Raw genomic sequence first — 98,212 nt, 5'->3', positions numbered from 1 at the left:
ATACTCATCACGCCACCTCGTTGGCTTCAGGTGACAGCAGCATCCACCCAGCGCGGCGCAGATCCTGCGACAGGCGGCTGATGGTCAGGGCTAATCAGGATTACCCTTTAATTACCTTTGAAAGATATTCGTAATTTATTGATAAATATGAATATAAGCACCTTTTTATAGGCTGGTTACCTAAATTACCTTTCCCCGAAGGTCATCTGAAAAATTGAGATTGGGGCGCGCTAGAGTGGGTTGCCACACCTCCCGCTACGACCGGTTGCCCCGCAATGTCGCTGACCTACGATGCTCCGCAGGCAAACCTCGATCCCGTCTACGCGGCAGGCGGGAAGCGCTGGTGGGTGGTAGACCGGGCAGTGGTCATGCTCGAGCGCGGAAGCCGGTTGGCTAACAAGCACGGTGGTCAGCAGCACACCTTATATATGTCGGTCACTGCTGCATGAGCGAGATCGATGCTGGCGATGAACCTGTGCTGCCGCCTGGCTTCCGCTGGGATAGGCCTTGGCAGGGCGCGATGGGGTCACCGACCGCGCTTTTCTTCGAGGGTGAAGAGGTGGCCAGGTTGGTGCAGAGACTCACTGGCGAGTGGTACGTGCTGCTGGAGCGCCAAAAGCCGGTGCCGCCTGGCAAACCCTTCGCACCCTTTGTCCAGCGTGACTGCAGCAGCTTCGACCAGGGGCGACGTGGCACCGTCATGGGGCAGTGCGCCATGAGGCCAGGATCCGAGCTGAGGTGACCGCCCGGAGGACGCATTCTTGAGCCATTTAGGGCGAAGCCGGTGACCGCAAGGGCCGGGAAAAATGGCAGGACGCCTACGTGCGCACTAGGCCTCCGGCGTCAGCCGCTGGGAAAAATAAGTGAGGCAAGTCGCTGATTCGTAAGCTCAGTAGCGCTAACTGTTAATCAGGGGGTCGTTGGTTCGAGTCCAACTTCGGGCGCCAAGATGTGAAAAGAGGCCGCGACTAGTCGCGGCCTCTTTGTTTCTTGGCCTTATGGCTGCGGGCAGTTGGTGGGCATGGTGTAGCGCACGGCGCGTGCTCTCCCTGCGTTGTTGATCACAACGTCTGCGAGTCGCTTGGCGTTGCTGCACAGGCTGATGGTGATGTTGGTGCCGCTGCTTCGGCCGCTGGGAAGGAACCGCACGACAGGCCTGCCAAGGCTCGAGGTCACGTCGATATCGCCGGTCGCCGGATACTGGGTGACTCTCAGGATGGCGGCGCTCTGCGCTGGTTGTCCGTGGCGGTCAGGGTCCTTGAACAGGATCCAGCCCTGGCTCCACACCCGGTCGGGCCGACAGGTTGCCCCATCGGCAGATGGGCACATGCTCATGGGAACGCGCTGCGTAATGGCCAGGCTTCTTGCCATCGCAAGATGTGCCGTGAGCAAATGCACTCGGGTTGTCGCCCGATGCCGCTCCAGAATGCCCTGGAAGCTCGGCAAGCCGATGGCTGACGTGACGGCAATGACCGCCATCACGACCAACAACTGCACTGCGGTGTACCCTCTCGCGCTCGAACGGGTCACTGCTCCCATCGCGCTTCTCCCTTGAGGTCGAGCGAGCAGTCTCCGTGTTGGCCGCATGCCAGGAAACGCCTGCCTCACTCAAGTGAACGTCAGACTTTTACCGGCATCGACCTACGAGATTTCGTACCGTCTTCCCCCGAGATCCGCTCCATGACCGACCGCTTTGAACTCGTCTCCCCATACTCTCCAGCCGGCGACCAGCCCGCTGCCATCGAGAAGCTGGTGGCCAACTTCGAGGCTGGCCTGGCCAAGCAGACCTTGTTGGGGGTGACCGGTTCGGGCAAGACCTACACCATCGCCAATGTCGTGCAGCAGGTGCAGAAGCCGACCCTGGTGATGGCGCCCAACAAGACGCTGGCGGCGCAGTTGTACGGCGAATTCAAGTCGTTCTTCCCGAACAATGCAGTCGAGTACTTCGTCAGCTACTACGACTATTACCAGCCCGAGGCCTACGTGCCGTCGTCGGATACCTTCATCGAGAAGGACAGTTCGATCAACGAGCACATCGAGCAGATGCGCCTGTCGGCGACGAAGACTTTGCTGTCGCGTCGCGACTCGCTGGTGGTTGCGACGGTGTCGGCGATCTACGGTCTGGGGGCGCCCGAAGATTACTTGTCGCTGCGCCTGATCCTGTCGATCGGCGAGCATATCGATCAGCGTCAGTTGATCCGGCACCTCACCGACCTGCAGTACACCCGCAACGAATTCGAGCTCACCCGCGGCGCGTTCCGCGTGCGCGGGGAGGTGGTGGACGTGTTTCCGGCCGAGTCGGATACCGAGGCCTTGCGGATCGAGTTGTTCGATGGCGACGTCGAGCAGCTGACCCTGTTCGACCCGTTGACCGGCGAAACCCTGCGCAAGCTGCAGCGCTATACCGTTTACCCCAAAACGCACTACGCCACCACGCGCGAGCGCACGCTCAGCGCCGTGGATACCATCAAGGAGGAGCTGAAGGAGCGTCTGGAGCAGCTGTATTCCCAGAACAAGCTGGTGGAGGCGCAGCGCCTGGCGCAGCGTACCCAGTTCGATCTGGAGATGATGGCCGAAGTGGGCTTCTGCAACGGCATCGAGAACTACTCGCGGCACCTTACCGGCAAGGCGCCGGGCGAGCCGCCGCCGACCCTGTTCGACTACCTGCCGCCGGACGCATTGCTGGTCATCGACGAATCCCACGTGACCATTCCGCAGATCGGCGCGATGTACAAGGGCGACCGTTCGCGCAAGGAAACGCTGGTGGAGTTCGGCTTCCGGCTGCCGTCGGCGCTGGACAACCGGCCGCTGCGCTTCGAAGAGTGGGAGGCGCGCTCGCCGCGTAGCATCTACGTGTCTGCAACGCCTGGTCCGTATGAGCTGCGCGAATCCGCCGGCGAGATCACCGAGCTGGTGGTGCGGCCGACCGGTCTGATCGATCCGGTGGTCGAGATCCGCCCGGTCGGTACCCAGGTCGACGACCTGATGTCCGAGGTGCACGAGCGCATCAAGCTCGGCGATCGCGTGCTGGTCACCACGCTGACCAAGCGCATGGCCGAAAATCTCACCGAATACCTGGGCGAGCACGGCATCCGCGTGCGCTACCTGCACTCGGACATCGACACGGTGGAGCGTGTGGAAATCATCCGCGACCTGCGCCTGGGCAAGTTCGACGTGCTGGTCGGCATCAACCTGTTGCGCGAAGGTCTGGACATGCCGGAGGTGTCGCTGGTGGCGATCCTGGATGCGGACAAGGAGGGCTTCCTGCGCTCGACGGGCTCGCTGATCCAGACCATCGGCCGCGCCGCACGCAATCTGCGCGGCAAGGCCATCCTGTATGCCGACAAGATCACGCGTTCGATGCAGGCGGCGATCGACGAGACCGATCGCCGCCGCGAGAAGCAGGTCGAGTACAACCTCGAACACGGCATCACGCCCAAGTCCGTGGCGCGCCCGATCTCCGACATCATGGAGGGCGCGCGCGAGGATGCGGCCGAGAAGAAGGCCGGCAAGGGGCGCTCGAAGTCGCGCCAGATTGCCGAAGAGACCCCCGACTATCGCGCGATGAAGCCTGCGGAGATTGCCGGCAAGCTCAAGAGCCTGGAGCAACAGATGTACCAGCACGCCAAGGATCTCGAATTCGAGGCGGCAGCCCAGATTCGCGACCAGATCCAGAAGTTGAAGGCTGCCAGCCTTGGGTAGGGCAGATAGCTCGCCCTGCAGGTGCAATAGGGCTTGTGGTCGGTAAAACCCTGCGCTAGAATGCGCGCCCTGCACAGCGCAATGCTGACGCAGGATTCGGGCGGTTAGCTCAGCGGTAGAGCACTACCTTGACATGGTAGGGGTCACAGGTTCGAACCCTGTACCGCCCACCACTCAAGCCCCTGAAAAGAGGGCGAAAAGTGGAGACGAAGAAAGCCGGCCATTGGTCGGCTTTTTTGTTGTCCTGCAACCATCCTGCAAAACGCGAAGGGGTGCACCATGGCAGAGCTTGTGTCCGGCATCGATTGGGGCTCAGTCGCCGACTGGGTTTCCGGTATTGGCTCTTTGACCGCGGCGATCGTTGCAATATGGCTCGCCAAACATGGGGAGAGGATCAAGCTGCGCGGATACTGCGGCCTGCGCGTCCTTGTAGGCGGTGGCCATCACGAGGACGTGGTTTCCTTCTCTGTTACGAACGTGGGAACTCGAGCCACGGTCATCAGCAACATCTCCATGCACACGGGCATTTACAAGAAAAGGCACGCCATTCTCAACTCTTGGAACTTGCCGAATTCCAGCGCGCTGCCTTGTCCGCTCTCTGACGGTCAGACGGCGAGTTGGCAGGTTCCAAACCCTTCAGGAACGGAGTGGCTTGTGGGACTCATGCACGTCGAGACTGCGCACAAGCCGCTTGTCACGAGTAGTTGGGATGTACGCACGCTGCGAGTTCGAATTCATACCAATCATGGAACCGACCTCGTTCTCAAGCCAGAGAAGGCTTTCAGAGAAGCTTTATTGAAGCTGCTTGCACCTGCTGGCGGTCCACCGACGCGGTCCGTGTAGCTCGCCAGCAAGCTGCGCAGGGCGGTCGGGTCGGTGAGGTCAACCGATGGCATCGCCGGCGCGGCGACGCGGCGCTCCAGCTCCTGCCAGCGGTCAACGAGGCGCCCGGTGAACTCCGGTGACAGCTGCGCCACCACCACCAGGCTGTCGCGCATGCCTTGCTCGCCGGCGAAGTGAAACACGCGGACCGGTCGTGGCCGGCCCATTGAATCGAAACCGGCCTTCTCCGCCATTTGAGGACGGACGATTACGCCCTGCTGCACCAGCGTCTCGATGGTCCGCTTGACGTTGTCGTGCCGCCTCTCGACCAGTTCCGCAATCTCGCTGTTGGTGATGACCGGCGCATCGCCGGCGATGGTGAGTTGGTTCATGGGTGCACGTCCTGGCTCGCGCCGGTGATGATGAAAGCCACCTCGCTGCCCTTGCGCGGCTCTGCGCGCACCAGCGGGGTGGGAAATTAAGCGCTGGTCATTGATGCCAAGCACCTGCGTCCAGCCCCGCCGGATCGGAAGGCGACGAGCGCGGCGCGCTGGTGTCATTCGACTAAAACGCGTCGAATAAATTTTCCTTCGGCGGCTTATCGGCGCCGAGCTTCTGCCGATCGGCCGGCGTCAGGCCGAGCCGCGCAAGGCAGCCGATCAGGTGAGAGTACTTGGCCGCTTTGAACTCTGGCCCCTTGGAGCGAAACTCAGCCAGCAGCGACCCTGCGATTTCCATCACGAAGCGGTCGGAGCACGTAAGGACGCCGGGTGGCGCACACTTCTCAAGCTCCTTCCACGCTGCAGCTGCATCCGCCGGCAGATGGTCGGGGGGCTGGCCCAGGGCGACCTTGGACTTGGGCGCCTGGCGCTTGTATCGCTGCGGGTTTCGCTTGTCGGCCCCCTTGAGGCGGGCCAGCTCATCGGGCTGCTTGTGCCTCGCCATTGGTCACCAACTGAAATTCAAATTCTGCGGAAACGCGAAGAAAGGGGGACGAACGGGCCGGGTCCGGACCGCCCCCGACTTTGACCCTCCCCCCGGGGGGGCGCTCATTCAGGTGCAAACGCCGTGCGGAGAGACGCCCTACAACTGCTGCCGCCTCCCTGCGCGACGGTGGCCAGGTCACGTGCCCTTGTGCGCGGCTCGCCCTGGCTGCCGGTGTTGTTGCGGACACCGCCGGCTGGTCCGCTGGCCCAATCTGAGAAGGCCAGGTGCAACGCCTAGGCGGGAACGGTGATGCCTTCGACCACCGCGAATGCTTTGGGGTAAGCGGCTGCCACGTCCACGCGGGTGTGCGCCACGAAGCCCACCTCGCCGGTTTCGGCATACAGCTCCTTGAGCAACTGAATCGAGACGCTCTCGCGGAGGTAGATGGTGAACATCGAGAAGTCGCCGACGTACATTGCCGCGCCATTGGTCGCGGTGCCGACCTTCTCATTGGTCGGGACCTGGCTGGTCGTGAAGAACTTCCAGTCCTCCAATGTTGCGGGGCGGCGCAGGGGCTGGCCGGTGGTGTCCGTCAGCAGGCTGAGCGTCTCGTCCTCACGGGGGGACATGATGACCGCATTGGGAGCAGGCGCGTTGGCTTCAACGATCAGTCGGCGGGCACGGATGAGCGTGCGCCAGGCATTCTCGGAGATCATCTGAAAGCCATTGGTCCCCATCGGCAGCTTGTTCACACCAACGATGTTTCGCAAGCCACGGATCTCCGGAGCCACACCGGAACCCATGAGGCCGGCCCTGTCGATCTCCTTGGCGAAAGCCTGGCCGATGGCGGTGCGCAACGCGTTCTCGATGTTGGGCGAGTCGGCCAGCAGCTCTCGGGAAATCTTGAATCGGAATGCCAGGCTGCGCGGGGTCACATCAACAGCGCGGAAAGCGGGTTCGCTTTCGAGGATCTCGCCCGACTCCTCGCGCCATCCCGCCTTGGGGATCGTGTCCACGGCCGCGATGCGGAAGGAACTGGCAGGCGTGTTGAGCATGGCTACATTGGCGCCGGCGCTCAGCAGTGACGAGGAGGGAACCAGGGCATTGAGAATGCCCGGCAGGAGGACCGTGGGGACCGTGTAGCCGCCAGCGGTGTTGGTGCCCTCGCTGAGGGTATTGCGCACCTGCTCGGTCGTCCTCATGCCCGCCACACCGCGCATGAAGGTGGTCAGGTCAACCTGTTCCGAATCGCTCGACCCACGACCCGAATGCGCCCGCAGCTTCTTGGCGATCGCGCTTTCGTTGCGCAAGTCGTTGGCTGTAAGCAGCGTGCCGATTTGGTTGCCGTCGGTGTCCTTCAGACGATCGGTCGCCGCAGAAACGCCGGCATGCGCAGAGATGGACTGCTCGGCCGATTCCTGAAAATCCAGGCCGGCACTGACCAGGTTGATGTGCGCGTTGATGTGCTCCATGGCGGTGACCACGGAGTCGGTCAGGTTCTCGTCCTTCTCGCGTGCATGCGCCATCAGTGCATTGGAAGCGCGGCGCAAGCTAGCGCGGTAGGCGAGAGTCTCAGCGCGCGGAAGCTGGTCCAACGGAGCGTCTGTTGCCGGCTCGTCGACGGTGATCCCCAGCTTGCCGAGTTCAGCCTTGGCGGTGAATGCGTTCTTGCGATTGGTGGCCTTGGCCCGCATCGCATTGAAATCGAAAGTCATAGCGGTTCCTTAGATGCCCGGAACGCACAAGCGCGCCCGGACCAGTTGAAGTGGTCTCAGAGCGCGCTTTGGCGTGGCCTCTGCCGCAATGTCCGTTCGAGAGTGAGCAACCCGTGGGGTTTCTCGCTCCGATGCGGACATGGTAGCGCTCTGATTCGGTTGTGGAAGATGTTTCGTTACGATGGATCGATGGCACGGCGCATTCGGAATGCCTTCTGACGGCATGCGGCGTTGCAATAGCGTTTGGGCCTGCCCGTCGATGAAAGGGCGATCGCAGCGCCGCATACCTGGCACGATGCAGACTGCGAGTGCAGTGGCTCAGGGCACCGAGGATGGGGCGGTGTTCCGCCACCACATCGCTGGAGCCGGGTATGCACGTTCCCCCGCCCGTCGACGGTGACACAGCAGCCTCTGGCCTCATGGCGATGCTGGATCGACTCGACCGACACCGGTAACGAGTGCGCATGCTCTGGCTCAGGCTGCACGCCGGCTTCCAATGCGCAAAGGGTGCAATTGGCGACATGTAAGGGTGCAACTCAGCGCAAAGGGTGCAATTTGGCGCAGCGCCGGTGCGCGCCGATGCAGGGGGCGCAGGGGATGCGCCCGGTGCCGCTGCGCCGCCGTCGTGGTGTTGCGCTGGCCGTGGCGAATTCGCTGCCCGGCCCTCATGCGTCAGGCCCGCACGCGGCAACCTTGCCGGCGCGGCGGCGGGTGGTGCTCGATGTGCGGCGCGGTGCTCGCCAGTGGATCGGCTGCGGCTCAGCGAGGCCGGGATGTGCCAGTTCGCCCTACTGCAGCAGGCTGGCAGCGGCCAGGATCGAGCGTGCAGCGCGCGGGAGCCTCAGCAGCACCGTGGCGATCGGCAGCTGTGCCACTTCCTTGCGTGCCTCGCTGCTGGCGCCGGTGCGTTGCAGGTGCGCCGTCAGTGCAGCGCGCGCCGCCGTGTCCAACCATGCGGCCCTGTCAGCTGGTGTGTGTGTGCTGGTGCTCATGCTCGCCTCCGCAATGCCGTACGTCCGTAGTCCATCGGCGGCACAGGCAGGCAGATGCCGTCCCATCGCTTGCTTGCCAGGCCGGTCGAGTAAAGCTCTGCCAGTGCGCATTGCACGTCGATGGCGTCGGTGCAGCAGTACAACGCCAGCCAGTTGTGGTCTGGCGAAATAACCAGGCCATCGTGATCCGCGTGGTCTGCCAGCAGCACCAGCAGCAACTTGGATTCAGGGCTGGGTGTGAGTTGGCCGAATGCCCAGGCCAGTGCCTCTGTGCTCATGGAAATCTCCGTGTGCAAGCTGTCAGTTGGCGTGTCGGTGAGGCGGTGCGGTGAGCTGGTAATACCCGCGCAAAAGCGACAGTCAAAAGCCACAGCTTGGTAGTAGTTATCTGTGCACTCGTCCTGAGTACGGTCCCACCGCCTGAATAGGCATTTTTCGTGGGTGTGCGTACTCGCCTTGAGTGCGGTTTCATTAATTCTTAGTTATGCGCCTTGCTCGCCGTACTCGCCTTGAGTGCATGCCGTACTCGCCCTGAGTGCCGCTGTTTTTTGGCATTCGGTCCCGTATGGTTTACTCGCCGGCTGCCAACGCATGTACGTCTTCTTAGCGCCGTCCTCGGTGCCGCCCGGTCCAAGATTCGTGAGCTGAAACGATCGCGCTCGGCCATTGCCAGTTTTCTGGTCGAAGCCAGCAGCACCGGCTTCTTCAATCCAGCCGCGTTCAAGCAGCGCCTTGAAGGCATCCTGCACCTTGACCTGGCCGACATTGCCCAGACGGCGCCGAGCCTCGCGCACGCTCAGGAAAACCACGCCATTGCAACCAGGCCGGTAGAGCGTGCGCAGGTGCACCAGCATCGTCAACGCATTCGCGTCCAAGGTCTGAAATGCAGGGCAGGCCACCTCCCAGTAATAGAGGCGCATGTGCGGCGCAACGGGGGCAAACGGCGTGCTGCTGCGACCCGTGGCCCTCTCGCGGCGTTTCTTCTCCGAGCGCGCTTGTCGCTCATTCATCCGATCCCTCGTCGATGACGATCCTCACGCGCTTGCCGTAGTACTGCTTCGGCAGTACGGTGAACGGGATGCACGCGCCTACCTGCGATCGATGGATCACCTCGACCAGCGGCGCGTCACCAAAGTCGCGGAACAGGCGCGCGGCCGCGGCGACCGAATCCTGGTACTCAGGCCAGCGACGCATATCTGGGGCTGACGGCTTAGCCGCCTCGGCCAGCACCAAGGCTCGCGCGGTGTACGGGTTCGAATTTCTGCTCATTCGCAGGTTCCTGTAGTGACCGCACAGCGCTGCTGGATCCGTCGTGCCAATGCCGTGGTCGGGTCGCTGGCCAGCCGCTCCAGCACTGCCACAATGGCGTCCACACGGCTGGGGGCGGGGGATGGGTGCTGCCGGACGATGCGCGCCGGCGGGAACGTGATGAGGGTGGCGCTCATGCATCACCGCCGGTCGCGTCGCGGTATGCAGCCTTGTAGCGATAGGCCGTGGCGCGACTCATCCCCCACTGCTCCATCATCTCCTCGGCGGTGGGCTTCTTCCGGCGCGCCTGCATCCACTTGGTGAAGCGCAGGGCGAATTCGATCTGTGATTGCAGGCCCGGGCATTCGCCCAGCCAGCGCGGCTTGTTGGCGCTCATGCTTGCCACCCCAGCTGTGCCTGCACGGCCTCGCGGAACTGCTGACCGAAGCGACCAGCGCGCGTCAGGATCCAGCCCAGAACAAGCTCGCGCGGCTCGCCCTCCGGATGGGTCTCGGCGCTGGTGCGGTCGCACTCTTTGCATAGGATCCAGCACAGCTCGCCGAACGCGAACCGACGCGTTGACTTGCTGCTCTCGAAATAGCCGATCGAGCGGTTGCAGCAGTCGCAGGCGATCGGGTCGAACCTCGTCGGCCTGGTCGCGTAGGTGTTCCCTGACAGCAGGGCGGGATGACTGCCGCTTGCAGCAGCGCGTGGATGATGTACAGTTGTGGCCATGGCTTGTTCGTTCCTTGGTAGGGGTCGGGCTTGGCTTTTACGGCTCTGGCGTTGGCGCGCTGGGGCCGTTTCTATTTGCGGGGTCATCTGCGCCTCCAGGGCGCCAGCAGGCGGTCCAGACGGGCGCGTGCGTGGCGCAGCTCTTCGTTGATGCCGGCCAGGGTGTCCAGCTCCCTTGCGTACTCCACAGCGCGCGTTTCCAGCCACTGCACGTCCCGCTGTGCCCTGTCGATCGCCTGCACCTCCCCGCTGGTCGGGTAGGTGTGTGCCAGGCCGGTCATGCCACGCTCCGGCGAACGGCCTCGCGCTCTTTCTGCTCGATGAACTGGCGCAGCGCGCGCGCCGACACCATGCGGCGCTTGCCGACCGTGAAGCTCTCGATGTCTCCACGTGCCAGGATCTTGTAGAAATTCGACCGACCAAGCCCGGTCACTCGGACCGCTTCGTCGACGCTGTAACTCAGTTTTTCTTCCATTGCTTGCTCCTCTTTGTAGTCCATGTAAGTCCAATGACACCGAAATCGTGTCGTAGGGATTAGCGCACGACACAGTTTTCGTGTCAAGACTTTCCGACACGAAAATGGTGGAATATGTTCATGAGCGAAGACGGCTACACACGAATCACGCTGCGGATACCGGATGGCTTGCACGCAAAGCTGACCGGGGAAGCTGCACGCACCTCAAAATCGATGAACGCCGAGATCGTCCAGCGGCTTGAGTCGTCTTTCGAGGCTGAGCCCAAGAACGCGCAAATGTCGAACGACTGGCGTTACGTGTTGCTCGATCTCATCGAGCACGGCAAGGTCACCTCCGAGACCTTGGAGAAGATCAAGAAAAACGCCGGGCCGCAGTAGGCACAACAGCCTGCGAGTCTGCGGAGCGCATTTTTATCGTTGGTGGGCACTTTTCCTGGACGGACTTCTCCACCGGTGGTGGGAAAGCGGCAACTACAGGAATCCCGGCAGTTGGCCGGTTGGCGGGTCCATTCTCAATCTGAGGAAACCGGGGATTCCCGTTATCGGTCCGTCCGCCGGCGGCGGTTGGATGCGGTCAGAGCCTGGCAGACGCGCTGACTGCCCGACAAATGCAACGGGTGTACGCCATTGACGTACCTGCAGGCAATGCCTACGATGCCCGCATGATCTTCGTCGAGACCCCCATCTTCACTGCTTCGGTGACGGAGCTGTTGACCGATGAGCAGTACGGGGCGTTCCAGTCTTTCTTGATCGCGGAGCCGCGCGCCGGCGACGTGATCGAGCAGACAGGCGGGCTGCGTAAGGTGCGTTGGTCAGCAGCGGGGAAGGGCAAGCGCGGCGGGGTCAGGGTTATCTACTACTTCGTGGATGAGGCCGACCAGATCCGGCTGCTGCTGATCTACAAAAAGGGCGTGCAGGACGACCTGACGCCGTCCCAGAAGAAAGTGCTGAAAGCAATCAAAGACGGGTGGGCATGATGGACAAGAATCTCTTCGCACAACTTGCCGAGAGCATGGAACAGATGGGCGAGATCACTCGCGGTGAACGAGCTCCGTCTCGCGAGATCCACATCGATGCCATGCGGGTGAGAGAGGTCCGCGCCGCTACTGGGCTGTCGCAGGCGAAGTTCGCCCAGGTGATCGACGTGCAGCTCGGCACTTTGCGTAATTGGGAGCAGGGGCGGCGTCACCCTACGGGGCCGGCCCGGGCGCTGCTGCGTGCGATCAAGAAGGATCCCAAGAGCGTGCTGGAAGCTCTGTCAGCCTGAGAGCTTACTTACGGCCTCGGCGAGCTTGTCCGGCGCCAGGTGTGCATAGCGCAGCGTCATGCGGATGTCTGAGTGCCCCAGCAGCTCACGCACAGTGTTGAGGTCGACGCCGGCCATCACCAGGCGGCTAGCGAACGTGTGGCGTAGATCGTGGAAGCGGAAGCCGGGCAGGGCGATCGTGTCGCACAGCTCCTCCCAGCTGCTGCTGATGTTGTCCATGCGCCGGCCTGTCCTGGGCGACGGGAACACCAGCCCGGTACCGGTCCCCTGCTGGCCCCAGCGCGCGAGCGTGTCGTGGGCCTCGCTGTTGAGAGGGATGTGGCGTGCCTTGCGGCTCTTGGCGTTGGCCACCGTGACGGTCACGAGCTTGCCCGCTAGGTTGACGTCTGCCCAGTCCAGGCCCAGCAGCTCGCCGCGGCGCATGCCGGTATTCAGCGCCACCAGCACGATCGGCAACAGGTGATCGGTGAAGCCGTCCGCCGGCCACATCTCGCGCACCACGTGACCGCGATCGGACTGCCAGCGGTTGCCGTTCGTGCGCAGCGCGCGGCGCTCCTGTTCGCGCTTCTGCAGGCCGGCACGCAACTGCTGTTCTTCCTCGTGCGTGAGGTACCGCACGCGGCTGTCGTCGGCGCCCTTGGCCTGCTTCACGGTGCGCATCGGATGCTGCTCGAGCATTCCCCAATCGACCGCGCGAGACAGCGCACCGCGGATCCGGGAGAGGTCGCGGTTCACCGTCGCCGGCTTGATGCCGGCTCTCAGACGCTGCGCCTTGAACCGCTCCAGGTCGAATGCACAGATGGCGGTGAGCGGCTTGTCTAGCATTTGGCGAAGTGCGCGGCGATCGCGTCCACGGTCGCCTGGCCGGCCTTCTGATTGGCCTTGGCCCATGGGGCGTAATGGTCTCGCACGAATGTGCCCAGCGTGGCGGGCTTTGGCCTGGCCGCCTCGATCACCGCCAGCGGCGCGCCGTGTGCGGCGATCTCTCCGGCGAGCTTCTTGGCGCGCTCGCGTGCTGCTTCCAGCGGCAGAGCGGGATAGTCGCCGAAGGTGCGTTCCTGGCCACGCCCCCAGACGATGGCCCAGCAGCGCGCGCCAGTGGCAGAGACACGCAGCACCAAGCCGGGAACGGTGGCGTCGCGCATCCGGTAGGCTTTGCCTGTCGCCTTCGCGCTATCGACGGAACGCCGCGTCAGCGGCTCTCGGGTGATCTTCGGCATGGCTGTCCTGCAAGGCTCCTGCAAAAAAGCAAACGTACATGGACGCACTCGCATCCAATGAGACGTTGAATCAAGGCTTTGCAGGCTATCCCCTTGCTGCGACTACCCCTAGAATCCCGTTGACATGGTAGGGGTCACAGGTTCGAACCCTGTACCGCCCACCACTCCAAGTCCAGATGCACGGCGACTTGAGTGGATTACGAGATGCAGAGTCGCTGCATCCTGACTTCTGGCAGAAAGTACAGGCGCAGAGCGTCGAGCCGAGCAGACACTGTCGGAGCTTCTGTATATGCCGAGCGCCTCGCACAGCATTTGACGCTGGGACGTGCGGTCTTGGCGCAAAGCTGATCATCGTAAACGCTATGCGGCGTGAGCACCGCACATGTCTTGCTCTTTTTCCTGCTGCAATCCTGTGGTTCGTGGATGGCGCAATTGACCGCGTCCAGTCGTTCGCAGGGCCAGTCGTCCTGAGCGATCGAGGTGAGACGTGCAGTGGACTGCAGCCTATGATGCAGCGCCGTCTGCGGAGGCGTAGCGGCAGGGACGTCTGACGCGTCGCTTCTTCTTCACATGCGCTACGTTACAATTTCGTGACGTCAGGCATGGAGCGCGCAGCAATGGACGAGTATCAGCACACGGTGCTTGCCAGAGGAGGATACCGTGTCGTGGCGATTTCCCGTGAAAGGGTGTACACGGCGGATGCCGTGCTCGGATATGCGGTTGTCACGGATGCGGGGACGCGGGTGACTCCCGATCTTTCCTATGACCAGGCATCACTCTGGATCAATTCGCTGGTGGAAAGTGACAGAGATGCGCGTGAACCCGATGTGCCGGGGAAGCGATCAGCTCTGGGGCGATAGCGTTGGTCGTGTTCTTGAGCAGGTATCGATCAGTATGCGGAAGCGAGGTAGGGCCTGGTGAGCGCTGGCTCGGTGTAGCCAGCCAGGGTTGCAGCTGCGTCGTGATGAATGTGAGAACGTTTTCAATAAGTGTGCGACAGGCCACGTAAGTCGCGTGAAGATGTGCAGCGAATGTTGACTCGCCTGGCGGTTAAGGGCAGAGTTATCAAGAATTTACGGTTGGTGAGCTTGGTTAAGGGGCGCGGCGCCGGAAGGGCCGTACAGGAGCGACACTATGGATGGTTCTCAAGCGTATTCATGTTCATTGTTTTCCGGGGTGCCCTCGTCTAAGGCTGTACTGCGCTTGCGCGTCCGCCTGTCTATAAGCGAGTGGCTGGATGGATTTTAAGAGACTGCCTTGCTTCCGCCGCTTACGAGTGCGTGGGGTCGAGGCTTTTTGCGTTTTCAGGCCCGAAATTTACGAGTTGGAGAGTCAGAGTGAATCCGATGTACGCGTCCAAGCTGTCGCTGGTCTTCGTGGTTGTGGGGTTGATCGGTGCCTGCGCGACCAAGCCTGCTCCTGACTTTGGTGGAAGGTGGAAGCACGTCAATCATTTCGACGAGGCTCCGACCGAGATCCCGCTCTATACCTCCTACACTTACCAGGCCACGCCCATGGATGGGACGTTGAAAACCATGCTGGAGCGATGGGCAGCCGATTCGAACATGCAGCTGTCCTACAACCTGCCGTCTGATTACACCCTTATCGCGCCGGTCTCCACCATCAGCACCACCAGCGTCCAGCAGGCCGCCACCGAGTTGAGCGCTGCGTACGCGGCACAAGGCGTATCGGTAACCGTATCTGCCAACAAGCTGTTGGTGCAGCCGGTGCCTGTTGCATCCGGAGCAAAGCTGCAATGACTGATCGCCGGTCGGGCGCCAGCGCGCGCGCGTCCGGCAGACAGTGCAAGTCTCCCAAGCATCCGCGTGTTGTCGCGGCAATAGTTTTAGGCCTGTCAAGGCCTTCTGGTGATGGATCTCGACATGTTGCGTAAGAAGATCAGTGAAAAGGATGGGTCTGCACAGGTAGGTGCGGCTGTCCAGAAAGCGGTGAACTACGAGGTGAGCATCGCTGATCTCGCGCGCCGCAGTGAAAAACGTGCGTGGATGGTGGCCGGTGTGTCCATGGTGATCACGGTCATGACGGCAGGCGGCTATTACTACATGCTGCCGCTCAAGGAGAAAGTGCCGTATTTGGTTATGGCAGATGCGTACTCCGGTACCAGCACCATCGCCAAGCTCGAAAAGAATTTCGGCGGGCGGACCATCAGCACCAGCGAGGCGCTGGCGCGCAGCAATATTGCGCGTTTCATTATCGCGCGTGAATCGTTCGATCTTTCCATCATCGGGCAGCGCGACTGGAATACGGTCTCGGCGATGGGAGCCACGAATGTGGTCAGCGAGTATCGCGCGCTGCATTCGTCCAACAATCCATTGCGGCCCTTGAATACCTACGGCAAGCTCCGGGCGATTCGCATCAACATCTTGAGCATTACCTTGATCGGCGGACAGGGGCAGCCCTACAAGGGGGCAACCGTACGCTTCCAGCGAACGGTGTACGACAAAAATTCTACCGTCTCCACCTTGCTCGACAACAAGATTGCCACCATGGCATTCGTGTACCAGGACAACCTGGAAATGAGTGACAGTTTGCGGGTTGAGAATCCCCTGGGCTTTCGTGTGACCGATTATCGGGTGGATAACGATTATTCCTCGCTGCCGATAGCCCCGGCCGCTGGCGCCGTGATCAACGCGCAGCCGCAGGTAGCGGTACAGCAAGCGGCGCCTGCCGTTGTCGACCCCAATGCAGCGAATATTTCTGGTGCGGTGCCGCAAGGCGGTGTGCCGCTGCAGCAGGGAGTGGCGCCACAGGGCGGGGTGCCCCAGGGCGGGGTGCCCCAGCAGCAGGCGCAGCCTGCATTCCCGGATCAGATGCAGCCGGCAGTTCAGCCTGCGGTACAACCCCAAAGGATGCCGAATAATGTCAATGGAGCAAGCGGTCGATGAAACTTTTTAATCGGTACAGGGCTGCGCTATTTTCAGCACTGCCACTTGCACTATGCGTTTTCTCGGCGGCTGCTCAAGTGGTGCAGGAGTATGAATATGCGCCGGATCGTATTTATCAGGTGCGTACAGGTCTCGGCATCACCACTCAGGTCGAGCTGAGCCCGAACGAAAAGATCCTGGACTACAGCACCGGTTTCACTGGCGGCTGGGAGCTCACGCGGCGTGAGAATGTCTTTTATCTCAAGCCGAAGAATGTCGATGTCGATACGAACATGATGATTCGTACGGCAACGCACTCTTACATTCTTGAGCTCAAGGTGGTTGCGACCGATTGGCAGCGCCTGGAGCAGGCGAAGCAGGCAGGTGTTCAGTACAAGGTGGTCTTCACTTACCCGAAGGACACGAGTTTCAACAACGTCGAAGACGCTGATACCGCGAAGAAGGGCCCGCTGCTGAATGCCAAGATTCTCAAGGATCGGCGTTATTACTATGACTATGACTATGCAACGCGAAGCAAGAAGTCCTGGCTGATTCCGAGTCGGGTCTATGACGACGGAAAGTTTACTTACATCAATATGGATTTGACGCGCTTCCCGACCGGGAATTTTCCTGCGGTGTTTGCCCGGGAGAAGGAACATGCAGAGGATTTTCTCGTCAACACGACTGTAGAGGGCAACACCCTGATCGTGCACGGGACTTACCCGTTTCTGGTGGTTCGCCATGGCGATAACGTCGTCGGTCTGCGAAGGAACAAGCAAAAGTGAACTCGAATACTCCAAACAGTCCTGATGAGCGCTCCCCGAACAATGCTGGGGAGGAGCAGCGCAACAGTGAGTACAACGAGCGCAGCAATCCATACTTTGCCCGCCAGCAGGCAGGTGCAGAGCCGGATCTGGACGCCAATGAACCGGTGTTGCGCTCCAGCGACATCAAGCGGCTGAATCGAAAGGCGCTGGTGTTCCTGGCTGCCATTGCGGCGCTGTTGATTCTTGCAATCTTCTGGCTTGCATCTGGAAGCGGTGAAGATTCCGCTCCGCCGAAACAGCGCACAGAGACGGTCGTTGCACCCGCGTTGCCGCAAAACATGACTGCACCCGTCGAGGAGCCGCCGGTTCCGCTCGCGCAACAGCCGAGCTTGCCGCCGCTGCCACCGATGCCAACCGATGAAACCGATGAGGTCAGCTCGGCGCCCGAGCGTCAGCGTGGCCCAACCTTGCTGGAGCGGCGCATCCTCGCCGAGTCCGCTACGAACGGAGCGGGCTTGCCCGGCCAGCCGGGAGCGCAACCTCCCCCCCAGAACCCGGAAGACAGCCAGATCACCTTGGCCAAGCCGATCAGCAATCCTGATGGTCAGCTGGTGCGCGGCACCTACATCCGCTGCATCCTGGAAACCCGGATCATCTCCGATTTTGGCGGCTACACCTCGTGCATCGTCACCGAGCCGGTCTATTCCATCAATGGACACAACCTGCTTCTGCCCAAGGGTTCCAAGATGCTCGGGCAGTACGGCGCCGGGGAGCCGACCACTCGACGTTTGCAGGTTGTGTGGGATCGCGTCACCACGCCGACCGGGCTGGATGTCACCCTGGTAGGACCTGGCATCGACACGCTAGGCAGCGCTGGCCACCCGGGTAACTACAATGCCCATTGGGGTAACAAGATTGCGTCCGCGTTGTTCATCAGCCTGTTGAGCGATGCCTTCAAGTACGCAGCTGCAGAGTACGGTCCGGAGACCACGACAATCGGCGTTGGCAGCGGAATCATCACGCAGCAGCCTTTTGAAAGTAACACTGCCCGAAGCATGCAGCAGCTTGCCGAACAGGCGGTCGAGAAGTCCGGACGTCGTCCCGCCACCCTGACGATCAATCAGGGCACGGTACTGAACGTCTATGTTGCCAAGGACGTCGATTTCTCGGCTGTCCTGCCGAAGTGAATGAAGTGGTTGCCATGACGATCGACGATTCCCCAACAGCGCGAATTTCAAATGATTTTCTGGATTACCAGTACGCGGTGCTGGGCATCCTGGATTATTTGAACTCGCCGGATGTCACTGAAATATGCATCAACCGTCCTGGCGAGCTGTACCTGGAAACCATCCATGGCTGGCAGCGTGTCGACGTGCCATCGCTCACGTACGATCGCGCGCGTCAGTTCTGTACCGCAGTCGTCAATGAGAGCAATACCGGACAGCGCATCACCGATGCGGATCCGGTGGTGTCGTTGACCTTTCCGACCGGCCAGCGCGCGCAGTTCGTGATGCCTCCCGCCTGCGATGCGGGCAAGGTATCCATCACGATCCGGCTACCTTCCAAGCACACCAAGTCGTTGGAGCAGTACAAGCACGACGGATTCTTCGACGAGGTGCTGGAGCAGTCGGCTGATGTCAGCGACCACGATCAGGAACTTCTGGAATTGCGTCGCAAGCGCGATTACGCCGAATTCTTCAAGAAATGCGTGTTGTACAAGAAGAACGTGGTCGTTGCCGGGGCGACGGGTAGCGGCAAGACCACCTTCATGAAGGCGCTGGTCAATCACATCCCAAGCGAAGAGCGCCTGGTAACCATCGAGGACGCACGGGAGCTGTTTATCAGCCAGCCCAATGCCGTGCACCTGCTGTACTCCAAAGGTGGGCAAAGCACCAGTAATGTCACTGCCAAAAGCTGCATGGAAGCCTGTCTGCGCATGAAGCCGGACCGCATCATTCTTGCCGAGCTGCGTGGTGATGAGTCCTTCTACTTCATTCGTAACTGCGCATCGGGGCATCCGGGTTCCATTACCAGCTGCCACGCCGGAAGCGTCGAGCAGACATGGGACCAGCTGGCCTTGATGGTGAAGGCCTCCAATGAGGGCTCAGGCCTGGAGTTCGAGGTCATCAAGCGGTTGCTGAGGATGACCATCGACATCGTGGTTCACATCAAGGCGCACGCCGGGCGACGCTTCATCACCGGCATCGATTTCGACCCCCTGAGAACGTTGCGCGGGGGATGAGGTGCCGGTTCTGCAGTGGAAATGATCTGATCGTGGAGGAGAAATGACATGTTGCCTGGCATGGAACTGATGGGGTGCACTGGACTGGCCGTTCCCGGCGAGGTGATGCAGCACGTTGTCCGTGTCGAGTCCTCGCGTAATCCCTATGCCATTGGCGTGGTGGGCGGACGGCTGGTGCGTGAGCCGCGCGGTCTGGCCGAAGCGGTTGCCACCGCCAAGATGCTGGAACAGAAGGGCTACAACTTCTCCTTGGGGCTTGGCCAGGTCAATCGGTACAACCTGCAGAAGTACGGCCTGACTAGCTATGAGATGGCGTTCGAGAAGTGCCCGAATCTTGTCGCCGCCTCGCGCATCCTGGCCGAATGCCATTCCCGCTCCGGCGCCAATTGGGGTAAATCGTTCAGTTGCTACTACTCCGGAAATTTCGAAACCGGCTTCAAGCATGGCTACGTGCAGAAGATCTATGCATCCATTCGCCAGTCGGTAGCGTCTTCAGCGTCCGGCGCCGAGGCCATTGCGGTCGTTCCGACTCGCCAGGTGCAGTTACGGCCTGCCAATCCGTTGCGGCAGGCGGCTGCCGAATTGGCGGATGCGATCGTCGCGCGTCGCATTCAGGATTTTTCGGGTATCGGCCACACGACGGCTTCACCCTCAGCGCCTATGCTAGCGCCACCTGCAGCACCTTATTCTCTGCCGAGCCGCATCTCACCCGCGGCCCCTGCGGAGGAGAGCGAGCTGTACGTCGTAAAGCCAACGGGCCAGGGGCGCGGCGTGGCCTTGCCTGCTGCTGCTCCGCAGGCGGCTACATCGCCTGATCAACCTGCTGCACCCGTCGCTGCGCAGCGTGCGCCGCAGACAGCTCCGCAAGTCGATAGTGCATTTGTTTTTTAGGATGAAACATTGCCACGGATATGGCTGCTGGACCCCCTCTGTTCCCAAGGAGTTAGACATGAAGTTTGAAATCGACAAGAAGACAGTTGCCGATGCCAAGATGGTAGGCACGCAGGCACTGAAAGCGCTGCTGTTCACCTCGTTGTTGCTGGTGGCTGGCGGCGCTGGCGCGACAAATGAACTCGGCGGCACGGATACCCGCGTCTGCGGATTCCTGAACAATGTAACGAGGCTGCTGAACATGGGCTCGATCGCGGTGGTCACCATTGCGGTCATTGTGGCTGGTTACCAGATTGCCTTCGCGCACAAGCGCATTTCCGAGGTTTCTCCGATCCTTATCGGTGGTGTTCTGATTGGCGCAGCTGGCCAGATCGCCAACATGATTCTTAAGAACAACGAGGGTGGTGAAGGGAATACTTGCGAGGGCGTCGGCGCGCTAATGCAGATCGTTCAGCACTATGCATAAAGACGTTCTCTTCCGCGGCTGCACCCGCCCGGCGATGTTTCTGGGGGTCCCTTACATCCCCTTCTTCATCGGTGCCGGCGGTGGCCTGCTGTTGGGGATGTACATCAATCTCTGGTACCTGTTCACCATCCCCGTCATCATCTTTGCCATGCAACAGATGGCCAAGCGTGACGAGATGATTTTCAGGTTGCTTGGGCTGCGGTGGCTGTTCCGTATGCGCGCTCGAAACCTCCAGCGTTATTCTGGAATGTGGGTATTCAGCCCCAACGAATATCGCAAGAGTCCCCCGGGTAAATCGCGATGAGCATGTGAGCAGTTCAACCAACCCCGCGCGCGAAATCCGCGTGGGGTTGGTGTTTTCGATGGCCCTTGGTGTGATGCTTCTTTCTTAACTTGGTAAGACCATGTTCAGCCCAGACAGTCCGATCAGCGCATTCGTTTCCGTCTCGTCACATGTTGCGCCGTCGGTCGTCAAGACGACCGCTGGCGACTACCTGCTGATCTGGCATCTGGCTGGCTTGCCGTTCGTAGGGCGCGACGAGTTCGAGCTGGAGCAGCGGCACAACACGTTCAATCGCCTGTTGCAGACACTGCGCGCGCCGGACTTCGCCAATGTGGCGTTCTGGGTCCACGATGTGCGTCGTCGGCGCAAGATCGGCACTGGCGGACGTTTCAGGCAATCCTTCAACCAGACGTTATCCGACGAGTACTACGCTACATTGTCCTCGCAGAAGATCATGCAGAACGAGTTGTACTTCAGCATGATCTACCGGCCGGTGGTGACCGGGCGTCGCCTGGTCGAGAAGTCTGCCGACCCCGACAAGATCCGTGCCGAAGAAGAACAGGCCGTGGCCAAGGTCGTCGAATTGGCCACCAATGTGGAGGCGGTCCTCAAGGATTATTCGCCGTATCGCCTGGGCATGTACGAAGCCAAGAACGGCGTTGTGTTTTCCGAAACCCTGGAGTTTCTCGGCTACCTGCTCAACCGCATCGATGAACCTGTTCCGGTGCTGCAGGCGCCGGTACCCGCGTATCTGCCCGTCAGCAAGCACATGTTTGCCAACAAGACGGGCGATTTCGTCATCCGTACGCCGGACGGCATCAATCACTTCGGTGCGATCCTCAACGTCAAGGAGTATGCCGACGGGACCTATCCCGGCATTCTCAATGGCCTGAAGTATCTGGATTTCGAGTACGTCATCACCCACTCCTTCAGCCCGGTCGGTCGTCACGATGCGCTGAAGGTGCTGGAACGGACCAAGGGCATGATGATCTCGTCGGGCGACAAATCGTCGAGCCAGATCCGCGATCTGGACCTGGCGATGGATGACGTGGCCTCCGGCAACTTTGTGCTGGGCGAATACCACTTCACCCTGGCGGTGTATGCCGATAGCCAGGAGACGCTGGCCAGGCAGATCGCCACTACCCGTGCGGAACTGTCCAATGCTGGTTTCGTCTCGGCCAAGGAAGATCTGGCGATTGCCTCGTCGTTCTATGCACAGCTGCCGGGCAACTGGCGCTTCCGCACGCGCATCGCCAACCTCAGCTCGCTCAACTTCCTCGGGTTGTCGCCGCTGCATAATTTCGCCCAGGGCAAGCAGCACAACAATCCGTGGGGTGATTGCGTCACCACGCTGCAGACCACCAACGGCCAGCCGTACTACTTCAATTTCCACGCCACGCATCCGGCCGAGAATTCGCTGGGTGAGAAGGCGATCGGCAATACCATGGTGATCGGTAAGTCCGGTACGGGCAAGACGGCGCTGATCAACTTCCTGCTGAGCCAGGTGCAGAAGTTCGATCCGATCCCGACCATCTTCTTCTTCGACAAGGACCGCGGCGCGGAAATTTTCGTGCGCGCCTGCGGCGGCAATTATCTTGCGCTGGAAAACGGAGTGCCGACCGGCTTCAACCCGTTCCAGTGCGAGCGCAATGAAGCCAACACGCAGTTCCTGGCCGAATTGATCAAGGTGCTGGGCGGCAAGGCCGAGTACAGCGCGCGCGAGGAGGAAGACATCTACCGTGCGGTGGAGGGCATGCTGGACACGCCGATGCACCTGCGCAGCATGAGCAACTTCCGCAAGAGCCTGCCCAACATGGGCGACGACGGCCTGTACGCGCGCCTGCGCCGCTGGACGGCGGGTAATTCGCTGGGCTGGGTGTTCGACAACCCGGTCGACACCATCGACCTGACGCGCGCGTCGATCATCGGCTTCGACTACACGGATGTGATCGACAACGCCGAAGTGCGCGTGCCGGTGATCAACTACCTGCTGCACCGCCTGGAGGCCTTGATCGACGGCCGGCCGCTGATCTACGTGATGGACGAGTTCTGGAAGATCCTGGACGGCAAGGGCGGCTTGAAGGAATTCGCCAAGAACAAGCAGAAGACCATCCGTAAGCAGAACGGTCTGGGCATCTTCGCCACCCAGAGCCCGGAAGACGCGCTGGCCAGCGACATCGCTGCGGCCTTGATCGAACAGACCGCCACGATGGTGTTGCTGCCCAACCCCAATGCCAGCCGCGACGACTATATCGACGGGCTCAAGCTCACCGATGCCGAGTACCAGGTAGTGGTGTCGCTGGACGAGCGCTCACGCTGCTTCCTGGTCAAGCAGGGCCACGCCTCGGCAGTGTGTCAACTCAATCTGCGCGGCATGGACGATGCGTTGTCGGTGATTTCGTCTTCGACCGACAACATCGAGATCATGCACCAGATCCTGGCCGGCAAGGCCAGCAAGCTGGGCGTCACCGTCGACCAGCTGACGCCCGAACAGTGGTTGACCGATTTTTATGCCAACCGCAAGGGCTCGGGCAAGCGCAAATCGGTCAAGGACAAGGAGGTCGAAGATGCGTAGTCAATCCACTCATCCGCAATCGTTTCATCCCGCACCAACTTCATCTGTGTCACAGGAGGCAAAGAACACCATGACAACCACGTTCAGACATTTTTCCCGAGTCTTGATGGGACTGGTGCTGCTCAGCATGGCGGGAGCGGCCAGTGCGCAGTGGGAGGTGGTGGACAAGGATCTCAACGAGAAAGTCGAGCAGATCCGCAAGAACCAGACCATCAAGAATGGCGATGGCAAGGAATCCAGCGGCAAGGAAGTCGAGAAGCCCAAGGAAAAGATCGAGAAGATTCCCGATGACCAAGGTGTGGCAGCGTGTGCTGCTTCAACGAAGGGAACGCCTGTGTCCGATTCGCAGAAGGAATCATGCGAATTGATTCAACGCACGCTCAATTCGCAGTACAACTACATGGTCGCCATGTATGAGATCACCACCAAGCGTCTTGAACGTTTACGCACGATCGAGGACGAGCGCAAGAAGATCGGCGACCAGAAGATTGGCGAGTTGGAGAGCAATACCAACAAGCTGTTGGCGCTGAAGGCGATGATGGATATCGACCGCCAGCAGATGGAATCGGCAATGTTCGCTTACGACAAGCGCATTTCCTACCTGACGGGGCAGCAGACGGCAGCCGCCAAGGCGGCAATGGCCGGCAAGGAGCCGCCCAAGAGCAACCGTTGGAGTTGGGTGCCGGACTGGGTGCCGGACGATGTGTTGAGCCTGGGTAAGACGATTGTGGCAGGTGCAGTGATGAAGGGCGCGTTCGAGGCCATCAAGTCGGACAAGCCGGCCGGCATGGAAAGACTGGAGATTGACAAAGACTGATGGAGCTGGATGACCTGTTTAGGCAACATACTCAACCCCGGGGCAGCGACTGCCCCACGGCGCAGCCGTCCAGTGGATGTGGTGACATATGGATTTTTTGACGAACATCGCCAACTACGAATTTTTTCGTCTGATTAATGACTACCTGCGTGATGAGATTGCGATCTTTCAGTGGGAGTTGTTGCAGCGAACGACGGCCTGGGTGGGGATGGTGTCATTGACAGTGTTGACGCTGTGGATCTTCATCCAGGGCTATCGCATCGTGACCGGCCAGTCGCGCGAAGCGGCGATGGGCCTGGTGGTCACGGCGCTGCGTGCAGCGCTGATCATCGGGCTGGCGACCAGCATGGCCCAAGGCTCGCCGCGTTTGTATTGGACGCTGACCGATGGGATCAGCTCGGCGATCACCAAGACCGTCACAGGGGACTCGGATAGCCCCTACAAGGCGATCGACAAGAATCTGATGCTGATGCAGGTGGCGATGTCGGCGTTGGATCAGATCAAGACGGGCGGCGACGAAGAAAGCAAGGATGAAAAAGACAGGGCCCGTTGGTTCACCGGCATCGGCATGGCAGGGCCAGGTGTAGTCGCAGGCTCCATGCTGCTGCTGAACAAACTGGCGATGGCGCTGGTGGTGGGCTTTGGGCCACTGTTCATCCTGTGTCTGCTATTCCAAGCGACGAAGTCGTTGTTCAGCAAATGGCTGCTATACGGATTAGGCACCGTGTTTTCGCTGTCCGTTTTGACCTTCACGGTGGGTTTGGCGACCAAGGTGGTTGGCGCAGTGGGCGCTGCCTTCGTGGCGAAGTGGGCGATGAACGGCTTCACAGGCGAAGGCATCAGCAGCATGGCTTTGCAGCAGGGAGGATTGGGACTGGTGTTAACGACATTGATCATCACCGCACCACCCATGGCTGCCGCCTTCTTCCAGGGCACGCTGGGCCAGTTCACGGCGTACTCGGCGCTTGGGCAGCTGGATCGGGCAGGTCAGTCGCCGGGAGCTGGGCGGCCTTATGAACCTGGGGCGCCGGCTAGGGATGCTGGCCGCTCTGACACTCACGCAAGGGGAGGGACTGACAACATAGTTCGTTCGGATGTAGGGGGGCGCTCTGAGTCTTCCACGCCCCAAGAATCCGGAAACCGAGGTCTCGCGCAGCGATGATTGTGAACGCAAAGGAGTGAGCCTATGAAAGCGATCTATACAGTTTCTTTGTTTTTTTCACTAATGGCGGCGAGTCCCGCTTTCGCTCAAACGGCCTGCCCTGTTGGGGTCGCTCCTGGAAGTCCGCAGTGCGGGCCTGATTCCGGTACGTCTAGGGGAGATATGCCGATGCCTCCTCCTAGGCCGACAGGGGAATGGATTAAGACATGGGGGGCCATTGCTACGTCTCAATCGACAGGTGAAGCTGGAACGTCAATTGCTAAGCTCACTGAGGGCGATGCTAGAAAATCTGCCATAAATCAGTGTGCATTGGGCGGTGCATCTGACTGCAAAGTCCACTTGGTTTATAGGAATCAGTGTGCTGCGTTCGCAACCTCTCATTCTGATACTTATTTTCAAGCGGCCGAGAGTAAGGAGGTGGCGGTCCAGTTAGCAAAGAAGAACTGCGAAATGGGTGAAACCGGTTCTTGTAAGGTAATGTATTCAGATTGTACTGATCCCATTTTTAGAAGATATTGATTTAGTGTGGCACGTATGTTTTTTATAAATGGGATTTTTCATGTTGCCGAAGAATATATGGGTATTTTTTTTGGCTTTGGGGTTCTTGATGCTAGGCGCTTGCCGGCAAGACGCTGCTTCCGCGAAAAAGAATGAAGCCATCAAGGAAGAACGCAGAGATATGCGAAAAGACAGCTCTGAATCGTCGCCTCAGCCTAAAAATTCGGAAGGAGTGGCCCGAGTGACATCGCTTTATCAAGTCGTCTCTCTACTTGTTGTCAACGATGGCGCTTCTTGGTCGAGCTTCGACAGCACTCCAGGCGTGCAGTGGCGGGAGTCTTCTCCGCAGCCCAATCCTGACAGCAGTGATCCCGAAAACTCAAAGTCCCGTAGCGGAACACTTGTTCTCGATGGCTTTGGCATGGTTGACGTACCTGACGGGAATCAAGGGGCTGATGCGGGAGTGAAGAAGGTCAATGAAGGTGAGTCAGGCCTTACACTCACAGGGGATGCGCAGAATGTGCACTCGATTGCGGTAAAGAAGTTTTATGTCAGCTCCGAATATGCTGATGTAGTGAAACGTCAGCTCCCTGATACAGCCTCGGTACGTCTCTTTGCTGGAGACTGTGCTCAAGACATGGGGGATGGTCCCAACACTCAGACGAAGTTTTACGTGGTAGAGCTCGAGGGCCGTCATCTGTTCCTGGAGGCGTACGTTGACGACGGCGAGGGCTCACGTGGACCTGGCTACACAACTTTTCTTTTTACCAAGGCAAAGCCCGATAAGAGAATAAAAGAGTTGCAATGTAAGGTGTTCTAAATGCGCAACATCCGGCGCCACTAGAGGGTGGTGCTTTACCCAACCGTCATATCCAGAGGACATGCATCATGGCTGATAGACGAGAAAAAGCGGCGGCCACCGCTCAGGCTTATAGCCAAGGGAATATCGCAGGGCTGGACGACGCAGCGACGCGTCGATTGATTGCGTCAACTGTCATGACCGAGAGCAATGGCGGCGACCTCTCGATCACCAATAGACAGGGATACGTGGGTCGCTATCAAGCCGGAGCTGGTTGGCTCGCCGATGCAGGATATGTGGACAGTGCAAAGCTCAACGCCGCGATGCGGGACTCTGGTTACGATCCAGAGAAGGTGCGGGGTGCTGAATGGAAGTGGGCCACCAGTGGTGGAATGACGCGCTTTCTGGAAGACTCTTCAAACTGGAAAAATGGACTGAGTCTTGACAAATACAAAGCTTCTGCCGAGCTCCAGGATGGCGCGTTCAAGATAAATAGCGATAAGTCGTATCGCCAAGCTGTCCGTGAAGGAATATTGGAGAGTGATGACAGCCCAGCCAAAGTCGCCGGATTTCTGAAGGCTCGCCATATTTCCGGTTACGGTGGCGCCCGCGCTGCCATCAGTGGTGGACGCGAATTCAGCGACAGCAACGGCACCAGTAACTATGACTACATGCACGATATCACGCGTAATCGTGATGGTTTAGACCAATATATGCAGCCCGGCCGCGCCCATGGAACGCGTGCAGGTGGCATCACAGCTGATCACTCGGCTTCGATTCTCCGCGAGAAAGAAAGCGGTGAATCCGTGAAGCAGTTGCAAAGCCAACTGGCCCAGCTCGGCGCCGTCGGCCGCGATGGCAAGCCGCTGCAGGCCGATGGCGATTTCGGCGGCATTACCAAGTTTGCGGTGGAGCAATTCCAGCGCGCACATGGCCTGCAAGTCGATGGCGTGGTGGGGCAGCAAACGCAGGCGGCACTCGCGAAAGCATTGTCGCAGCAGGCGACCAAACATGCCGAGCAGAGCAATGCCCAGGGTGTTCCTTCACCTGCCACATCTGCTCCGTTGCTTTCCGATACTCGCCACCCCGACAATGGCATGTTCGTCGGTACGGTAGGCAAGCTGGAGGCCTTGGGCGAGCGCGGTGGATTTTCCAACCGCAAGGAGCTGGAGCAGGCGGCCGGGCAGATCGTGTTCGAGGCCAAGGTGAGTGGTCTGCAGCGTATCGACAATGTGGTACCGAACAAGAGCGGCGACGGCTTCTTCGCGGTACAGGGTGAGATGACCGACCCGGCGATGCAGCGTGTGTTCGTGGATCGTAATCAGGCGCAGAACCAGCCGTTGGAACACAGCAGCCGCCAAGCGGCCGAAGAAAGCCAGCGTCAAGTCCAACAAAATGCGCACCAGGCGCAGCAACACGCCGAGACGCGCAGCGGCCCCAGCCTGTAAAGGCAAATAACGTTCGATGGATGGCCCCGGCACTGACCGGGGCCATTTTTTTGCGTGCACGTGCGCCACAACCACAGCTGGCCAGGCAGATCGCCACCACCCGCGCGGAACTGTCCAACGCTGGTTTCGTCTCGGCCAAGGAAGACCTGGCGATTGCGTCGTCGTTCTATGCACAGCTGCCGGGCAACTGGCGCTTCCGCACGCGCATCGCCAACCTGAGCTCGCTCAACTTCCTCGGTTTGTCGCCGCTGCACAATTTCGCCCAGGGCAAGGGTAATCCCCCCGCCCATTAGCAGACGCCAGAAGTGGAATTTTCTCGTACCCTTTCCCGAGGAGGTTCCATGAAGAAGTCCCGCTTTACCGACAGCCAGATCATCGCCGTGNGAGTTGAACCTGCGGATCAAGCCGAAGAAGCGGCTGGTGCGTGAGCGGCCCGAGCCTCTGGCGGTGCCGGAGGCCATCAACCAGGTCTGGTCGATGGACTTCATGCACGACCAGTTGGCCGACGGCCGCAGCTTCCGGCTGTTCAATGTGCTCGACGACTTCAATCGCGAGGGGCTGGGGATCGAGGTGGATCTGTCGCTGCCGTCAGCCCGGGTGATCCGGTCGCTGGAGCAGATCATCGAGTGGCGCGGCAAGCCCGCTGTGATCCGCTGCGACAACGGCCCTGAATACATCAGTGGCGCGTTGCTGTCCTGGGCGCAGCGGCATGGCATCCGGGTCGAGCACATCCAGCCGGGCAAGCCACAGCAGAACGCCTACGTTGAACGCTACAACCGCACCATCCGCTACGCCTGGCTCGCCCGAACCCTGTTCGACACCATCGACCAAGTGCAGGACAAAGCCACCCGCTGGCTATGGACGTACAACCACGAGCGCCCGAATATGGCGCTCGGCGGCATCNAAAGCAATCGGCGGAATGACGCCGACGGCCTATGCCCAGCACCTGGCCAACAGCGATATCATCAACCCCGGACTCTAAACCCGACTGCTACTCAGGATGGGGGGACGTCGGCATCACACCAGCGATGAAGTTGGCGATGGCCGCTTAGCTCCACTTCTGGCGACCGCTAGAAGTGGGGGGATTACCGATGCACCTGCGCAGCATGAGCAACTTCCGCAAGAGCTTGCCCAATATGGGCGACGACGGCCTGTACGCGCGCCTGCGCCGCTGGACGGCGGGCAATTCGCTGGGCTGGGTGCGCATCGGATGCCATGTCATGGTGGATGACCAATGTCTGGCGAAGTCTCAGCAGTAGCGATGAATACGTATGCACGCGCGCGCCCAAGGCGCACTACGCCGCTAGGCTAACGCCCTTGGCTGGCAGCCGTGTTGGCCGCCCGCAGTTGGCCCTGGAGGGGGTGCATGTTGAAGACACCATGGTGGCGCGGGGCCGTCATCTATCAGATCTATCCGCGTAGTTTTCTGGATTCCAACGGCGATGGGGTGGGCGATCTGCCCGGCATCATCGCCAAGCTCGACTACATCGCCGGGTTGGGCGTGGATGCGATCTGGATCTCGCCGTTCTTCAAGTCGCCGATGGCCGATTTCGGCTACGACATCGCCGACTATCGGGCGGTGGATCCGCTGTTCGGCACGCTGGAGGATTTCGATCGCCTGCTCGACAAGGCGCATGCGCTCGGGCTGAAGGTGATGATCGACCAGGTGCTGAGCCACACCTCGATCGAACATGCGTGGTTCCAGGAAAGCCGGCAGGACAAGACCAACGCGAAGGCGGACTGGTACGTCTGGGCCGATCCGCGCGAGGACGGCACGCCGCCCAATAATTGGCTATCGCTCTTCGGCGGTGTGGCGTGGCAGTGGGAGCCGCGGCGCGAGCAGTACTACCTGCATAACTTTCTGGTGGATCAGCCGGATCTCAATTTCCACAACGCCGATGTGCAGCAGGCGACCCTGGACAATGTGCGGTTCTGGCTGGATCGCGGGGTGGATGGCTTCCGCCTGGATGCGATCAACTTCTGCTTCCACGATGCGCAGCTGCGCGACAACCCGGCCAAGCCGGCGGACAAGCGGGTGGGGCGTGGCTTCAGTGCGGACAATCCGTACGCTTACCAATACCACTACTTCAACAACACGCAGCCGGAGAATCTGCCGTTCCTGGAGCGCCTGGGCGCGTTGCTCGATCACTACCCGACTGCGGTGAGCCTGGGCGAGATTTCTTCGGAAGATTCGTTGGCGACCACGGCCGAGTACACCGCCAAGGGCCGTCTGCACATGGGCTACAGCTTCGAGCTGTTGGTGCAGGATTATAGCGCTGCCTATATCCGCGAGACGGTCAGCCGGCTCGAGGCGACCATGCTGGAAGGCTGGCCGTGCTGGGCGATTTCCAATCACGACGTGGTGCGTGCGGTGACGCGTTGGGGCGGCGAAGATGCGTCGCCCGCATTTGCGCCGATGGTGGTGGCGCTGCTGTGTTCGTTGCGTGGTTCGGTCTGCCTGTACCAAGGCGAGGAGCTTGGGCTGGGCGAGGCGGATGTAGCGTTCGAGGATCTGCAGGATCCATATGGCATCACGTTCTGGCCAACCTTCAAGGGGCGCGATGGGTGCCGCACGCCGATGCCGTGGACCGATGCGCCGTCGGCGGGTTTCACCAGTGGCAAGCCGTGGCTGCCGCTGGCCGAGCCGCATCGCCTGGTAGCGGTAAGTGTGCAGCAGGGCGATGCGCAGTCGGTGTTGAGCGCGGTGCGTGCGTTTCTTGCCTGGCGCAAGCGCATGCCGGCCCTGTGCGAAGGAACGATCACGTTCTACGACACCGCCGAGCCGGTGCTGATGTTCCGGCGTGAGCATGCAGGCCAGGTCATGCTGTTGGCCTTCAATTTGTCGTCCGACGTTGCCGAGCTTGCGCTGCCTGCAGATGTATGGGAACAGATCGATGTCCCGGGGGTGGCGCGGGGCGTGATCGAGGATGGACGCGTGAGCTTGCCTGGGCACGCGGTGGTATGCGCCACGAGCGAGGGCTGATAGCACCGTTTCGCAGGCGGGTATGCTGTGATCGAGTGAGACAGGTGAGGCATTCCATCGGGATGCCTCGCCTTTTTTGTATACGGTGTCAGCTACCAATCATCAGTGCTTGCGCCGGGCGCTGTGCCCGGCAAGCGACTCAAGATGCGTCATATGGGGGGTGCTGTTGCAGGAAACCGCACTGCATGTGCGCCGGGCCGATCAAGCTGAAGGAGCCACTGCCTGATGACGCTGAGTGTGATCGCGACATCGTCAGTCGACGCGCTGGCTGGCGTGTCATGGCGTCTGATGCGCATGGGAACGTCGAATTGTGTTTTCCTGAACCCCGCACCCTCACCCCAACCCTTCTCCCGGAGGGAGAGGGGCTATAGCGCCGTTGTTTGTTGCTGCAGCAGATCAGAACTTGTAGTTCGCGCCCAGCACGAAGGTGCGGCCCCATTCGATGTATTCGAGCGGGCGATCCTTGGACTCTGCATAGGTGCGATACGGCGAGTTGCTGAGGTTGCTGGCCTGCAGCAGCAGGGTCAGGCCGGACAGGCTGCTTCCTTCGCTGAAGTTGTAGCTGATCTGGGCGTCGGTGATGTTCTCGCCGACTACGTAGCGCAAGGTGCGGTTGCCGTTGAAGTTGCCGATCTCGCCGATGAAGTCCGAGCGGCGGCGTTGGCTCACGCGTGCCTCGAAGCCCTTGTGCTCGTAGTAGGCGGTGAGGTTGTAGACGCGTTCGGACAGGCCGGGCAGGCTGATTTCGCCATCGCCCACGCTGGAGGCGCTTTCCGGGTCGCGAATCTTGACGTCGCTGTCGTTGAAGGTGGCGCTGGCCTGGATGCCAAAGCCTTCCAACGGGGCGAACAGCAGGTCCAGCGGCAACGAGGCGGTGAGTTCGACGCCGCGCAGCGTGCCGCCCTTGCCGTTGAACGGTGCGCTGAAGGTGCCGGTGGTCAGGACCGGTGCGGAGCCCGGCGGCGGCACGTAGCCGGCGACCAGCGCCGAGAAATCGTAGTTGTCGCGGCTCTGGGTGTAGATATAGCTCTTGAGATCCTTGTAGAAGAACGCCGCCGCCACGTAGGCGCGGTCGGCGAAGTACTTCTCATAGGAGATGTCCAGGGCGTTGGCACGCCACGGGTCGAGCATGGGGTTGCCGCCACTGGCGCCGGGGCGGCCGGTGGAGGTGTCCACGCCGAACTCCAGCGAGGCGCGGAGCTGGTCCACGCGCGGGCGCGCCACCTGCTTGGCCATCGCAAACCGTAGCGTCTGCTCGTACGGGAACTGGAACGCCAAATTCAGGCTGGGCAGCCAGTCGCGATATTTCTTGCCATCGTCGATGGGACGCACTTCGCTGCCGGCCGGCTGCGAGGCATCCCAGTAATTGGCTTGCGAGGACTGGTCGGCACTCTGCAGTTGCACGCCAATGTTGCCGCGCACGCCCACTTCGCCCCATTCGGTATTGATATTGGCGCGCAGCCATGCGGTGGTGATCTTTTCTTCGACCGTCCAGGCCTTGGAGACCAGGAACGAGGCGTTGTCGCTGGGGTTGAACAGCATGTAGCGCGACACGGTGGCCGGCACATTCCAGGCAGGCAGGGAGCCGAGGCCGGCAAAGCCGAGATTGACCGGGGCGTATTGCAGGTCCGCCGCCACCGTGGCTTCGCCCTGTGCGCCCAGCGTGATGTTGCCTTCCGGCTGGGTCTTCTGCTTTTCGCGATTGGCGTAGTTGACGCCCACGTCCAGATCGGAAAACCAGCTCAGTGCTTCGGGCATGGGGAGGCTGGCCTGCAGGCGCGCGCCCTTCAGCACGTCTCCCACGCGCGGCACCTTGCCGTAGCCGGAGCCGTAGATGGTGTTGGTGAGGAACAGCTCGTCCGGATTGGAATAATTCATGCCCGGCGCAAGCTGCGAGAAGCCAGTGCCGACGACCGACACGCCCACCGTATCCAGCTGCGGCATGGGAGCGCGCTGGAGATTGTTCTCCAGGTTCAACTCGTCGCGGGTGGCCTTGGAGTAGTTCAGATCGGCGATGATCTTGACGGCGCCGGCCGAAATTTCGTTGTTCCAGCCGAAGGCGTCGATCTTGTCTTCGCGCTTGTTGTACATGCCGCGCACCAGCGGATAGACGCCACTGGCGGTGCCGCCGATGAAGCTGCCGTTGTCGTTGACCCGCACATCGGTGATGTTCAGGCCCGGCGTGTAGCCACCGTTGTAGTTGCTCAGGTTGAGCTCGAACTGGTTGGCGGTATCGATCTGCTCGGCTTCGGTGTGGAAGGCGTCGAGCGTGCTGGTCCAGGCGTTGGACGGGCGGTACTGCAGCGTGGCCATGACACCGTCGCGCTTCTGGTTGCCGGTGCGGCGCAAGGCCTTGATGCCATCGGAGAAATACACGCCGTCGGCAACGCCCGGGCGTTGGCGCTGTGCGTTGACCGTCTGCCAGGGTTCGTACAAGCCCACCTGGTTTTCCTGGATCGGCATGTCGGTATGCGCGTAGCCGATGGTCAGGCCGATGGTGCGGTCGGCGAACTGGTCGATGTAGCTGACGTTGAAGCGGTTGCCATAGGGGTCGACATTGGCCGCCTTGCCCAGCGAATTGCGCTGGTAGCGGCCGCCGATGGCAATCACGCGCTCGTTGTAGCTGAGCGGGCGTGCGGTCTGCATGTCCACCGTGCCCGACAGGCCCTGTCCGACCAGGCCGGCATCGGGCGTCTTGTAGACGGTGACGCCGCTGACCAGTTCGGACGGATATTGGTCGAATTCCACGCTGCGGTTGTCGCCGGTGCTGACCACTTCGCGGCCATTGAGCAGGGTGGTGGAGAAGTCTGGCGACAGGCCGCGCACGCTGATCACCTGCGCGCGGCCGGCCACGCGCTGCGCAGCCAAGCCGGGCAGGCGTGCCAGCGATTCGGCGATGCTCACGTCCGGCAGGCGGCCGATGTCTTCGGCGGAAATGGCTTCCACGATCGAGGTGGAATCACGCTTGACCGAAATGGCGCCTTCGATCGCGCGGCGCAGGCCGGTGACCTGGACCTTGTCCAGCTCGGTGACCTCGCCGGCGGCCGGCTCGGACGCGGCCTGTGCGGTGGTGGTGGTTTGCGCAGGCATTGCCGATTGCGCGGCTGCCAACGTCGGTGCCATGGCAACGGCCAGGGCGATACTCAGCGCGGAGCGCTTGTGCTTCAACATTTTCCCCTCCCAGGTACATGTTGTTCTTCGAATTTTGGTCCGGCGGATGCCTGGAGATGCTGCGTCGTGCGTCATGCAAGGCGTCGCGACTGCAACGTATGGTAGACATCGCGCCTGCGTGCAAACGGCCGCTGCATACGTATTCAACCGCCACGTTGGCGATGAAATCGATTCCATGCACGGCTTTCGGTCATGCCAAGTCGCCTGCTGCGGATTGCCGGGCGACCGGAATGCCGCCTCCGCAGCGGCACGGTGCCGCGACGGCATGCAATCGTTGGCGGTGGCCCTGCATGCGGGCCGTCGCAACGGTGTCGCTCAACGTGCGCCACCCATCGGCACGAAGCGGATCGCCTGCCCGCCGCCCGGTGCCAGCCGCAGCTCCAGGGTATCGCTGCTGCTGACCTGACGCTCTTCGCGCACGAAGGCGAACGGGTTGCTCACATAGTCGGCGCCATCGCCATCGCGATAGATCTGCGCGGTATAGCGCACGCCGGGCTCCAGGAAGCCCAGCGGCACCTGCAGCAGACGACCGTGTTCGTCGGTGATGCTGCCCAGGAACCACTCGCGGCTGTGCCGGTCCTTGCGCGCGATGGTGACGTAGTCACCCACCTCGCCATTCAACGCGCGGGTCTGGTCCCAGTCCACCGCCACGTCTTCGATGAAGCGGAACGCATCGCGGTGCTGCAAATAGTGCTCGGGCAGGTCGGCAGCCATCTGGATCGGGCTGTACAGCGTTACGTAGAGCGCGAGCTGGCGGGCGAGCGTGCTGGGAATCGCCTGGCCGTTGCGACCTTTCAGGCTCACGATGCCCGGCGTGTAATCCATCGGCCCGGCCAATAGTCGCGTAAACACCAGATTGACCTCATGCTCGGGCGGGTTGGGTGGCTGGCCCCAGGCGTTGTATTCCATGCCGCGCGCGCCTTCGCGCGAAATCCAGTTGGGATAGGTGCGGCGCAGGCCGGTGTCCTTGATCGGCTCATGTGCGTTGACTGCGATATGCCGCTCCGCTGCCTCGCGCACCACACGCAGGTGGTGGCGTGCCATCCATTGGCCGTCGTGCCACTCGCGCAGCGGCGCGCCGCCGCCCGGATTGCGTCGCTCCACCTGGCCGTCGTCGCAGACATAGCCGGTCTTGACCGAGTCCACGCCAAAACGTGCATAGAGGGCCATCGCTTCGGCGATCTGGTCTTCGTAATGGTCCACTGCGCACCCCGTCTCATGATGGCCGATCAGATGCACGCCCTTGCCGGCGGCGTACTTGCTCAATGCGGGCAGATCGAAATCCGGCGTAGGTTTGGTGAAGCCGAAGCTGCCGCCATTGCTGAACCATTCGCCGTCCCAGCCCGGATTCCAGCCTTCCACCAGCACGCCGCGAAAGCCGTGCGCAGCGGCAAAATCGATGTAGCGCCGGGTTGTGGCCGTGGTTGCCGCGTGCTTGGGGCCGGTGGCCCAGGTCTGCTGGTTGAGATGCATCGACCACCACACCCCGACATACTTGGACGGCTTGACCCAGTCCACATTGCCCAGCGCATTGGGCTCGTTGAGGTTGAGGATCAGGTTCGATTCCACCAGGCCGGTGGCCTGATCGGCAATCTGCAGCGTGCGCCACGGTGTATCGAAGGGCAGGGTGCGACGGACCTTCCAGCCTTCGGCCGCCGGCGACAATTGCGCGCGCAGGCGCTGGTCGTCGGTGCGGCGCAGCCACATGCCGGCATAATCCACCAGCGCCGCTTCGTGCAGCGCGATATGTAGCCCGCTGTCGGTACGTAGCGTGAGCGGCGTGTGCGCCAGGGCGAGTTGATTCAGTGGCGTGCGGTTGTAGAGATACTCGTAATGGATCGGCTCGCCCGCTGGAATCCACCATGCATCGGCGTGTGGGGCAATGGCAAATTCGGTGAGTTCGTCGTCGATGATCGCTTCGCGCAGGCCGGCTTGTTCGGGAAAGTGATAGCGCAGGCCCAGCCCGTCGTCGTAGACGCGGAAGACCACCTCGAAGCTGCGCTGCGCACCGTCACGCTCACCCAGGCGAACACGCAATTCGTTGTAGTGGTTGCGGACCAGGCGGGTCTCGCCCCACGGCTGCTCCCAGGTGTCGTCATGACTCTGGCGTGCCTGCGACAGCACCACCAGTCCGCGGTCCAGGCGCCCATCGCGCAGATTGAAACCCAGCCCTGAACGCTGCAGCACCGGCTGGCCCAGGCGTTGCACGCGGTAGTACGGCGTGCCGCCATCCAGCTCCAGGCTCACCTGCAGGATCTTGCCGGGCGAGGCGACTTCGATCGTGGTGACCTCGGCATGCAGCATGGGCGCCACGCTCGCGATGCAGGCGAGCAACAGCTGGCGCGCGATCCAGCGCGCGCCCAGCGTCGAGCGTGCTCGACATGAAGACAGCGGCATATCCCCTCCCAAGGGATGGTCTGATCAACGCAGCCGGAAAACGAAACACGCCACATCCGCCGCGCTGAGGGCGCTCAAACCCCCGGTTTTTTGCCGTTTTCGGCACGTTTTCGNTTGCTGTTGTACTCCGCGTCGCCGAAGGTCAGTTGCATCGTCATCGTCCTGGTGCCTCTGTGCGATTGTCGCAGGATCAGGGGGAGTTGTTCAGAGTTTCCCAAGGTGGCCATTGCGTAAGCGACGACTATGCAGCGCGACGCCGGCACCGGACCATGTTGCGTACCGGTGTCGGCCATGAATACGTATGCAGGGGTGCGGAACGGCAAGGCGCGCGTCTACCATGGCGCCACGGCACCTGGGAGGGTCCGCGACCGTGGCGCAGTTGTGCCACGCACCACAACGCGTGCAACGAGGGAGGAAGGCCGACGGCGCAAGCCGTTTCGCCGCTTCGATGCTGAAGATGATCTGCATGGCTGCAACGCTGGGCGTTGCGGCAAGCTCGCCGGCATTGGCCGATGAGCTGGAATTTCAGGGGCGCCGCGCACAGGCGCAGGCGCTGGACGATGGCGGTTTCGTGTTGCGATGGCCGCAGGGCGAGCGCCGCATTGCGGCGCAGCCGATGCGTACGCACACCGCCAGCCCGATGTTCGATGCCTTGTTCGCGCTGGCGCAGCAGGAGATGGCCGACGACCGCGTCGAGGCGATCCGCGATCCGGCCTTCAACGCCGGCAAGCCAGTGCCGTGCACCTGCTTCGAAACCGGCGAGCGCTGGCCATACGTGTGGACGCGCGATGTCAGTTTCGCCGCCGATCTGGCGCTGGCGCGGCTGGAACCGCAGCGCACACGCAACTCCCTGCGCTTCAAGCTCTCCACTGCGCGCGATGGCCGCACGCCCGGCCTGTTCGTGGCGCAGGACACCGGCTCTGGTGGCAGCTGGCCGATCAGCAGCGACCGGGTGGTGTGGTTCCTGGCCGCGCGCGGTCTGCTGGACGACCAGCCGTTTGCCGACGAGGTGTGGCAGGCGCTGCAGGCCACGCTCGCGCAGGATCGCGATGCGGTGTTCGATGCACAGATCGGCCTCTACCGCGGCGAGACATCGTTTCTGGACTGGCGCGAGCAGACCTATCCGGACTGGACCCGCGAGGACGTGCGTTTCATCGCCGAGTCCTTTGCGCTGTCGACCAACGTGTTGCATTACCAGGCGCTGCGCCTGGCCGAACAGATGGCGCGCCAGCGCGGCGATGCGCGTGCCGCGCAGTACGCGCAATGGGCCGACGCGTTGCAGCAGGCGATCGATGCGCGCTTCTGGGAGGCATCCCGCCAGCAATATGTGAGCTACCTGGGCAATGCCGCGCATCCGGCGCGCTATGCCAAGGTCGATCTGCTTGGGGTGTCGCTGGGCGTGCTGGCCGAGGTGTTCCCGGTGGAACGCGCACGCCTGGCGCTGCGCAATTACCCGGTAGTGGCCGGCGGCAGCCCGGTGGTGTGGCCACAGGAAGCCGCACAGCCGATCTACCACAACCGCGCCGTCTGGCCGTTCGTCAGCGCCTATGCCTTGCGCGCATCGCGTGCACTGGACGATGCGCCGCGCATCGCGCTGGAGTTGCAGTCGTTGATGCGCGGCAGCGCGCTGGCCGGCTCCAACATGGAAAACTACGACATGCAGCGCCTGGCGGTGCACGTTGAAGAGGGCGCGCGCAGCGGCCCGGTGGTGAATTCCCCGCGCCAGCTGTGGTCGGTGGCGGGGTATCTATCGACGGTGCTGGAAGGCGTGTTTGGCCTGTCCGCCGATGGCAGCGTCACCCCGAAGTTGCCGCGCAGCCTGGTGCCGCTGTTGTTCGGTGCACGCCAACAGATCGTGCTGGAGCAGGGCACGCGCCGGTATGTGCTGCAGCGTCCGGCCGACGACCAGGGCGAGTTGCTGGTGGCCGGGCGTGTCGAGCAACAGGGCCAGACCACGCAGGTGCAGCTGGTCGGGCGCAAGGCCGACATGGCGGCGCCGCCGCAACCGGCGCAGGTGTTTGCGCCGGCAACGCCGACGCCGCCCGAGGCGCAGCAGCACGCCAATCGGTATCGGGTTGCGATTCCGGCCGGCATGACGCTGTACATGGACGGCCGGGCCCTGGATGCCGCCGAGCACTACGCATTGCCCGACGATGGGCTGCAGCATGTGGTCAGCCTCACCCGACGCGTGGATGGCCTGGAGTCGCTGCACAGTGCGTCGCTGACGCTTGGCCCATCGCAGACCTTGCCCGGCAGCCAGACCTGGGCATGGCAAGCCGCTTCCACGGGGCGGCATCGCGTGTCGCTGCGGTATCGCAACGCCAATGGCCCGATCAATACCGGCGTCACTGCTGCGGTGAAGCGGCTGGTGCTGGATTGCCCGGGCAGGCCGCCGCAATCGCAGGCGATCGTGATGCCGCATAGCGTGGGCGAGCAGTTGTCCACACAGGTGCGCTTCGATGCCGTGGCAGGGCAGGCCTGCGTGTTTCGTTTGGAAGACGGCTTCAACATGAGCGCCCTGGCGCATTTTGCCCAGTACACCGGTGGCCGTGGCGGCCGCGATGGCATGGTCAATACGGCGCAGGTCAGTGCATTGGTGGTCGGGCCGGCGACCGACGCGGAGGCCGCGCCATGACCGCGAAACCACGCCTGAGTTTCTGGCAGATCTGGAACATGTGCTTCGGCTTTCTCGGCATCCAGTTCGGGTTTGCGCTGCAGAACGCCAATGCCAGCCGCATCTTCCAGACCCTGGGCGCGCAGGTCGACGACGTGCCGGGGCTGTGGATCGCCGCACCGCTGACCGGGCTGATCGTGCAGCCCATCATCGGCTGTCTGTCCGACCGCACCTGGACCTCCTGGGGTCGTCGGCGCCCGTATTTCATGCTGGGCGCGGTGTTCACCACGCTTGCGTTGCTGGTGATGCCCAACGCACCGCTGCTGTGGATCGCTGCCGGCACGTTGTGGGTGCTGGACGCCTCGATCAATATCTCGATGGAACCGTTCCGCGCCCTGGTCGGCGACCAGCTGCCACCGGCGCAGCGACCTACCGGCTATGCGATGCAGAGCTTCTTCATCGGTATCGGCGCGATCGTGGCCAGCTTCCTGCCGTGGTTGCTGGCTCAATGGGGCGTGGCCAATACCGCGCCCGCGGGGCAGCTGCCCGACAGCGTGCGTTATGCGTTCTATCTGGGTGCGGCGGTGCTGTTCCTGTCGATCGGCTGGACAGTGCTGCGCACGCGCGAATACAGCCCGCTCCAGCTGGCTGCCTTCGACGATGCGCATCCACCTGCTGCGAGCGCAGCGATGGCCGGCCTGTTGCCGCCGCCCGCTGCCAGTGCAGCGTGGTGCGGCACGGGTGTGCTGCTGGCTATCGCCATCGCCTGGCACCAGGGCGACCGCATGCTCTATGTGTTGGCAGGCCTGTGCATCGCCTACGGCGCACTGTTGGCGCTGGCGCGGGCGTTGCCGCCGGGCAGCATGCTGGTGACGATCGTGCAGGATGTGCGCAGCATGCCGATCACCATGCGCCGGCTGGCCTGGGTGCAGTTCTTCTCCTGGTTCGCCCTGTTCGCGATGTGGATCTACACCACTGCCGCGGTGACCCAAGTGCATTTCGGCACCACCGATACTGCATCGGCAGCCTATAACGACGGGGCCAACTGGGTGGGCGTGCTGTTCGGTGCCTACAACGGTTTCGCGGCGCTGGCGGCGCTGGTCATCCCCCTGCTGGTCCGCGCGATCGGGCTGCGCTGGAGCCATCTGTGCAACCTGTGGCTGGGCGCAGCCGGCCTGTTGTCGATGGTGGTGATCCGCGACCCGCACGGGTTGCTGCTGTCGATGCTCGGCGTCGGCTTTGCCTGGGCCTCGATCCTGTCGCTGCCGTACGCCTTGCTGTCCGATAGCGTGCCTGCCGCCAAGATGGGCGTGTACATGGGCATCTTCAATTTTTTCATCGTGATTCCGCAGCTGGTCGCTGCCAGTGCGCTGGGCTTGGTGCTCCGTGCGTGGCTGGGCGGCCAGCCCATCTACGCATTGGCCATCGGCGGGCTCAGCCTGTTGGTCGCCGGCGTCTGCGTGGTGCGGGTTCCAGTTGCCTCGGGAGGGCAGTGATGCGTAGTGCGATGTGTGTGGCGTTGACGATGTACGCAGGCGTGGCGTTCGCGGCGCCCGCGGCGAAGGAGTACTACGGCACCCTGGAGCCATTCGCCGCCGATGCGGTGTACTTCGTGGTCACCGACCGCTTCGTCAATGGCGATACCGGCAATGACCAGCGCGAGCAGGGCGGTGCGCATCGCAGCTTCGATGTGCCCACGCCCTGCGCCGATGGCAGCGACGACAACATCGGCTACCTGGGTGGCGACTTCAAGGGCATCGTCGATCATGCCGACTACATTCGCGACCTGGGATTTGGCGCGGTGTGGATCACGCCCATCGTCGACAACCCCGATCAGGCGTTCACCGGCGGCAAGCCGATCACCTGCGGCAGCACGCTCAGTGATCACGGCAAGACCGGCTACCACGGCTACTGGGGCGTCAACTTCTACAAGTTGGACGAGCACCTGCCCAGCCCGGGCCTGGATTTCGCCGGTTTTACCCGCGCCATGCACGCCAACCACCTGAAAGTGGTGCTGGATATCGTGGGCAACCATGGGTCGCCGGCCTACACCATGCCGCAGGCGCAACCCGGCTTCGGCAAGCTCTACGATGCGCAGGGGCGCCTGGCCGCCGACCACCGGAATCTGCCGCCCGCGCAGCTGGATCCGCAGCACAACCCGTTGCATGCCTTCTACAACACCGGCGGCGGGCTGGCGGAACTGTCCGATCTCAACGAGAACAATCCGGCCGTGCTCGACTACCTGGCCGGTGCGTATCTGCAATGGATGGAGCAGGGCGCCGATGCATTCCGCATCGACACCATCGGCTGGATGCCGGATCGCTTCTGGCATGCCTTCGTGGCGCGCATCCGCGAAAAACGCCCGGGATTTTTCATGTTCGGCGAAGCTTTCGACTACGACGCCGACAAGATCGCCGGGCATACCTGGGCGCGCAACGCCGGCGTCAGCGTGCTGGATTTTCCGTTGAAGCAGCAGCTGTCTGCAGTCTTCGGTCGTGAACAGGCGGGCTTCGAAAAACTCGCCAAGCCATTGTTCCTGCGCCAGGGGCCGTACGCGAACCCTTACGAGCTGATGAGCTTCTACGACAACCACGACATGGCACGCCTGGACGCCAGCGACACCGGCTTCATCGATGCGCACAACTGGCTATTCACCGCGCGCGGTATCCCGGTGATCTATTACGGCTCGGAAACCGGCTTCATGCGTGGCCGTGCCGAACATGCAGGCAACCGCAATTACTTCGGCGTCGAGCGTATCCGCAACGCACCGCAGAGCCCGATCTTCGGCCCGCTAAAAGAAATCGCCCAGGTGCGTCGCAACACGCCGGCATTGCAGCGCGGCGTGCAGGTCGATGTGCAGTTGCGCGGCAATCAAGCCGCGTTCCTGCGCGTCTATCAGCATGCCGGTACGACCCAGACCGCATTGGTGCTGCTTAACAAGGCAGATACCGCCTCCACCCTCGAAGTGAAGCGCTTCCTGCAGCCCGGCGCGTGGCGCGATGCGGTCAGCGGCGAGCAGCAGCAGGTGCGCGGACGGCTGGTTACGCAGGTCCCGGCGCATGGCGTGCGCGTGCTGCTGTCGGATGCGCCGATCGCCGACCCGACGCTGCGCAAGCAGCTGGACCTACAGATGGTCGAGCAAGCCGCACGCGACGCGCGCAATAGGTAGGAGCGCACCTGGGCGCGATAAGGCATTATCGGTAAGGCCCCATCGCGCCCGGGTGCGCTCCTGCGACGCACTCAGCGGGTCGTGAGATCTCGCAAACCACCTTGCATACCGTCCGAATTTCGAATCAGCGCCTGACTGCCCCGTCCGCCGCCCGCTCAGTCATCGCATCGCCTGTCTCTGCGCCGGACGGCGCCCAGCCCAGCGGCGGCTGCAACCCGTTGCTGCGCGAAGAATCGCGTAGCGCCAGCCGCACCGGAATCGTGCGGCTCTGCGCCGCTTCGCCGCGGATCAGCGCCACCAGGCTTTCCACCAGCAGCGTGCCGGCCTGCTTGGTGTCCTGCTGCACCGTGGACAAGGCCGGCGCCACCGAGGCGGCCAGCGCGATATCGTCGAAGCCGCTGACCGCCACGTCCTGCGGCACGCGCAGGCCGCGCTCGCGCAGGGCGCGCATCGCGCCGATGGCGATCAGGTCGCTGGCTGCGCACACCGCATCGAACGCCTTGCCGCTGTCCAGCAGCGCCAGGCATGCGGCGTGACCGGACGACTCGGTGGTGATCGCATCGAACTGCAGCGCCGCGTCGGCAACCAGGTCCTGTTGCGCCAGCGCGGCGACGTGGCCGCGGTAACGTTCCTCGAATTCGGGATAGTGATTGGAGGCATGGCCCAGGAAGGCGATGCGTCGGCAGCCCTGCGCCAACAGGTGCTCGGTGATGTCCAGCCCGCCCTGGTAGTTGTCGCTGCCGATCGAGATGCCCGGCTGGCCCGGCAGCGCCGCGCCCCAGCGGACGAAATGCGTGCCTTGTTCCACCAGCCGCTGCAGCCGCTGGCGCGACTCCTGGTAATCGCCGTAGCCCAACAGGATGATGCCGTCGGCCTTGTTGCTGTCTTCGTAGTCGGCCTGCCAATCCTTGGACAGCTGCTGGAACGACACCAGCAGGTCGTAGCCCTGCAGCGCGCAGGCGCGTGTGATCGAGCCCAGCATCGAGTGGAAGAACGGATTGATCAGCGAATCGTCGGCGGTGGGGTCTTCGAAGAACAGCAGCGCCAGCGTGCCGGCATTGCGCAGCCGCAACGAGGAGGCGTTCTTGTCGACCTTGTAATTCAGCTCGCGGGCGATGCGCAGGATGCGCTTGCGGGTTTCCTCGTTGACCATCGGGCTGCCGCGCAAGGCGCGCGACACGGTCGGCTGCGACACGCCAGCCAGGTAGGCGATATCCAGCGAGGTGGCTTTACCCTTGATGGTCATGGTCGGCAGCGGCAGGACGAATGGCCGGCATCATGCCATGCGCCCGGCGGCCCCGTGCCGGCCCGCCCGGTGGCCGCCTGATTGGTTTACCATTCACGCCCAAGACCCCTTGCGAGAAGGTGGCCCGCGCCCCGCGCCGGCCGAGCGTGCGACATGAGCACTACCACCGCCCACCGCTGATCCCGACCGGCGTCCGTGTCCGTGGCGCCCGCGACGCGGTCTTCTGCATGACCTTTCCCGCTTCTCCCCGAGCCTGTCCAGCAGTGGTCAGGTCTCCCATGGCAGCTTCCGGCTGCAGCCAGACCAGACCTCATTCTTGCCCATGATCAATATCACGCTCCCCGACGGCAGCCGCCGCGAATTCGAATCCCCCGTCTCGGTGATGCAGGTCGCCCAGTCGATCGGCGCCGGCCTGGCCAAGGCCACCATCGCCGGCCAGGTCGATGGCCAGCTGGTCGACGCCAGCGACGTCATCGACCATGACGCCAGCCTGCGCATCATCACCGCCAAGGACGCCGAGGGGGTGGAGATCATCCGCCACTCCTGCGCCCACCTGGTCGGGCACGCGGTCAAGCAGCTGTATCCCGAGGTTAAGATGGTGATCGGCCCGGTCATCGCCGAAGGCTTCTATTACGACATCTACAGCGAATGCCCGTTCACGCCCGAGGACATGGCCGCGATCGAGCAGCGCATGCAGGAACTGATCGCGCAGGACTACGACGTGATCAAGAAGGTCACCCCGCGTTCGGAGGTGATCGAGGTCTTCGCCCAGCGCGGCGAGGAGTACAAGCTGCGCCTGATCGAGGACATGTCCGAGGACATCACCGCGATGGGCCTGTACTACCACCAGGAGTACGTGGACATGTGCCGCGGCCCGCACGTGCCCAACACGCGCTTCCTCAAGGCGTTCAAGCTGACCCGCATCTCCGGCGCCTACTGGCGCGGCGATGCCAAGAACGAGCAGTTGCAGCGCATCTACGGCACCGCCTGGGCCGACAAGAAGCAGCTGGATGCCTACATCCTGCGCATGGAGGAAGCCGACAAGCGCGACCACCGCCGCATCGGCAAGGCGCAGGACCTGTTCCACTTGCAGGAAGAAGCGCCCGGCCTGGTGTTCTGGCACCCCAAGGGCTGGTCGCTGTGGCAGGTGGTCGAGCAGTACATGCGCAAGGTCTACCGCGATAGCGGCTACGGCGAAGTGCGCTGCCCGCAGATCCTGGACGTGTCGCTGTGGCAGAAATCCGGCCACTGGGACAACTACCAGGACGCGATGTTCTTCACCGAGTCGGAGAAGCGCACCTACGCGGTCAAGCCGATGAACTGCCCCGGCCACGTGCAGGTGTTCAACCAGGGCCTGCACAGCTACCGCGACCTGCCGATCCGCTACGGCGAATTCGGCGCCTGCCACCGCAACGAGCCCTCCGGCGCGCTGCACGGCATCCTGCGCGTGCGCGGCTTCACCCAGGACGACGGGCACGTGTTCTGCCTGGAATCGCAGATCGAGTCCGAAGTCACCGCCTTCCACCAGCAGGCGCTGGCGGTCTACACCGCGTTCGGGTTCGACGACATCCACATCAAGATTGCGCTGCGCCCGGAAAAGCGCCTGGGCGACGATGCCACCTGGGACAAGGCCGAAGCCGCGCTGCGCAGCGCGCTGGGCGTGTGCGGGGTGGAGTGGCAGGAGCTGCCGGGCGAGGGCGCCTTCTATGGCCCCAAGATCGAATACCACCTCAAGGACGCCATCGGCCGCACCTGGCAGCTGGGCACCATGCAGGTCGACTTCATGATGCCCGGTCGTCTGGGCGCCGAGTATGTGGACGAGAACAGCCAGAAGAAGCATCCGGTGATGCTGCACCGGGCCATCGTCGGCTCGATGGAGCGTTTCATCGGCATCCTGATCGAGCACCATGCCGGCGCCTTCCCGTCCTGGCTGGCGCCGGTCCAGGTCGTTGTCGCCAACATCACCGACGCTCAGGCTGAATATGTCGACTCGGTTCGGAAAACCCTTGCAAATCAAGGCTTCCGTGTCAGCGCCGATTTGCGTAACGAGAAGATCGGTTATAAGATTCGCGAGCATACGCTGCAACGCGTGCCCTATCTGCTCGTGGTCGGCGACCGTGAGAAGGAAAATGGCGCAGTTGCCGTGCGGACGCGGTCGGGAGAGGACCTCGGGACCATGGCGGTTTCGGCCTTCATCGAGCGTCTGCAGGCAGAGCAGGCAGCGTGAGCCAACCCCGGCCGGTCTGGATGATCCGGATGCGCCGGTTCGATTCCCCTGGGAGATTGCAATATCAGTACCCCTGACAACAAACAGAACCGCAAGAACCAAGAAATCCGCGTGCCGCGCGTCCGCGTGATCGGCAGCGACGGAGAGATGGTCGGCGTGTTGTCGCGCGACGAAGCGCTCGCCAAGGCCGAGGAAGAAGGCCTGGATCTGGTCGAAATCCAGCCGCAGGCCGATCCGCCGGTCTGCAAGATCATGGATTTCGGCAAGTTCAAGTTCGAGCAGCAGAAGAAGGCCAACGAGGCCAAGAAGAAGACCAAGCAGGTCGAGATCAAGGAACTCAAGTTCCGTCCGGTCACCGACGAGGGCGACTACCAGATCAAGCTGCGCAACATGCGCCGTTTCCTGGAAGAGGGCGACAAGGTCAAGGTCAACATTCGCTTCCGTGGCCGCGAAATGAGCCATCAGGAGCTCGGCCGCGAGATGGCGGCTCGGATCGAGGCCGATCTGGGCGACGACATCGTCATCGAATCCCGTCCGCGCCTGGAAGGGCGTCAGATGGTCATGATGATCGCGCCGAAGAAGAAGGTCTGACCCGCTGCCGCGGCGGCCCTGACCGGGTCGGCCGCGGCGAGTATTGCTCGATTTGCAAGAATTCCCGGCAACGGGTAGACTGCGCGGCCCGGTTTTGCCGGGACGTCGCGCAAGCGGCACCAGGACCTGTCCGGATCGTGTTCGATCAAGGACTTACAAGCAGGCAAGGGCAAGGATGGAAAGCGTGGTCGCAAGACTGCCGCCCGTGTCAGTGACAAAACACCATCAAGGACATAGCAATGCCCAAGATCAAGACCAACCGGGCGGCGGCCAAGCGTTTCCGCAAGACCGCCTCCGGCAAGTACAAGTGCGGCCACGCAAACCGTAGCCACATCCTCACGAAGAAAGCGACCAAGCGGAAGCGCAACCTGCGGCAGACGAACCACGTCCGTGCCGAGGACGCTGGCCGTCTCGATCGTATGCTTCCCTACCTCTGAGGACTGACCCATGGCACGAGTAAAGCGTGGCGTACAGGCGCGTCGCCGCCACAAGAAAATTCTGACCCTGGCAAAGGGCTATTACAACGCTCGCCGCAAGGTCTTCCGCGTTGCCAAGCAGGCGGTCATCAAGGCACAGCAGTACGCCTATATCGGCCGCAAGCAGAAGAAGCGTAATTTCCGTTCGCTGTGGATCACCCGCATCAATGCGGCTGCCCGCATCAACGGCTTGAGCTACAGCCGTTTCATGAACGGCCTGCTCAAGGCTGGCATCACCCTGGACCGCAAGGTGCTGGCCGATATCGCCGTGCACGACGCCGCCGGCTTTGCCGCGCTGGCCGAGAAGGCCAAGGGCGCGCTGGCGGCGTAAATGCAGGTCCCTCTGCAGGAGCCCGCACATCCATGTGCGGACTGCTTAAAGAGGCGGGTCATCGGGTGTAGTCGCACTTGGTGTGCATGCCTTCGATGAGGTGAGCCGCAGAGATGCAGGGGGAAGGGCGCGAGTCCTTCCCCTTTTGCGTTTTTGCGAAGCCATCAAGTGGGTGATGGCAGGTTGGTCCAGTGACAATGCGTTCCGGTGCATCCGGAAACACCGTTCGGTTGACGCAGTTGAGGCGCAAGTGCAATGAGTGAGATTCAATCCCTGACCGAGCGCGCGCTGGCCGATGTCGCCGCCGCACAGACGCCGGACCAACTGGAAGCATTGCGGGTCGCCTTGCTGGGCAAGAGCGGCAGCATCACCGCCCAGCTCAAGCAGCTCGGTACGCTGGCGGCCGACCAGCGCAAGGCTGCCGGCGAGGCGATCAACCAGACGCGCGACGCACTGACCGCTGCATTGGCGCAGCGCAAGATCACGCTGGAAACCGCCGCATTGGACGCTCGCCTTGCCGGGGAGCGTATCGACGTCACCTTGCCGGGACGTCGGAGCGAACGGGGTGGCCTGCATCCGGTCACGCGCACGCTCGAGCGCATCGTCGAAATCTTCGCGCGGCTGGGCTATGAGTTGTCCGACGGCCCGGAAATCGAGGACGACTGGCACAACTTCGAAGCGCTGAACTTCCCGCCGCACCATCCGGCGCGCGCGATGCATGACACCTTCTACTTCGGCGACGGCCGCCTGTTGCGGACCCATACCTCCGGTGTGCAGGTGCGCTACATGGACGCACACACGCCGCCGCTGCGCATGATCGCCGCCGGCAAGGTGTATCGCTCCGATTCGGACCAGACCCACTCGCCGATGTTCCATCAGGTCGAAGGACTGCTGGTGGACGAACATTCCAACTTCGCCGATCTCAAGGGCACCTTGTCCGAGTTCGTGCGCGCATTCTTCGAGCGCGATTTCGACATGCGCTTCCGTCCCAGCTATTTCCCGTTCGTGGAGCCGGGTGCGGAAGTGGACATCGCCTGGCAGCAGCCCGATGGCAGCACACGCTGGCTGGAAGTGCTGGGCTGCGGCATGGTGCACCCCAACGTGCTGCGCAGCGTCGGCATCGACCCGGAGCGCTATACCGGTTTCGCCTTCGGCCTTGGCGTGGAGCGCTTCGCGATGCTGCGTTACGGTGTCAACGACCTGCGCGCCTTCTTCGAAAACGACGTACGTTTTCTCAGGCAGTTTGCCTGACGGCGGGGATTGGGGATTCGGGATTGGGGATTCGCAACGTCGCCCCGGTCCGTCCCAGACTCCGTCGACGCGTTTTAGCTAATCCCCAATCCCGAATCCCCAATCCCGGCCCCTTATGAAATTCTCTGAAAATTGGCTGCGCAGCCACGTTCCGATCCAGGCCGCGCGCGACGAACTGGCTGCGACGCTGACGGCGATCGGTCTGGAGGTCGAAGAGGTCATGCCACTGGGCGAGGCGCTGGGCCAGGTGGTGGTGGCGCGGATCGTCCAGGCGTTGCGTCATCCCGAAGCCGATCGTCTGCAGGTCTGCAGCGTGGATGCCGGGCAGGGCGAGTTGCTACAGATCGTGTGCGGCGCTCCCAATGCGCGTGCAGGCCTGGTGGCGCCGTTGGCGCTGGTCGGTGCGCAGATCGGCGCGCTCACCATCACTGCGGCCAAGCTGCGCGGGATGGCGTCCAACGGCATGCTGTGTTCGGCCAAGGAACTGGGTCTGGACAGCGATGCATCCGGCCTGTTCGAGCTGCCCGACGATGCGCCGGTGGGTCAGGCGCTGGCCGAGTATCTGGGGCTGCCGGATGCCAGCATCGAGATCAAGCTGACGCCCAATCGCGCCGACTGCTTCAGCGTGCGCGGCATCGCCTTCGATGTGGCGGCGGCTTGCGGCAGCGAAGTGGTTGCCTTCGACGCGGCTGCCGTTGCGTCGGTGTCCACACGGACGCTGGCGGTGGAACTGGACGCCGGCAAGGAGGCCCCGCGCTATTGCGGCCGCGTGATCGAAAGCATCGATCCGGCTGCGACCACGCCGGTCTGGCTGGCCGAGCGCCTGCGTCGCAGTGGTGTGCGCCCGGTGTCGTTGCTGGTGGACATCACCCAGTACGTGATGCTGGAACTGGGCCAGCCGATGCATGCCTTCGACCTGGACACCTTGCAGGGGCCGATCGGCGTGCGCCGTTCGCGCGCAGGCGAGCAGTTGGCGCTGCTGGACGGACGCAAGGTGACGTTGGACGACAGCTTCCTGACCATCACCGATGCCGGCCGCCCGGTGGCGCTGGCCGGGTTGATGGGCGGGCTGGACACGCGGGTCACCGAGACCACGCGCAACGTGTTCCTGGAATCGGCGTATTTCGATCCGGCCGCGATCATGGGCCGCGGCCGCAAGCTTGGCCTGCACACCGATGCCGGCCATCGCTTCGAGCGTGGCGTGGACCCGGCGCTGGCGCCGCAGGCGATCGAGGTGGCCACGCGCCTGGTGCTGGAACTGGCCGGCGGTACGCCGGGCCCGGTGGTGCATGCGCAGTTGCCGGAGCATCTGCCACAGCCGGCGCGCATCCTGCTGCGGCGTGCGCGGATCGTGCGCGTGCTCGGTATCCGGATTGACGATGCCGAGGTCGTGCGCATTCTGAGCGCGCTCGGCATGCAGCTTGAGGCCGTGGCCGAGGGTTGGCAGGTGATGGCGCCGAGCCGTCGCTTCGATATCGCCATTGAGGAAGATCTGATCGAAGAGCTGGCGCGCATCCATGGGTACGACCGGGTGCCGACCACGCTGCCCGGCGGTGCCAGCCGGATCGCGATGCCGAGCGAGACCCAGCTGGACGAGCGCACCGTGTGCCGCCAGCTGGCGGCGCGCGAACTGCAGGAGACCATCAATTACGCCTTCGTCGATGCCGACCTGCTGCAGCGGTGGCAGCTCAGCGAGGGGGTGGTGCCGCTGGCCAATCCGCTCAGCGCCGAGCTGGCGATCATGCGTCCGCGCCTGCTGCCGGGCCTGGTGGCGACCCTGGGCCGCAACGCGGCGCGTCAGGCCGGGCGGGTGCGCCTGTTCGAGCTGGGCAAGGTGTTTGCCGCTGCCGCCGATGCGGGCGTGGCGCCGCACGAAGCTCAGCACGTTGCCGCTGCGGTGTGCGGCGATGCGCTGGCGCTGCAATGGGGCGAGCCGGCACGCAAGGTGGACTTCCATGATGTGAAGGGCGACCTGCTGGCGCTGGCCGCGGCCAGTGGTGCGGTGCTGGAGTTCCGGCCGTCGGCGCAGCCGTTCGGGCACCCGGGCCGTTCGGCTGACATCTATCGCGACGGGGTGTGCATCGGCTGGATCGGGCAGGTGCATCCGCGCCTGGCCAAGGCGATGGACATCGATGTGGACGTGGTCGCGTTCGAGCTGGAGCTTGCACCGCTGGTGCAGCGCCCCTTGCCGCGTGCCGGCGAGCTGTCGCGCTTCCCCTCGGTGCGCCGCGACCTGGCCTTCCTGGTGCCGGAGCAGGTGAGTTGGGCGTCGCTGTCGGCCAGCGTGCAGACTGCGGTCGGTCCGTTGCTGCGCGAGGTGCAGCTGTTCGACCGCTATGTCGGGCAGGGGGTCGAGCCAGGTTTCAAGAGTCTGGCTATGGGCTTGATTTTGCAGGATAACTCGCGCACTCTCACCGACCGGGACGTGGATGCGGTCGTGACCGATGTGGGGGCGGTGGTCGAGCGCGAGCACCGCGCCCGGATCCGGAGTTGAGGCGGTAACCAGGGGATTGGCATGGCATTGACGAAAGCGGAGATGGCCGAGCGTCTGTTCGACGAGGTCGGTCTGAACAAGCGTGAGGCAAAGGAATTTGTCGATGCGTTCTTCGACGTGCTGCGCGATGCGCTGGAGCAGGGCCGTCAGGTGAAGCTGTCCGGTTTCGGCAACTTCGATCTGCGGCGCAAGAACCAACGGCCCGGTCGCAATCCCAAGACCGGTGAGGAAATTCCGATTTCGGCCCGCACGGTGGTGACCTTCCGCCCGGGCCAGAAACTCAAGGAACGGGTGGAGGCTTATGCTGGATCCGGGCAGTAATCGCGAGCTACCGCCGATTCCGGCCAAGCGCTACTTCACCATCGGTGAGGTGAGCGAGCTATGCGACGTCAAGCCGCATGTGCTGCGCTATTGGGAAACGGAGTTTCCGAGCCTGGAGCCGGTCAAGCGGCGCGGCAATCGGCGCTACTACCAGCGCCACGACGTATTGATGGTGCGGCAGATCCGCGGTCTGCTCTACGAGCAGGGCTATACCATCGGCGGTGCGCGCCTGCGCCTGGAGGGCGATGGCGCCAAGAGCGAGTCGGCATTGAGCAACCAGATCATCAAGCAGGTGCGGATGGAGCTGGAAGAAGTGCTGCAGCTGCTACGCCGCTAGGAAAACGTTTCACAAAGCCGCTATAATCGCAGGCCGCCCTCGCGGCGGGACGCAACATCTTCGGGGTATAGCGCAGCCTGGTAGCGCACTAGTCTGGGGGACTAGTGGTCGTCGGTTCGAATCCGGCTACCCCGACCACACAGCAAGCCCATGTCGTCATGACATGGGCTTTTTTGTTGCGATGCAACATCGCTTTTTTGTGTTTTCATTCGGTCTGATGAATATGCAGATCGGCATATCGCAGTGCAGCATGAACAGGACGCTAGCGTTCGGTTGTTACGGTTCGGTTCGCTATGGACCTGGATCACGAAATGGTGCTAAGTATGTGGAAATGCTCCAAATCATCAGCGCCGGACCAGAACGTGGATCACGGTTCGTTAACACGGTATCGACGAACTTGAATCAATAGGCCAACGCCGTCAAAAAAATGGCGTGCAGCGTCTTGCGGTACGATCTTTCTGTGCCATAGTGCAGTGCAACAAGTCATATCTGTCGTAATCCCGAAGTTCCGGGATGGAGCCCTCTGTCGTACGTTCGTGCTGGCGCGTTTGGCCGGCTGAATGCTGCGCGGGCTCCTGTCCCACCCAACCGAGGCAGCCAGCCACACGCATGAAGAAACTGATCGGACGATTTTGCCAAGGCCTCAGCCTGGCGTTGATCTGCTCGATGACACTGGGTGCCTGCAGCACCGGGAAGGACATGGCGACGTCATTGCCGCTTCCCGATCCGCTCGCAATGTCCGCAGTGCAGCCGGAGTATCGGCTCTCCCCAGGCGACCTGTTGTTGGTCAAGGTCTTCCAGATCGATGATCTGGAGCGGCAGGTGCGTATCGATCAGAACGGTCACATCTCGCTGCCGCTGATCGGCGACGTCAATGCCGCCGGCATGGGCGTCGGCGAGCTGGAGAAGATGGTCGCCGACCGCTACCGCAATGGGTATCTGCAAAATCCGCAGGTATCGGTGTTCGTGCAGGAATCCAATGGCCGCCGCGTCACCGTGACCGGCGCCGTCACCGAGCCCGGCATCTATCCGGTCATCGGTGCCAACCTGACCCTGCAGCAGGCCGTCGCGCAGGCCAAGGGCGTCAGCACCGTGGCAAGCCGCGGCAATGTGATCGTGTTCCGCATGGTCAATGGGCAGAAGATGATCGCGCGCTTCGACCTGACCGAGATCGAGAAGGGCGCCAATCCGGACCCGGAGATCTACGGTGGCGACATCGTTGTGGTGTATCGCTCGGATGCGCGCGTCTGGCTGCGTACCATGCTGGAACTGACTCCTCTTGTGATGGTGTGGCGCGCTTACCGATGAGTATGAATTCAGACAATCGTTCCTCGCCGTCGCAGCGCCACGGGCATCTTGAATTGGCCGACGTAAGCTTGCTCGACTATTGGCGCGCGCTGGTGTCGCAGCGCTGGCTGATCATCCTGATCACCATCGGCGCGACCCTGCTGGCGCTGGTGATCACCTTCCTGATGCCGGAAAAGTATCGCGCCACCAGTACGCTGCAGATCGAGCGCGACTCGCTCAACGTGGTGAATGTCGACAACCTGATGCCGGTGGAGTCGCCGCAGGATCGCGACTTCTACCAGACCCAGTACCAGCTGCTGCAGAGCCGTTCGCTGGCACGTGCGGTAATTCGCGAAGCCAAGCTTGACCAAGATCCCGCGTTCAAGGATCAGGTCGACGAAGCGTTGGCCAAGGCAGCGGCCAAGAATCCGGAAGCCGGCAAGTCGGTGGATTCGCGTCAGGCGATCATCGAGCGCAGCCTGACCGATACCTTGCTTGCAGGCCTGGTGGTCGAGCCGATCCTCAATTCGCGCCTGGTCTACGTTAATTACGATTCGCCGGACCCGGTGCTGGCGGCAAAGATCGCCAATACGTATCCGAAGGTGTTCATCGTCAGTACGCAGGAGCGCCGCATGAAGGCGTCCTCGTTCGCGACCAAGTTCCTCGCCGAGCGTCTGGAGCAACTGCGTTCCAAGGTCGAGGACTCGGAGAAGACGCTGGTGGCGTACTCGACCGATGAGCAGATCGTGTCGGTGGGCGACGACAAGCCTTCATTGCCGGCGCAGAACCTGACCGACCTCAACGCAATGCTGGCCTCGGCGCAAGATGCGCGCATCAAGGCCGAGGCCGCCTGGCGACAGGCCGCGGCCGGCGACGCGATGTCGCTGCCGCAGGTGCTGAGCAGCCCGTTGATCCAGACGCTGCGCGGCGAGCAGGTGCGCCTGACCAGCGAGTACCAGCAGAAGCTGTCGACCTTCAAGCCGGACTACCCGGAAATGCAGCGTCTGAAGGCGCAGATAGAAGAGTCGCGCCGGCAGATCAATGGCGAGATCGTCAACGTGCGCCAGTCGCTCAAGGCGACCTACGATGCGTCCGTGCATCAGGAGCAATTGCTCAACGAACGCATTGCCGGCCTGCGCAACAACGAACTCGATCTGCAAAGCCGCAGCATCCGCTACAACATGCTCAAGCGCGACGTCGATACCAACCGCCAGCTCTACGATGCGCTCCTGCAGCGTTACAAGGAGATCGGTGTTGCGAGCAACGTTGGCGCCAACAACGTGACCATCGTCGACACTGCAGATGTACCTACGTCGAAGACTTCGCCGAAACTCAAACTGAACCTCGCGTTGGGATTCATCTTTGGCGTATTCCTTGGGCTGGCTGTGGCGCTTGTGCGCTACTTCCTGCGGGGCAACGGGTCGGAAACACGATTGAACTGACATCGTGGTGTTGCAAAGCGGTGGTTAATTAAAGTGACAACTGATTCAGCGTGGAAAAGGTTGGATCCCGTATGTTTCGGGCTCCTTCGTTTGAAAGTTTGTCTCTGTTGAAACAAAGGGCTGTCGCCTGATCTGGGGTCGGTAGGTATTACCGCGGTGATCATGCGACGGAGATGATTGAAAGCTCGCGTGCGATTCGTATGTTCCCCCGCATGCGCCGTATCGAGTTTGGAGGACATCCCCATGCTTTTGGCAGACTTGAGTAGCGCGACCTACACCACATCCTCGCCGCGATTGTTGTCCAAGTATTCGGCTGCAGCCGACCTGGTACTGCGTGTTTTCGACCTGACCATGGTGGTCGTTTCCGGCCTGGTCGCCTATCGCATCGTGTTCGGCTCCTGGGTGCCGGCGGCGCCATACCGGGCCGCCATCGCCACCACGCTGTTGTATTCGGTGATCTGCTTCGCGCTGTTTCCGCTGTATCGCAGCTGGCGTGGTCGCGGACTGCTGAGCGAATTGATGGTACTCGGTGGTGCCTTCGGCGGTGTGTTCGCCTTGTTCGCGGTGCATGCGCTGATCGTGCAGGTGGGCGAGCAGGTCTCGCGCGGCTGGATTGGTCTCTGGTTTGTCGGCGGCCTGGCATCGCTGGTGGCGGCCCGCACCTTGCTGCGCGGCTTCCTGAACCACCTGCGGGCCCAGGGCGTAGACGTGCAGCGCGTGGTGGTGGTCGGTCTGCGTCACCCGGTGATGAAGATCAATCACTACCTGAGCCGCAACCCGTGGGTGGGGATGAACCTGGTCGGTTACTTCCGCACTCCGTACGACATTGCCGTGACCGAGCAGCGCCAGTCGCTGCCGTGCCTGGGCGAGCCGGATGCGCTGATCGACTACCTGAAGGAAAACCAGGTCGAGCAGGTGTGGATCTCGCTGCCGCTGGGCGAGCGCGACCATATCAAGCAGCTGTTGCAGCGCCTGGACCGCTATCCGATCAATGTGAAGCTGGTGCCCGACCTGTTCGACTTCGGTCTGTTGAACCAGTCCGGTGAGCAGATCGGCAACACTCCGGTGATCAACCTGCGCCAGGGTGGCGTGGACCGCGACAATTACTTCGTGGTGGCCAAAGCGTTGCAGGACAAGATCCTGGCCGTGATTGCACTGATGGGCCTGTGGCCACTGATGGCTGCGATTGCGGTTGGTGTCAAACTGAGCTCGCCGGGCCCGGTGTTCTTCCGCCAGCGCCGTCATGGCCTGGGCGGCCGCGAGTTCTACATGTTCAAGTTCCGCTCTATGCGCGTGCATGACGATCATGGCACCACCATCCAGCAAGCGACCAAGAACGATACACGTATCACCCGCTTTGGGGCGTTCCTGCGTCGTAGCAGCCTGGATGAGCTGCCGCAGATCTTCAATGTGCTGGGTGGCAGCATGTCGATCGTGGGCCCGCGTCCGCACGCGGCACAGCACAACACGCACTACGAAAAGCTGATCAACCATTACATGCAGCGCCACTACGTCAAGCCGGGTATCACCGGTTGGGCGCAGGTGAACGGCTTCCGTGGTGAGACCCCGGAGCTGCGGACGATGAAGAAGCGCATCCAGTACGACCTCGACTACATCCGTCGCTGGTCGCTGTGGCTGGATATCCGCATCATCGTGCTGACTGCGGTGCGCGTGCTCGGACAGAAGACCGCGTACTGATGATGGCGGGAAGCGTGCGACCTGGCGCGTCCGGCGCCGCGGGCGGCTGCATTGCAGCCGCCCCTTTCAGGCAGGCGTCTGCGTGCTGATCCGAATGAGCGAAGATACCCGCGTTCGCTGGCACAACCTGCTCATCGAGCTGACGTTGCTGGTCGGGGTGGGTTACAACCTGGTGTTGGCCCTGATCAATGCGAACGTGTTCACCGTCCGGCCGGTGATCACCTACGCGGTCGAGTTCATGGTCTACGCGGCCTGCTTCCTGCTGGGCCTCGGGTCGCTGAGCCGCAAGCGGCTTGCGCTGATCATCAGCGGACTTGGGTTGATCGTCCTGCTGATGTTCGTGCGGTTTCTGGTGAACTGGCAGATTGACCCGAAATTCTTCCGCGACGCCTTGGTGGTGTTCGCGTTCGTGGTGCTGGGCTCGGCGTATACCGGCTCGGTGCCCAAGTTGTTCATCCGCATGACCATCATCGTCTCGTTGGTAGCGGCGTTCGAATTGGCGATGCCGACCGCGTACGGCGACCTGGTCAACCCGAAGAGTTTCTTCGTCAACGCGCGCGGCATGAGTGCCGAAGGGTTCTGGAACGAAGATAGCAATCTGTTCGTCAGCGCCACGCGTCCGGGCGAACGCAACTTCCTGCCCGGCTCCAATCTGCCGCGCGCCTCCTCGATGTTCATCGAGCCGGTGACGATGGGCAACTACATCTGTTTCTTCACTGCCATCGTGCTGGTGTTCTGGCGCTGGATGCGTCCGGCTGCGCTGATCCTGTCGGTGGGGCTGATCGGTTTCATGATCGTGGCCTCGGACGGACGACTTGCGGCGGGCACCTGCGTGTTGATGGTGTTGCTGACGCCGCTGTTGAAACGTCTGGATCAGCGCCTGGCGTTTCTGGTGTTTTTGCTGGTGATCATGAGCGCATGGTTGCTGGTGTGGGTCACCGGGATCACCGCCTACCAGGACACGACGATGGGCCGGGTGTTCTTCACCGTGTATTCGATGAACAATCTCTCGTTCGAGTCCTGGATGGGGCTGGATTTCGCCAAGGCGTACCGCTACTTCGATAGCGGCATCTCGTACTTCATTGCGTCGCAGTCGATTGTCGGCGTGCTGGCGTTCCTGTTGTCGTATTCGTTCCTGCTGTTGATGCCGAGCAAGGAAGGCCAGCTGTTCAAGAACCTGGCCATCTTCGCCTTCGCGCTGAGCCTGCTGGTGTCCAACGGCTACTTTTCGATCAAGACCTCGGCGCTGTGGTGGTTCGTCTGCGGCTGCCTCTGGCACCTGCGTCCGACCTGGTCTGCAGCAGCGAGCCGGGAGGTCGCGGTCAAGCACGATCCAGTCAATGAGAACACGCAGCTGGCGTTGCCTGCGGGAGCATCGAGGTGAGCGCGGCGGGACGCCCGGCATCGTCCGGGGTGCATGACGCTGGCGCACGCGTTGCGGCCGGCGGGCGCGCCCGCGATCTGCGAATCGACGCAGCCAAAGCGATTGCCATCCTGCTGGTGGTGTTCTGCCATGCCAAGGGCGTGCCGCATGGCATGACCCTGTTCGCCTACAGCTTCCACGTGCCGTTGTTCTTTCTGGTGTCGGGATGGCTGGCGGCAGGCTATGCCTCACGCACTACCAGCCTGTCGCAGACGATGACCAAGCAGGCGCGCAGTCTGCTGCTGCCTTATGTCACTTTCTATCTGCTGGGCTATGCGTACTGGTTGCTGACCCGCAATATCGGTGAGAAGGCAGCGCGCTGGGGTAGTCATCCCTGGTGGGAGCCTATTGTGTCGCTGTTAACCGGCATCGGTCCCGATTTGTACGTGCAGCCGCCGTTATGGTTCCTGCCGGTGATGCTGGTGAGCGTGGTCGGCTATCTGCTGCTGCGTCGGGTGCTACCGCCGCTGGCAATCGCTGCAGTGGCGCTGGCGGCGGCGTGGTTCTGGATGACCTGGTTCCCTGCGCAGGGAGTCCGGCTTTTTTTCGGACTGGACGTACTACCGGTGTCGTTGTGTTTCTACGCGCTCGGCGCACTGCTGATCCATGTATCGCCGCGCCTGCCGACATCGCTGCCGGTCAGCGCAGTGGTGACCGTGGTATTGGCGCTTGCGGTGGCCTGGCTTGCGCAGATCAACGGGCGTATCGACGTGAACATGCTGCAGTTCGGACGCAGCCACGCGGTGTTCCTGCTCAGCGCGGTGTTGGGCTCATTGATGGTGATCTGCGCGGCGCGGCTGGTGCAGGGCTGGGCATGGATCCAGTGGATCGGTCGCAACACCCTGCTGATCCTGTGCACGCATATGCTGGTGTTCTTTGTGCTGTCCGGCATTGCAGCAGTTGCCGGTGGCTTCGGCTCTACGCGCCCGGGCCTGGGCTGGGCGATCTTCGTCACGCTGTTCGCGCTGGCCGCGTGTGTACCCATGCGCTGGTTCCTGATGCGCTTTGCTCCGTGGACCTTGGGTGCGCGCACGGTGACGGCATGACCGGCGCTGCGGCATGAGAACGGGGACGTATTCTCCGGCTGCGGAGCCAGCCAGGACGATGGCCCGGCCAGCGGCCGCAGCCGCGCGCGATTGGCAGATCGATGCCGCAAAGGCGCTGGCGATCGTGCTGGTTGTGCTTGGGCATGCGAGCGGGATGCCGCCGGCTTACAAGCTGTTTGCTTACAGCTTCCATGTGCCGCTGTTCTTCGTGCTCTCCGGCTGTGTAGGCGAGCGCTTCGGGCACCGTGCGTTGAACGTGGCCACGGTCAAGAAGCTGGCGCGGACGCTGCTGATCCCATACCTGGGCTTTTTTCTGGTCGCTTACGGAGTGTGGCTGTTGATGGCCGTGCTCAATCATGCATTTCAGCAACCGGGCGCGCGTCCGTGGTGGCACCCATTCGTCGGTGTGGTATGGGCCAACGGCACACGTTTGTATGTGCTCCCGGCGTTGTGGTTTCTGCCTGCCTTATTTGTCACAACGCTGAGCTACATTGCACTGCGCGCACGTCTGAGCGCCACCGTGGTGGCCGCGCTCAGCTTGCCGCTCGCATTGGCCTGGGCAAGCAGGTTTCCGTCGCTGCAGATGCGCCTGCCGCTTGCGCTGGATGTGTTGCCGGTTGCGTTGTTCTTCATCGCCTTCGGCGGTGCGCTGTCGCGGTTTGCCGATGCGCTGCGTTCGGTCTCGGCACTGGCATGGGCACTGGCTTTACCGGTCTTTGTTGCTGCATGGGGCGTGCTGGCTGCCTGGAACGGGCAGGTGGATGTCAACGACCTGCAGTTCGGGCATTGGCCGGCGCTGTTCCTGCTGGTCAGCCTGCTTGGCACGGCAATGACCTTGTGCGTGGCCTATTTCCTTCGCAACCGGCAATGGGTGCAGTGGATCGGCACCAACACCTTGCTGATTCTCTGCACGCACACGCTGGTGTTTCTGGTAGCGACCAGCGTGGTTGCGCGGACCGGGTTGGTGGATCGTGGGCTCATCGGTACGCCGATCTGGGCGATGGGCCTGAGCGCGTTCGCGATTGCATGCGCCGTACCGATGCGCGCCGTGCTGGTGCGTCTGGCGCCATGGATGTTGGGGTTGAAGGGTCAATGACGAATTACAGAATCATCAGCCGTCGTAGCACATGCGTGCGCGTCGCTGGCACAGGAGATTGGCGTAAATGAAAGTGGTGCATGTCGTCCGCCAATTCCACCCGTCGATTGGGGGGATGGAGGAAGTCGTTCTCAATGTGGCCCGCCAGCATCAGGCTACCAGTGCCGATACGGTGGAGGTGGTCACGCTCGATCGCGTGTTCACCGATCCGGGTGCACAGCTGGCGCCGCAGGAAATCTACCAGGGTCTGCCGATCCGGCGGATCGGCTATCGTGGTTCGTCGCGTTATCCGCTGGCGCCCTCGGTGCTGAGTGCGATCCGCTCTGCGGACCTGGTGCATCTGCATGGCATCGATTTTTTCTACGACTATCTGGCGCTGACCAAGCTCTTGCATCGCAAGCCGATGGTGGTGTCCACGCATGGTGGTTTCTTCCACACCGCTTACGCCTCGCGCATGAAGCAGCTGTGGTTCCAGACCCTGACGCGTACTTCGGCACTGGCATATTCGCGGGTCATTGCAACCAGCGAAAACGACGGCGACCTGTTTGCGAAGGTGGTCGCGCCCGCCCGGTTGCGCGTGATCGAAAACGGCGTGGATGTGGAGAAATATGCGGGGCAGGGCGCTGCAACACCGGGCCGGACGATGCTGTATTTCGGTCGCTGGTCGGTCAACAAGGGCCTGATCGAAACCCTGGAGTTGCTGCAGGCTGCGCTCACCCGCGACCCGCAGTGGCGTCTGATCATCGCCGGCCGCGAGTACGACCTGAACGAGGCCGACCTGCGCAAGGCCATCGCCGAGCGCGGGTTGCAGGACATGGTGCAGCTGAGCATGTCGCCGTCGCAGGAACGGTTGCGCGCGCTGATGCAGCAGGCGCAGTTCTTCGTTTGCCTGTCGCGTCACGAGGGCTTCGGTATCGCCGCGGTGGAGGCCATGAGCGCGGGGCTGATCCCGATCCTCAGCGACATCCCGCCGTTCGTGCGGCTTGCCACCGAATCGGGGCAGGGCGTGATCGTCAACCGCGACCGCATCGAGGCGGCGGCCGATCAGGTGCAGGCGCTGGCGCTGACGGCAGACGCGGACTTTGCGAGCCGTCGCGCGGCCACCATGGCCTATGTGAGCCGATACGACTGGAAGCACGTGGTCGGGTGCTACGTCGACGAGTACCACATCGCATTGGGCACGCCGAGGCCGCAGGAGACGCGGCGATGAGCGCGCCCGCAGCCACAGCGGCGGCAAAGCCGCAGCTCACGGTGCTGTTCTCGACCGAGCAGCCCAACGCCAACACCAACCCGTATCTGACCCAGCTGTATGACGCGCTCCCGGACGCGGTGCAACCGCGCTTCTTCTCGATGCGCGCCGCGTTGCTATCGCACTACGACGTGCTGCACCTGCATTGGCCGGAGTATCTGCTGCGCCATCCCAGCGCCGTAGGAACGCTGGCCAAGCAAATGTGCGCGGCCTTGTTGCTGCTCAAGTTGCAGGTGACCGGCACGCCGGTCGTGCGGACCCTGCACAATCTGGCGCCGCATGAAGATCGCGGTTGGCGCGAACGCAGCCTGTTGCGCTGGATCGATCGGCTCACCCGCCGCTGGATCCGTATCAATGCGACCACGCCGCCGCGTCCGCCGTTCACCGACACGATTCTGCACGGCCACTATCGCGACTGGTTCGCGACCATGCCCCAGGGCAGCGTTGTTCCCGGGCGGCTGCTGCATTTTGGCCTGATTCGCCCGTACAAGGGCGTCGAAACGCTGCTGGAGGTCATGCGCGAGGTCGACGACGCGCGCCTGAATCTGCGGATCGTCGGCAACCCGGCGACACCGCAGATGCGGACCCTGGTGGAAGATGCGTGCGTGCAGGATCCGCGCATCAGCGCACTGCTGGCCTACGTGGAAGAGCCGGTGCTGGCGCGCGAAGTCAGTGAAGCCGAACTGGTGGTACTGCCGTACCGGCAGATGCACAACTCCGGCACCTTGCTGCTGGCGTTGTCGCTGGCGCGGCCGGTGCTGGCGCCGTGGAGCGAATCCAATGCGGCGATCGCCGAAGAAGTGGGGCCGGGCTGGGTGTTTCTGTATGAGGGCGACTTCGATGCAGCGCTGCTGACCGGCATGCTGGACAAGGTACGCGCGGCGCCGCGTGGACCGGCACCGGATCTGTCGCAGCGCGATTGGCCGCGGATCGGGCAGCTGCACTACCGCACCTATCTGGAAGCGCTGGGCAAGGATGGAGACGCTGCGCTGTGACCGCTCAAACGCCTACACCGCCGACTCCCGCGCCGCCGCAGCGCAGTCTCGGTTCGCGTGCCGCTGGCGGTGCCGCAGTGACCATGCTGGGCCAGTCGGCCAAGATGGTGGTGCAGTTCGGCGGCATCATCCTGCTGGCGCGATTGCTGACGCCCTACGATTACGGCCTGATGGCGATGGTCACCGCCATTGTCGGCGCAGCGGAAATCCTGCGCGATTTCGGCCTGTCGGCCGCTGCGGTCCAGGCCAAGCACGTCAGCCGCGAACAGCGCGACAACCTGTTCTGGATCAATAGCGGCATCGGTCTGGGGCTGTCGGTGCTGGTGTTCGCATCGGCGCATCTGATTGCCAATTTCTACAAAGAGCCTGCGCTGGTCACGATTTCCCAGGCGTTGGCGGTGACCTTCCTGATCAATGGCATGACCACGCAGTATCGCGCCCATCTGAGCCGCGGGCTGCGCTTCGGCCAGGTGGCGCTGAGCGACGTGGGTTCGCAGGTGCTGGGCCTGGGCGCGGCGGTGGCTGCCGCGTTGCTGGGATGGGGTTACTGGGCGCTGGTGGTGCAGCAGGTGGTGCAGGCAGCGATCAACCTGGTGATCGCTGCAAGTTGCGCACGCTGGTTGCCGGGCGGCTACCAACGCGCGGCGCCGATGCGCGACTTCATGAGCTTCGGCTGGAACCTGATGGCGGCGCAATTGCTGGGGTATGCCAGCCGCAACGTGGGGCAGGTGATCATCGGCTGGCGCACCGGCCCGGATGCGCTGGGCCTGTACAACCGCGCATTCCAGCTGCTGATGATGCCGTTGAACCAGATCAACGCACCGGCCACCAGCGTGGCGCTGCCGGTGCTGTCGCAGCTGCAGGACGACCGCGAGCGTTTCAGCGCGTTCCTGCTGCGTGGGCAGACGGTGATGGTGCACCTGATCGTGGCATTGTTCTCGTTCGCCTGTGCGCTGGCGATGCCGTTGATCGTGCTGGTACTTGGAGAACAGTGGCGTGAGGCGGTGCCACTGTTCCAGGTGCTTACCCTCGGCGGTATCTTCCAGACCGCCGCTTATGCTACTTATTGGGTGTTCCTGGCCAGGGGTCTGATGCGGCAGCAGCTGGTGTATTCGCTGGTGAGCCGTATCGTGCTGATCGTCTGCATCTTCGTCGGTTCGCGCTGGGGCGCCATGGGTGTGGCGATCGGGTATTCCTTCGGACTGCTGGTGACCTGGCCGCTGTCGTTGATCTGGGTCGGCAAGGTTTCCGACATGCCGGTCGGCGCGCTATTCGTCAACGCAGTGCGTGCGATGACGGCCTATGGACTTGCCGGCGGCTGCGCGTACTACGCGTCGGTTACCGTGGGCGGCCCGTTGTGGCAGCAGTTGGGCGTTGGCGCTGCGGTGATGGCCGCGGTCTGCCTGTTGATGCTGGGCATCTGGCCGGCATTCCGTCGTGACGTGGTCTCCATCATCAATATCCGCAAGTTGCTGACACAGGCCAAGGCGCGCCGATGAGATCGACATCGTCTTCGCCTGTCGTCGGGCATGCTTTCTCTCACTCATTCATAGGACACGGCCCATGAGCGACACACCCGCCGCCGCCGCTTCCGGCATTCGCCGGCCCTGCTACCTGGTCTTGTCCGCCCACGATTACCGCACGCCGCGCCGCGCCAATATCCACTTCATCACCGATCAGCTCGCGCAGCGCGGTACCACGCGGTTCTTCTCGCTGCGCTACAGCCGCCTGTCGCGGATGAAGGGCGACATGCGCCTGCCGCTGGATGAAACCGCCAACACCGTGGTCTCGCACAAGGGTGTCGATTGCTACCTGTGGCGCACCACGGTGCACCCCTTCAACACGCGCCGGAGTTGGCTGCAGTCGGTGGAGGATGCGATGTTCCGCTGGTATGCGGCGCATCCGCCGCGCCAGTTGCGCGACTGGATGCGCGAAGCCGATGTGATCGTGTTCGAAAGCGGTATCGCGGTGGCGTTCATCGAACTCGCCAAGCGCACCAATCCTGCGGCAAAGCTGGTGTACCGTGCGTCCGACGGCCTGAGCACGATCAACGTGGCGTCCTATATCGAACGTGAGTTCGATCGGGTGGCGCCCACGCTGGACGTGATTGCGCTGGTATCGCCGGCCATGGCAGACGAAATCGCCAGCCGCGACAATGTCTACCACGTAGGCCATGGCGTGGATCACAACCTGGATCAACTGGGAGACCCGTCGCCGTATGGCGAGGGAATTCATGCAGTGGCGGTGGGGTCGATGTTGTTCGATCCGGAATTTTTCGTGGTGGCCAGCAAGGCGTTTCCGCAAGTCACTTTCCACGTGATCGGCTCAGGCATGGGCCGGCACCCGGGTTATGGCGATAACGTCGTGGTCTATGGTGAAATGAAACACGCCGAGACCATCGGCTACATCAAGCACGCGCGTTTGGGTATTGCGCCATACGCCTCGGAACAGGTCCCGATCTACCTGGCCGACAGCTCGATGAAGCTGCTCCAGTACGACTTCTTTGGTTTGCCGGCCGTGTGCCCCAACGCCGTGGTCGGGCCGTACCAGTCCCGCTTTGGCTATACCCCCGGCAATGCAGAGTCGATCGTTGCCGCGATCAGCCTGGCGCTGGATGCGCCGCATGTGCGCTACCGCCAATGTCTGAATTGGTCGGACACCACCGACCGCGTGCTGGATCCGGCCGCGTATCCGGAAACCCGTTTGTACCCGCAGCACACCGGCTCCGCCGCGCGTGCTTCCTCGGAGGCTGCGCTCTCGCATTGACCGACGCGGCGCACCTCGCACATTTTTGGACACAGGAGATCCTTTGTAATGGCCAACGCTTTGCTGCAGAAGTGGATAGAACACGCAGAACGTCGCGCATTGTTCTGGTGGCAGCCGAAAAACGCTGGCGTCAACATGGGCGATCACCTCTCCAAGGTGATCGTATCCTGTGTGCTGTCGTTGCAGGACAAGACGCTGATCGAAAAGCGCGATCTCAGCAAGAAGCTCATCGCGATCGGTTCGGTGCTGCATTTCGCCAAAGACGGCGACACCGTCTGGGGCAGCGGCATCAACGGCAAGATTCCCGCCGAGCGCAATGCCTTCAGCACGCTGGACGTGCGTGCGGTGCGCGGGCCCAAGACCCGTCAATTCCTGCTGGATCGCGGCATCGTGGTGCCGGAAGTCTATGGCGACCCGGGCCTGTTGACCCCGATGTTCTTCCCGGCCGAGGCATTGGGCCCGGTGGAGAAGCGGCCGTTCGCGATCGTTCCGCATTTCAACGAGCCGGTAGAGAAATACAGCGCCTACGCCGATCACCTGGTATTCCCGAACGTCAAGCCGGCGACCTTCATGAGCCGTCTGCTGGGCGCCGAGTTGGTGGTCAGCAGTTCGTTGCATGGCCTGATCCTGGCCGAGGCCTACGGTATCCCGGCGGTGTATCTGGACTGGGGCAATGGCGAAGATCGCTTCAAGTACGACGACTACTACTACGGCACCGGGCGCACCCAGTGGCACTCGGGCAACACCGTGGAAGAGTGCCTGGCGCTGGGCGGCAATGGCAGCTTCGATGTGGAAAAGCTGCAAGCCGGCTTGCTGGCTGCCTTCCCTTACGACCTTTGGTGATTCGATGATGCAGGGCCAGCGCATGCATGTGGACACAACTGCCGCCGCCGTCGAGGCGCCGCCGGGCGTGGTGATTCCGCTGGGCGGCTTTCCGGTGCTGTCCACGACCCAGGAAGCCTTCGCGTTGGACCTGTTCCATGCGTTGGCGGCGCAGCAACGGCGCCGGGTGTTCTTTGCCAATACCAATTTCGTCGTGCAGTGCCAGGCGTTGCGGATGCGCATGCGTGAACCCAGCGTGCGCATCGTCAACGATGGAATTGGAATGGATCTGGCGGCACGGTTGATTCATGGCCGCCGCTTCGCCGGAAACCTCAACGGTACCGACCTGATCCCATACCTGTGCCGGCAAAGCGCGCAGCCGTTGAAGTTCTTCCTGTTGGGCGGGCGTCCGGGTGTCGGCGCGACGGCGGCGGCAACCTTGACCGGAACGTTGGGGCAGCAGGTGGTCGGTATGTGCGATGGCTATGGCGAGTTTGCCGCCGCCGGCGAAGGCCTGGCCGAACGCATCAATCGGTCAGGCGCCGATGTGCTGCTGGTGGCGTTCGGCAATCCCCTGCAGGAGCGCTGGATTCTGGACCACGGCCACGCGCTGCGTGTCCCGTTGGTGTTCGGCGTCGGTGCGCTGCTAGACTTCCTGTCCGGCACTGCCCGGCGCGCGCCGGACTGGGTGCGCCGACTGCACATGGAGTGGATGTACCGGTTGCTCAACGAGCCGCGTCGCCTGCTCAAGCGTTATAGCTGGGACTTGCTGGTGTTTTTCCGCACCTGCCTGCGCGCGGGCAAGCATCTACCTTGATGCACGGCGCCGTCTGCTGCCCTAGCATGCGGGCATGCATCCCACTGCCGCTGCCCTGATCCGCTCGCTCGACCTGGCCCCGCATCCGGAAGGCGGGCATTTCCGTCGCGTTTACGCCTCTGCCCGTCAGGTGATCGACGACGGACGGGTCCGTCCGGCGCTGACGGCTATCCGGTTTCTGCTGGCTGCAGGCGAATGCAGTGCCTGGCACCGCGTCGATGCCGAGGAAACCTGGCAGTGGCAGCAGGGCGACGCCCTGGAGTTGCTGCTCTATGACGAAGCCAGCGGACAACTGCAGCGGCTGATCCTGGACGCGGCCGAACGCGGCGAGCCGATGCAGGTGGTTCCCGCAGGGCAGTGGCAGGCGGCACGTTCGCTGGGCGACTTCACCCTGGTGGGATGCACGGTCTCGCCGGGCTTCGTCTGGGAAGGGTTTGCGCTCCTCGATCCCGCGTCGCCGTTGGCAGCGCATCTGGCAACGCTGGCCCCGGGCTGATGTCAGTCATGCGCTCCTGGCCCGGTGCAACGCTTCCCTAACGCGGCGGGTGCCGGCTTCACGTAATGTCCGCCTCACACAGGGGGCGATGCGCGATGCGACACAGGGCAGTGGGGTGGGGAGTGGGGCTGATGCTGGTGTCGCTGCTGGCGGCAGCCAGCGACACGTTGCCGCCGAAGACGGCACCGGTACCACCGCCGGTGGTGGATCTGGAAGCGATGGTTGTGCGCGGTGTGCAGCCCGGGCCCGGCTTGTGGAAGGTCAGCAAGGGCGACCACGTCTTGTGGATCCTGGGCACGCAGTCGCCGTTGCCCAAGCGCCTGCAATGGCAGTCGAGTGACGTGGAAACCATCATCGGCCAGTCCCAACAGGTGCTGATGGCGCCGACCGTGCAGCTCGATGCGGACATGGGGTTCTTCGGCAAACTCACCTTGCTGCCGTCGGCGATGAAGGCGATGAAGAACGCCGATGGCCGCGAACTGCGGCAGGTGTTGCCGCCCGATCTCTACGCGCGCTGGAGCGTGGCCAAGGCCCGCTACATCGGCAACGATCGCGGCGTGGAGCGCAAGCGCCCGATGCTGGCCGCTGGCGAGTTGTACCAGGCGGCGCTGAAACGGTCGGGTCTGGCCCGCTCGCCGGTGATCTGGTCGGTGGTGGAGCGTGCCGCCAAGCGCGCTGGTATCAAGCCGACACCGACTGCGCTGGACTACAAGATCACCGACCCGCGGCAGGCGCTCAAGGAATTTCGCGCCGGCGGCATGGACGACACTGCCTGTTTTCGCAGCATCCTGGTGACGGTGGAGCGCGATCTCCCCACCATGGTCGAACGCGCCAATGCCTGGTCGGTGGGCGACATCGAAGCGTTGCGCCAGTTGCCGCGCGAAGATCCGCAGGCGGCGTGCATGAGCGCGATGGCCAGTTCCGAAGCGGCCAGGAAGCGCGGCATCGACGATCTGGAGCGGCGCATGCGCGAACATTGGCTCGGCATCGCCAGCGCCGCATTGCAGCGCAATCGCAGCACCTTCGCGGTGTTGCCGATCAGTCGCTTGACCGCGCGCGACGGCTATCTGGCCCGCTTGCAGGCACTCGGCTACGAAGTGGAGGCGCCTTGATCGCCTGACGCGCAGGGCGGCGCGCGCGCCCCAGGCGCGTCTGCACGCGCGAGTGCCTGCTGCGGTGCGCCCGCGATGTGGGTTGTGCAGTGCTTGCAGCCGTTTGGAGTGGTGCTTGCCGTGCCCGATCGACGCAGCCGTGTCGCGCGCCGCCCGGATGGCATTGCGATCGGGCAGGGCGACTGGCCGTGCGGGGGTTAGGCCGGCCGTTCCTGCCAAGGTATGCTGCGCGCCTTCTTTGCCGAGAGCTGTCGCGTTGAACGCATTGCCGCTGCGCATCCTGGGCACCGGGCGCCATGTCCCGGCGCGCGAAGTCACTTCGGGCGAGCTGGACGCGCGCTGGCAGTTGCCGGCTGGAACCACGGCCGCACGCCTGGGGGTTGTCACCCGCCACTACGTGGGCGAGGGCGAAACGGCATCGTCGATGGGAGCGGCCGCGGCGCGGCAGGCGTTGGACAATGCCGGCATCGACGGCAGCCAGATCGACTGCCTGATCTCGGCCTGTGCGGTCATGGAGCAACCGATTCCCTGTCAGGCGGTGCTGATCCAGCGCGCATTGGGCTTGGGCGATTCCGGCATTCCCGCATTCGATGTCAATGCCACCTGCCTGAGCTTCCTGGTGGCGCTGGACATGGCCGCCAGTGCACTGGCCCTGGGCCGCTATCGGCGCGTATTGATCGTCTCCAGCGAAGTGGCCTCGGCCGGGCTGGACGATGCCAACCCCGGCACTGCGGGATTGTTCGGCGATGGCGCTGCCGCGGTTGTGGTCGGGCGCAGCAGTGCAGAGCAGGACTCGGCGTTGCTGTCCAGCCGCCTTGCCAGTTATGGCAACGGCGCGGACCTGTGCCGCATCGGCGGCGGCGGCACCCGCGCGCCGCACGGAGAAGCAAGCGCACCCGCGGCCTCGCGCCTGTTCTGGATGGATGGCCGCGGCGCGTATCGCTTTGCCGCGCGTCACCTGCCGACGTTCTGGACGCAGCTGCTGGACGAGGCGGGGGTTGCGGCCACTGCGTTGCGCTGGCTGGTGCCGCACCAGGCCTCCGGTGGCGGCCTGGATCATGTGGTGCGGGCGCTGGGGCTGCCTGCCGGGCAGGTGGTGCGCATCCTGCCGACCACCGGCAACCAGGTGGCCGCCTCGTTGCCGCATGCCTTGCATCACGCCGTGGTGGATCGGCAACTGCAGCGCGGCGAGCTGGTCGCCTTGCTCGGTACCGGCGCCGGCCTGGCGATCGGTGGCATGGTGTTGCGCTACTGATGGCGCCGCGCGTTTCCCTCGACCTGCTGCGCATCGGCCATTGCCGGCATTGCGAGCGCATGGTGCGCGCCGATGGGCATTGGCATGCGGTCGAGTTTCCGGCCTTGAGCGTGTTGATCCGGCACCCGCAGCGCGGCGCGCTGCTCTACGACACCGGCTATGCGGAGCATTTTTTTCGCGCCACCGATCCTTGGCCGGAACGCCTGTACCGCTGGACCACGCCGGTGACGCTGCCGGCGCACGAAACCCTGGGCGCGCAACTGGCGCGTCGTGACGTGCAGCTGGACGAGATCGCCTGGTGCCTGATATCGCATTTCCACGCCGACCATATTGGCGGCCTGCGCGATCTGCCGAACGCGCGTTTCATCTGTCTGCGCGCGGACTACGCGCAGCTGCGCAGCTGTTCGCGCCTGGGCGGGTTGCGGCGCGCGCTGTTGCCACAGCTGCTGCCGGCCGATTTCGATCGGCGCCTGCAGTTCGCCGAACAGGCGCCGCAGCGTGCATTGGCCGGTGCCTGGCAGGGCCTGGGCATTGCCTACGATCTGTTCGAAGACGGCAGCGTGCTCGCTGTGCCGCTGCCGGGACATGTGCCGGGGCAGATGGGGCTGTGGCTACGCGATCAACAGGACCGCGACGTATTGCTGTGCGCAGACGCGGTGTGGTCGTCGGCAACCTGGGCAGGGCTGCAATGGCCGGCCTGGCCCACCCGTTTGGTGATGCACGATTGGTCCGCCTTCCAGCGCACCGTGCAGCAGTTGCATGGCCTGTCGCAGGCGCATCCGGAGCTGGTCATCCTGCCTTCGCACTGCCAGCCCAGTCTCGACCGTTATCAACCGGAGTGGCGATGAGCCTGCGCATTCTCGTGACCGGTGCATCCGGTTTTGTCGGCGGCGCGTTCCTGCGGCGGTTCCAGGGGCAGCCCGGTGTGGAGATCCACGGCATCGGCCGCCGCGCCAGCGCGCTGCCGAACTATCACCGCATCGATCTGAGCCAGCCGTTCTCGCTGGACTGGCAACCGGATGTGGTGATCCACGCCGCCGCGCTGGCCTCGCCGTGGGGAACGCGCGCGCAGTTCCACCAGCACAACGTGCATGCCACCGCCAACGTCATCGACTTCTGCAAGCGGCACGGTTGCCCGCGCCTACTGTATGTCTCGTCCAGTTCGGTGTTCTACCGCGAGGAACATCAGTACGACCTGGACGAGGACAGCCCGATCGTCCCGGCCTTCGTCAACACCTATGCGCAGACCAAATACCTGGGTGAAACGCTGCTCGAGACGTATCCGGGCCAATGGTCGGTAGTGCGCCCGCGTGCGGTGTTCGGGCCGGGCGATACGGTGCTGTTTCCGCGCGTGATCGCGGCGGCCCGCAAGGGCGCGCTGCCGCGGTTTGTCGGCCAGACCCAGCCGGTGATCGGCGATCTGATCTACATCGATGCGCTGTGCGATTACCTCTACCGCGCTGCCACCGCACCGCAGCTGCAGCGCGCCTACAACCTCACCAATGCGCAGCCGGTGGACGTGCAGCAGCTGTTGCTGGATGTGCTGGCACGCCTGCACTTGCCGCTGCCGCAGCGTGAGGTGCGCATCGGCACGGCGCTGCGCATGGCCAGCGCGGTGGAGGGCGCGTATCGCTTGCTGCGGTTGCGCAGCGAGCCGCCGATCACGCGCTTCGGCGTGGGCGTGTTCGCGTATTCCAAGACCTTCAATCCGCAGCGCATGTTGGCCGATCTGGGGCCGCCCAGTGTCGGTCTGGACGAGGGCGTGGAGGCGTTCGTCCGCTGGCAGGCGGCGCAATGGGCCTAGTGTCGGCCCTGGCAGCGCTCTATCTGGTCTTGCTCATCGTCAAGACCGTTGCGGCGCTGTGGGTGATGCGCCGCGCACGCATGGCGCCATTGCGCGACGCTACAGCCAGCCAGGCGGATGTGGCGATCCTGCAGCCCATCCTGGGAGGCGACGCGCAGTTGCAGCAGGTGCTGGCCGCCAACCTGCAGGCGCTGCCGCAGGCGCATTTCCTGTGGCTGCTGGACGCAGACGACCGCGCCGGCAACACGGTGGCCGATGCGCTTGTGGCGCAGTATCGGCAGGTACGCATTACCCGCATGCAGGTACCCGCCGCGCCGCCGGATCTCAATCCGAAGGCGTGGAAGCTGCAGGCGGCGCTTGCGCAGGTGCAGGCGCCGATCAGTCTGGTGCTGGATGACGATGCGCAGTTGAGCGCAACGGCGCTGGCGCAGTTGCTGCGCGATCTGCAGCACGCCGACCTGGTCACCGCGTTGCCGCATTACCGCGACAGCGACACCCTGGCCGGACGGCTGCTGGCGCAGTTCGTCAACAACAATGCCGCGCTCACCTATCTGGGCTGGCTGCCGTTCGCCGCGCCGCTGACCATCAACGGCATGTGCTACGCCGCGCGTACCGAACGCCTGCGTGCCTGGGGCGGTCTTGGCGGCGTGCTGGACCAGCTCACCGACGATCTGGCCGTGGCCGCCCTGGTGCGCGAACGTGGTGGCCGAATCCGGCAATCCATCGCCCCGGTGGCGATGCGTACCGCCATGCCGGATCTGCCCAGCTATACCCGTCAGATGCATCGCTGGATGCTGTTCGCCCTGATCCTGCTGTGCCGTCAGCGCATCGGTATCGCCGGTGCCATCTCGGTGCTGCAGGGGGTGCCGCCGCTGCTGTTGGTGGCCCTGTTGCTTGGCATCTGCGTGCAGCCCGGCGGCTGGTCCATCGCATGCGGGGCGACGCTCTTGCTGCTGCGCGCGCTGCTGCTGTGTGTGGTGCAGTGGCGCAGCACCGGGGCGGTACGCCATCGGCCGCTGCTGTCGGTCCTGGCCGAATGCCTGCAGCCGCTGCACCTGCTGCACGCGGCCTGCGTACGCAGCATCGCCTGGCGCACGTGGCGTTACCGCGTGCTGGCAGATGGTCGCTTCCGTGCGCAGTGACGCGTCGCCAATGCAGATCGCCTTCCTCACCGGGCAGAGCGATCCGGCAAGCTGTGCATTGAGCGCGCAGCAACGCGATTTTCTGCAGCAGCTGCACGGCGATGGCCGGCAGTTGATCGCATGCAATTACCCATACCGCAGCGACATGGCGCCGCACCGTCGCGTTGCGCTGTGGCGCGCCAGCCTCTCCAACGCGCGCCAATACCTGGCCGCACGCGCTGCGCGCGTGCCGCACAGCGATCGCATGAGCGTGCAGGCCTTGCTCGCGCAGGCGCCGATGACGGTGCTGCTGGCCGGCAGTTGCGGGTTGCAGGTGCTCACCGCGCTGCAGCTGCCGCAGGAGCTGCGCGCGCGTCTGGCCGTGTTCGCCTACGGCCCGGTGTGCCGCAACCCGGCTACGTTCGCGCATCTGCATAGCGTGCAGGGGCGCGGCGACTGGATTTCGCGTGCGCTGTTTCGCGGGCCGGTGCAGCTGGCGCCGGCCTGCGGGCATATGGATTACCTGACCACTGCGGACGTGCTGTCCGAGTGCCAGACCTTCGTCGCCACGGTCCAGCAGACGCTGCGGGGCAGGGTGCATGCGCATTGATCTGGTCGCCCCGCCGTACAGCGGGCATCTGCATCCGATTCTGGCCATCGCCCGGCAGCTGGCGCCGCATCACGACGTGCACGTGATCAGCACGCCGGCTGCGCAGGCGCGTATCCAGGCATGTGGCTTGCGCGGTGCAGGTGTCCTGGATGCGCAAGCCGACCGCGTATTGCTGGAGATCGCCAACCCGCCGCATGCGGTCGGCCATCACCCCGTGCGTCTGCGCCGGCAGCTGCATGACGCGCTGGGATTGATGGCGCAGGTGGGCGATGCGCTGCAGGGGCGTTGGCGCACGCGGCGGCCGGACCTGGTGATCGCCGATTTCACCCTGCCTAGTGCCGGGCTGGCGGCGCAGGCGATGGGTATCGCCTGGTGGACCAGCATGCCGTCGCCCTGCGTGATCGAAACCGGCGACGGGCCGCCGGCTTACTTCGGTGGTCTGCTGCCTGCGACCACGCTGCGCCAGCATGCCTGGCATGCGATCGCCCGGCGGCTCACCCGCGGGTTCAAGCGCACCTTGCATGCCTGCTACCGGCGGCAGATGCGGGCCTGTGGACTGCCGGCGCTGTACCGAAACGATGGCAGCGAGGCGGTGTATTCGCCGCAGTGCATCCTGGCCTTGGGCGTACCGTCGTTCGAATTCGCGCAGCACTGGCCCGCCGCGCTGCGCCTCGTCGGGCCGCAATTGTGCACGCCGCCGGCAGCCGTGCAGGCACCGCAGTTTCTCGCCGGACGGCGGCATGTGCTGGTGACCCTGGGCACGCATCTGCAATGGGTCAAACAGCGCATGGATGCGGTGCTGCGCGCGCTGGCGCCGCAGTTTCCCGAGGTGGTGTTCCACTTCAGCGATGGCGATATCGCCGCGCCGCAGCAGCCGGCATGCGACAACTATCGGCGTCTGCCCTACGTGGACTATGCGCAGTACCTGCATCGCTATGCGTTGGTGGTTCACCACGGCGGTGCCGGCATCCTGTACGCCTGCCTGGCGGCCGGGCTGCCGTCCATCGTGTATCCACTGGACTACGACCAGTTCGACCACGCCGCGCGGTTGCAGGCCGCTGGTGCGGCATGGTGGCTGCGGGAACTGGATGGGCTGCCGGCGCTATTGCGCAAGGCACTGGCGTCTTCCGAGCCGGACCCGGGTGTGCGTCGGCTGCAGAAGGAGCTGCACGACCTGCAGGCGCGTGGCCGCATCGTGGAGCTGGTGGACGGGTTTGAGCGTACCGGCGCGGTGCCGGCGTAGATCTTGCGCGCAGCTGTGCGGCGTCAGCCCGGTATTGGCGCGGTGCCGGTATGGGGGGGCGGCGCGGGGCTGCGATGACCGCAACAGAGATGGGCGGGGATGCGACAGGTCGTCGCGTGCATGGCCCCGTCCGGCAAGTACTGAGCGGATCCGGTAAAGAAAAAACCGGCATGTACACGCGGTACATGCCGGTTTGATTGCGATTCCCGCTGGCGGCGATGTGGCAGCGTGGCGGGATCAGCCCGCCGCGGCGTTCAGCGTCGGCGCGCTGGTGGCCATCAAGTGCGGCCAGCGCTTGAGCACGGCGGCGCGGATGCCAGCCTGGTCGATGCCGGCCTCGGCCAGCAGGTCTTCGCGGCTGGCATGGTGCTGGAAACTGTCCGGCAGGCCCAGGTGCAGCATCGCCATCAGCACGCCCTCGGCGTTGAGCAACTCGGACACGCCCGAGCCCGCGCCGCCGGCCACCACGTTGTCCTCGATGGTGACGAAGCCGTCGTGGGTCCGGGCAAGCTCCAGCAGCATCGCCTTGTCCAGCGGTTTGACGAAGCGCATGTTGACCACGGTGAGGCCGAGTTCGCGGCCCACTGCCTCGGCGGCGTCCACGCACGCGCCGAAGCCCAGCAGGGCGATACGCGTGCCGCTGTGGCGCAGCTGCGCCTTGCCGATCGGCAGGGTGGTCAGCGAGGCATCCAGTGCCACGCCCGGGCCGGTGCCGCGCGGGTAGCGCACCGCGGCCGGGCCTGCGTAGTGCACGCCGGTGCTCAGCATCTGGCGGCATTCGGCTTCGTCGGCCGGCGCCATCACCACCATGTGCGGCACGCAGCGCAGGAAGCTCAGGTCCAGGTTGCCGGCATGGGTGGCGCCATCCGGGCCGACCACGCCACCGCGGTCGATCGCAAACAGCACGTCGAGCTTTTGCACCGCCACGTCGTGCACCAGCTGGTCGTAGCCGCGCTGCAGGAAGGTGGAATAGATCGCCACCACCGGCTTGGCGCCCTGGGTCGCCATGCCGGCAGCCAGCGTCACCGCATGCTGTTCGGCAATGGCCACATCGAAGTAGCGCTGCGGGTATTGCTTGCTGAAGCGCACCAGCCCCGAGCCCTCGCGCATTGCCGGGGTGATCACCAGCAGCCTGGGTTCGGCGGCCGCCATGTCGCAGACCCAGTCGCTGAAGACATCGGTATAAGTGGGCTTCTTGGCGCCGGTCTTGGCAACCAGGCCCTTGCTCGGGTCGAACGGGCCAACCGCGTGATAGCCGATCTGGTCGCCTTCGGCCAGCTCGTAGCCCTTGCCCTTGGTGGTGATGACGTGCAGCAGCTGCGGGCCCTTGAGGGTCTTGAGCGTCTTCAGCGCACCGACCAGGCCGGGTAGGTCATGGCCATCGATCGGGCCGGTGTAGTGGAACCCCATTTCCTCGAACAGCGTGGACGGCACGAACATGCCCTTCCAGTGTTCTTCCCAGCGCCGCACGAAGCGCGCGGTGGGGTTGTTCTTCTTGTCGCCGAGGATCTTCTTGCCGCCCTCGCGGATGGCGTTGAGGGTGCGGCTGCCGCTTGCCCGGCCCAACATCTTGGTCAGCCCGCCCACCGCTTCGGAGATCGACATGCGGTTGTCGTTGAGGATCACCAACAGGTTCGGCTCCGGATTCATGCCGCCGGCGTGGTTGAGCGCCTCGTAGACCATGCCGGCGGTCATCGCACCGTCGCCGATCACCGCCACCACCTTGCGGTCGTCGCCGTTGCGCTGCGCGGCGATCGCCATGCCGAGCGCGGCCGAGATCGAGGTCGACGAATGGCCAACGCCAAAGGTGTCGTAGACGCTCTCTTCGCGCTTGGGGAACGGCGCCACGCCGTCCTTCTGCTTGACCGTATGGATCTGGTCGCGCCGGCCGGTGAGGATCTTGTGCGGGTAGGTCTGATGCCCGACGTCCCACACCAGCTGATCGACCGGAGTCTGGTAGAGATAGTGCAGGGCCACGGTGAGTTCGATCACGCCCAGCCCGGCCGCGAAGTGCCCGCCGCTCTTGCCCACCGATTCGATGAGGCAGGCGCGCAGCTCGTCGGCGATGGCCCCAAGCTCGGCCTCGTCGAAGCGGCGCAGGTCGTCGGGGGTCTGGATACGCGACAGGCGCGGATAGCGGGTGGAGTCGATCATCATCGTGTCAATGTGCTGAAACCATATTGTCCTCCCCATGCGAAGGCCCGGCAAGCAAACCGGTTCATCTGTCAGCGGGCGATGAGGGTGCCGCGGCCCGGTGTTGCTGGGCTATACCCTGCGTGCAGCCGCCTGCGGCAATCTGCCGCACCCTGCGTAGTGCTTACGGGCAAGTGGCGATAGGCGATAGGCGATAGGCGATCTCCAGCGGCGCATTGCCGTGCGCTGACAGGTGCAGGCGTGTGTTCGCAATCAAGCCGAGCAATGTCGAATGTTGAGCGGTTTGCTTCTGCTGCCGTCGTCGGCACTGCGGTGGAGCACCGTTGCGCAGCTGCGGCGATCCGGGCCGCCAACAGCCAGTGGCGGGCCTGCGCATGCCCATGGCTTCCAGGATTACTGCCGGGCCGCGCGCCGGAGTGCCGGTCCAGTGGCTGGGTTGCAGAGCGCCAGGATGTGCGGTTTGGAAGCGTTGAGGGCGTTGGCAAGAACACGACACGGCGTCTGCAGCTGCCGGCAACGCCGGGCGTGTCCAACACTGCGCGTGCGCAACCCGTGCCGGATCGGTGGATGCCCTGCAGTGACCTGGGACGCGCCGCGATCCAGTCCGGGCCGCAGTGGACCGCCCGCGGCAGACCACTGCGCCCTACAGCGACAACTTCGAACGCTTCGGCAACTGGGCGCGCAGGAACGCCATCTGGTCGGAGAGGATGTTGCGGTTGGACAGGATCAGGTGCTCGATCCAGCTCGGCCGGTACGGCACCGCCAGCAGCGGCATATGCGCCTGCTGCGGCGTGCGGTTGGCCTTGCGCGAATTGCACTGGAAGCAGGCGGTGACCACGTTCTCCCAGGTGTCGCGCCCGCCCTTGGAGACCGGCATCACGTGGTCGCGGGTCAGGTGCGGGCGGCTGAAATGCTGGCCGCAATACAGGCACAGCTGCGAGTCGCGCGCGAACAGGGCGGTATTGCTGAGTGTGGGTGTGGGGTCCAGCGCGCGCGAGCGGGCATGGCCACGGGCGGCGATGATGGGGTGCAGTTCCAGCGTGCTGCGCTCGCCGGTGAGCCGCGAGATGCCGCCGTGGATCTGCATGCAGGGTTCGCCCAGGGTCCAGGACACCGCATCGCGTGCATACAGGCAGGCAGCATCCTGCCAGTTGATCCAGTCAAGGACCCGGCCATGCGCATCGAGCGAGAGCAGGCGCAGGGTGGGCAGCTGCTGGATTGCAGCGACAGCGCTGCCCGCGACCGGGGCAGTGGTGCCTCCGGGGAAGATCACATCACCTACGTGCGTGTCTGTCTCCATCGGGAAAACAGCTTATACCCGATCGTTGGCAGTTTGTGTATCGCAGCGAGCGGTGTTGGCGCGTGTCTTGCAACTAGTGGCTTGGCACGGACTGACCTGGCCGCGAAGCCGCCGTACTGCGGGATCGATCTTTGGGCGCGTTAATGGTGTTGGTGAATCGGACGAGCGCAGCTGGGCGCGAGGCCTTACCGATCGATCCCGTCTTGTCGCGGCCAGGTCCGCTCCTACGACGGCGGCAGAATCTTGCGATCGCTGGTCGGCAGGAGCGCACCCGGGCGCTAGACCTTGGCGATCGATGCCGCCTTGTCGCGGCCAGGTCCGCTCCTACGACAGCGCAGCCCGCCGCGATGATGGCGCGTGCTCAGCCTTCGCCGAAGAGTTCGGCTTCCAGTGACATCAGCGGGGCGGCGCCGCTGCGGATGGTGGCGGCGTGGGTCAGCGTGCGCGGCAGGATACGGGCGAAATAGAAGCGTGCGGTCTCGCACTTGGCGCGCTTGAAGTCGTCGCCCTGCGCCGAGGCATCGGCGGCGGCCACGCTGCGCGCCCACCAGTAGGCCAGCACCACGTAGCCGGAATAGAACAGGTAGTCGTAGCTGGCCGCACCCAGTTCGTCCGGGTTGCGCGCGGCGCGGTCGAGTACGTCGCGGGTCAGCATGGCCCATTCGCTGGCCTTGTCGCGCAGCGGTTTGATGAACTCGGCCAGTGCCGCGTTGCCTTGCTGTGCCTTGGCGAAGGTTTCCACGTCGGCCAGGAACAGCTTGAGCCCGGCGGCCTGGCTGGCGGCGGTCTTGCGGCCGATCAGGTCCAGCGCCTGGATGCCGGTGGTGCCTTCGTAGATAGTGGTGATGCGGGCGTCGCGGGCCAGCTGCTCCATGCCGTATTCGCGGATGTAGCCGTGGCCGCCAAAGCACTGCAACGCGTGGTAGGTGTTTTCGATCGACCATTCGGTCTGGCAGGCCTTGGAGATCGGGGTGAGGAAGCTCACCAGGGTCTGGGCATCATTGCGCTCCTGCTCGTTGGCGCCGCGGTGTGCCATGTCCACCAGGCTGGCCGCGTGCAGCGCCAGCAGGCGGCTGCCTTCGGTCAGCGATTTGATGGTCAGCAGCATGCGGCGCACGTCCGGGTGCACGATGATCGGGTCGGCCGGCTTGTCGGGTGCCTTGGCGCCGCTGAGCGCGCGCGACTGCAGGCGTTCGCGGGTGTAGCGCAGGGCGTTCTGATAGGCGCGCTCGGACAGGCCGATGCCTTGCAGGCCCACGCTCAGACGCGCGGTGTTCATCATGGTGAACATTGCCTGCAGTCCCTTGTGCGGCTGGCCGACCAGATAGCCCTGGGCGCCCTCGAAGTTCATCACGCAGGTCACCGAGCCCTTGATGCCCATCTTGTGCTCGATCGAGCCGCAGTGCAGCGCATTGCGCTCGCCCACGGTGCCATCGCGGTCCACCCTGAACTTGGGGGTGACGAACAGCGAGATGCCCTTGGCGCCGGCCGGGGCATCGGGCAGCTTGGCCAGCACCAGATGCACGATGTTGTCGGTGAGGTCGTGCTCGCCGGCGGTGATGAAGATCTTGGTGCCGGTGATGGCGTAGCTGCCGTCGGCATTGGGCTCGGCGCGGGTCTTGAGCAGGCCCAGGTCGGTGCCGCAGTGCGGTTCGGTCAGGCACATGGTGCCGGTCCAGCGGCCGTCGATCAGCGGCTTGAGGAAGACCTCCTGCTGCCAGGCCTCGCCATGCTGGCGCAGCGCCTCGGTGGCGCCATGCGAGAGCAGCGGGAAATTGCCCCAGGCCAGGTTGGCGGAGTTGATCATTTCGTTGAGCGGCACGCCCAGCAGGTGCGGCATGCCTTGCCCACCGAATTCCGGCTCGGCGGTCAGCCCGTTCCAGCCGCCTTCCACGAACTGATCGTAGGCGGCGCGGAACCCCGGCGGCGTGGTCACCGCGTGGGTGCTCTTGTCGAATGCGCAGCCGATTTCGTCGCCCACGCTGTTCAGCGGCGCCAGCACCTGGCTGGTGAAGCGGCCGGCCTCTTCGAGCACGGCATCGATGATGTCGGCACTGGCCTCGGTGTAGCCGAGCCGGGCGAACAGGGCTTCGGCGCCCAGGACGTCGTGCAGGGCGAAACGGAAGTCGGCCAGTGGGGCGGTATAGCTGCTCATGCGGGATCCTTCGAAGACGGTGCGGGAGGCGTGCGCGTCAGCGCAGCACGCCGTTGAGGCCGGGGGCCGGGCTGAGCGTGTTGCGCGATTGCACCGCGAACTCGCGTTGTTTCTTGTCCTGCGGGGTCGCCCAGACGCTGCCCTTGAGGGTGTAGGGCAGCGAGCGGCCGCCGGCGAGCACGTCGGCCACGGTGATCCGGCCCAGCGAGGTGGGTTGCAGGCTGACGGTGACCACATCGGCGGTTTCCGGGCCGATCAAGATGCCCACGGCCTGGTCGAGCTTGCCGGCCACCTGATCGCCGGCGGAGATCTCCAGCGCCACGCGCTCGAACTGCATCGGAATGCTGCTGTAGTTCTGCAGGCGCAGGTCCACCGACCACGAGCCGTCGGCACGCACGGTGAGTTGCTGGATGCTGGCTGCCGGCTCGGACACACGGCGCACCGCGCCGCCACAGCCGCTCAACAGCAGGCCGCAGGCCAGCGACACGATCAGAAGGCGATAGGCACGACGCATGTAGGTGGGTCCTTGGCGATGAGGCGGCGCCAAGAATACTACGCAGTACGGACAGCGCCTTGCGGCCTGGAGCGGCTAACCGAACATCGCGGGCAGTCGCCCGGTGGGTGTGGATGGCGTGCAAGAACCGGAATGTGCGAGTGGACCATGCCGCACCGGGTACCGGGCGCGCCCGCCCGGCGGTTACGCAGTGGTTGTGTTGGCAGACCCAAGGCGACGTCGCCGTGGCCGATCGTCAGGCAGCCCGATTTACAGCAACGGCGCGGTCACGATCAGCGGCGACAGGTCGTAGCCCATCCGGGTGGCCTGCGCCTTGAGCTGCTCGAACTGCGCGCGCGGCATCTGTGGCGAGCGCGACAGGATCCACAGGTATTCGCGGTCCGGCTCGCCGACCACCGCCCATTGATAGTCCGGGTCCAGCGCGATCACCCAATAGTCCGCCCACACCAGCGGCAACCAGCCCAGCCATTCCGGGGCAAAGCGCACCTGCAACTGGCCGGGCCGGCCCTCGACCGGGCGCGCCACGCCATCGGCCTGGGCCAGCTCGCCATTGGCCGTGCGGCAGCCATTGCGCACCCCGATCAGGCCATCGTCGCGCAGCGTGTAGCGGGCGGTGATGTCGCCGCGGCACTTCTTCTGAAACGACACCGGCAGATGCGCGATCTCATGCCACTGCCCGGCGTAGCGTGAGAGATCCAGCTGCGGCACCGCACGCACCGGTTGCTGCGCAAGCGCGGTCAGCGGCAGCAGGGCAATGCACGACAACAACAGGCAGGGCAGGCGCATGGCGATCTCCGGTGGACGCGCGCAGGCTAGGCCATGCACCCCGCCGCGCGGCGTGAACCGGCGCAAGAAACCGGCTGCCAATGCAGCCTGCAACAAAGTTCGTCACAACGCTTGCCCAAACTGCGCCTGCTCGCTATGATGCGCGTCCTCGCAACGCAGGCAGCATTGTTGCGGTAGTGGCCGAGTAGCTCAGTTGGTAGAGCAGGGGATTGAAAATCCCCGTGTCGGCGGTTCGATTCCGTCCTCGGCCACCATTTTCTGCAAGCCTTCGTTCGCAAGGCCGTCCGGTCAGTACCGGATCGTCGTTCTCCCCCTCGCGCTGCACTCGACCTGATCGCTCGTTGCGGCGCTGCAAATGTACGCCTGTCGCGCAAACGGGCGTACCCGGCAACGGCTTGGTGGCGTGACGTGGCTGACTGCCGGTGTCAGGCAGTGCTCGCGTCAGGGCACCGTAGTGGTGACGTAGCGGCGTGATTTTCCACGCGATCTTCAACCCGGCGTGGCGATAATTCGCGCATGACGCACAACACCCTCCGACGCACATTGATCCACGGCTACTGCGGCGAATTCCGCGTGGAGACGATGGAAAGTCAGGCTCCCGGACAGAGGCGGTGGTTTTCGACTGCGTTCGTCTATCACCGCGACCGTGGCGCGCCGATCGCCACGATCGAAGGCGCCGGAGAGGGCGACTATCGCGGCGACGCGCGCGAGCAGGCGTTGCGGGTGGGATCGTGCCTGGCGGAGTTTCTGGATCCCAAGGAATACCGCACCAGCGAAACCGCCGGTGAGTAGTCACGCTGTGTAGCAGTGTGGTTTGCTGACCGCGCCAGACAATCTGCCTGGGAATAGTGCAGATTCCGTTGCGCAGGCCGGGGTGGGGCGGCTGGCCTGCTCCGCACCAGGGGGGGCGTTGCGGTTTGGTCGCCCGGGCGACGTGATCGGTGATCGGTTTTCTCGATCGCAGTGCGCCAAGGCACGATGACCAGGATCGCTCGTAGCGCGCGCACACGGCACGTGCATGGGTGTGAGCGTGGCGTGCAGTCGATGCCGCCGATCTGGCGGTGTAAGGTAACGGCCGATTCGGTTGCATGGTTGGGCGTGGTCGTAAGGGGAAGGCTCATCGATGTGAGGAACCAACTCACCGAAGCCAACTAGACTGTGGGCACGGGAATGGCCCCGCGGAGAACACCACTTGAACGATTCCCGTCACGAAGAGCTGCGGGCGCCCATGATCAGCGAATCTCGTAGCCTGCCTGTCGAGAAGCACCGCTCGGATATCTTCTTTGCCGCGGTGGAAACCACCCGCATGCCGATGACGGTGACCGACCCGCATCTGCCGGACAACCCGATCGTGTTCGCCAACCGCGCCTTCCTGGAAATGACCGGGTATTCGGCCGAGGAAATCATCGGTAACAACTGCCGTTTCCTGCAGGGTCCGGAGACCGATCCGGCCAGCGTGCAGGACGTGCGCGAGTCGATCGAGAACCGCCGCGAATTCGCCACCGAAGTGCTGAATTACCGCAAGGACGGCTCCTCGTTCTGGAATGCGCTGTTCGTCTCGCCGGTGTTCGACGATCAGGGCAACCTGGTGTATTTCTTCGGCTCGCAGCTTGACGTGAGTCGTCGCCGCGACGCCGAAGATGCGCTGCGTCAGGCGCAGAAGATGGAGGCGCTGGGGCAGCTGACCGGCGGAATCGCGCACGATTTCAACAATCTGCTGCAGGTGATGTCCGGGCATCTGGAAGTGATCCAGATGATGGCGTCCGGCGATGCCGCCAAGAATGCCGAACGCATCGCCTTCAGTGCCGAGCATGCCGCAACCGCCGCAGCCAAGGCCGCCACGTTGACCCAGCAATTGCTGGCGTTTTCGCGCAAGCAGAAATTGCGCGGGCGGGTGGTCAACCTCAATGGTCTGGTGTCGGGCATGAACAGCATGGCCGAACGCGCGCTGGGCGGCGGCATCAGCCTGCGCCAATCGCTGGAAGAGGGGCTGTGGAACTGCCAGATCGACACCACGCAGGCCGAAGTGGCGCTGTTGAACGTGCTGATCAATGCGCGCGATGCGATGGCGCAGTCCGAGCGCAAGGAGGTCATCGTGCAGACGCAGAACGTGGAGATCACCAACCAAGATCTGGCGATGCACCACCAGCTGGCACCCGGCCGCTACGTCAGCATTGCGGTCAGCGACACCGGTTCGGGCATGCCGCCGGAGGTGGCCAGCCGGGTGATGGAGCCGTTCTTCACCACCAAGGACGAAGGCCAGGGCACCGGTCTGGGGTTGTCGATGGTATACGGCTTCGTCAAGCAGTCCGGCGGCACCGTGCGCATCTACAGCGAAGTGGGCGAGGGCACCACGGTGCGTCTGTATTTCCCGGCGTCCAGCGAGTTCGAGAACGATCTGCAGGCCGCCAAGAGCCGTGCGATCGACAAGGGTGGCAACGAGACCATCCTGGTGGTGGAAGACAAGCAGGATGTGGCAGTGGTGGCCAGGATGTTCCTGGAAAACGCCGGTTACCGCATCCTCTCCGCATCGAGCGGACGCGAGGCAGTGGAGTTGCTGGAGCAGCACCCGGAGGTGGATGCCTTGTTCACCGACCTGATCATGCCCGGTGGCATGAACGGGGTGGTGCTCGCGCGTGAAGCGCGCCGCATGCTGCCCAGAATCAAGGTGCTGCTGACCACCGGCTATGCCGATGCCAGCATCCAGCGCACCGATGTGGGCGGGGCAGAGTTCGATGTGGTCAACAAGCCGTACACGCAAAAAGAATTGCTCAAGCGCATCCGCATGCTGCTGGATGGGCCGACCGGGGTGGGCTGAGGGGGTAGCAGCCCAACCGACCGACTGGGGTAGATCGTCTCAGCAGGAGGTTCGCTTCATTCGGTTCCGACCCATCGCGTCCGACATCTTCAATCCCGAATCACGAATCCCGGTCCGCCTATTTGTCGCTCAGCGGCGCCACATACCCTTCCGGCTTGTCGGCATTGCGCTCGAACAGAAACTTCTGCAGCTCGGTTTCGAGAAAGGCGCGGTGCTTGGGGTCGCGCGGCGACAGCCGGTTTTCGTTGATCAGCATGGTCTGGTGCGCCAGCCACGCCTGCCAGGCGCTCTTGCCGATCTGCGCGAACACGCGCTGGCCAAGTTCCCCGGGGTAGGGCACGAAATCCAGGCCTTCGGTATCGCATTGCTGGTACTGGCAGAACACGGTGCGGGACATGCGATTTCCTTCGAAGCGGTTAGAGCGTAGCGAGCAGCTTGCGGATCGGTGCGGGCAGGCCCAGCGATGCGAGATCGGCGCGGGCCACCCAACGCAGATCGTCATTGTCGCGCACCGCTGCGCGCAGCGCGACCTTGCGCAGGCGCAACGGCTGCAGATGCAGGCGGTAATGGCTGAAGGTATGCACCAGCAGCGGCAGCGCGTCGGCGCGCTCGTAGTCGCCGTCGACATGGCCGGCAAACCAGGCGCGCATGCCACTGTCGGTCTCGGCCTGTGGCAGCGTCCATAGCGAGGCCCAGATGCCGGTGGGCGGACGCCGCTGCAGCAGGATCTCGCCCTGCGTGTTTTCCAGCAGCAGCGCAGTGGCTTCGCGTTCGGGCAACACCTTCCCCGGTTTGGGCGTGGGCAATGCATGCACCAGCCCTTCGCGGCGCGCGACGCACGCCTGCTGCAGTGGGCACACGATGCAGGCCGGCCGGGCGCGTGTGCACAAGGTGGCGCCGAAATCCATCTGCGCCTGGGTGTAGTCGGCCAGGCGGCCGTCGGGGACCTGTGCAACGTGCATGGTCGCCAGCTGCCATAGCTGCTTTTCCACCACCGGCAGCCCGGGATAGCCGGCAATGCCGTGGAAGCGCGTCAATACGCGCTTGACGTTGCCGTCCATGATCGGGAAACGCGCGTTCCAGGCCTGGCTGAGGATCGCGCCGGCGGTGCTGCGGCCGATGCCGGGCAGCGCAAGCAAGGCATCGACATCGCGTGGCAACTCGCCGCCGTGCAAGGCAACGCATTGCCGGGCGGCGGCATGCAGGTTGCGCGCCCGCGCGTAGTAGCCCAGTCCGGCCCAGTGCGCCATGACGCTGTCGTTATCGGCGGCGGCCAGATCGGGCAGGGTTGGAAAGCGCGCGACGAACTTCTGGAAGTAGGGAATGACCACCGCAACCTGGGTCTGCTGCAGCATGATTTCCGACAACCAGACCCGGTACGGCGCACGCGGATGCTGCCAGGGCAGATCGTGGCGGCCGTGGCCGTCGAACCAGTGCAGCAGGCGGTCGACAAAGGCGTCGGCAATGGGAGCGGCGTGATCGGCTGGCATGGGGTCTGCTGGCTGGGAGGGAGTAAGAGCGGCGAACAGAACGTAGCGAGCAGTCGTCAGGCGGGAGTTGACGGCGCGGAGGAACCGCAGTGTACGAGCGGTCCATGCCGATTCCGAGCATCGGCCGCGCCCGCCTGGTGAGCGCAGTCGTTTTGCTGGCCTCTGAGGCGTACTCAGGAGCGACGTTGAGAGCGCAAGAGCGAACGATCGCGCGCGTCGGCGGCCATCATGGTCTGCCCGACCATGTCGCGGAGGGCGCCCCTCTTGCACAACAATCCCAGCGCAGCGGCAGCGTGATCGCGCCGCGTTGCCGATATGCCAAGGCACTGCGATGTCGTGGCGCCGCCTCGCCGTATCCCCCGATGCCCATCACGCGCCCAGCCCGCCTGACGTGACGGCAGTGGTTCGGTTGCGCGGATTGCGGCCGCTGTCCCCGGTCCCCGGTGCCGGCTTTCAATCAACCGCCCAGCGCTTCCGGCAACAAGGCATCCACGAACGCCACCGGGTCGAACACGCGCAGGTCTTCCGGGCGTTCGCCGATGCCGGCGAAGCGGATCGGGATGTTGAACTCGCGCGCCAGCGCGAACACCACGCCGCCCTTGGCAGTGCCATCGAGCTTGGTCACCACCAGGCCGGTGACGCCGACCGCCGCATGGAACTGGCGCAGCTGCGAAATGGCGTTCTGGCCGGTGGTGCCGTCGATGACCATCAGCACTTCGTGCGGAGCAGCGGTGTCGATCTTGCCGAGCACGCGGCGGATCTTGCCGAGCTCGTTCATCAGCCCGGTCTGGGTGTGCAGGCGGCCGGCGGTGTCGGCGATCAGCACATCCGTACCGCGTGCCTTGGCGGCCTGCAGCGCATCGAAGGCCACCGAGGCGGCGTCGGCATTCTGCCCCTGCGCAATCACTGCCACGCCATTGCGGTCGCCCCAGGCCTGCAGCTGCGCCACCGCGGCGGCGCGGAAGGTGTCGCCGGCGGCCAGCATCAGGCTATGGCCTTCGTCCTTGAAGCGCTTGGCGAGCTTGCCGATGGTGGTGGTCTTGCCGACGCCGTTGACGCCGACGGTCAGCACCACGAACGGCTTGAGCGAGCGGTCGATCACCAGCGGCCTGGAGACCGGCTGCAGCAGCGCGATGAGATCGGCGCGCAAGGCCTTGAACATGGCCTGTGCGTCGGCGAATTCGCGCGACTTCATGCGCTTGCGCAAGCCTTCCACCAGCGCGGTGGCGGCGCCGATGCCGACGTCGGCGGTGATCAGCGCGGTTTCGATCTCGTCGAGCAGGTCGTCGTCGAGCTTGGGGTTGCGCGAGAACAGGCCACCGAAGCTGCGCGCGAAGCTGCTGTTGCGCAGCCGCTCACGCCAGCCGGGTTTGCCGGCCGGGGCAGCGGGCAGGGCATCGTGCTGGCCGACGATGCTGTCGCTGTCCTGCGTGGCCGGTACCGGGCTGCTGACGATGGCGGGTGCGCTGACCACCGGAACGGCGCTTGCGGGAGCGGCGGCAGGGGTTGCGAAGGCCGTTGGGGGTGCTGCCGGCGGCACGATGGCCGGCGCAGCGGCGAGCGGCGGGATGGCCGCAGGGATGGCCGCAGCAGTTGCTGCGCCCGATGGTGTGGTGGCTGGTGCTGGTGCTGCCGGCTGCGTTGGCGGAGCTGCCGCAGGAGAGGGCGCGGCAGCAGGCGCGTTCGGTACGTGCTGCGGCTGCACGACCATTGGCGGAACCACCACCACCGGAGTCGGCAGGGTTGGCGCAGCGCTCGGTGCCGGATCCGGCAGGGCCTGCAGGGCGGCGGGTGCGGCTGCGGCAGGCGGTGTCGGCGCGGTCGGCACCGCAGCGATGCTCTGTGCCTGGCCGGTGCGTGCAGCGATGTCGCGCGCAAGCTCGTCGGCTGGGGTAGTGGCAGCCGGCTTCGGGGTGTCTGCCGCCGGCGCAGGCGTTGCGGCTGGCGCGGGCGTGACCGGCGTTGCGGTGGCCGGCGTTGCGGTGGCCGGCGCTGTGCCGGTCTGCGCAGGCGGCACGGCCTCGAGCGGCGAGGCAGGCGTGGCGGCAGCCGGTGCGGTGGGAAAAGCGGCTGCCAGCTCTTCCAGGCTGTAGCGCGACGTACGCGAACTGTTGGGTGTGGTGGGCGTGTTGCGGCGGAAAAAGCTGGCCATTGGCAACGCAGTAGGGGAAACCGGGAATTCTACCATCCGGGTCCCGGCGCACCTTGACGCGCCCTTCAGTGCTGCGCGGTCAGATCGGCACCAACCCTGATCTCAGCGAGCCCCGCCATGCTGCCGAATTCGGCATTTGTGCAGCTCTGTTTCAGAGCGTCGATGCGAACTTACAACTGTCCCTTGAGGGCACGATAATCGCGCGGCGTCATGCCGACGGTGGCCTTGAACTGGCGCGCGAACGCGCTCTGGTCGGCGAAGCCGCAGCGCTGGCCGATGCTGGCGATACTGTCGTCGCCGTACAGCAGCCGCATCGCCGATTCGATGCGCAGCTTGGTCAGCAGCTGCTGCGGAGTGACCTGGAACACGCGGCGGAAGTGCCGCTCCAGCTGGGCTACCGATAGCCCGGCCAGGTCGGCCAGCGCCTGCACGCGCAGGTTGTCGCCGAAGTTGGCCTGCATGTGGTCCATCACCTGGCTGAGCCGTTCGTAGGCCGAATGACGGCTATCGGGCTGGCCCAGGTCGCGCGAGATGCCGACCACGCCGATCACCTCGTTGGCCTCGCACAGCGGGCGTTTGAAGGTCAAGCACCAGCCAGGCAACCGGTTGGGATACAGGTGCACTTCCAGCTGGTTGTCGATGAGTTCGCCGAGCAGCACGCGACGGTCCTGCATCATGTAACTGCCGCCCAGCGGCAGCGGGAACACTTCCAGCGGCGAGCGACCGATGATCTCGCTGCGCAGCTTGCGCCCGAGCCGGCGCACCAGGGTGAGATTGCAATGGGTGTAGCGGCCTTCGCCATCCTTGATGAAGAACACCACGTCCGGCAGCGCATCGAACAGCGTCTGCATTTCCAGCGCGGGAAGGTTGAGGTCCATCGGGGTCATGGTGGCAGTCACGGTTGGACGGCTGTACGAGAGGTGCAGCCCGTGACTGATCCTAGCGCAAACGCGCGGCCCTGAAGCAGCTCGGCGATTGTGCGGATTTCCGCATTTTCACTTCGCATTGCACGCTAGTCGTTCGCGGGCCGGCGGTGGGAGCATGGGCCATGCACACCATCGACGTCATCGACTCCCACACCGCCGGCGAACCTACCCGGGTGGTGCTCTCCGGCTTCCCCGACTTGGGCGAGGGCGACCTGGCGCAGTGTCGCGAGCGCTTTGGCCGCGACTTTGACCGCTGGCGCAGCGCCATTGCCTGCGAACCGCGCGGCTCGGACACCATGGTGGGCGCGCTGTTGCTGCCGCCGCGGGACCCGAGCGCCTGCACCGGGGTGATCTTCTTCAACAACGTGGGCTATCTGGGCATGTGCGGCCACGGCACCATCGGGGTGGTGCGCACGCTGGCGGAACTGGGGCGGATCGGGCCAGGGCAGCACCGCATCGAAACCCCGGTTGGCACCGTGGGAGTGGAGCTGGCCGCCGACGGCACGGTGTGGGTGGACAATGTCGAGAGCTATCGCGCCGCCGCCGGAGTGGAGGTGGACGTGCCGGGCTACGGGCGCGTGCGCGGCGATGTGGCCTGGGGCGGTAACTGGTTCTTCATCACCGAACAGGCGCCGTGCGTGCTGGACCTGGCGCATCAGCGCGAGCTCACCGCGTATACCGAGGCGATCCGGCTGGCGCTGGAAGCGGCCGGGATCACGGGGGAGGCTAGTGGCGAAATCGATCACATCGAAGTCAACGACGCCGCGCCCGACGGCAGCGGCATGGCGCGCAATTTCGTGCTGTGCCCGGGGCTGGCCTACGACCGTTCGCCCTGCGGCACCGGCACCAGCGCCAAGCTGGCCTGCCTGGCCGCAGACGGCAAGCTGGGCGAAGGCGAACGCTGGCTGCAGCAAGGCATCCTGGGCAGCGCCTTCGAGGGCAGTTATCGGCTGAGCGTGCGTGGCATTGCGCCGCGCATCAGCGGGCAGGCGCATCTCACTGCCCGCTCGCAGCTGGTCATCGACCCGGCCGATCCGTTCGCCTGGGGCATCGTGGCCTGATGCACGCCTCGCGGCCCGCGCCTGCGCCTGCAGTGGCCGCGTCGTCGCGTGGTCCTGCAGCGGCGCCGAGCACGCCTGCGGTGGGCGCAGCCCGCGCCGAGTCCGGCAGCTCCGCCGCCTCCACCCGGCGCAGTTACGACCTGATCGTGATCGGCGCCGGCATCGTGGGGGCCGCCTGCGCCGAGGCCGCGGCGGGCGAGGGCCTGCGTGTGGCGATCGTGGAGCCGGGGCCGATCGGTGGCGGCTCCACGGCAGCGGCAATGGGCCACCTGGTGGCGATGGACGACGACCCGGCCGAGCTGGCGCTGTCGGCCTATTCGCTGCGTCTGTGGGAGCGTTTCGCCACGCTCAGCGAGGCCGAATTCAGCCGTTGCGGCACCTTGTGGGTGGCCCGCGATGCACGCGAACTGGCGGCGGTGCCGGACAAGATCGCGCGGCTGGCAGCGGCCGGCCTGCACGCTGACGCCATCGATGCGCAGCAGCTGTATGCCCTGGAGCCGCAGCTGGTGCCGGGCCTGGCCGGCGGCATGCGGGTGCCCGACGAAGCGGTGGTCTACCCGCCGCGCGTGGCCCGGCATCTGGTGGGACTGGCCTGCACGGCGGGGGCGCGGTTGTTCGCTGGCCGCCGCGTGGCGCAGTTGCTGGAGCAGGGCGTGCGCCTGGACGATGGGCAGCAGCTGTCAGGACCGGTGCTGGTGGCCAGCGGCGTGGCGCTGCCGCAGCTGCTGCCGGAGCTGGCCCTGCGCCCGCGCAAGGGCCACCTGGTCATCACCGACCGCCATCCGGGGCTGATCCGGCATCAGTTGCTGGAACTGGGCTATGCCGATTCGGCGCATGGTGCCGACGACATCAGCGTGGCCTTCAATGTGCAGCCGCGGCCCACCGGGCAATTGCTCATCGGTTCGTCGCGGCAGGTCGGCGAGCACGATCGCGCGCTGTCGATGCCGGTGCTGCAGCGAATGCTGCAGCGTGCATTCGCCTACCTGCCGGTGCTGCGTGAGCTGCAGGCGATCCGCGTATGGACAGGCCTGCGTCCGACCACGCCGGACGGGCGGCCGTATCTTGGGGCGGTGCCCGGCCGGCGCGATGTCTGGGTGGCGGCAGGGCATGAGGGGCTGGGTGTCACCACGGCGCTGGGGAGCGCACGGGTGATCGTGGACAGCCTGCTCGGGCGCACGCCTGCCATCGACCCTGCGCCGTATGCGCCGGCACGCGCCGCGCAGGGGCACGCCGCATGAGCGCGAGGGTGCGCCTGCAGGTGGATGCGCAGCCGGTGGAGGTGCCTGCCGGTGCCAGCGTGGCGGCCGCGGTGGCGCAGGCCACGCTGCAGTTCCGGCAATCGAGCAGCGGGCAGCCGCGTGCGCCGCTGTGCGGCATGGGCGTGTGCTTTGAATGCCGGGTGCGCATCGACGGGATCGGCCAGCAACGCGCCTGCCTGGTGCAGGCACGCGACGGCATGCAGGTACGCACCGATGGCTGAGCGCGTCCTGCATTTCGATGTGCTGGTGATCGGTGCCGGCCCGGCCGGGCTGGCCGCGGCGCAGGCGGCTGCCGGCCATGGTGTGCGCGTGGGCATGGTGGACATGCAGCCGCGCGCGGGTGGGCAGGTGTGGCGCAGCGATGTGCGGCACGGCGCACCGGCCGATGCACGCGCGTTGCTGCGGCAGGTGAGCGATACCGCCGCGATCACGCTGCTGACGCGCACGCAGATCGTGCTGGCGCAACCTGGATGGCTGCTGGCCGATGGCCCGGACGGCACGCTGCAGCTGCATTACGCCGCCCTGGTGCTGGCCACCGGTGCGCGCGAGCTGTTGCTGCCGTTTCCGGGCTGGACGCTGCCCGGCGTCACCGGCGCCGGCGCGGCGCAGGCGCTGGCCAAGCAGGGCTGGCCGCTGGCCGGCAAGCGGGTGCTGGTGGGCGGCAGCGGGCCGTTGCTGTTGGCCAGCGCTGCGACCTTGCAGCGGCATGGCGCCACGCTGCTGGGCATTCACGAACAGGCGTCGGCGGCGGCACTGCGCACGTTTGCCGCGCAGCTGTGGCGCTGGCCGGGCAAAGCCGCGCAGGCAGTGGCGCTGCGGCTGCAACTGCATCGAGTCGGGTATCGCACCGGCAGCGTGGTGGTGGCCGCGCACGGCGATACGCAGCTGCGCGAAGTGGAACTGGAGGGGCCGGCCGGGCGCACCCGTATTGCCTGCGATCAGCTCGCGGTGGGCTACGGCCTGGTACCCAACACCGAGCTGGCGCAGTTGCTGGGCTGCCAGCTGGAGCCCAGCGGCGCGCATCGGCAGGTGCAGGTGGATGCCTTGCTGCGCACCAGCGTCACCCAGGTGTTCGCGGCCGGCGAAGCCTGCGGCATCGGCGGACGCGATTGCGCGCTGGTCGAAGGCGCGATGGCCGGACATATGGCGGCCGGCGCGCCGGCCGACGCGTTGCGGCTACAGCCGCGCCGAGGGACGGCGCGCGCCTTCGCCACGCTGTTGCAGCAGCAGTTCGCGCTGGACCGGCGCATCCACGCCCTGGCGCGGCCGGACACCCTGGTCTGCCGCTGCGAAGACGTGCCGCTGGGTGCGCTGGACAGCTTCCACGATGCACGCGACGCCAAGCTGGCGTCGCGCTGCGGCATGGGCGCCTGCCAGGGCCGCATCTGCGGCACCGCGCTGGCCGAACTGGGCCGCTGCCTGCCCGATCTTTCCTCCGACGCCGGCCGCCGGCCGCCGTTGTTCCCGGTCCGCCTCGCGGCGCTGGCCGATCCGTTCACTTCCGACTCGCAAGGGAATCATCCATGAGCATTGCCACGTTCTGGCACGGCGTGTTGCCGGCCATCACCACCCCGTTCACCGCCAACGGCGAGATCGACCACGACTTCCTCGGCAAGCACGCCAACCAGCTGGTGGACGCCGGCTGCACCGCGATCGTGCCGCTGGGCTCGTTGGGCGAAGCGGCCACCTTGAGCGTGGACGACAAGCTGGCGATCCTGCGCACCCTGGTCAGCGCCTTGAACGGCCGCGTGCCGGTGGTGCCGGGCATCGCCAGCCTGGCGACCGGCGAAGCGGTGGCGCTGGCAAAGGCGGCCAAGGAGATCGGCTGCGGCGGATTGATGGTGTTGCCGCCATACGTGTATTCCACCGATTGGCGCGAGATGGGCGCGCATGTGCGCGCGGTGATCGGCGCGACCGATCTGCCGGTGATCCTGTACAACAATCCGGTGGCCTACAAGACCGATTTCGGACCGGCGCAGATCGCCGAGCTGGCCGCCGAATTCCCGAACCTGCAGGCAGTGAAGGAATCCTCCGGCGACGTGCGCCGCTTTGCCGCATTGCAGGAATTGTTGGGCGACCGCCTGGCACTGCTGGTGGGCATGGACGATGCCATCGTCGAAGGCCTGAGCATGGGCGCCAAGGGCTGGATCGCCGGCCTGGTCAATGCGTATCCAAAAGAATCGGTACGCCTGTTCGAGCTGGCGCGCGATGGCGGTTACCCGGCGGCCAAGGAATTGTACAACTGGTTCCTGCCGCTGCTGCGGCTGGATACCGTGCCTACCTTCGTGCAGCTGATCAAACTGGTCCAGGCAAAGGTGGGCATGGGCAGCGAGCAGCTGCGTGCGCCGCGGCTGGTGGTGGCCGGTGCCGAGCGCGAGGCGGCGCTGAAGGTGATCGACCACGCCATCGCACACGCGCCCAAACTGTCGTGATTGCGCAGGCACCATGACGCTGCGCGCCACGACACTCTGTCAGCGTGTCGCGTCGGCACGCCACCGCCGCCGCTACGGCGGGCGTGTGCCGATCGATGTGCGGGCCGCACGCAGTGCGACCTGCGCATCGCCTCCCTGGGTAGCCGCTGCGGCACATCGCGCAGCGGCCCATTCCATGCAATCGAAGGTGCCGCAATGAACGACATGCTCCAACCCGTCCTGCTCGCCGGCCAATGGCAGCCCAGCCATGCGACGAGCGGCGGCTTCCGCGCTGCCGATCCCGGCACCGGCGAGCCGATCGGCCCGCTGTTTCCGGTCAGCGATGCCCAGGACATCGAGACCGCGCTGCGCGCCGCGCAGGCGGTGGCCGCCGAACTGGCTGCCGCACCGGCCGAGCGCATCGCCGCCTTTCTGGAGGGCTACGCCGACGCGCTGGATGCCGACGCCGACACCCTGGTGGCGCTCGCACACGCAGAAACCGCATTGCCGGCGCCCACCCGCCTGCGTGGCAACGAGCTGCCGCGCACCAGCGGCCAGCTGCGCCAGGCGGCCAAGGCGGTGCGCAGCTACAGCTGGACCAACCCCATCATCGACACCGCCGCCGATCTGCGCGCGCATCTGGCGCCGCTGGGCAAGCCGGTGCTGGTGTTCGGCCCCAATAATTTCCCGTTCGCGTTCAATGCGATTGCCGGCAGCGATTTCGCCTCGGCCATTGCCGCGCGCAATCCGGTCATTGCCAAGGCGCATCCGTTGCATCCGGCCACCAGCCAGCGCATGGCGCAGCTCGCGCATCAGGCGCTGCTGGCCGCAGGGCTGCCGGCGGCCGCGATGCAGTTGCTGTATCACCTGGATAACGCACTCGGCGCGCGCCTGGCCGGCGACGCGCGGTTGGGGGCGATCGGGTTCACCGGCAGCCGTGCCGGCGGCCTGGCCTTGAAGGCGGCTGCCGATGCGGCCGGCGTGCCGTTCTACGCCGAGCTATCCAGCGTCAACCCGGTGTTCCTGCTGCCCGGCGCGCTGGTCGAGCGTGGCGATGCGCTGGCGCAGGAATTCTTCGCCTCGTGCACCATGGGCAGCGGGCAGTTCTGCACCAACCCCGGCGTGGTGGTGGTGCCGCACGGCGCGTCGGGCGATGCCTTTGTCGCCGCCACCAAGGCGCACTTCGATGCCGCGTTGCCGATGGTGCTGTTCTCGGCCTCCGGGGTGGACGGCGTGCAGCGCGGCGTGGCGACGCTGCGTGACGCCGGCGCGGCGCTGCTGGCCGGCGGGCACCGTGGCGAAGACGGTTTCCGCTATGCGCCTACCTTGCTGAGCGTGGATGCGCAGGGATTACTGGCCAACCCGCAGGCGCTGCAGACCGAGGCCTTCGGGCCGGTGAGCCTGTTGGTGCGCGCACGCGATACCGCGCAGATGGCCCAGCTGGCGGCCGCGTTCGAAGGCAACCTCACCGGCACGTTGTACCGCGCAGGCGATGGCAGCGACGATGCCGCCTGGCAGGCGATCGCGCCGGTGCTGCGCGCGCGGGTGGGGCGCCTGATCAACAGCAAGATGCCGACCGGGGTGGCAGTGAGCGCGGCGCAGAATCATGGCGGCCCATTCCCGAGCACCGGGCATCCGGGCTTCACTGCGGTCGGCATGCCCGGCGCGATCCGTCGCTTTGCGGCGTTGCACAGTTACGACGCAGTACCGGATGCGCTGCTGCCGGTGGAACTGCGCCAGCGCAATCCCGGCGGCGTGGCGCGCCTGGTGGACGGGCGGTGGAGCAGCGCCGACGTGGGAGCGGGCGCATGAGCACCCAGATTGGCGGTCTGTCGCTGCAGCAGGCGCAGGCGCAACTGGCGCCCTGGACGCAGCGCGCCGCGCCGATCGCGGCCGATGAGTATGCGCAGCGCATCGAGCGTGCGCGTGAGTTGATGCGCGCGCACGGCGTGGATGCACTGTTGGTCGGCGCCGGCACCTCGCTGCGCTACTTCACCGGGGTGGCGTGGGGGGCAAGCGAACGGCTGGTGGCGATGCTGCTCACCATCGATGGCGACCCGGCGCTGATCTGCCCGGCCTTCGAGGAAGGCTCGCTGGACGCGGTGCTGCAGATCCCGGTGGCCAAGTTGCTGTGGGAAGAACACGAGGATCCGTATGCACTGGTGGTGCAGGTCATGGACGATCGCCATGCACACGCGCTGGCGCTGGATCCGGGGATCGCGTTTGCCGTGCACACCGGCCTGCGCGCGCACCTGGGCACCGCCATCCGCGACGCGGGCGGCATCATCGATGGCTGTCGCATGTGCAAGTCGGCCGCCGAGCTGGCACTGATGCAGCAGGCCTGCGACATGACCTTGCTGGTACATCGCCTGGCCGCCGGCATCGCGCACGAAGGCATCGGCACCGACCAGCTGGTGCGCTTCATCGACCAGGCGCATCGCGCGCTGGGCGCGGACAACGGCTCGACCTTCTGCATCGTGCAGTTCGGGCATGCCACTGCGTTTCCGCACGGCATTCCCGGTGTGCAGCAGCTGCGCGAAGGCGAGCTGGTACTGATCGACACCGGCTGCACCGTGCAGGGCTACCACTCCGACATCACTCGCACCTGGAGTTACGGCACGCCCAGCGATGCGCAACGGCGCATCTGGGACCTGGAGCAGGCCGCGCAGGCCGCGGCATTCGCGGCGATCCGCCCAGGCGTCGCCTGCGAGGCGGTGGACCAGGCCGCGCGCACGGTGCTGGAGGCGGCAGGGCTTGGCCCGGAGTATCGTCTGCCCGGCTTGCCGCATCGCACCGGTCATGGCTGCGGCCTGGCGATTCATGAGGCGCCGTATCTGGTGCGCGGCAACGCACTGCCGCTGCAGCCGGGCATGTGCGCCAGCAACGAGCCGATGATCGTGGTGCCCGAGCAGTTCGGCGTACGTCTGGAAGACCATTTCCATGTCACCGATGCCGGCGCGCAGTGGTTCACCCCGCCGTCGCCGGCGATCGACCAACCGTTTGCATGAGCCGGTACAGGCTCACGCACGCGTAGGAGCGCACCCGGGCGCGACGGGCAGTCCCGATAAAGCCGTCGCGCTCAGGCGCGCTCCTACAGTCGCCATTGCATCTTGGAGTAACTGCATGAACCACCTGCGTCCCGTCGCCATCGGCCTGCTGGCCGCTGCCTTGTTCACAGCCTGCAAGCCGGCGCCGCCCGCAGCGGAAACGGCGGCTGCAGCCACCGCTGCGCCAACCGGCGAGCAAGCCGCCAAGGCCTTCGATGCGCTGCTGGACAAGCAGTGGCAATACCAGCTACAGCACAACCCGGAGTTCGCCAGCATCATCGGCGACAGGCGTTACAACGATCGCTGGAGCGAGTATTCGCTTGCGGCCGTGCACGCAGAGCGCGCCGCGACCGTCGACCTGCTTGAGCAGTTCGAAGCGGTGGACGCCAAGTCACTGGACGAGCAACGCCAGCTCAGCCTGCAGATGATGGTGGGCCAGTTGCGCGACAAGCTGGAGGGCATCGACCTGAAGACCTATGCGATGCCGCTGGAGCCGATCGGTGGAATCCAGCTGGCCTTGGCCGGATATGGCGATGCGTTTCCGTTCGAAAACGTCAAGGATTACCAGGACTACATCGCGCGGCTGCAGGCCATTCCGAGCGTGATCGAGCAGGTCATCGCGGTGTCGCGGCAGGGAGCCAAGGAGGGGCTGGTGCAGCCGCGTTATCTGCTGGAGCGCCTGCCCGAGCAGATCGACAAGATCGCCGCGCTCACCGGCGAGCAGAGCCCGTTCGCGTCGCCGTTGAAAAAACTCGATGCGGCGGTGCCGGCCGAGCAGCGCGCCGCACTACGCAAGCAGTTGCTGGCCGCGATCGACCAGCAGGTCCGCCCGGCCTACGGCAAGCTGTCCGCCTTCGTGCGCGACGAATACGCCGCGCAAGGCCGCAGCTCCGAAGGCATCTGGTCGCTGCCCGATGGCGAGCGCCGCTACCGCTACGCCATCCACACCCAGACCACCACCGACATGGCGCCGGAGCAAATCCACCAGATCGGCCTGCAGGAAGTGGCGCGTATCGAAGGCGAGATGACGGTGATCGCCAAGGCGCAGGGGTTTGCAGACCTGACCAGCTTCCGCACGGCGGTGGAGACCGACAAGCGACACTTCGCCACCTCGGGCGAGCAGATCCTGCAGCACTACCGCCAGTACATCGCAGCGATGGAACCGCAGCTGCCGAAGTTGTTCGGCCATCTGCCCAAGACCCCGCTGGAAGTGCAGGCGATGCCGGCGTTCCGGCGTACCGCACCGGGCGCCGAATACTGGCAGAGCAATCCGGAAGGCACCAAGCCGGCGATCGTGAAGGTCAACACCAGCGACTTCGCCAGCCGCACGTTGATCAATATCGAAACCACCGCCTACCACGAAGGCGTGCCCGGGCATCACCTGCAGATCTCGCTTGCGCAGACCTTGCCGTTGCCGCCGTTCCGCCAGCAGGCCGTCTACAACGCCTATATCGAAGGTTGGGCGCTGTATGCCGAGCGCCTGGGCAAGGAGATCGGTTTCTTCAAGGACCCGTATAACGACTATGGGCGCCTTTCCGGCGAATTGCTGCGCGCCAACCGGTTGGTGCTCGACACCGGCGTGCACTACAAGCACTGGAACCGCCAGCAAATGGTGGATTTCTTCCACGCACATCCGTCCGACGACGAGCCCAGCATCCAGTCCGAAACCGATCGCTACATCGTGTGGCCGGGCCAGGCGCTGGGGTACAAGCTCGGCCAGCTGCAGATCCTGGCGCTGCGTGCGGAAGCCGAGAAGGAACTCGGTGAGCGCTTCGATGTGCGTGCCTTCCACGATGCGGTGCTGGGCGGCGGCGCGATGCCGCTGGCACTGTTGCAGCAACGTGTGCGGCAGTGGATTGCGCAGGCCAAGGCGGCGCCGGAGGCACACCCATGAGGACCACCAGCGCGTTACGCGCGAGCACATTGACCCTGTTGATTGCAGCCTGCCTGGGCGGGCTGGCCCTGCCTGTGCACGCGGCCGAGGCTGCGTCTGCGGCCACGCAGAACACCGCAGCGGCACGCTTCAAGGCCTTGTACACACGCGAGTGGCGCTGGCGCCAGGCGCAGGCCTCGGGCGCGGTGGATGAAGACAACCAGGCCACACAGGAGCAACAGGCCGACCATCTGCCCAAGGTCGATGTCGCCACGCAGAACCAGCGCACGGCGTATTGGCAACAGGTGTTGAAGGAACTGGATGCCATCCCGCAGGCACAGTTGTCGGCCGAAGATCAGGTGAGCTACCAGGTGTATCGGCAGCAATTGCAGGTACTGCTGGACCAGCAGCATTTTCGCGCCTGGGAAATGCCGTTCAAC

At 64.2% G+C, this 98,212-nt stretch carries 92 protein-coding genes, 3 tRNA genes, 2 other RNA genes and 2 pseudogenes (1 of these 99 cut by a window edge); 70 read left to right on the top strand and 29 right to left on the bottom strand.

All coding sequences use genetic code 11. From position 1 onward, the window contains the following. The first annotated feature begins 275 nt into the window (after positions 1 to 275). Both XCSCFBP4642_RS29450 and XCSCFBP4642_RS24840 read left to right on the top strand, forming a co-directional pair. The gene (locus tag XCSCFBP4642_RS29450) at positions 276 to 449 is read left to right on the top strand and encodes a hypothetical protein (RefSeq protein ID WP_167331390.1); all 174 of its coding nucleotides are present in this window, start codon (positions 276 to 278) and stop codon (positions 447 to 449) included. Then, entirely contained in the window at positions 446 to 742 is a 297-nt protein-coding gene (locus XCSCFBP4642_RS24840; RefSeq protein ID WP_228325768.1) for a hypothetical protein, read from the top strand. Before XCSCFBP4642_RS29450 ends, XCSCFBP4642_RS24840 begins: the two co-directional genes overlap by 4 nt. Positions 743 to 996: 254 nt before the next feature. On the opposite strand, the gene XCSCFBP4642_RS0113940 is transcribed toward XCSCFBP4642_RS24840, so the two are convergent. Next, positions 997 to 1,539, bottom strand: a complete 543-nt coding sequence (locus tag XCSCFBP4642_RS0113940; protein ID WP_029220335.1) for a GspH/FimT family pseudopilin — start codon at positions 1,537 to 1,539, stop codon at positions 997 to 999. Between the two features lie 141 nt (positions 1,540 to 1,680). On the opposite strand from XCSCFBP4642_RS0113940, the gene uvrB reads away from it, so the two are divergent. Continuing rightward, a complete protein-coding gene (gene uvrB / locus XCSCFBP4642_RS0113935; RefSeq protein ID WP_029220334.1) occupies positions 1,681 to 3,702 on the top strand; it encodes an excinuclease ABC subunit UvrB in 2,022 nt (673 codons plus the stop codon). Positions 3,703 to 3,800: 98 nt separating this feature from the next. Then, positions 3,801 to 3,875, top strand: a tRNA-Val gene (locus XCSCFBP4642_RS0113930). A gap of 570 nt (positions 3,876 to 4,445) precedes the next feature. On the opposite strand, the gene XCSCFBP4642_RS0113925 is transcribed toward XCSCFBP4642_RS0113930, so the two are convergent. From XCSCFBP4642_RS0113925 to XCSCFBP4642_RS0113875, 12 genes are all read right to left on the bottom strand, one after another. Then, positions 4,446 to 4,916: a Rha family transcriptional regulator gene (locus XCSCFBP4642_RS0113925; protein ID WP_029220333.1), complete on the bottom strand. Its 471-nt coding sequence runs from the start codon at positions 4,914 to 4,916 to the stop codon at positions 4,446 to 4,448. A 172-nt stretch (positions 4,917 to 5,088) separates the two neighbouring features. Then, on the bottom strand, positions 5,089 to 5,469 hold the full coding sequence (locus XCSCFBP4642_RS0113920) for a hypothetical protein (protein WP_029220332.1): 381 nt from the start codon (positions 5,467 to 5,469) through the stop codon (positions 5,089 to 5,091). 275 nt (positions 5,470 to 5,744) lie between these two features. Then, positions 5,745 to 7,166, bottom strand: coding sequence for a phage major capsid protein (locus XCSCFBP4642_RS25885; protein ID WP_029220331.1), 1,422 nt, complete (start codon positions 7,164 to 7,166; stop codon positions 5,745 to 5,747). Between the two features lie 788 nt (positions 7,167 to 7,954). Further along, complete coding sequence (locus XCSCFBP4642_RS24830; protein WP_033898364.1) at positions 7,955 to 8,158, bottom strand: hypothetical protein; 204 nt, start codon at positions 8,156 to 8,158, stop codon at positions 7,955 to 7,957. Continuing rightward, positions 8,155 to 8,436: a hypothetical protein gene (locus XCSCFBP4642_RS0113905; protein WP_029220330.1), complete on the bottom strand. Its 282-nt coding sequence runs from the start codon at positions 8,434 to 8,436 to the stop codon at positions 8,155 to 8,157. Before XCSCFBP4642_RS0113905 ends, XCSCFBP4642_RS24830 begins: the two co-directional genes overlap by 4 nt. 204 nt (positions 8,437 to 8,640) lie before the next feature. Continuing rightward, the gene (locus XCSCFBP4642_RS25880) at positions 8,641 to 9,168 is read right to left on the bottom strand and encodes a hypothetical protein (RefSeq protein WP_029220329.1); all 528 of its coding nucleotides are present in this window, start codon (positions 9,166 to 9,168) and stop codon (positions 8,641 to 8,643) included. After that, positions 9,161 to 9,427, bottom strand: a complete 267-nt coding sequence (locus tag XCSCFBP4642_RS0113895) for a hypothetical protein (RefSeq protein WP_152527273.1) — start codon at positions 9,425 to 9,427, stop codon at positions 9,161 to 9,163. The genes XCSCFBP4642_RS25880 and XCSCFBP4642_RS0113895 overlap by 8 nt, the downstream gene beginning before the upstream one ends. Beyond that, positions 9,424 to 9,603: a hypothetical protein gene (locus tag XCSCFBP4642_RS28625; RefSeq protein WP_152527272.1), complete on the bottom strand. Its 180-nt coding sequence runs from the start codon at positions 9,601 to 9,603 to the stop codon at positions 9,424 to 9,426. Before XCSCFBP4642_RS28625 ends, XCSCFBP4642_RS0113895 begins: the two co-directional genes overlap by 4 nt. After that, positions 9,600 to 9,803: a hypothetical protein gene (locus XCSCFBP4642_RS0113890; RefSeq protein WP_029220327.1), complete on the bottom strand. Its 204-nt coding sequence runs from the start codon at positions 9,801 to 9,803 to the stop codon at positions 9,600 to 9,602. The genes XCSCFBP4642_RS28625 and XCSCFBP4642_RS0113890 overlap by 4 nt, the downstream gene beginning before the upstream one ends. Next, complete coding sequence (locus XCSCFBP4642_RS0113885) at positions 9,800 to 10,228, bottom strand: hypothetical protein (RefSeq protein WP_152527271.1); 429 nt, start codon at positions 10,226 to 10,228, stop codon at positions 9,800 to 9,802. The genes XCSCFBP4642_RS0113890 and XCSCFBP4642_RS0113885 overlap by 4 nt, the downstream gene beginning before the upstream one ends. Next, a complete protein-coding gene (locus XCSCFBP4642_RS0113880) occupies positions 10,225 to 10,422 on the bottom strand; it encodes a hypothetical protein (protein WP_029220325.1) in 198 nt (65 codons plus the stop codon). Before XCSCFBP4642_RS0113880 ends, XCSCFBP4642_RS0113885 begins: the two co-directional genes overlap by 4 nt. Continuing rightward, on the bottom strand, positions 10,419 to 10,616 hold the full coding sequence (locus XCSCFBP4642_RS0113875; protein WP_167331372.1) for a helix-turn-helix domain-containing protein: 198 nt from the start codon (positions 10,614 to 10,616) through the stop codon (positions 10,419 to 10,421). Before XCSCFBP4642_RS0113875 ends, XCSCFBP4642_RS0113880 begins: the two co-directional genes overlap by 4 nt. Positions 10,617 to 10,736: 120 nt before the next feature. Between XCSCFBP4642_RS0113875 and XCSCFBP4642_RS0113870 the strand changes: the two genes are divergently transcribed. The 3 genes from XCSCFBP4642_RS0113870 (at position 10,737) to XCSCFBP4642_RS0113860 (ending at position 11,883) form a co-directional block, all read left to right on the top strand. Then, on the top strand, positions 10,737 to 10,994 hold the full coding sequence (locus XCSCFBP4642_RS0113870; RefSeq protein ID WP_152527270.1) for an Arc family DNA-binding protein: 258 nt from the start codon (positions 10,737 to 10,739) through the stop codon (positions 10,992 to 10,994). A gap of 230 nt (positions 10,995 to 11,224) precedes the next feature. Next, on the top strand, positions 11,225 to 11,593 hold the full coding sequence (locus XCSCFBP4642_RS0113865; RefSeq protein ID WP_235048228.1) for a hypothetical protein: 369 nt from the start codon (positions 11,225 to 11,227) through the stop codon (positions 11,591 to 11,593). Continuing rightward, positions 11,593 to 11,883 (top strand): helix-turn-helix domain-containing protein, encoded by a 291-nt coding sequence (locus tag XCSCFBP4642_RS0113860; RefSeq protein ID WP_029220321.1) that lies wholly within the window; start codon positions 11,593 to 11,595, stop codon positions 11,881 to 11,883. Before XCSCFBP4642_RS0113865 ends, XCSCFBP4642_RS0113860 begins: the two co-directional genes overlap by 1 nt. Here XCSCFBP4642_RS0113860 and XCSCFBP4642_RS24820 read toward each other — a convergent pair. Together XCSCFBP4642_RS24820 and XCSCFBP4642_RS25875 are read right to left on the bottom strand one after the other, a co-directional pair. Beyond that, positions 11,875 to 12,708, bottom strand: coding sequence for a tyrosine-type recombinase/integrase (locus XCSCFBP4642_RS24820; protein WP_053329563.1), 834 nt, complete (start codon positions 12,706 to 12,708; stop codon positions 11,875 to 11,877). The two genes, XCSCFBP4642_RS0113860 and XCSCFBP4642_RS24820, sit on opposite strands and share 9 nt — an antisense overlap. Then, entirely contained in the window at positions 12,702 to 13,103 is a 402-nt protein-coding gene (locus XCSCFBP4642_RS25875; protein WP_053329562.1) for an Arm DNA-binding domain-containing protein, read from the bottom strand. The genes XCSCFBP4642_RS24820 and XCSCFBP4642_RS25875 overlap by 7 nt, the downstream gene beginning before the upstream one ends. Positions 13,104 to 13,720: 617 nt before the next feature. On the opposite strand from XCSCFBP4642_RS25875, the gene XCSCFBP4642_RS27145 reads away from it, so the two are divergent. The 19 genes and pseudogenes from XCSCFBP4642_RS27145 to XCSCFBP4642_RS0113765 all read left to right on the top strand — a co-directional run bounded on the left by XCSCFBP4642_RS27145 (position 13,721) and on the right by XCSCFBP4642_RS0113765 (position 30,919). After that, on the top strand, positions 13,721 to 13,963 hold the full coding sequence (locus XCSCFBP4642_RS27145; RefSeq protein ID WP_084624825.1) for a hypothetical protein: 243 nt from the start codon (positions 13,721 to 13,723) through the stop codon (positions 13,961 to 13,963). A 486-nt stretch (positions 13,964 to 14,449) separates the two neighbouring features. Further along, positions 14,450 to 14,863, top strand: coding sequence for a TcpQ domain-containing protein (locus XCSCFBP4642_RS0113850; protein ID WP_029220320.1), 414 nt, complete (start codon positions 14,450 to 14,452; stop codon positions 14,861 to 14,863). Between the two features lie 123 nt (positions 14,864 to 14,986). Further along, the gene (locus XCSCFBP4642_RS0113845; protein WP_029220319.1) at positions 14,987 to 16,009 is read left to right on the top strand and encodes a VirB8 family type IV secretion system protein; all 1,023 of its coding nucleotides are present in this window, start codon (positions 14,987 to 14,989) and stop codon (positions 16,007 to 16,009) included. Further along, positions 16,006 to 16,773 (top strand): TrbG/VirB9 family P-type conjugative transfer protein, encoded by a 768-nt coding sequence (locus XCSCFBP4642_RS0113840; RefSeq protein ID WP_033898362.1) that lies wholly within the window; start codon positions 16,006 to 16,008, stop codon positions 16,771 to 16,773. Before XCSCFBP4642_RS0113845 ends, XCSCFBP4642_RS0113840 begins: the two co-directional genes overlap by 4 nt. Next, positions 16,770 to 17,942, top strand: coding sequence for a TrbI/VirB10 family protein (locus tag XCSCFBP4642_RS24815; protein ID WP_033898360.1), 1,173 nt, complete (start codon positions 16,770 to 16,772; stop codon positions 17,940 to 17,942). The genes XCSCFBP4642_RS0113840 and XCSCFBP4642_RS24815 overlap by 4 nt, the downstream gene beginning before the upstream one ends. A gap of 5 nt (positions 17,943 to 17,947) precedes the next feature. Beyond that, entirely contained in the window at positions 17,948 to 18,997 is a 1,050-nt protein-coding gene (gene virB11, locus XCSCFBP4642_RS0113830; protein WP_029220316.1) for a P-type DNA transfer ATPase VirB11, read from the top strand. Positions 18,998 to 19,057: 60 nt separating this feature from the next. Next, on the top strand, positions 19,058 to 19,888 hold the full coding sequence (locus XCSCFBP4642_RS0113825; protein ID WP_029220315.1) for a lytic transglycosylase domain-containing protein: 831 nt from the start codon (positions 19,058 to 19,060) through the stop codon (positions 19,886 to 19,888). 58 nt (positions 19,889 to 19,946) lie between these two features. Next, a complete protein-coding gene (locus XCSCFBP4642_RS0113820; protein ID WP_029220314.1) occupies positions 19,947 to 20,354 on the top strand; it encodes a TrbC/VirB2 family protein in 408 nt (135 codons plus the stop codon). Next, a complete protein-coding gene (locus XCSCFBP4642_RS0113815; protein WP_053329561.1) occupies positions 20,347 to 20,658 on the top strand; it encodes a VirB3 family type IV secretion system protein in 312 nt (103 codons plus the stop codon). The genes XCSCFBP4642_RS0113820 and XCSCFBP4642_RS0113815 overlap by 8 nt, the downstream gene beginning before the upstream one ends. Before the next feature lie 100 nt (positions 20,659 to 20,758). Then, positions 20,759 to 23,212 carry a VirB4 family type IV secretion/conjugal transfer ATPase gene (locus XCSCFBP4642_RS0113810; protein WP_029220312.1) on the top strand — a complete coding sequence of 818 codons (2,454 nt, stop codon included), beginning with the start codon at positions 20,759 to 20,761 and terminating at the stop codon, positions 23,210 to 23,212. Then, positions 23,205 to 24,029, top strand: a complete 825-nt coding sequence (locus XCSCFBP4642_RS0113805; protein WP_228325765.1) for a hypothetical protein — start codon at positions 23,205 to 23,207, stop codon at positions 24,027 to 24,029. The genes XCSCFBP4642_RS0113810 and XCSCFBP4642_RS0113805 overlap by 8 nt, the downstream gene beginning before the upstream one ends. A gap of 88 nt (positions 24,030 to 24,117) precedes the next feature. Beyond that, positions 24,118 to 25,191, top strand: coding sequence for a TrbL/VirB6 family protein (locus XCSCFBP4642_RS0113800; protein ID WP_029220310.1), 1,074 nt, complete (start codon positions 24,118 to 24,120; stop codon positions 25,189 to 25,191). 24 nt (positions 25,192 to 25,215) lie between these two features. Beyond that, complete coding sequence (locus XCSCFBP4642_RS27140) at positions 25,216 to 25,710, top strand: DUF4189 domain-containing protein (protein WP_084624523.1); 495 nt, start codon at positions 25,216 to 25,218, stop codon at positions 25,708 to 25,710. 40 nt (positions 25,711 to 25,750) lie between these two features. Continuing rightward, positions 25,751 to 26,509: a hypothetical protein gene (locus XCSCFBP4642_RS30065; protein WP_228325764.1), complete on the top strand. Its 759-nt coding sequence runs from the start codon at positions 25,751 to 25,753 to the stop codon at positions 26,507 to 26,509. Between the two features lie 176 nt (positions 26,510 to 26,685). After that, positions 26,686 to 27,936 carry a peptidoglycan-binding domain-containing protein gene (locus tag XCSCFBP4642_RS30520; protein ID WP_323134703.1) on the top strand — a complete coding sequence of 417 codons (1,251 nt, stop codon included), beginning with the start codon at positions 26,686 to 26,688 and terminating at the stop codon, positions 27,934 to 27,936. Positions 27,937 to 28,004: 68 nt separating this feature from the next. After that, a pseudogene (locus tag XCSCFBP4642_RS0113780) lies at positions 28,005 to 28,208 on the top strand (VirB4 family type IV secretion/conjugal transfer ATPase); the annotation flags it as partial. 112 nt (positions 28,209 to 28,320) lie between these two features. Then, positions 28,321 to 28,839 (top strand): annotated as a pseudogene (locus XCSCFBP4642_RS24810) (IS3-like element ISXac2 family transposase); the annotation flags it as partial. 203 nt (positions 28,840 to 29,042) lie between these two features. Then, entirely contained in the window at positions 29,043 to 29,195 is a 153-nt protein-coding gene (locus XCSCFBP4642_RS29220) for a hypothetical protein (RefSeq protein WP_235048227.1), read from the top strand. 107 nt (positions 29,196 to 29,302) lie between these two features. After that, positions 29,303 to 30,919, top strand: coding sequence for an alpha-glucosidase (locus XCSCFBP4642_RS0113765; protein ID WP_029220305.1), 1,617 nt, complete (start codon positions 29,303 to 29,305; stop codon positions 30,917 to 30,919). A gap of 396 nt (positions 30,920 to 31,315) precedes the next feature. Here the strand turns inward: XCSCFBP4642_RS0113765 and XCSCFBP4642_RS0113760 are convergent, their stop codons facing one another. Continuing rightward, positions 31,316 to 34,090 (bottom strand): TonB-dependent receptor, encoded by a 2,775-nt coding sequence (locus tag XCSCFBP4642_RS0113760; RefSeq protein ID WP_029220304.1) that lies wholly within the window; start codon positions 34,088 to 34,090, stop codon positions 31,316 to 31,318. 315 nt (positions 34,091 to 34,405) lie between these two features. Next, positions 34,406 to 36,487 (bottom strand): glycoside hydrolase family 97 protein, encoded by a 2,082-nt coding sequence (locus XCSCFBP4642_RS0113755; RefSeq protein ID WP_029220303.1) that lies wholly within the window; start codon positions 36,485 to 36,487, stop codon positions 34,406 to 34,408. 448 nt (positions 36,488 to 36,935) lie between these two features. Between XCSCFBP4642_RS0113755 and XCSCFBP4642_RS0113750 the strand changes: the two genes are divergently transcribed. From XCSCFBP4642_RS0113750 to XCSCFBP4642_RS0113740, 3 genes are read left to right on the top strand one after another with little or no spacing between them, the layout of a single operon-like run. Next, the gene (locus XCSCFBP4642_RS0113750) at positions 36,936 to 39,122 is read left to right on the top strand and encodes a glucosidase family protein (RefSeq protein ID WP_029220302.1); all 2,187 of its coding nucleotides are present in this window, start codon (positions 36,936 to 36,938) and stop codon (positions 39,120 to 39,122) included. After that, positions 39,119 to 40,597: an MFS transporter gene (locus XCSCFBP4642_RS0113745; protein WP_029220301.1), complete on the top strand. Its 1,479-nt coding sequence runs from the start codon at positions 39,119 to 39,121 to the stop codon at positions 40,595 to 40,597. The genes XCSCFBP4642_RS0113750 and XCSCFBP4642_RS0113745 overlap by 4 nt, the downstream gene beginning before the upstream one ends. Next, complete coding sequence (locus XCSCFBP4642_RS0113740; protein WP_029220300.1) at positions 40,597 to 42,270, top strand: alpha-amylase family glycosyl hydrolase; 1,674 nt, start codon at positions 40,597 to 40,599, stop codon at positions 42,268 to 42,270. Before XCSCFBP4642_RS0113745 ends, XCSCFBP4642_RS0113740 begins: the two co-directional genes overlap by 1 nt. Positions 42,271 to 42,394: 124 nt before the next feature. Here XCSCFBP4642_RS0113740 and XCSCFBP4642_RS0113735 read toward each other — a convergent pair whose 3' ends face one another. Continuing rightward, entirely contained in the window at positions 42,395 to 43,516 is a 1,122-nt protein-coding gene (locus XCSCFBP4642_RS0113735; RefSeq protein ID WP_029220299.1) for a LacI family DNA-binding transcriptional regulator, read from the bottom strand. 322 nt (positions 43,517 to 43,838) lie between these two features. On the opposite strand from XCSCFBP4642_RS0113735, the gene thrS reads away from it, so the two are divergent. The 29 genes from thrS (at position 43,839) to XCSCFBP4642_RS0113590 (ending at position 73,826) form a co-directional block, all read left to right on the top strand. Continuing rightward, entirely contained in the window at positions 43,839 to 45,743 is a 1,905-nt protein-coding gene (gene thrS, locus XCSCFBP4642_RS0113730) for a threonine--tRNA ligase (RefSeq protein ID WP_029220298.1), read from the top strand. A 48-nt stretch (positions 45,744 to 45,791) separates the two neighbouring features. After that, positions 45,792 to 46,334, top strand: a complete 543-nt coding sequence (gene infC, locus XCSCFBP4642_RS0113725) for a translation initiation factor IF-3 (RefSeq protein WP_077708941.1) — start codon at positions 45,792 to 45,794, stop codon at positions 46,332 to 46,334. 239 nt (positions 46,335 to 46,573) lie between these two features. Beyond that, positions 46,574 to 46,771, top strand: coding sequence for a 50S ribosomal protein L35 (rpmI, locus tag XCSCFBP4642_RS24805; protein WP_002811096.1), 198 nt, complete (start codon positions 46,574 to 46,576; stop codon positions 46,769 to 46,771). Positions 46,772 to 46,781: 10 nt separating this feature from the next. Continuing rightward, entirely contained in the window at positions 46,782 to 47,141 is a 360-nt protein-coding gene (rplT, locus tag XCSCFBP4642_RS0113715; RefSeq protein WP_003484828.1) for a 50S ribosomal protein L20, read from the top strand. A 255-nt stretch (positions 47,142 to 47,396) separates the two neighbouring features. Further along, complete coding sequence (pheS, locus tag XCSCFBP4642_RS0113710; protein ID WP_029220297.1) at positions 47,397 to 48,392, top strand: phenylalanine--tRNA ligase subunit alpha; 996 nt, start codon at positions 47,397 to 47,399, stop codon at positions 48,390 to 48,392. Between the two features lie 115 nt (positions 48,393 to 48,507). After that, entirely contained in the window at positions 48,508 to 50,886 is a 2,379-nt protein-coding gene (gene pheT, locus XCSCFBP4642_RS0113705) for a phenylalanine--tRNA ligase subunit beta (RefSeq protein WP_029220296.1), read from the top strand. Between the two features lie 21 nt (positions 50,887 to 50,907). After that, positions 50,908 to 51,207, top strand: a complete 300-nt coding sequence (locus tag XCSCFBP4642_RS0113700) for an integration host factor subunit alpha (protein ID WP_002811076.1) — start codon at positions 50,908 to 50,910, stop codon at positions 51,205 to 51,207. Continuing rightward, positions 51,188 to 51,544: a MerR family transcriptional regulator gene (locus XCSCFBP4642_RS0113695; RefSeq protein WP_005995911.1), complete on the top strand. Its 357-nt coding sequence runs from the start codon at positions 51,188 to 51,190 to the stop codon at positions 51,542 to 51,544. The genes XCSCFBP4642_RS0113700 and XCSCFBP4642_RS0113695 overlap by 20 nt, the downstream gene beginning before the upstream one ends. A 61-nt stretch (positions 51,545 to 51,605) precedes the next feature. Then, positions 51,606 to 51,682: transfer RNA gene (locus XCSCFBP4642_RS0113690), tRNA-Pro, on the top strand. A gap of 471 nt (positions 51,683 to 52,153) precedes the next feature. After that, the gene (locus XCSCFBP4642_RS0113685) at positions 52,154 to 52,852 is read left to right on the top strand and encodes a polysaccharide biosynthesis/export family protein (RefSeq protein ID WP_029220295.1); all 699 of its coding nucleotides are present in this window, start codon (positions 52,154 to 52,156) and stop codon (positions 52,850 to 52,852) included. Beyond that, a complete protein-coding gene (locus XCSCFBP4642_RS0113680) occupies positions 52,834 to 54,273 on the top strand; it encodes a GumC family protein (protein WP_029220294.1) in 1,440 nt (479 codons plus the stop codon). Before XCSCFBP4642_RS0113685 ends, XCSCFBP4642_RS0113680 begins: the two co-directional genes overlap by 19 nt. A gap of 243 nt (positions 54,274 to 54,516) precedes the next feature. Beyond that, positions 54,517 to 55,971 (top strand): undecaprenyl-phosphate glucose phosphotransferase, encoded by a 1,455-nt coding sequence (locus XCSCFBP4642_RS0113675; RefSeq protein ID WP_029220293.1) that lies wholly within the window; start codon positions 54,517 to 54,519, stop codon positions 55,969 to 55,971. Between the two features lie 94 nt (positions 55,972 to 56,065). Continuing rightward, a complete protein-coding gene (locus XCSCFBP4642_RS0113670) occupies positions 56,066 to 57,355 on the top strand; it encodes a hypothetical protein (RefSeq protein WP_029220292.1) in 1,290 nt (429 codons plus the stop codon). Then, on the top strand, positions 57,352 to 58,440 hold the full coding sequence (locus XCSCFBP4642_RS0113665; protein ID WP_029220291.1) for an acyltransferase family protein: 1,089 nt from the start codon (positions 57,352 to 57,354) through the stop codon (positions 58,438 to 58,440). Before XCSCFBP4642_RS0113670 ends, XCSCFBP4642_RS0113665 begins: the two co-directional genes overlap by 4 nt. A 58-nt stretch (positions 58,441 to 58,498) precedes the next feature. Beyond that, positions 58,499 to 59,536: an acyltransferase family protein gene (locus XCSCFBP4642_RS0113660; RefSeq protein WP_228325651.1), complete on the top strand. Its 1,038-nt coding sequence runs from the start codon at positions 58,499 to 58,501 to the stop codon at positions 59,534 to 59,536. Positions 59,537 to 59,603: 67 nt separating this feature from the next. Beyond that, positions 59,604 to 60,746, top strand: coding sequence for a glycosyltransferase family 4 protein (locus XCSCFBP4642_RS0113655; protein ID WP_029220289.1), 1,143 nt, complete (start codon positions 59,604 to 59,606; stop codon positions 60,744 to 60,746). Next, positions 60,743 to 61,780 (top strand): glycosyltransferase, encoded by a 1,038-nt coding sequence (locus XCSCFBP4642_RS0113650; RefSeq protein ID WP_029220288.1) that lies wholly within the window; start codon positions 60,743 to 60,745, stop codon positions 61,778 to 61,780. Before XCSCFBP4642_RS0113655 ends, XCSCFBP4642_RS0113650 begins: the two co-directional genes overlap by 4 nt. Further along, on the top strand, positions 61,777 to 63,279 hold the full coding sequence (locus tag XCSCFBP4642_RS0113645) for a lipopolysaccharide biosynthesis protein (RefSeq protein ID WP_029220287.1): 1,503 nt from the start codon (positions 61,777 to 61,779) through the stop codon (positions 63,277 to 63,279). Before XCSCFBP4642_RS0113650 ends, XCSCFBP4642_RS0113645 begins: the two co-directional genes overlap by 4 nt. A gap of 64 nt (positions 63,280 to 63,343) precedes the next feature. After that, complete coding sequence (locus tag XCSCFBP4642_RS0113640; RefSeq protein WP_029220286.1) at positions 63,344 to 64,546, top strand: GumK N-terminal domain-containing glycosyltransferase; 1,203 nt, start codon at positions 63,344 to 63,346, stop codon at positions 64,544 to 64,546. Between the two features lie 48 nt (positions 64,547 to 64,594). Beyond that, the gene (locus XCSCFBP4642_RS0113635; RefSeq protein WP_029220285.1) at positions 64,595 to 65,389 is read left to right on the top strand and encodes a polysaccharide pyruvyl transferase family protein; all 795 of its coding nucleotides are present in this window, start codon (positions 64,595 to 64,597) and stop codon (positions 65,387 to 65,389) included. A 4-nt stretch (positions 65,390 to 65,393) separates the two neighbouring features. Further along, positions 65,394 to 66,185, top strand: coding sequence for a WecB/TagA/CpsF family glycosyltransferase (locus XCSCFBP4642_RS0113630; protein ID WP_029220284.1), 792 nt, complete (start codon positions 65,394 to 65,396; stop codon positions 66,183 to 66,185). A 34-nt stretch (positions 66,186 to 66,219) separates the two neighbouring features. Beyond that, positions 66,220 to 66,681: a cupin domain-containing protein gene (locus tag XCSCFBP4642_RS0113625; protein WP_029220283.1), complete on the top strand. Its 462-nt coding sequence runs from the start codon at positions 66,220 to 66,222 to the stop codon at positions 66,679 to 66,681. Positions 66,682 to 66,776: 95 nt separating this feature from the next. Then, positions 66,777 to 67,793, top strand: a complete 1,017-nt coding sequence (locus XCSCFBP4642_RS0113620) for a TraB/GumN family protein (protein WP_029220282.1) — start codon at positions 66,777 to 66,779, stop codon at positions 67,791 to 67,793. Positions 67,794 to 68,049: 256 nt separating this feature from the next. Beyond that, positions 68,050 to 69,048, top strand: coding sequence for a 3-oxoacyl-[acyl-carrier-protein] synthase III C-terminal domain-containing protein (locus tag XCSCFBP4642_RS0113615; RefSeq protein ID WP_084624518.1), 999 nt, complete (start codon positions 68,050 to 68,052; stop codon positions 69,046 to 69,048). Further along, positions 69,048 to 69,896 (top strand): MBL fold metallo-hydrolase, encoded by an 849-nt coding sequence (locus tag XCSCFBP4642_RS0113610; protein WP_029220280.1) that lies wholly within the window; start codon positions 69,048 to 69,050, stop codon positions 69,894 to 69,896. The genes XCSCFBP4642_RS0113615 and XCSCFBP4642_RS0113610 overlap by 1 nt, the downstream gene beginning before the upstream one ends. Next, positions 69,893 to 70,852 (top strand): NAD-dependent epimerase/dehydratase family protein, encoded by a 960-nt coding sequence (locus tag XCSCFBP4642_RS0113605; RefSeq protein ID WP_029220279.1) that lies wholly within the window; start codon positions 69,893 to 69,895, stop codon positions 70,850 to 70,852. Before XCSCFBP4642_RS0113610 ends, XCSCFBP4642_RS0113605 begins: the two co-directional genes overlap by 4 nt. Then, positions 70,843 to 71,994 (top strand): glycosyltransferase, encoded by a 1,152-nt coding sequence (locus XCSCFBP4642_RS0113600; protein WP_029220278.1) that lies wholly within the window; start codon positions 70,843 to 70,845, stop codon positions 71,992 to 71,994. The genes XCSCFBP4642_RS0113605 and XCSCFBP4642_RS0113600 overlap by 10 nt, the downstream gene beginning before the upstream one ends. Further along, on the top strand, positions 71,972 to 72,583 hold the full coding sequence (locus XCSCFBP4642_RS0113595; RefSeq protein ID WP_029220277.1) for a hypothetical protein: 612 nt from the start codon (positions 71,972 to 71,974) through the stop codon (positions 72,581 to 72,583). The genes XCSCFBP4642_RS0113600 and XCSCFBP4642_RS0113595 overlap by 23 nt, the downstream gene beginning before the upstream one ends. After that, on the top strand, positions 72,573 to 73,826 hold the full coding sequence (locus tag XCSCFBP4642_RS0113590; protein WP_029220276.1) for a glycosyltransferase: 1,254 nt from the start codon (positions 72,573 to 72,575) through the stop codon (positions 73,824 to 73,826). Before XCSCFBP4642_RS0113595 ends, XCSCFBP4642_RS0113590 begins: the two co-directional genes overlap by 11 nt. Positions 73,827 to 74,063: 237 nt before the next feature. Here XCSCFBP4642_RS0113590 and dxs read toward each other — a convergent pair whose 3' ends face one another. From dxs to XCSCFBP4642_RS0113565, 6 genes are all read right to left on the bottom strand, one after another. Continuing rightward, positions 74,064 to 75,980 (bottom strand): 1-deoxy-D-xylulose-5-phosphate synthase, encoded by a 1,917-nt coding sequence (dxs, locus tag XCSCFBP4642_RS0113585; RefSeq protein WP_033899235.1) that lies wholly within the window; start codon positions 75,978 to 75,980, stop codon positions 74,064 to 74,066. A 643-nt stretch (positions 75,981 to 76,623) separates the two neighbouring features. Continuing rightward, on the bottom strand, positions 76,624 to 77,280 hold the full coding sequence (locus tag XCSCFBP4642_RS0113580; protein ID WP_029220274.1) for an HNH endonuclease: 657 nt from the start codon (positions 77,278 to 77,280) through the stop codon (positions 76,624 to 76,626). Positions 77,281 to 77,641: 361 nt separating this feature from the next. Continuing rightward, positions 77,642 to 79,435: an acyl-CoA dehydrogenase C-terminal domain-containing protein gene (locus tag XCSCFBP4642_RS0113575; protein WP_029220273.1), complete on the bottom strand. Its 1,794-nt coding sequence runs from the start codon at positions 79,433 to 79,435 to the stop codon at positions 77,642 to 77,644. A 37-nt stretch (positions 79,436 to 79,472) separates the two neighbouring features. Then, positions 79,473 to 79,949: an LEA/WHy family protein gene (locus XCSCFBP4642_RS0113570; protein WP_029220272.1), complete on the bottom strand. Its 477-nt coding sequence runs from the start codon at positions 79,947 to 79,949 to the stop codon at positions 79,473 to 79,475. Positions 79,950 to 80,022: 73 nt separating this feature from the next. Next, a non-coding RNA gene (locus XCSCFBP4642_RS27130) (sX9 sRNA) lies at positions 80,023 to 80,098 on the bottom strand. Between the two features lie 100 nt (positions 80,099 to 80,198). Continuing rightward, entirely contained in the window at positions 80,199 to 80,735 is a 537-nt protein-coding gene (locus tag XCSCFBP4642_RS0113565; protein ID WP_029220271.1) for a lipocalin family protein, read from the bottom strand. 178 nt (positions 80,736 to 80,913) lie between these two features. Here XCSCFBP4642_RS0113565 and XCSCFBP4642_RS0113560 point away from each other — a divergent pair. The 3 genes from XCSCFBP4642_RS0113560 to XCSCFBP4642_RS0113550 all read left to right on the top strand — a co-directional run bounded on the left by XCSCFBP4642_RS0113560 (position 80,914) and on the right by XCSCFBP4642_RS0113550 (position 83,553). Further along, a tRNA-Phe gene (locus tag XCSCFBP4642_RS0113560) sits at positions 80,914 to 80,989 on the top strand. Between the two features lie 262 nt (positions 80,990 to 81,251). Further along, the gene (locus tag XCSCFBP4642_RS0113555; RefSeq protein WP_029220270.1) at positions 81,252 to 81,527 is read left to right on the top strand and encodes a hypothetical protein; all 276 of its coding nucleotides are present in this window, start codon (positions 81,252 to 81,254) and stop codon (positions 81,525 to 81,527) included. 400 nt (positions 81,528 to 81,927) lie between these two features. Further along, positions 81,928 to 83,553, top strand: coding sequence for a hybrid sensor histidine kinase/response regulator (locus XCSCFBP4642_RS0113550; RefSeq protein ID WP_029220269.1), 1,626 nt, complete (start codon positions 81,928 to 81,930; stop codon positions 83,551 to 83,553). Positions 83,554 to 83,671: 118 nt separating this feature from the next. Here XCSCFBP4642_RS0113550 and XCSCFBP4642_RS0113545 read toward each other — a convergent pair whose 3' ends face one another. The 5 genes from XCSCFBP4642_RS0113545 to XCSCFBP4642_RS0113530 form a co-directional block, all read right to left on the bottom strand. Then, a complete protein-coding gene (locus XCSCFBP4642_RS0113545) occupies positions 83,672 to 83,950 on the bottom strand; it encodes an oxidative damage protection protein (RefSeq protein ID WP_029220268.1) in 279 nt (92 codons plus the stop codon). A gap of 19 nt (positions 83,951 to 83,969) precedes the next feature. Further along, positions 83,970 to 85,043 carry an A/G-specific adenine glycosylase gene (gene mutY / locus XCSCFBP4642_RS0113540; protein ID WP_029220267.1) on the bottom strand — a complete coding sequence of 358 codons (1,074 nt, stop codon included), beginning with the start codon at positions 85,041 to 85,043 and terminating at the stop codon, positions 83,970 to 83,972. A gap of 30 nt (positions 85,044 to 85,073) precedes the next feature. Further along, positions 85,074 to 85,149, bottom strand: a non-coding RNA gene (locus XCSCFBP4642_RS27125) — sX9 sRNA. A gap of 351 nt (positions 85,150 to 85,500) precedes the next feature. Then, positions 85,501 to 87,195 carry a signal recognition particle-docking protein FtsY gene (ftsY, locus tag XCSCFBP4642_RS0113535; RefSeq protein ID WP_029220266.1) on the bottom strand — a complete coding sequence of 565 codons (1,695 nt, stop codon included), beginning with the start codon at positions 87,193 to 87,195 and terminating at the stop codon, positions 85,501 to 85,503. A 170-nt stretch (positions 87,196 to 87,365) separates the two neighbouring features. Next, positions 87,366 to 88,082, bottom strand: a complete 717-nt coding sequence (locus XCSCFBP4642_RS0113530) for an AraC family transcriptional regulator (RefSeq protein ID WP_029220265.1) — start codon at positions 88,080 to 88,082, stop codon at positions 87,366 to 87,368. 161 nt (positions 88,083 to 88,243) lie between these two features. On the opposite strand from XCSCFBP4642_RS0113530, the gene XCSCFBP4642_RS0113525 reads away from it, so the two are divergent. The 9 genes from XCSCFBP4642_RS0113525 to XCSCFBP4642_RS0113485 form a co-directional block, all read left to right on the top strand. Further along, positions 88,244 to 89,182, top strand: a complete 939-nt coding sequence (locus XCSCFBP4642_RS0113525) for a proline racemase family protein (protein WP_029220264.1) — start codon at positions 88,244 to 88,246, stop codon at positions 89,180 to 89,182. After that, on the top strand, positions 89,182 to 90,420 hold the full coding sequence (locus tag XCSCFBP4642_RS0113520; RefSeq protein WP_029220263.1) for an NAD(P)/FAD-dependent oxidoreductase: 1,239 nt from the start codon (positions 89,182 to 89,184) through the stop codon (positions 90,418 to 90,420). Before XCSCFBP4642_RS0113525 ends, XCSCFBP4642_RS0113520 begins: the two co-directional genes overlap by 1 nt. After that, positions 90,417 to 90,662 carry a 2Fe-2S iron-sulfur cluster-binding protein gene (locus XCSCFBP4642_RS0113515; protein WP_029220262.1) on the top strand — a complete coding sequence of 82 codons (246 nt, stop codon included), beginning with the start codon at positions 90,417 to 90,419 and terminating at the stop codon, positions 90,660 to 90,662. Before XCSCFBP4642_RS0113520 ends, XCSCFBP4642_RS0113515 begins: the two co-directional genes overlap by 4 nt. Then, entirely contained in the window at positions 90,655 to 91,968 is a 1,314-nt protein-coding gene (locus XCSCFBP4642_RS0113510) for an NAD(P)/FAD-dependent oxidoreductase (protein WP_029220261.1), read from the top strand. Before XCSCFBP4642_RS0113515 ends, XCSCFBP4642_RS0113510 begins: the two co-directional genes overlap by 8 nt. Beyond that, positions 91,965 to 92,873, top strand: a complete 909-nt coding sequence (locus XCSCFBP4642_RS0113505; RefSeq protein ID WP_029220260.1) for a dihydrodipicolinate synthase family protein — start codon at positions 91,965 to 91,967, stop codon at positions 92,871 to 92,873. Before XCSCFBP4642_RS0113510 ends, XCSCFBP4642_RS0113505 begins: the two co-directional genes overlap by 4 nt. A 195-nt stretch (positions 92,874 to 93,068) precedes the next feature. Further along, a complete protein-coding gene (locus XCSCFBP4642_RS0113500; RefSeq protein ID WP_029220259.1) occupies positions 93,069 to 94,664 on the top strand; it encodes an aldehyde dehydrogenase family protein in 1,596 nt (531 codons plus the stop codon). Further along, entirely contained in the window at positions 94,661 to 95,860 is a 1,200-nt protein-coding gene (locus tag XCSCFBP4642_RS0113495) for a M24 family metallopeptidase (protein ID WP_029220258.1), read from the top strand. Before XCSCFBP4642_RS0113500 ends, XCSCFBP4642_RS0113495 begins: the two co-directional genes overlap by 4 nt. A gap of 115 nt (positions 95,861 to 95,975) precedes the next feature. Beyond that, positions 95,976 to 97,793, top strand: coding sequence for a DUF885 domain-containing protein (locus XCSCFBP4642_RS0113490; protein ID WP_029220257.1), 1,818 nt, complete (start codon positions 95,976 to 95,978; stop codon positions 97,791 to 97,793). After that, positions 97,790 to 98,212 carry the 5' portion of a DUF885 domain-containing protein gene (locus tag XCSCFBP4642_RS0113485; protein WP_029220256.1) on the top strand. Its footprint extends 1,443 nt past the window's final position, so the window shows 423 of its 1,866 coding nt (coding positions 1–423); the start codon lies at positions 97,790 to 97,792; the stop codon falls past the right edge of the window. The genes XCSCFBP4642_RS0113490 and XCSCFBP4642_RS0113485 overlap by 4 nt, the downstream gene beginning before the upstream one ends.

This window comes from Xanthomonas cassavae CFBP 4642 (genome assembly GCF_000454545.1).
Classification (GTDB): Bacteria; Pseudomonadota; Gammaproteobacteria; order Xanthomonadales; family Xanthomonadaceae; genus Xanthomonas; species Xanthomonas cassavae.
This window is presented reverse-complemented; position numbering and strand designations above follow the sequence as displayed.

What these genes read in the sequence shown, in the direction of transcription:
- XCSCFBP4642_RS29450 (WP_167331390.1), top strand. Translation starts at nt 276, where the DNA reads ATGTCGCTGACCTACGATGCTCCGCAGGCAAACCTCGATCCCGTCTAC.
- XCSCFBP4642_RS24840 (WP_228325768.1), top strand. Translation starts at nt 446, where the DNA reads ATGAGCGAGATCGATGCTGGCGATGAACCTGTGCTGCCGCCTGGCTTC.
- XCSCFBP4642_RS0113940 (WP_029220335.1), bottom strand. Translation starts at nt 1,539, where the DNA reads ATGGGAGCAGTGACCCGTTCGAGCGCGAGAGGGTACACCGCAGTGCAG.
- uvrB (WP_029220334.1), top strand. Translation starts at nt 1,681, where the DNA reads ATGACCGACCGCTTTGAACTCGTCTCCCCATACTCTCCAGCCGGCGAC.
- XCSCFBP4642_RS0113925 (WP_029220333.1), bottom strand. Translation starts at nt 4,916, where the DNA reads ATGAACCAACTCACCATCGCCGGCGATGCGCCGGTCATCACCAACAGC.
- XCSCFBP4642_RS0113920 (WP_029220332.1), bottom strand. Translation starts at nt 5,469, where the DNA reads ATGGCGAGGCACAAGCAGCCCGATGAGCTGGCCCGCCTCAAGGGGGCC.
- XCSCFBP4642_RS25885 (WP_029220331.1), bottom strand. Translation starts at nt 7,166, where the DNA reads ATGACTTTCGATTTCAATGCGATGCGGGCCAAGGCCACCAATCGCAAG.
- XCSCFBP4642_RS24830 (WP_033898364.1), bottom strand. Translation starts at nt 8,158, where the DNA reads ATGAGCACCAGCACACACACACCAGCTGACAGGGCCGCATGGTTGGAC.
- XCSCFBP4642_RS0113905 (WP_029220330.1), bottom strand. Translation starts at nt 8,436, where the DNA reads ATGAGCACAGAGGCACTGGCCTGGGCATTCGGCCAACTCACACCCAGC.
- XCSCFBP4642_RS25880 (WP_029220329.1), bottom strand. Translation starts at nt 9,168, where the DNA reads ATGAATGAGCGACAAGCGCGCTCGGAGAAGAAACGCCGCGAGAGGGCC.
- XCSCFBP4642_RS0113895 (WP_152527273.1), bottom strand. Translation starts at nt 9,427, where the DNA reads ATGAGCAGAAATTCGAACCCGTACACCGCGCGAGCCTTGGTGCTGGCC.
- XCSCFBP4642_RS28625 (WP_152527272.1), bottom strand. Translation starts at nt 9,603, where the DNA reads ATGAGCGCCACCCTCATCACGTTCCCGCCGGCGCGCATCGTCCGGCAG.
- XCSCFBP4642_RS0113890 (WP_029220327.1), bottom strand. Translation starts at nt 9,803, where the DNA reads ATGAGCGCCAACAAGCCGCGCTGGCTGGGCGAATGCCCGGGCCTGCAA.
- XCSCFBP4642_RS0113885 (WP_152527271.1), bottom strand. Translation starts at nt 10,228, where the DNA reads ATGACCCCGCAAATAGAAACGGCCCCAGCGCGCCAACGCCAGAGCCGT.
- XCSCFBP4642_RS0113880 (WP_029220325.1), bottom strand. Translation starts at nt 10,422, where the DNA reads ATGACCGGCCTGGCACACACCTACCCGACCAGCGGGGAGGTGCAGGCG.
- XCSCFBP4642_RS0113875 (WP_167331372.1), bottom strand. Translation starts at nt 10,616, where the DNA reads ATGGAAGAAAAACTGAGTTACAGCGTCGACGAAGCGGTCCGAGTGACC.
- XCSCFBP4642_RS0113870 (WP_152527270.1), top strand. Translation starts at nt 10,737, where the DNA reads ATGAGCGAAGACGGCTACACACGAATCACGCTGCGGATACCGGATGGC.
- XCSCFBP4642_RS0113865 (WP_235048228.1), top strand. Translation starts at nt 11,225, where the DNA reads ATGCAACGGGTGTACGCCATTGACGTACCTGCAGGCAATGCCTACGAT.
- XCSCFBP4642_RS0113860 (WP_029220321.1), top strand. Translation starts at nt 11,593, where the DNA reads ATGGACAAGAATCTCTTCGCACAACTTGCCGAGAGCATGGAACAGATG.
- XCSCFBP4642_RS24820 (WP_053329563.1), bottom strand. Translation starts at nt 12,708, where the DNA reads ATGCTAGACAAGCCGCTCACCGCCATCTGTGCATTCGACCTGGAGCGG.
- XCSCFBP4642_RS25875 (WP_053329562.1), bottom strand. Translation starts at nt 13,103, where the DNA reads ATGCCGAAGATCACCCGAGAGCCGCTGACGCGGCGTTCCGTCGATAGC.
- XCSCFBP4642_RS27145 (WP_084624825.1), top strand. Translation starts at nt 13,721, where the DNA reads ATGGACGAGTATCAGCACACGGTGCTTGCCAGAGGAGGATACCGTGTC.
- XCSCFBP4642_RS0113850 (WP_029220320.1), top strand. Translation starts at nt 14,450, where the DNA reads ATGTACGCGTCCAAGCTGTCGCTGGTCTTCGTGGTTGTGGGGTTGATC.
- XCSCFBP4642_RS0113845 (WP_029220319.1), top strand. Translation starts at nt 14,987, where the DNA reads ATGTTGCGTAAGAAGATCAGTGAAAAGGATGGGTCTGCACAGGTAGGT.
- XCSCFBP4642_RS0113840 (WP_033898362.1), top strand. Translation starts at nt 16,006, where the DNA reads ATGAAACTTTTTAATCGGTACAGGGCTGCGCTATTTTCAGCACTGCCA.
- XCSCFBP4642_RS0113825 (WP_029220315.1), top strand. Translation starts at nt 19,058, where the DNA reads ATGGAACTGATGGGGTGCACTGGACTGGCCGTTCCCGGCGAGGTGATG.
- XCSCFBP4642_RS0113820 (WP_029220314.1), top strand. Translation starts at nt 19,947, where the DNA reads ATGAAGTTTGAAATCGACAAGAAGACAGTTGCCGATGCCAAGATGGTA.
- XCSCFBP4642_RS0113815 (WP_053329561.1), top strand. Translation starts at nt 20,347, where the DNA reads ATGCATAAAGACGTTCTCTTCCGCGGCTGCACCCGCCCGGCGATGTTT.
- XCSCFBP4642_RS0113810 (WP_029220312.1), top strand. Translation starts at nt 20,759, where the DNA reads ATGTTCAGCCCAGACAGTCCGATCAGCGCATTCGTTTCCGTCTCGTCA.
- XCSCFBP4642_RS0113805 (WP_228325765.1), top strand. Translation starts at nt 23,205, where the DNA reads ATGCGTAGTCAATCCACTCATCCGCAATCGTTTCATCCCGCACCAACT.
- XCSCFBP4642_RS0113800 (WP_029220310.1), top strand. Translation starts at nt 24,118, where the DNA reads ATGGATTTTTTGACGAACATCGCCAACTACGAATTTTTTCGTCTGATT.
- XCSCFBP4642_RS27140 (WP_084624523.1), top strand. Translation starts at nt 25,216, where the DNA reads ATGAAAGCGATCTATACAGTTTCTTTGTTTTTTTCACTAATGGCGGCG.
- XCSCFBP4642_RS30065 (WP_228325764.1), top strand. Translation starts at nt 25,751, where the DNA reads ATGTTGCCGAAGAATATATGGGTATTTTTTTTGGCTTTGGGGTTCTTG.
- XCSCFBP4642_RS30520 (WP_323134703.1), top strand. Translation starts at nt 26,686, where the DNA reads ATGACCGAGAGCAATGGCGGCGACCTCTCGATCACCAATAGACAGGGA.
- XCSCFBP4642_RS29220 (WP_235048227.1), top strand. Translation starts at nt 29,043, where the DNA reads ATGAGCAACTTCCGCAAGAGCTTGCCCAATATGGGCGACGACGGCCTG.
- XCSCFBP4642_RS0113765 (WP_029220305.1), top strand. Translation starts at nt 29,303, where the DNA reads ATGTTGAAGACACCATGGTGGCGCGGGGCCGTCATCTATCAGATCTAT.
- XCSCFBP4642_RS0113760 (WP_029220304.1), bottom strand. Translation starts at nt 34,090, where the DNA reads ATGTTGAAGCACAAGCGCTCCGCGCTGAGTATCGCCCTGGCCGTTGCC.
- XCSCFBP4642_RS0113755 (WP_029220303.1), bottom strand. Translation starts at nt 36,487, where the DNA reads ATGCCGCTGTCTTCATGTCGAGCACGCTCGACGCTGGGCGCGCGCTGG.
- XCSCFBP4642_RS0113750 (WP_029220302.1), top strand. Translation starts at nt 36,936, where the DNA reads ATGCTGAAGATGATCTGCATGGCTGCAACGCTGGGCGTTGCGGCAAGC.
- XCSCFBP4642_RS0113745 (WP_029220301.1), top strand. Translation starts at nt 39,119, where the DNA reads ATGACCGCGAAACCACGCCTGAGTTTCTGGCAGATCTGGAACATGTGC.
- XCSCFBP4642_RS0113740 (WP_029220300.1), top strand. Translation starts at nt 40,597, where the DNA reads ATGCGTAGTGCGATGTGTGTGGCGTTGACGATGTACGCAGGCGTGGCG.
- XCSCFBP4642_RS0113735 (WP_029220299.1), bottom strand. Translation starts at nt 43,516, where the DNA reads ATGACCATCAAGGGTAAAGCCACCTCGCTGGATATCGCCTACCTGGCT.
- thrS (WP_029220298.1), top strand. Translation starts at nt 43,839, where the DNA reads ATGATCAATATCACGCTCCCCGACGGCAGCCGCCGCGAATTCGAATCC.
- rpmI (WP_002811096.1), top strand. Translation starts at nt 46,574, where the DNA reads ATGCCCAAGATCAAGACCAACCGGGCGGCGGCCAAGCGTTTCCGCAAG.
- rplT (WP_003484828.1), top strand. Translation starts at nt 46,782, where the DNA reads ATGGCACGAGTAAAGCGTGGCGTACAGGCGCGTCGCCGCCACAAGAAA.
- pheS (WP_029220297.1), top strand. Translation starts at nt 47,397, where the DNA reads ATGAGTGAGATTCAATCCCTGACCGAGCGCGCGCTGGCCGATGTCGCC.
- pheT (WP_029220296.1), top strand. Translation starts at nt 48,508, where the DNA reads ATGAAATTCTCTGAAAATTGGCTGCGCAGCCACGTTCCGATCCAGGCC.
- XCSCFBP4642_RS0113700 (WP_002811076.1), top strand. Translation starts at nt 50,908, where the DNA reads ATGGCATTGACGAAAGCGGAGATGGCCGAGCGTCTGTTCGACGAGGTC.
- XCSCFBP4642_RS0113695 (WP_005995911.1), top strand. Translation starts at nt 51,188, where the DNA reads ATGCTGGATCCGGGCAGTAATCGCGAGCTACCGCCGATTCCGGCCAAG.
- XCSCFBP4642_RS0113685 (WP_029220295.1), top strand. Translation starts at nt 52,154, where the DNA reads ATGAAGAAACTGATCGGACGATTTTGCCAAGGCCTCAGCCTGGCGTTG.
- XCSCFBP4642_RS0113675 (WP_029220293.1), top strand. Translation starts at nt 54,517, where the DNA reads ATGCTTTTGGCAGACTTGAGTAGCGCGACCTACACCACATCCTCGCCG.
- XCSCFBP4642_RS0113670 (WP_029220292.1), top strand. Translation starts at nt 56,066, where the DNA reads ATGAGCGAAGATACCCGCGTTCGCTGGCACAACCTGCTCATCGAGCTG.
- XCSCFBP4642_RS0113660 (WP_228325651.1), top strand. Translation starts at nt 58,499, where the DNA reads ATGGCCCGGCCAGCGGCCGCAGCCGCGCGCGATTGGCAGATCGATGCC.
- XCSCFBP4642_RS0113655 (WP_029220289.1), top strand. Translation starts at nt 59,604, where the DNA reads ATGAAAGTGGTGCATGTCGTCCGCCAATTCCACCCGTCGATTGGGGGG.
- XCSCFBP4642_RS0113650 (WP_029220288.1), top strand. Translation starts at nt 60,743, where the DNA reads ATGAGCGCGCCCGCAGCCACAGCGGCGGCAAAGCCGCAGCTCACGGTG.
- XCSCFBP4642_RS0113640 (WP_029220286.1), top strand. Translation starts at nt 63,344, where the DNA reads ATGAGCGACACACCCGCCGCCGCCGCTTCCGGCATTCGCCGGCCCTGC.
- XCSCFBP4642_RS0113635 (WP_029220285.1), top strand. Translation starts at nt 64,595, where the DNA reads ATGGCCAACGCTTTGCTGCAGAAGTGGATAGAACACGCAGAACGTCGC.
- XCSCFBP4642_RS0113630 (WP_029220284.1), top strand. Translation starts at nt 65,394, where the DNA reads ATGATGCAGGGCCAGCGCATGCATGTGGACACAACTGCCGCCGCCGTC.
- XCSCFBP4642_RS0113625 (WP_029220283.1), top strand. Translation starts at nt 66,220, where the DNA reads ATGCATCCCACTGCCGCTGCCCTGATCCGCTCGCTCGACCTGGCCCCG.
- XCSCFBP4642_RS0113620 (WP_029220282.1), top strand. Translation starts at nt 66,777, where the DNA reads ATGCGACACAGGGCAGTGGGGTGGGGAGTGGGGCTGATGCTGGTGTCG.
- XCSCFBP4642_RS0113610 (WP_029220280.1), top strand. Translation starts at nt 69,048, where the DNA reads ATGGCGCCGCGCGTTTCCCTCGACCTGCTGCGCATCGGCCATTGCCGG.
- XCSCFBP4642_RS0113605 (WP_029220279.1), top strand. Translation starts at nt 69,893, where the DNA reads ATGAGCCTGCGCATTCTCGTGACCGGTGCATCCGGTTTTGTCGGCGGC.
- XCSCFBP4642_RS0113600 (WP_029220278.1), top strand. Translation starts at nt 70,843, where the DNA reads ATGGGCCTAGTGTCGGCCCTGGCAGCGCTCTATCTGGTCTTGCTCATC.
- XCSCFBP4642_RS0113595 (WP_029220277.1), top strand. Translation starts at nt 71,972, where the DNA reads ATGGTCGCTTCCGTGCGCAGTGACGCGTCGCCAATGCAGATCGCCTTC.
- XCSCFBP4642_RS0113590 (WP_029220276.1), top strand. Translation starts at nt 72,573, where the DNA reads ATGCGCATTGATCTGGTCGCCCCGCCGTACAGCGGGCATCTGCATCCG.
- dxs (WP_033899235.1), bottom strand. Translation starts at nt 75,980, where the DNA reads ATGATCGACTCCACCCGCTATCCGCGCCTGTCGCGTATCCAGACCCCC.
- XCSCFBP4642_RS0113580 (WP_029220274.1), bottom strand. Translation starts at nt 77,280, where the DNA reads ATGGAGACAGACACGCACGTAGGTGATGTGATCTTCCCCGGAGGCACC.
- XCSCFBP4642_RS0113575 (WP_029220273.1), bottom strand. Translation starts at nt 79,435, where the DNA reads ATGAGCAGCTATACCGCCCCACTGGCCGACTTCCGTTTCGCCCTGCAC.
- XCSCFBP4642_RS0113570 (WP_029220272.1), bottom strand. Translation starts at nt 79,949, where the DNA reads ATGCGTCGTGCCTATCGCCTTCTGATCGTGTCGCTGGCCTGCGGCCTG.
- XCSCFBP4642_RS0113565 (WP_029220271.1), bottom strand. Translation starts at nt 80,735, where the DNA reads ATGCGCCTGCCCTGCCTGTTGTTGTCGTGCATTGCCCTGCTGCCGCTG.
- XCSCFBP4642_RS0113555 (WP_029220270.1), top strand. Translation starts at nt 81,252, where the DNA reads ATGACGCACAACACCCTCCGACGCACATTGATCCACGGCTACTGCGGC.
- XCSCFBP4642_RS0113545 (WP_029220268.1), bottom strand. Translation starts at nt 83,950, where the DNA reads ATGTCCCGCACCGTGTTCTGCCAGTACCAGCAATGCGATACCGAAGGC.
- mutY (WP_029220267.1), bottom strand. Translation starts at nt 85,043, where the DNA reads ATGCCAGCCGATCACGCCGCTCCCATTGCCGACGCCTTTGTCGACCGC.
- ftsY (WP_029220266.1), bottom strand. Translation starts at nt 87,195, where the DNA reads ATGGCCAGCTTTTTCCGCCGCAACACGCCCACCACACCCAACAGTTCG.
- XCSCFBP4642_RS0113530 (WP_029220265.1), bottom strand. Translation starts at nt 88,082, where the DNA reads ATGACCCCGATGGACCTCAACCTTCCCGCGCTGGAAATGCAGACGCTG.
- XCSCFBP4642_RS0113525 (WP_029220264.1), top strand. Translation starts at nt 88,244, where the DNA reads ATGCACACCATCGACGTCATCGACTCCCACACCGCCGGCGAACCTACC.
- XCSCFBP4642_RS0113520 (WP_029220263.1), top strand. Translation starts at nt 89,182, where the DNA reads ATGCACGCCTCGCGGCCCGCGCCTGCGCCTGCAGTGGCCGCGTCGTCG.
- XCSCFBP4642_RS0113515 (WP_029220262.1), top strand. Translation starts at nt 90,417, where the DNA reads ATGAGCGCGAGGGTGCGCCTGCAGGTGGATGCGCAGCCGGTGGAGGTG.
- XCSCFBP4642_RS0113510 (WP_029220261.1), top strand. Translation starts at nt 90,655, where the DNA reads ATGGCTGAGCGCGTCCTGCATTTCGATGTGCTGGTGATCGGTGCCGGC.
- XCSCFBP4642_RS0113505 (WP_029220260.1), top strand. Translation starts at nt 91,965, where the DNA reads ATGAGCATTGCCACGTTCTGGCACGGCGTGTTGCCGGCCATCACCACC.
- XCSCFBP4642_RS0113500 (WP_029220259.1), top strand. Translation starts at nt 93,069, where the DNA reads ATGAACGACATGCTCCAACCCGTCCTGCTCGCCGGCCAATGGCAGCCC.
- XCSCFBP4642_RS0113495 (WP_029220258.1), top strand. Translation starts at nt 94,661, where the DNA reads ATGAGCACCCAGATTGGCGGTCTGTCGCTGCAGCAGGCGCAGGCGCAA.
- XCSCFBP4642_RS0113490 (WP_029220257.1), top strand. Translation starts at nt 95,976, where the DNA reads ATGAACCACCTGCGTCCCGTCGCCATCGGCCTGCTGGCCGCTGCCTTG.